The sequence below is a fragment of the Nitrosospira multiformis ATCC 25196 genome, assembly GCF_000196355.1.
In the GTDB taxonomy this organism is placed as follows: Bacteria; Pseudomonadota; Gammaproteobacteria; order Burkholderiales; family Nitrosomonadaceae; genus Nitrosospira; species Nitrosospira multiformis.
In genome coordinates this window covers 1,613,227-1,728,569 of record NC_007614.1, presented here as the reverse complement: position 1 = coordinate 1,728,569, position 115,343 = coordinate 1,613,227, and the positions used below count along the sequence as shown (strand labels likewise).

At 52.2% G+C, this 115,343-nt stretch carries 102 protein-coding genes and 2 pseudogenes (2 of these 104 only partly in view); 78 read left to right on the top strand and 26 right to left on the bottom strand.

All coding sequences use genetic code 11. The features are described from left to right. Positions 1 to 312, bottom strand: partial view of an ergothioneine biosynthesis protein EgtB gene (gene egtB, locus NMUL_RS07935; RefSeq protein ID WP_011380845.1) — the beginning only. The gene continues 987 nt to the left of window position 1, outside the view; 312 of the gene's 1,299 nt are visible here — the first part of the coding sequence; its start codon is at positions 310 to 312; the stop codon falls past the left edge of the window. 191 nt (positions 313 to 503) lie between these two features. Between egtB and NMUL_RS07930 the strand changes: the two genes are divergently transcribed. The 9 genes from NMUL_RS07930 (at position 504) to NMUL_RS07890 (ending at position 10,576) form a co-directional block, all read left to right on the top strand. After that, positions 504 to 2,201: a protein adenylyltransferase SelO gene (locus NMUL_RS07930; protein ID WP_011380844.1), complete on the top strand. Its 1,698-nt coding sequence runs from the start codon at positions 504 to 506 to the stop codon at positions 2,199 to 2,201. 213 nt (positions 2,202 to 2,414) lie between these two features. After that, positions 2,415 to 3,614 carry an AI-2E family transporter gene (locus NMUL_RS07925; RefSeq protein WP_011380843.1) on the top strand — a complete coding sequence of 400 codons (1,200 nt, stop codon included), beginning with the start codon at positions 2,415 to 2,417 and terminating at the stop codon, positions 3,612 to 3,614. A 26-nt stretch (positions 3,615 to 3,640) separates the two neighbouring features. Continuing rightward, a complete protein-coding gene (locus NMUL_RS07920) occupies positions 3,641 to 4,126 on the top strand; it encodes an MgtC/SapB family protein (protein ID WP_011380842.1) in 486 nt (161 codons plus the stop codon). A 37-nt stretch (positions 4,127 to 4,163) separates the two neighbouring features. After that, positions 4,164 to 5,270: a pyruvate kinase gene (gene pyk / locus NMUL_RS07915; protein WP_011380841.1), complete on the top strand. Its 1,107-nt coding sequence runs from the start codon at positions 4,164 to 4,166 to the stop codon at positions 5,268 to 5,270. 77 nt (positions 5,271 to 5,347) lie between these two features. Next, positions 5,348 to 5,671 carry a pyruvate kinase alpha/beta domain-containing protein gene (locus tag NMUL_RS16330; RefSeq protein ID WP_011380840.1) on the top strand — a complete coding sequence of 108 codons (324 nt, stop codon included), beginning with the start codon at positions 5,348 to 5,350 and terminating at the stop codon, positions 5,669 to 5,671. A 278-nt stretch (positions 5,672 to 5,949) separates the two neighbouring features. Then, entirely contained in the window at positions 5,950 to 7,086 is a 1,137-nt protein-coding gene (locus tag NMUL_RS07905) for an ABC transporter permease (protein WP_011380839.1), read from the top strand. Between the two features lie 72 nt (positions 7,087 to 7,158). Then, entirely contained in the window at positions 7,159 to 7,854 is a 696-nt protein-coding gene (locus NMUL_RS07900; protein WP_011380838.1) for an ABC transporter ATP-binding protein, read from the top strand. Beyond that, positions 7,851 to 9,038: an HlyD family secretion protein gene (locus NMUL_RS07895; RefSeq protein WP_011380837.1), complete on the top strand. Its 1,188-nt coding sequence runs from the start codon at positions 7,851 to 7,853 to the stop codon at positions 9,036 to 9,038. Before NMUL_RS07900 ends, NMUL_RS07895 begins: the two co-directional genes overlap by 4 nt. 26 nt (positions 9,039 to 9,064) lie before the next feature. Next, positions 9,065 to 10,576 carry an efflux transporter outer membrane subunit gene (locus tag NMUL_RS07890; protein WP_011380836.1) on the top strand — a complete coding sequence of 504 codons (1,512 nt, stop codon included), beginning with the start codon at positions 9,065 to 9,067 and terminating at the stop codon, positions 10,574 to 10,576. A 170-nt stretch (positions 10,577 to 10,746) separates the two neighbouring features. Here NMUL_RS07890 and NMUL_RS07885 read toward each other — a convergent pair whose 3' ends face one another. After that, positions 10,747 to 11,829 carry a diguanylate cyclase gene (locus NMUL_RS07885; protein WP_011380835.1) on the bottom strand — a complete coding sequence of 361 codons (1,083 nt, stop codon included), beginning with the start codon at positions 11,827 to 11,829 and terminating at the stop codon, positions 10,747 to 10,749. A 147-nt stretch (positions 11,830 to 11,976) separates the two neighbouring features. Between NMUL_RS07885 and NMUL_RS07880 the strand changes: the two genes are divergently transcribed. Further along, a complete protein-coding gene (locus tag NMUL_RS07880; RefSeq protein WP_011380834.1) occupies positions 11,977 to 12,690 on the top strand; it encodes a hypothetical protein in 714 nt (237 codons plus the stop codon). A 181-nt stretch (positions 12,691 to 12,871) separates the two neighbouring features. Here NMUL_RS07880 and NMUL_RS07875 read toward each other — a convergent pair whose 3' ends face one another. Further along, positions 12,872 to 14,371 (bottom strand): FAD-dependent oxidoreductase, encoded by a 1,500-nt coding sequence (locus tag NMUL_RS07875; RefSeq protein ID WP_011380833.1) that lies wholly within the window; start codon positions 14,369 to 14,371, stop codon positions 12,872 to 12,874. A gap of 182 nt (positions 14,372 to 14,553) precedes the next feature. Continuing rightward, entirely contained in the window at positions 14,554 to 14,979 is a 426-nt protein-coding gene (locus tag NMUL_RS07870; RefSeq protein WP_011380832.1) for a hypothetical protein, read from the bottom strand. Between the two features lie 83 nt (positions 14,980 to 15,062). Here NMUL_RS07870 and NMUL_RS07865 point away from each other — a divergent pair, with 83 nt between their 5' ends. Next, a complete protein-coding gene (locus NMUL_RS07865) occupies positions 15,063 to 16,337 on the top strand; it encodes an O-acetylhomoserine aminocarboxypropyltransferase/cysteine synthase family protein (RefSeq protein ID WP_041353037.1) in 1,275 nt (424 codons plus the stop codon). 13 nt (positions 16,338 to 16,350) lie between these two features. Here the strand turns inward: NMUL_RS07865 and NMUL_RS07860 are convergent, their stop codons facing one another. Then, positions 16,351 to 16,749 (bottom strand): ubiquitin carboxyl-terminal hydrolase family protein, encoded by a 399-nt coding sequence (locus NMUL_RS07860; protein ID WP_011380830.1) that lies wholly within the window; start codon positions 16,747 to 16,749, stop codon positions 16,351 to 16,353. Between the two features lie 182 nt (positions 16,750 to 16,931). Here NMUL_RS07860 and NMUL_RS07855 point away from each other — a divergent pair, with 182 nt between their 5' ends. Further along, complete coding sequence (locus NMUL_RS07855) at positions 16,932 to 17,972, top strand: fatty acid desaturase family protein (protein ID WP_011380829.1); 1,041 nt, start codon at positions 16,932 to 16,934, stop codon at positions 17,970 to 17,972. A gap of 125 nt (positions 17,973 to 18,097) precedes the next feature. Here the strand turns inward: NMUL_RS07855 and NMUL_RS07850 are convergent, their stop codons facing one another. The 4 genes from NMUL_RS07850 to NMUL_RS07835 all read right to left on the bottom strand — a co-directional run bounded on the left by NMUL_RS07850 (position 18,098) and on the right by NMUL_RS07835 (position 24,859). Continuing rightward, positions 18,098 to 18,988: an alpha/beta hydrolase gene (locus NMUL_RS07850; RefSeq protein WP_011380828.1), complete on the bottom strand. Its 891-nt coding sequence runs from the start codon at positions 18,986 to 18,988 to the stop codon at positions 18,098 to 18,100. A gap of 209 nt (positions 18,989 to 19,197) precedes the next feature. Continuing rightward, positions 19,198 to 20,289: a cobalamin-independent methionine synthase II family protein gene (locus tag NMUL_RS07845; RefSeq protein WP_238529904.1), complete on the bottom strand. Its 1,092-nt coding sequence runs from the start codon at positions 20,287 to 20,289 to the stop codon at positions 19,198 to 19,200. A 348-nt stretch (positions 20,290 to 20,637) separates the two neighbouring features. Continuing rightward, positions 20,638 to 22,251 carry a hybrid sensor histidine kinase/response regulator gene (locus NMUL_RS07840; protein ID WP_238529778.1) on the bottom strand — a complete coding sequence of 538 codons (1,614 nt, stop codon included), beginning with the start codon at positions 22,249 to 22,251 and terminating at the stop codon, positions 20,638 to 20,640. A gap of 517 nt (positions 22,252 to 22,768) precedes the next feature. Further along, a complete protein-coding gene (locus tag NMUL_RS07835; RefSeq protein ID WP_011380825.1) occupies positions 22,769 to 24,859 on the bottom strand; it encodes a PAS domain-containing hybrid sensor histidine kinase/response regulator in 2,091 nt (696 codons plus the stop codon). A gap of 466 nt (positions 24,860 to 25,325) precedes the next feature. Here NMUL_RS07835 and NMUL_RS07830 point away from each other — a divergent pair, with 466 nt between their 5' ends. From NMUL_RS07830 to NMUL_RS07810, 5 genes are all read left to right on the top strand, one after another. Then, on the top strand, positions 25,326 to 27,767 hold the full coding sequence (locus tag NMUL_RS07830) for a PAS domain-containing hybrid sensor histidine kinase/response regulator (RefSeq protein WP_041352468.1): 2,442 nt from the start codon (positions 25,326 to 25,328) through the stop codon (positions 27,765 to 27,767). A 311-nt stretch (positions 27,768 to 28,078) separates the two neighbouring features. Continuing rightward, positions 28,079 to 28,969 carry an SDR family oxidoreductase gene (locus NMUL_RS07825; protein WP_011380823.1) on the top strand — a complete coding sequence of 297 codons (891 nt, stop codon included), beginning with the start codon at positions 28,079 to 28,081 and terminating at the stop codon, positions 28,967 to 28,969. Between the two features lie 257 nt (positions 28,970 to 29,226). Next, positions 29,227 to 29,460 (top strand): KGG domain-containing protein, encoded by a 234-nt coding sequence (locus NMUL_RS15325; protein WP_011380822.1) that lies wholly within the window; start codon positions 29,227 to 29,229, stop codon positions 29,458 to 29,460. A 120-nt stretch (positions 29,461 to 29,580) separates the two neighbouring features. Continuing rightward, positions 29,581 to 29,949 carry a hypothetical protein gene (locus NMUL_RS07815; RefSeq protein ID WP_041352467.1) on the top strand — a complete coding sequence of 123 codons (369 nt, stop codon included), beginning with the start codon at positions 29,581 to 29,583 and terminating at the stop codon, positions 29,947 to 29,949. Between the two features lie 712 nt (positions 29,950 to 30,661). Then, on the top strand, positions 30,662 to 32,491 hold the full coding sequence (locus NMUL_RS07810; RefSeq protein WP_011380821.1) for an ABC transporter ATP-binding protein: 1,830 nt from the start codon (positions 30,662 to 30,664) through the stop codon (positions 32,489 to 32,491). Positions 32,492 to 32,788: 297 nt separating this feature from the next. Here the strand turns inward: NMUL_RS07810 and NMUL_RS07805 are convergent, their stop codons facing one another. Then, complete coding sequence (locus NMUL_RS07805; RefSeq protein ID WP_238529777.1) at positions 32,789 to 33,307, bottom strand: hemerythrin domain-containing protein; 519 nt, start codon at positions 33,305 to 33,307, stop codon at positions 32,789 to 32,791. A gap of 449 nt (positions 33,308 to 33,756) precedes the next feature. On the opposite strand from NMUL_RS07805, the gene NMUL_RS07800 reads away from it, so the two are divergent. After that, positions 33,757 to 34,254, top strand: a complete 498-nt coding sequence (locus NMUL_RS07800; RefSeq protein ID WP_011380819.1) for a hypothetical protein — start codon at positions 33,757 to 33,759, stop codon at positions 34,252 to 34,254. Between the two features lie 426 nt (positions 34,255 to 34,680). Here NMUL_RS07800 and NMUL_RS07795 read toward each other — a convergent pair. After that, positions 34,681 to 35,801, bottom strand: a protein-coding gene (locus NMUL_RS07795) for an IS3-like element ISNmu2 family transposase (RefSeq protein WP_104009797.1) whose coding sequence is annotated in 2 segments (ribosomal slippage) — positions 34,681 to 35,543 and positions 35,543 to 35,801 — 1,122 coding nt in all. Because the reading frame shifts where the segments join, the coding sequence is not laid out codon by codon here. Positions 35,802 to 35,835: 34 nt separating this feature from the next. On the opposite strand from NMUL_RS07795, the gene NMUL_RS07785 reads away from it, so the two are divergent. Together NMUL_RS07785 and NMUL_RS07780 are read left to right on the top strand one after the other, a co-directional pair. Next, entirely contained in the window at positions 35,836 to 36,618 is a 783-nt protein-coding gene (locus tag NMUL_RS07785) for an MBL fold metallo-hydrolase (protein ID WP_080557680.1), read from the top strand. A gap of 210 nt (positions 36,619 to 36,828) precedes the next feature. Continuing rightward, positions 36,829 to 37,170, top strand: coding sequence for a hypothetical protein (locus NMUL_RS07780; RefSeq protein WP_011380817.1), 342 nt, complete (start codon positions 36,829 to 36,831; stop codon positions 37,168 to 37,170). Between the two features lie 540 nt (positions 37,171 to 37,710). On the opposite strand, the gene NMUL_RS07775 is transcribed toward NMUL_RS07780, so the two are convergent. Continuing rightward, the gene (locus NMUL_RS07775) at positions 37,711 to 38,241 is read right to left on the bottom strand and encodes a DUF4142 domain-containing protein (RefSeq protein WP_011380816.1); all 531 of its coding nucleotides are present in this window, start codon (positions 38,239 to 38,241) and stop codon (positions 37,711 to 37,713) included. A 248-nt stretch (positions 38,242 to 38,489) separates the two neighbouring features. Between NMUL_RS07775 and NMUL_RS07770 the strand changes: the two genes are divergently transcribed. From NMUL_RS07770 to NMUL_RS07750, 5 genes are all read left to right on the top strand, one after another. Continuing rightward, complete coding sequence (locus NMUL_RS07770; RefSeq protein ID WP_011380815.1) at positions 38,490 to 38,750, top strand: hypothetical protein; 261 nt, start codon at positions 38,490 to 38,492, stop codon at positions 38,748 to 38,750. 778 nt (positions 38,751 to 39,528) lie between these two features. Continuing rightward, a complete protein-coding gene (locus tag NMUL_RS07765; RefSeq protein ID WP_167535565.1) occupies positions 39,529 to 41,343 on the top strand; it encodes an autotransporter outer membrane beta-barrel domain-containing protein in 1,815 nt (604 codons plus the stop codon). A 324-nt stretch (positions 41,344 to 41,667) separates the two neighbouring features. After that, entirely contained in the window at positions 41,668 to 41,994 is a 327-nt protein-coding gene (locus NMUL_RS07760) for a c-type cytochrome (protein WP_011380813.1), read from the top strand. A gap of 28 nt (positions 41,995 to 42,022) precedes the next feature. After that, positions 42,023 to 43,039 (top strand): hypothetical protein, encoded by a 1,017-nt coding sequence (locus NMUL_RS07755; protein WP_011380812.1) that lies wholly within the window; start codon positions 42,023 to 42,025, stop codon positions 43,037 to 43,039. A 25-nt stretch (positions 43,040 to 43,064) separates the two neighbouring features. Further along, positions 43,065 to 44,609: an FAD-binding oxidoreductase gene (locus NMUL_RS07750; RefSeq protein WP_011380811.1), complete on the top strand. Its 1,545-nt coding sequence runs from the start codon at positions 43,065 to 43,067 to the stop codon at positions 44,607 to 44,609. A gap of 90 nt (positions 44,610 to 44,699) precedes the next feature. Here NMUL_RS07750 and NMUL_RS07745 read toward each other — a convergent pair whose 3' ends face one another. After that, complete coding sequence (locus tag NMUL_RS07745; RefSeq protein ID WP_011380810.1) at positions 44,700 to 45,326, bottom strand: PEP-CTERM sorting domain-containing protein; 627 nt, start codon at positions 45,324 to 45,326, stop codon at positions 44,700 to 44,702. Between the two features lie 195 nt (positions 45,327 to 45,521). Here NMUL_RS07745 and NMUL_RS07740 point away from each other — a divergent pair, with 195 nt between their 5' ends. Further along, positions 45,522 to 46,628, top strand: a complete 1,107-nt coding sequence (locus tag NMUL_RS07740; RefSeq protein ID WP_011380809.1) for an NAD(P)-dependent alcohol dehydrogenase — start codon at positions 45,522 to 45,524, stop codon at positions 46,626 to 46,628. Between the two features lie 70 nt (positions 46,629 to 46,698). Here NMUL_RS07740 and NMUL_RS07735 read toward each other — a convergent pair whose 3' ends face one another. Continuing rightward, the gene (locus NMUL_RS07735; protein WP_011380808.1) at positions 46,699 to 47,604 is read right to left on the bottom strand and encodes a LysR family transcriptional regulator; all 906 of its coding nucleotides are present in this window, start codon (positions 47,602 to 47,604) and stop codon (positions 46,699 to 46,701) included. A gap of 110 nt (positions 47,605 to 47,714) precedes the next feature. Between NMUL_RS07735 and NMUL_RS07730 the strand changes: the two genes are divergently transcribed. The 26 genes from NMUL_RS07730 to NMUL_RS07605 all read left to right on the top strand — a co-directional run bounded on the left by NMUL_RS07730 (position 47,715) and on the right by NMUL_RS07605 (position 71,302). Further along, positions 47,715 to 48,581: a pirin family protein gene (locus NMUL_RS07730; RefSeq protein WP_011380807.1), complete on the top strand. Its 867-nt coding sequence runs from the start codon at positions 47,715 to 47,717 to the stop codon at positions 48,579 to 48,581. Between the two features lie 167 nt (positions 48,582 to 48,748). Continuing rightward, positions 48,749 to 49,315, top strand: a complete 567-nt coding sequence (locus NMUL_RS07725) for an NADPH-dependent FMN reductase (protein ID WP_011380806.1) — start codon at positions 48,749 to 48,751, stop codon at positions 49,313 to 49,315. After that, a complete protein-coding gene (locus tag NMUL_RS07720; protein ID WP_011380805.1) occupies positions 49,312 to 49,761 on the top strand; it encodes a hemerythrin domain-containing protein in 450 nt (149 codons plus the stop codon). The genes NMUL_RS07725 and NMUL_RS07720 overlap by 4 nt, the downstream gene beginning before the upstream one ends. A 54-nt stretch (positions 49,762 to 49,815) precedes the next feature. Further along, on the top strand, positions 49,816 to 50,427 hold the full coding sequence (locus NMUL_RS07715; protein ID WP_011380804.1) for a hypothetical protein: 612 nt from the start codon (positions 49,816 to 49,818) through the stop codon (positions 50,425 to 50,427). A gap of 155 nt (positions 50,428 to 50,582) precedes the next feature. Next, positions 50,583 to 52,349, top strand: coding sequence for a thiamine pyrophosphate-requiring protein (locus NMUL_RS07710; RefSeq protein WP_011380803.1), 1,767 nt, complete (start codon positions 50,583 to 50,585; stop codon positions 52,347 to 52,349). Positions 52,350 to 54,201: 1,852 nt separating this feature from the next. Next, positions 54,202 to 54,402: a hypothetical protein gene (locus NMUL_RS15685; RefSeq protein WP_146063218.1), complete on the top strand. Its 201-nt coding sequence runs from the start codon at positions 54,202 to 54,204 to the stop codon at positions 54,400 to 54,402. Positions 54,403 to 54,511: 109 nt separating this feature from the next. After that, positions 54,512 to 54,733 carry a hypothetical protein gene (locus NMUL_RS07700; RefSeq protein WP_041352464.1) on the top strand — a complete coding sequence of 74 codons (222 nt, stop codon included), beginning with the start codon at positions 54,512 to 54,514 and terminating at the stop codon, positions 54,731 to 54,733. Between the two features lie 6 nt (positions 54,734 to 54,739). After that, positions 54,740 to 55,312, top strand: a complete 573-nt coding sequence (locus tag NMUL_RS07695; protein ID WP_011380800.1) for a terminase small subunit-like protein — start codon at positions 54,740 to 54,742, stop codon at positions 55,310 to 55,312. Between the two features lie 17 nt (positions 55,313 to 55,329). Continuing rightward, a complete protein-coding gene (locus NMUL_RS07690) occupies positions 55,330 to 56,583 on the top strand; it encodes a PBSX family phage terminase large subunit (RefSeq protein ID WP_011380799.1) in 1,254 nt (417 codons plus the stop codon). Further along, on the top strand, positions 56,580 to 58,565 hold the full coding sequence (locus NMUL_RS07685; RefSeq protein ID WP_011380798.1) for a portal protein: 1,986 nt from the start codon (positions 56,580 to 56,582) through the stop codon (positions 58,563 to 58,565). The genes NMUL_RS07690 and NMUL_RS07685 overlap by 4 nt, the downstream gene beginning before the upstream one ends. Positions 58,566 to 58,578: 13 nt before the next feature. Then, positions 58,579 to 59,154: a hypothetical protein gene (locus NMUL_RS07680; protein WP_011380797.1), complete on the top strand. Its 576-nt coding sequence runs from the start codon at positions 58,579 to 58,581 to the stop codon at positions 59,152 to 59,154. Beyond that, positions 59,155 to 60,726: a right-handed parallel beta-helix repeat-containing protein gene (locus NMUL_RS07675; protein ID WP_011380796.1), complete on the top strand. Its 1,572-nt coding sequence runs from the start codon at positions 59,155 to 59,157 to the stop codon at positions 60,724 to 60,726. It abuts the gene before it with no gap. A 499-nt stretch (positions 60,727 to 61,225) separates the two neighbouring features. Beyond that, on the top strand, positions 61,226 to 62,104 hold the full coding sequence (locus tag NMUL_RS07670) for a hypothetical protein (RefSeq protein ID WP_011380795.1): 879 nt from the start codon (positions 61,226 to 61,228) through the stop codon (positions 62,102 to 62,104). Continuing rightward, entirely contained in the window at positions 62,104 to 62,841 is a 738-nt protein-coding gene (locus NMUL_RS07665) for a heparin lyase I family protein (RefSeq protein ID WP_011380794.1), read from the top strand. The genes NMUL_RS07670 and NMUL_RS07665 overlap by 1 nt, the downstream gene beginning before the upstream one ends. Before the next feature lie 79 nt (positions 62,842 to 62,920). After that, positions 62,921 to 63,799, top strand: a complete 879-nt coding sequence (locus tag NMUL_RS07660; protein WP_011380793.1) for a hypothetical protein — start codon at positions 62,921 to 62,923, stop codon at positions 63,797 to 63,799. Next, positions 63,799 to 64,536, top strand: a complete 738-nt coding sequence (locus tag NMUL_RS07655) for a heparin lyase I family protein (RefSeq protein ID WP_011380792.1) — start codon at positions 63,799 to 63,801, stop codon at positions 64,534 to 64,536. Before NMUL_RS07660 ends, NMUL_RS07655 begins: the two co-directional genes overlap by 1 nt. Positions 64,537 to 64,733: 197 nt before the next feature. Beyond that, positions 64,734 to 65,696 carry a hypothetical protein gene (locus NMUL_RS07650; protein ID WP_011380791.1) on the top strand — a complete coding sequence of 321 codons (963 nt, stop codon included), beginning with the start codon at positions 64,734 to 64,736 and terminating at the stop codon, positions 65,694 to 65,696. A 14-nt stretch (positions 65,697 to 65,710) separates the two neighbouring features. Beyond that, positions 65,711 to 66,982 (top strand): phage capsid family protein, encoded by a 1,272-nt coding sequence (locus tag NMUL_RS07645; RefSeq protein WP_011380790.1) that lies wholly within the window; start codon positions 65,711 to 65,713, stop codon positions 66,980 to 66,982. Positions 66,983 to 67,060: 78 nt separating this feature from the next. Then, entirely contained in the window at positions 67,061 to 67,501 is a 441-nt protein-coding gene (locus NMUL_RS07640) for a hypothetical protein (RefSeq protein ID WP_011380789.1), read from the top strand. A gap of 72 nt (positions 67,502 to 67,573) precedes the next feature. Continuing rightward, positions 67,574 to 67,942, top strand: a complete 369-nt coding sequence (locus NMUL_RS07635) for a hypothetical protein (protein WP_011380788.1) — start codon at positions 67,574 to 67,576, stop codon at positions 67,940 to 67,942. Beyond that, on the top strand, positions 67,942 to 68,274 hold the full coding sequence (locus NMUL_RS07630; RefSeq protein ID WP_011380787.1) for a hypothetical protein: 333 nt from the start codon (positions 67,942 to 67,944) through the stop codon (positions 68,272 to 68,274). The genes NMUL_RS07635 and NMUL_RS07630 overlap by 1 nt, the downstream gene beginning before the upstream one ends. After that, the gene (locus NMUL_RS07625) at positions 68,271 to 68,888 is read left to right on the top strand and encodes a phage adaptor protein (protein WP_011380786.1); all 618 of its coding nucleotides are present in this window, start codon (positions 68,271 to 68,273) and stop codon (positions 68,886 to 68,888) included. Before NMUL_RS07630 ends, NMUL_RS07625 begins: the two co-directional genes overlap by 4 nt. 3 nt (positions 68,889 to 68,891) lie before the next feature. After that, a complete protein-coding gene (locus NMUL_RS07620) occupies positions 68,892 to 69,788 on the top strand; it encodes a hypothetical protein (protein WP_011380785.1) in 897 nt (298 codons plus the stop codon). After that, complete coding sequence (locus tag NMUL_RS16080) at positions 69,788 to 70,138, top strand: hypothetical protein (RefSeq protein ID WP_011380784.1); 351 nt, start codon at positions 69,788 to 69,790, stop codon at positions 70,136 to 70,138. The genes NMUL_RS07620 and NMUL_RS16080 overlap by 1 nt, the downstream gene beginning before the upstream one ends. Continuing rightward, positions 70,129 to 70,719, top strand: coding sequence for a hypothetical protein (locus NMUL_RS14935; RefSeq protein WP_011380783.1), 591 nt, complete (start codon positions 70,129 to 70,131; stop codon positions 70,717 to 70,719). Before NMUL_RS16080 ends, NMUL_RS14935 begins: the two co-directional genes overlap by 10 nt. Before the next feature lie 205 nt (positions 70,720 to 70,924). Further along, a complete protein-coding gene (locus NMUL_RS07605) occupies positions 70,925 to 71,302 on the top strand; it encodes a hypothetical protein (protein ID WP_011380782.1) in 378 nt (125 codons plus the stop codon). On the opposite strand, the gene NMUL_RS07600 is transcribed toward NMUL_RS07605, so the two are convergent. Then, complete coding sequence (locus tag NMUL_RS07600; protein ID WP_041352460.1) at positions 71,283 to 71,573, bottom strand: hypothetical protein; 291 nt, start codon at positions 71,571 to 71,573, stop codon at positions 71,283 to 71,285. The two genes, NMUL_RS07605 and NMUL_RS07600, sit on opposite strands and share 20 nt — an antisense overlap. A gap of 70 nt (positions 71,574 to 71,643) precedes the next feature. Between NMUL_RS07600 and NMUL_RS07595 the strand changes: the two genes are divergently transcribed. The 9 genes and pseudogenes from NMUL_RS07595 to NMUL_RS07550 all read left to right on the top strand — a co-directional run bounded on the left by NMUL_RS07595 (position 71,644) and on the right by NMUL_RS07550 (position 80,460). Further along, on the top strand, positions 71,644 to 72,198 hold the full coding sequence (locus tag NMUL_RS07595) for a lysozyme (protein ID WP_011380781.1): 555 nt from the start codon (positions 71,644 to 71,646) through the stop codon (positions 72,196 to 72,198). Continuing rightward, positions 72,195 to 74,231 (top strand): hypothetical protein, encoded by a 2,037-nt coding sequence (locus NMUL_RS07590; protein ID WP_011380780.1) that lies wholly within the window; start codon positions 72,195 to 72,197, stop codon positions 74,229 to 74,231. The genes NMUL_RS07595 and NMUL_RS07590 overlap by 4 nt, the downstream gene beginning before the upstream one ends. Before the next feature lie 109 nt (positions 74,232 to 74,340). After that, positions 74,341 to 75,444 (top strand): annotated as a pseudogene (locus NMUL_RS07580) (IS3 family transposase). 182 nt (positions 75,445 to 75,626) lie between these two features. After that, positions 75,627 to 76,010 (top strand): hypothetical protein, encoded by a 384-nt coding sequence (locus tag NMUL_RS07575; protein ID WP_011380776.1) that lies wholly within the window; start codon positions 75,627 to 75,629, stop codon positions 76,008 to 76,010. Positions 76,011 to 76,043: 33 nt separating this feature from the next. Further along, complete coding sequence (locus tag NMUL_RS07570) at positions 76,044 to 76,478, top strand: hypothetical protein (protein WP_011380775.1); 435 nt, start codon at positions 76,044 to 76,046, stop codon at positions 76,476 to 76,478. A gap of 9 nt (positions 76,479 to 76,487) precedes the next feature. Continuing rightward, positions 76,488 to 78,008, top strand: coding sequence for a hypothetical protein (locus NMUL_RS07565; RefSeq protein ID WP_011380774.1), 1,521 nt, complete (start codon positions 76,488 to 76,490; stop codon positions 78,006 to 78,008). Then, positions 78,005 to 78,619, top strand: a complete 615-nt coding sequence (locus NMUL_RS07560) for a GNAT family N-acetyltransferase (RefSeq protein WP_011380773.1) — start codon at positions 78,005 to 78,007, stop codon at positions 78,617 to 78,619. The genes NMUL_RS07565 and NMUL_RS07560 overlap by 4 nt, the downstream gene beginning before the upstream one ends. Beyond that, positions 78,612 to 79,736 carry a hypothetical protein gene (locus NMUL_RS14930; protein ID WP_011380772.1) on the top strand — a complete coding sequence of 375 codons (1,125 nt, stop codon included), beginning with the start codon at positions 78,612 to 78,614 and terminating at the stop codon, positions 79,734 to 79,736. Before NMUL_RS07560 ends, NMUL_RS14930 begins: the two co-directional genes overlap by 8 nt. Beyond that, positions 79,729 to 80,460 (top strand): hypothetical protein, encoded by a 732-nt coding sequence (locus tag NMUL_RS07550; RefSeq protein WP_011380771.1) that lies wholly within the window; start codon positions 79,729 to 79,731, stop codon positions 80,458 to 80,460. Before NMUL_RS14930 ends, NMUL_RS07550 begins: the two co-directional genes overlap by 8 nt. Positions 80,461 to 80,537: 77 nt before the next feature. Here the strand turns inward: NMUL_RS07550 and NMUL_RS07545 are convergent, their stop codons facing one another. Further along, positions 80,538 to 81,581: an IS481 family transposase gene (locus tag NMUL_RS07545; protein ID WP_011380592.1), complete on the bottom strand. Its 1,044-nt coding sequence runs from the start codon at positions 81,579 to 81,581 to the stop codon at positions 80,538 to 80,540. A gap of 186 nt (positions 81,582 to 81,767) precedes the next feature. Here NMUL_RS07545 and NMUL_RS07540 point away from each other — a divergent pair, with 186 nt between their 5' ends. Next, positions 81,768 to 83,342 (top strand): hypothetical protein, encoded by a 1,575-nt coding sequence (locus NMUL_RS07540; protein WP_011380770.1) that lies wholly within the window; start codon positions 81,768 to 81,770, stop codon positions 83,340 to 83,342. A gap of 154 nt (positions 83,343 to 83,496) precedes the next feature. Here NMUL_RS07540 and NMUL_RS07535 read toward each other — a convergent pair. From NMUL_RS07535 to NMUL_RS07520, 3 genes and pseudogenes are all read right to left on the bottom strand, one after another. Next, a pseudogene (locus NMUL_RS07535) lies at positions 83,497 to 84,649 on the bottom strand (IS3-like element ISNmu1 family transposase). Positions 84,650 to 84,790: 141 nt separating this feature from the next. Then, positions 84,791 to 85,786, bottom strand: a complete 996-nt coding sequence (locus NMUL_RS07525; RefSeq protein WP_238529776.1) for a glycosyltransferase family 2 protein — start codon at positions 85,784 to 85,786, stop codon at positions 84,791 to 84,793. A gap of 21 nt (positions 85,787 to 85,807) precedes the next feature. Beyond that, the gene (locus NMUL_RS07520) at positions 85,808 to 87,025 is read right to left on the bottom strand and encodes an O-antigen ligase family protein (protein ID WP_011380767.1); all 1,218 of its coding nucleotides are present in this window, start codon (positions 87,023 to 87,025) and stop codon (positions 85,808 to 85,810) included. A gap of 182 nt (positions 87,026 to 87,207) precedes the next feature. Between NMUL_RS07520 and NMUL_RS07515 the strand changes: the two genes are divergently transcribed. The 4 genes from NMUL_RS07515 to NMUL_RS07500 all read left to right on the top strand — a co-directional run bounded on the left by NMUL_RS07515 (position 87,208) and on the right by NMUL_RS07500 (position 92,403). Then, positions 87,208 to 88,251 carry an IS481 family transposase gene (locus tag NMUL_RS07515; RefSeq protein ID WP_011380592.1) on the top strand — a complete coding sequence of 348 codons (1,044 nt, stop codon included), beginning with the start codon at positions 87,208 to 87,210 and terminating at the stop codon, positions 88,249 to 88,251. A 249-nt stretch (positions 88,252 to 88,500) separates the two neighbouring features. Continuing rightward, complete coding sequence (locus tag NMUL_RS14925; RefSeq protein WP_104009679.1) at positions 88,501 to 88,929, top strand: hypothetical protein; 429 nt, start codon at positions 88,501 to 88,503, stop codon at positions 88,927 to 88,929. Positions 88,930 to 89,036: 107 nt separating this feature from the next. Then, positions 89,037 to 91,244, top strand: a complete 2,208-nt coding sequence (locus NMUL_RS07505; RefSeq protein WP_238529775.1) for a TonB-dependent receptor family protein — start codon at positions 89,037 to 89,039, stop codon at positions 91,242 to 91,244. Positions 91,245 to 91,653: 409 nt separating this feature from the next. After that, entirely contained in the window at positions 91,654 to 92,403 is a 750-nt protein-coding gene (locus NMUL_RS07500) for an OBAP family protein (RefSeq protein WP_104009677.1), read from the top strand. Positions 92,404 to 92,423: 20 nt separating this feature from the next. Here the strand turns inward: NMUL_RS07500 and NMUL_RS07495 are convergent, their stop codons facing one another. Next, positions 92,424 to 93,623, bottom strand: a complete 1,200-nt coding sequence (locus tag NMUL_RS07495; protein WP_011380763.1) for an esterase-like activity of phytase family protein — start codon at positions 93,621 to 93,623, stop codon at positions 92,424 to 92,426. A gap of 108 nt (positions 93,624 to 93,731) precedes the next feature. Here NMUL_RS07495 and NMUL_RS07490 point away from each other — a divergent pair, with 108 nt between their 5' ends. The 8 genes from NMUL_RS07490 to NMUL_RS07460 all read left to right on the top strand — a co-directional run bounded on the left by NMUL_RS07490 (position 93,732) and on the right by NMUL_RS07460 (position 103,101). Further along, the gene (locus NMUL_RS07490; RefSeq protein ID WP_011380762.1) at positions 93,732 to 94,181 is read left to right on the top strand and encodes a hypothetical protein; all 450 of its coding nucleotides are present in this window, start codon (positions 93,732 to 93,734) and stop codon (positions 94,179 to 94,181) included. Between the two features lie 28 nt (positions 94,182 to 94,209). Further along, positions 94,210 to 95,238 carry an HlyD family secretion protein gene (locus NMUL_RS07485; protein WP_041353022.1) on the top strand — a complete coding sequence of 343 codons (1,029 nt, stop codon included), beginning with the start codon at positions 94,210 to 94,212 and terminating at the stop codon, positions 95,236 to 95,238. 11 nt (positions 95,239 to 95,249) lie between these two features. Continuing rightward, positions 95,250 to 97,049 carry an ATP-binding cassette domain-containing protein gene (locus tag NMUL_RS07480; protein WP_011380760.1) on the top strand — a complete coding sequence of 600 codons (1,800 nt, stop codon included), beginning with the start codon at positions 95,250 to 95,252 and terminating at the stop codon, positions 97,047 to 97,049. After that, positions 97,046 to 98,209: an ABC transporter permease gene (locus NMUL_RS07475; protein WP_011380759.1), complete on the top strand. Its 1,164-nt coding sequence runs from the start codon at positions 97,046 to 97,048 to the stop codon at positions 98,207 to 98,209. The genes NMUL_RS07480 and NMUL_RS07475 overlap by 4 nt, the downstream gene beginning before the upstream one ends. A 4-nt stretch (positions 98,210 to 98,213) precedes the next feature. Beyond that, entirely contained in the window at positions 98,214 to 99,323 is a 1,110-nt protein-coding gene (locus tag NMUL_RS07470; protein WP_011380758.1) for an ABC transporter permease, read from the top strand. 222 nt (positions 99,324 to 99,545) lie between these two features. Next, positions 99,546 to 100,358 carry a hypothetical protein gene (locus NMUL_RS07465; protein ID WP_011380757.1) on the top strand — a complete coding sequence of 271 codons (813 nt, stop codon included), beginning with the start codon at positions 99,546 to 99,548 and terminating at the stop codon, positions 100,356 to 100,358. A gap of 161 nt (positions 100,359 to 100,519) precedes the next feature. Continuing rightward, positions 100,520 to 100,717 (top strand): hypothetical protein, encoded by a 198-nt coding sequence (locus NMUL_RS15675; RefSeq protein WP_146063197.1) that lies wholly within the window; start codon positions 100,520 to 100,522, stop codon positions 100,715 to 100,717. Positions 100,718 to 101,163: 446 nt separating this feature from the next. Then, the gene (locus NMUL_RS07460; RefSeq protein ID WP_011380756.1) at positions 101,164 to 103,101 is read left to right on the top strand and encodes an AMP-dependent synthetase/ligase; all 1,938 of its coding nucleotides are present in this window, start codon (positions 101,164 to 101,166) and stop codon (positions 103,099 to 103,101) included. Positions 103,102 to 103,153: 52 nt separating this feature from the next. Here the strand turns inward: NMUL_RS07460 and NMUL_RS07455 are convergent, their stop codons facing one another. After that, a complete protein-coding gene (locus NMUL_RS07455) occupies positions 103,154 to 103,456 on the bottom strand; it encodes a hypothetical protein (protein WP_011380755.1) in 303 nt (100 codons plus the stop codon). Between the two features lie 117 nt (positions 103,457 to 103,573). Beyond that, positions 103,574 to 104,191: a DVUA0089 family protein gene (locus tag NMUL_RS16325; protein WP_011380754.1), complete on the bottom strand. Its 618-nt coding sequence runs from the start codon at positions 104,189 to 104,191 to the stop codon at positions 103,574 to 103,576. 536 nt (positions 104,192 to 104,727) lie between these two features. Between NMUL_RS16325 and NMUL_RS15320 the strand changes: the two genes are divergently transcribed. Continuing rightward, entirely contained in the window at positions 104,728 to 104,961 is a 234-nt protein-coding gene (locus NMUL_RS15320) for a hypothetical protein (RefSeq protein WP_011380753.1), read from the top strand. 181 nt (positions 104,962 to 105,142) lie between these two features. On the opposite strand, the gene NMUL_RS07440 is transcribed toward NMUL_RS15320, so the two are convergent. The 4 genes from NMUL_RS07440 to ppk2 form a co-directional block, all read right to left on the bottom strand. Further along, the gene (locus NMUL_RS07440) at positions 105,143 to 105,865 is read right to left on the bottom strand and encodes a hypothetical protein (protein ID WP_238529772.1); all 723 of its coding nucleotides are present in this window, start codon (positions 105,863 to 105,865) and stop codon (positions 105,143 to 105,145) included. Then, positions 105,862 to 107,826, bottom strand: a complete 1,965-nt coding sequence (locus tag NMUL_RS07435; RefSeq protein WP_041352457.1) for a DNA repair helicase YoaA — start codon at positions 107,824 to 107,826, stop codon at positions 105,862 to 105,864. Before NMUL_RS07435 ends, NMUL_RS07440 begins: the two co-directional genes overlap by 4 nt. A 654-nt stretch (positions 107,827 to 108,480) precedes the next feature. Then, complete coding sequence (locus NMUL_RS07425; RefSeq protein ID WP_011380750.1) at positions 108,481 to 108,921, bottom strand: hypothetical protein; 441 nt, start codon at positions 108,919 to 108,921, stop codon at positions 108,481 to 108,483. A gap of 491 nt (positions 108,922 to 109,412) precedes the next feature. Continuing rightward, complete coding sequence (ppk2, locus tag NMUL_RS07420; RefSeq protein ID WP_202944813.1) at positions 109,413 to 110,237, bottom strand: polyphosphate kinase 2; 825 nt, start codon at positions 110,235 to 110,237, stop codon at positions 109,413 to 109,415. 1,166 nt (positions 110,238 to 111,403) lie between these two features. Between ppk2 and NMUL_RS07410 the strand changes: the two genes are divergently transcribed. The 3 genes in view from NMUL_RS07410 to NMUL_RS07400 are tightly spaced (at most 1 nt apart) and all read left to right on the top strand, a layout consistent with a single transcriptional unit that may run on beyond the window. Further along, positions 111,404 to 112,804: a TolC family protein gene (locus NMUL_RS07410; RefSeq protein WP_011380747.1), complete on the top strand. Its 1,401-nt coding sequence runs from the start codon at positions 111,404 to 111,406 to the stop codon at positions 112,802 to 112,804. Beyond that, positions 112,801 to 114,423, top strand: a complete 1,623-nt coding sequence (locus NMUL_RS07405) for an efflux RND transporter periplasmic adaptor subunit (RefSeq protein WP_011380746.1) — start codon at positions 112,801 to 112,803, stop codon at positions 114,421 to 114,423. The genes NMUL_RS07410 and NMUL_RS07405 overlap by 4 nt, the downstream gene beginning before the upstream one ends. Before the next feature lies 1 nt (position 114,424). Then, positions 114,425 to 115,343, top strand: the 5' end (the start) of a protein-coding gene (locus NMUL_RS07400) for an efflux RND transporter permease subunit (protein WP_011380745.1). The gene runs 2,261 nt beyond the window's last position; 919 of the gene's 3,180 nt are visible here — the first part of the coding sequence; it begins with the start codon at positions 114,425 to 114,427; its stop codon lies beyond the right edge, outside the window.

Below are 115,343 nucleotides of genomic sequence, written 5' to 3'. Positions count from 1 at the left end.
ATTGCGGTATTCTCGCGTCAAGGACAAGGATGGGCGGGTGAACAGCCCGCGTTTCGGATCAGGATGGGTCTGACCTGATTTATTGTACGAGCTGAACATCATGAGAAAAGCCGGGTGAAAAGGGGTGAAGGGCTTTTCATAGTGCTGCAATACAAACTTCTCAAAAAACCAGGAAGCATGCCCCAGGTGCCACTTTACCGGGCTTGTCCCGGGCATGGACTGGACACAGCAGTCCTCGTCGATCAGCGGCTCGATCAGACTCAAAGTCCGGTCGCGGATCGAGGAATATTTTACGTACAACGGCGTTGTCATGGCGGTCCTCCAGAGAATAGCGATCTAACCCAGAACACTTGGACAGTTCGATGTTCTAATCAGGATGAAAGGGTTTTATTCCCGGCAAGCTTACAAGCGGGAAGCTGTAATAGCAATGAGGCCGTCTATGCAGCTTGCTTGTGAAGCCGCCAAATCATTGATGTCAATCTGCTTCCAGATTAGGGAAACAAATGAGCCAAAGCAATCTTCAGAGGAGTATGCCGATCGTCACGCTGCCGGATCTGTTCGATGCTCGGTTCGACAACCGCTTTGTGCGCCAGCTGCCAGGCGATCCGGAAACCCGGAATGTTCCCCGTCAGGTGCGCAATGCCGGTTATACACAAGTGAGTCCTACGCCTGTCCGCTCACCGCGACTTCTCGCCTGGGCGGATGAAGTCGGCGAAATGCTCGGTATTGCCCGGCCGGCATCTCCCGTTTCCCCAGCGGTGGAAGTGCTTGCCGGTAACAGAATCCTTCCGTCCATGCAGCCTTATGCAGCACGCTATGGCGGACACCAGTTCGGGCACTGGGCAGGGCAGCTTGGCGACGGGCGCGCTATCACCCTGGGGGAGTTGATCAGCCCCAACGATAAGCGCTACGAGCTACAACTCAAGGGTGCAGGGAAAACGCCCTATTCACGCACCGCGGATGGACGTGCGGTCCTGCGTTCTTCCGTACGCGAGTTTCTGTGCAGTGAGGCGATGCACTCCCTCGGGGTGCCTACTACGCGGGCATTGAGCCTGGTAGCGACAGGGGAAGCGGTGATACGCGATATGTTTTACGACGGACATCCGGGGGCGGAACCCGGCGCGATCGTCTGCCGCGTCTCGCCCTCGTTCCTGCGCTTTGGCAATTTCGAGATACTTGCGGCCCAGAAGGAGCCAGAACTTCTCAGGCAGCTCGCCGACTTCGTGATAGGGGAACATTTTCCGGAACTGGCCTCGTCCCATCGGCCACCTGAAGTTTATGCGAAATGGTTCGAGGAGGTTTGCCGCCGCACAGGTATCCTCGTCGCCCACTGGATGCGGGTCGGTTTCGTCCACGGCGTGATGAATACCGACAATATGTCCATATTGGGGCTGACCATAGACTATGGTCCTTATGGGTGGCTCGAAGGTTTCGATCTGCACTGGACGCCTAATACGACTGACGCACAGGGGCGGCGTTATTGCTACGGTAACCAGCCCAAGATCGCGCAGTGGAATCTGACTCGCCTGGCTGGCGCGTTGACACCCCTGATAGAAGATGATGCTGCGCTGGAGCATGGGTTGGCAGTCTTCGGTGAAACATTCAATAACACATGGAGTGGCATGCTGGCCGCCAAGCTCGGGTTGGCCTCACTCGAACACTCCGACGATGACTCGCTTTTGAGCGATCTATTCGAAACGCTGCAACAGGTTGAGACGGATATGACATTGTTCTTTCGCTGCCTGATGAACATTCCTCTGAATCCGATCTCCGGAAACAGGGCAACAACCTTCCCTGCTCCAGAGAACCTGGAAAGTGTGGATCAAATGAATGATCATGGACTGGTCGAGCTTTTCCGCCCGGCATTTTACGACGCGCATCAGGCATTTTCCCATGCGCACCTCACACGACTGGCCGGCTGGCTGCGACGCTATATCGCAAGGGTGCGCCAGGAAGGGGAACCTGAAGGCCTGCGTTACCATCGCATGAGCCGTGCAAATCCGAAATACGTACTACGCAACTATCTGGCTCAGCAGGCAATAGAAGCGCTGGAGCGGGGGGATGATTCCGTGATAATACGGTTGATGGAAATGCTGAAGCACCCTTATGACGAACAGCCCGAGCACGAGGATCTTGCGGCAAGACGTCCAGAGTGGGCCCGTAATAAGCCCGGCTGCTCCGCTTTGTCGTGCAGCTCCTGACTGAGCATGTTTATTGGATGACGGCGTGTTTCTGATGTAAGACGGGAGTTGCAGTGGAAAGAAGGACGTATGCACTTCCGGCATTTGCACTTCTTTTTTGTAAAGCAGGAAAACCAGCAGGAAGCTTGCCGTGTGGCTCGAAGACCGTTTCCATACCTGCTCAACATTTGGCGCTAACGTTTCTCTCATCTGAAATAAATAACAAACTGGATCATGAGTGCTGTGCCGGAAAAGCTGCTTCCTGAAAGACTGGATGGGGAATCAGAAGAAGGTCCTCCCGGCACTTCCGCTCAGGCGATAGATGAGGAGGCCGCGGCACCTCGCGCTCTACCTCGTTTTGGGACAGCTATCGCACTCTGGATAATCGCGCTGGTCGTGCTGTTGGGAGGCCTGCATTTCGCGCAGACCTTTTTTGTTCCCTTGTTGTTCGGCGTTCTCGTGAGTAACGCGTTAAGTCCTGTAGTTGATTGGCTCGAGCGCTGCCGCGTCCCTCGCATACTCGGGGCTGCGCTTGTGCTTGTTGTCCTGCTTGGCGGCGTTTCATGGGTAACCTTATCCTTGAGCGGTGATGCAAGTCTTATAGTTGAAAAACTTCCTGAAGTTGCGCACAAATTGCGGCATAGTCTGAGAACGCTGCGATCCGAGGGTCCAAGCGTATTGCAGCAGGTCGAGAAAGCGGCGAAAGAGCTTGAGAAGGCGGCGGTAGATGCAGGGTTGAAATCGCCCGCGGCGGCAGTGGTTATTACAAGCCACGCGGAAGATGGCGCATGGGTCAAGGATTTTCTACTCAAGCAATCCGCGTTGCTGGTCTCGTTTGCCGCGCAAATGCCGGTCGTGTTGCTGCTGACCTATTTCCTGCTGGCAGCAGGGACACATTTTCGCCGCAAGCTCATAAAACTGGTCGGGCCATCTCTGACACGCAAAAAGGATGCGGTTCGAATACTGGAGGAAGTACATTTGCAGGTCCAGCGCTACCTGCTTGTCTTGATCATATCGAATACTTTGATCGCCGTACTCACCTGGTGGGCATTTGAATTGTATGGATTGGAACACGCCGGAGTGTGGGGGGTCGCTGCCGGCATATTACGTTTTGTTCCTTATCTCGGGACGATGACTATCCTGCTGGCAAGCGGTATAGCAGGCTTGCTGCAATTTGGTTCTCTTCCGCTTGCGCTCGCGATAGCTGCGACAGCAGTTTTGATTTCCGGCTCTATTGGAATGTTGTTCGGCACTTGGTTGCAGGGAAGATTCGCGCGAGTGAATGAGGCGGTGCTGTTCATCGTGCTGTTATTTTTTGGCTGGCTGTGGGGCGTGGCCGGCTTGCTTCTGGGGGCGCCGCTATTGGCCGTCGCAAAAGTGGTTTGCGATCGGATCGAATCGCTCAAGCCCGTGGGTGAAATGCTGGGGCGGTAGTCCTGGGTATCCTTTTTGGAGCTGTTATGGAGGGATGGTGGCTCGAAGTATATAAAACGATAATAGTGGAGTTCTCCGATCTGCCCACTGCTGTCGAATTTACCCGTGTCATCCTGCGCTTGGCGATAGCTGCAATATTGGGAGCGTTGCTGGGCCTGGAGCGCGAACATAGCGGCAAGGCGGCGGGGGTGCGCACTCACATGCTGGTCGCCGTCGGCGCGGCTATCTTCGTGCTCGTTCCCCAGCAAATGCAAATGCCTGATGCAGAGGTGTCGCGTGTAATTCAAGGCGTCATTACGGGTGTCGGGTTTCTGGGGGCCGGGACCATTCTTAAAAGCGCCAATGAGGAAACAATAAAAGGGCTGACAACGGCGGCGGGTGTATGGCTGACAGCTGCGGTGGGTATCGCGGCGGGTTTAGGGCGGGAAGGTTCGGCCGTTCTCAGCGCTTTTCTTGCATTTGTCATTTTACATCTCGTGCCCAAAATCCTGCCAAAAGGCACACCGCATTAGGTGACCGAGTGGAACCCGATCGATTGGAGTACCTTCTATGACCCCCTGGCATCGAGCCAAGATTGTTTGTACGCTGGGTCCCGCAACGGATGCACCCGGAGTTATCGAAGGTCTGATCAGCGGAGGAATGGATGTCGCTCGCGTCAATGCTTCGCATAGCGATTCCATCACGCATTCCCGCCGCATCGAACAAGTTCGCCGGGCGGCAAGTGAGGCTGGGCAACCGGTAGCTATTCTTGTCGATCTACCCGGTCCAAAGTTTCGTCTTGGCAATCTGGCCGATGACTGTTGCAGACTGGCTGAAGGCGCTGTCGTTACGCTTGTGGAAGAGGGCAGGGCGCTAGAGGCGGTTACTGATGATATGGACGGCATCAGGTTGCCGGTGCGCAACCCCGAATTACTCCAGGCGCTGCGTGCAGGGGAACGGGTATTTCTGGCTGACGGCTCGGTCGAGCTTTGTGTAGAGAGCAGTGCAACAGCTCAGTCTGGATTCAACGCCCCCCGAGTCCGGTGTGAAGTTCTTATTGGCGGTGTCGTGCGCTCCGGCTCCGGTATCAATGTTCCTGAATCCGCCCTGCTTGAGCTCGTTCCGACTGACGATGACCGTCAGCATCTTGCCTTTGCGCTTGCCCGCCAGGTGGAATGGATAGGAATTTCCTTTGTTCAGTCCGTTGACGAGATCCACCGTGTGCGTGCGTTGCTTCCTTCCACTGGTGCACCGCTCGTGATGGCAAAGATAGAAAAGCGCAAGGCACTCGTCAATCTGGAGGAGATTGTGGAGGCAGCCGATGGGGTAATGGTGGCGCGGGGAGATTTGGGTGTGGAAACCGATCTTGCCGAAATTGCGCTGATACAGAAGCGGATTATATCGGTAGCGAACGCTCGGGCACGTCCCGTGATCACCGCTACCCAGATGCTCGAATCCATGGTGGCGTACGAGCATCCGACACGTGCCGAGGTAACCGATGTGGCCAATGCGGTGCTGGATGGCACGGACGCGGTAATGCTTTCCGCTGAAACGGCAATCGGACAGTTTCCCGTCACCGCTGTGAAGATTCTTCAGCGGGTGATTGCCGCTACTGAAGCAAGGCATAACGGATCCCCCAACTCGAAGATGCGGGCTGGTATGACAGGCGTGCGCTGAATGATGTGCATTCTGTGAGCATATCAGCCTCGAAACAGGATAATCTTGGCTTTTCCGCATGTGAACTTGCAGTTCGTATGGGCGCGCGGGCTGTGGTTGTTTTCGTTCAATCCGTAGCGGCAGCGCTGGAAGTCGCGCGTTTCCGCCCGCAGCTGCCCATCGTTGCGATCACCGGTTCTGCCATGCTATATCGCAGCCTGGCGCTGGCTCATGCGATTGCACCGCTTTTATGCGCCGAATGCAACGCTACGGCTGAGCCCCGAAATCTGATAACGAAAGCAGGGGCCTGGTTGCAGGTACAGGGATTGGCGCGGCCGGGAGACGAAGTCGTTCTTCTGACCGGCTCACAGACGACGGATGGAAAGCTCGATACCCTGCAGATCGTTCAGCTGCCTGCTTGACCCGCCCGTTTCAGTGTTTGCGTCGCTGCGGAACGGTCCGTCATGAGCAGCAGATGCCCGTAACTACATTCAAGGCTTAAATCCTGCCCCGTATGCCTCAATGCAAATAGTCCTATGACGTAATGGAATCAATTTTTGGCGATTCCTGAAGGAGGAAACAGATCAAGGACGAAAGAATCTTCGCCATCTCCAGTGACTATCGCCTGGGCGAACTAAAATGAACTAAGTTGTTCCCCTGTACGAGGGAAAATAGCAGAAGCAGGTGCGGCGAGAGAAGCGTGAAAGGAATCCTTAAAATTGCTTTCAAACTCCTTGTCAATGACAAAGGGAAATATGCGGCCTTGCTGGTCGGGATCACCTTCGCGGTTTTCCTGATGGTGCAGATGACCTCCATATTTTCAGGCATTCTCATCAAATCCTCATCGACCGTCATTAATCTGGGAGCAGATATGTGGGTTATGGACCCCGCTGTTAATAACGTTGCCAGCAGCATCCCTCTCCCCGACTACGTTCTCGACGCAGTGAGAAGCATTGAGGGTGTCAATTATGCCGTCCCTCTGTATTCAGGCGCTGCCCTGGTCAAGCTGAGGAACGGAATTTTTCAGCCGGTAACCATCCTGGGGTTGGACGACAATAGTCTTTTCGGCCGCCCCGAATTGATCGCGGGCAAGATCGAAGACATCTATGCCGAGAACGCCTTCATCGTGGTTCAGGATGCTGAGGTACGCAAGCTTGGGCATCCCACGGTGGGTACCGAGTTCGAGCTCAATGATCATCGCGGCGTGATCGTGGGAATTGCAAAGGTGGGGGCAAGCGGACTGTTCGGCCTTCCGACTCTCTATACCACTTACAGCAAAGCAATCCAGTACATTCCCTCTCCGCGATTCACAATTTCGTACATCCTCGTTGAGCCGAAGACTCCCGAGGCGGTGACGCATATTGAAAGTGAAGTCCGCCGCCTTGGCTATCTCGCGCTGACGAAGGATGAATTCATGGAGAAGATCGCGAATTTCTACAAATATCAGACAGGCCTGGGCACCAATATCCTTATCATGACCGCGGTGAGTTTCCTGGTTGGCCTCTCCATTTCCGGCCAGACGTTTTATACCTTCATCCTTGAGAACCTTGAAAAATTCGGCGCACTGAAAGCCATGGGGGCCAAGGGGAGAGAGCTCATATACATGATCCTTTTCCAGGCAATGTTCACTGCGCTGGTGGGGTACGGGCTGGGAGTCGGTCTATGTGTCCTGATTATCGTACTGGCAAAGATCAGGGTTCCGGAATATTCAGCTGCAGTCACTTTTACCACTCTTGCCTTTGCGTTTGTCATGGTCCTGATCATTGCGGCGATTTCGAGCTATATTGGGATAAGAAAGGTGCTGAAGATCGAGCCTTTCGATATCTTCCGGGGTTGAACGCGAGCCGGGCCGGCGGTAGCGTTCCCGGTAGTCTCGATTCAAGGCTCGGCCTGCGGTAGAGGTGGCGTTGTGGATACGGCAATTTCAGCCAAAGAACTGACCAAATGGTTCGGCGAAGGCGATCTTCGGACTTACGCTGTCAAAGAAGTCAGCTTCGATGCCTACTTTGGCGAGATCCTTTTTGTGGTTGGACCGTCCGGGAGCGGGAAAACCACGTTGTTGAGCATGATTTCCGGCATCCTGCGGCCGGATTCAGGAACAGTCAATGTTGATCACGTCGATATCTGGAGCCTCACGCCGGATCAGATCGCCGAATTCCGCCTGAACAAGGTCGGGTTCGTATTCCAGGACTATCACCTGTTTCCACGCCTTACCACGGCTGAGAACGTTGCCATTCCCCTCATCCTGAAGAAAAAGGACTGGAATGAATCCATCCGCGAGGCTGAACATTACCTTGATGTCGTCGGGCTCAAAAACAAAGCTCAGCTCGCGCCGGTTAAATTGAGCGGAGGCGAGCAGCAGCGGGTCGCCATTGCCCGCGCCCTGGTCGCCCAGCCCGACCTGCTGATTTTCGATGAGCCTACCGCGTCGCTGGATGGAGACACCGGTCGGCGTATCATGGAATTCGTGAAGAACCGTATACTCAATGAATCCCGGTGCATCCTGATCGTCACGCACGACAGCCGCATCTTCGAATACGCGGACAGAATGATGAGGATGGAGGATGGCAAGACCGTCGCGATTGAAAAAAGGGCAGATCATTGAGAAATCAGATTCTGATCCCTATTGCCGCCCTCGGTATTCTGGCCGGGGTCGTGAGCGCATTTCTGGCTGGCCAGCAGAAGAAGCCTCAACCTCCTGTCTTCAATCCCGCACAGAATCCTTATGCAAAGGGAATTTATTCGAACGGAATCATAGAGAGCTACCAGTCCACGGGGGAAAACATCAATCTTTACCCCGAGGTTGCAGGAGTGGTCACGCAAATCATGGTGGCGGAAGGGCAAGCCGTAATGCAGGGGCAGCCGTTGCTGAAAATGGATGATTCGATTCAGAGGGCAACCGTGGAGCAGCAGCGCTCCCAGGCCGAAGCTGCGCTCGCGCTTCTGGAAGAGCTGAAAGCCCAGCCCCGGAAGGAAGTTCTGGATGTTTCCCTGGCACAGCTCGATTATGCAGCCGCTAATCTTCGAACGGCGGAAACGCAGCTGCAGAAGCAGCAGGCTTCGTATGATCTCGACCCGCGTTCGGTAAGCAAGGATGTTCTCGACAATGCTATCAATGCGGTGAATGCCGCCCGGGCAAACCTGGAGGTTGCCAGCCGTAACTATCAGTTGACGAAGGCCGGCGCGTGGAGCTATGACATTCGCAATCAAGAGCGGCAGTATGCCGCCTTGTCGAATACTTATCAGGCTGGGCTTGCGTTGCTGAAAAAATATACGGTTTATGCGCCTGCTGACGGTGTCATTTTGTCGATCGGCGCTGCCACAGGCAGTTACGTTTCTCCGCAAGGTATCTATGGAACATACACTTCGGGGATGGATCCGGTATTGGTCATGGGAAAGCCGGAAAACGAACTTGCAGTACGATGCTACGTTGATGAAATCCTGGTCCATCGCTTGCCCGATCCGTCGAAAATGCACGCCCAGATGTTCATTCGTGGCACGAAGATTCGCATCACGCTTGAATACGTCCGTGTGCAACCCTACGTTTCACCGAAGATTCAGTTATCGAACCGGCGGACAGAGCGCGTGGACGTCCGGGTTTTGCCGGTGCTTTTCCGGTTTCGGAAACCGAAGGATATCCGGCTCTACCCCGGTCAGCTGGTGGATGTTTACATCGGGGAAGAGGCGCACACCGGGGAAAAAGCGTCGTCGGGGGAGGCGCAGGCAGATGCTGCCATGAAAGAGAAGGAGCAGGAAAGAACAGGAAGCAAGCTATATCAGTCTGAGTAGTCAGCAGCATCAAACCGAAGGCGGACATGATGAATGCGCTGGGCCCTATAAGAGGCGGAATTTATGCCGGCTTGATGCTGGTACTGGGCGGCTGTATGGTGGGGCCCGATTTTGTACGGCCGAATCCACCCGAGACAGCGCGTTACTTGCCCGGGGAGTCGTTGGAAGGAGCAATTCCTGTAAAGGATCAGGCTCAATATTTTGATGCAGGAGCTGACCTCATAGCTGACTGGTGGCGGTTGTTCAAATCGCCCAAGTTGAATACGCTCGTCACGGAGGGGATCAACAACAACCAGAGTCTCAGGGCAGCGCAGGCGGCATTGCGGCAAAGCCAGCATAATCTTCTCGCTGGTTATGGCGTATTTTTCCCCCAGGCGGACGCTGCGGGTTCGGCCGTCCGGCAGCGGTTCTCGGCAGCGCGCTTTGGGGGCAGTACCAGTGCAACATTCAACTTGTTCACATTGTCGACGACGGTTACCTATGCGCTCGATGTATTCGGCGGCCAGCGGCGCGCCGTGGAGAGTCTCAGGGCACAAAGGGATTTTCAGCGCTATACGGTATTGGCCACTTACCTCACGCTAACCGGCAATATTGTCAATACTGTGATTGCCAGGGCGGCATACGACGCGCAGATCGAGGCAACAAAAGAGCTTATCGCGCTGCAGCGGGAGCAAATCGAGATCACCCACGCGCAAATCCGGGCTGGAACAGTTCCATACATCAGTGGAGTCACCCTGCAAACGCAGCTCGCATCTCTTGAAGCCACACTTCCGGCGCTGGAGCAGGGGCGCGGCCAGGCGGAGCATTTGCTCGACACGCTGATGAATTACGCGCCAGGGGAGGGGCTGACGGCCCAGATCAGCCTCGCCGATCTTTCATTGCCCAAAGATCTGCCTGTTACACTGCCTTCCACGCTCGTGCGCCAGCGCCCTGACATTCTCGCTGCCGAAGCCCAGGTTCATCAATTTACGGCGAACATAGGCGTCGCGACCGCCAATATGCTTCCAAGCTTCACGTTGAGCGGCACCTATGGACAAAACGCCCGGAACCTCGCGGATGTTTTCATGAGCAGTGGAAACTTCTGGAGTGCAGGAGCCGCCTTTGTCGCCCCGATATTCCATGGCGGCACGTTATGGCAGCAGCGAAAGGCCGCCATTGACGCGTACGACCAGGCGCTTGCCAATTATCGCCAGACCGCTCTGAACGCCCTCGGCCAGATAGCGGACCTGCTTCTTGCACTCGAGCACGATGCGGAAACGCTTCAGAGTCAACTGCAGCACCTCGATTCAGCCAGCGAAGCATTGCGCCTCGTCCGGATCAATCATCAGGCGGGCCTCGTCAATGACCTGCAAGTACTGATCACGAACAGTCAATATCTCCAGGCCAAGCTCGGCTACATCGGGACTTTGGGCCAGCGCTTCCAGGATACTTCGGGACTATTTGTCGCCTTGGGAGGCGGGTGGTGGAATGCAGAGGAAGAAGGTGAATTGACGGGGATGGAGGAAATTTTTTTCAATCCGGACTCACCTGTTCCCTAGCAAAGCCCAAACCAGTCGGTTCCGACCGGAGGTGCCGGAAATCAGCGAAGCGATCTTGTTTTGCCACGCTTGTAGCCCCATCGTCCCTCACTTCTCGCTGTGCTATTGCCTGGGTATCAGAGGGGCGCGTGTTGTTCGGACAGTAATATGAACGGATGATTGTTGGACCCCTACATTTCCTTGGTAGTCACCACGCAATTCCGGCCTCTTCTTTTCGCCTCATACATTGCCGCATCTGCCCGCTCAAGCAGTGATTCTCTGGATTCCCCAGGTTTAAGCATTGCTACGCCCAAGCTGATGGTAACGTGGATGTTAAATTTTTTTATATGAAATGGCGTGCTCATGACTCCCAGGCGTATGCGCTCGGCAATTACCTTTGCCAATTCGAGATCGGTGTCCGCCATAATAACGACGAACTCCTCCCCGCCGAACCGGCCGATCATGTCGAAGTCGCGTGTTGCGGATTTTATACGCCTCGCCAAATGCTGTAGCACCAGATCGCCGACCATATGGCCGTAGGTGTCGTTGATTTTCTTGAAGAAATCGAGATCCGACATGATGAGGCACAAAGAGCTGCGTTCTTGGCCTCTACGCTCCGCTCGTTGGACATGGTGTTCGAGAGACTCCATGAGCTTTCTGTAGTTCATTACACCTGTCAGCTCGTCGGTCCAGGTTCTTTCCTGCAAGCGCGATGCTTCCGCCCGCAGCTTGTCCAGCTTTTCTTCCAGCTCATTGAGTTCCGGAAGGTGATAACCTTCGGCGGCAATGTACAAGTCAAGTGCAGTGAGTTTCAGGATAGTGCATAGGAGTATTCTGGTTTTATCGGCATTAAAATCGGACTTGTCCAACAGATTGTCTATCAAGGACTGCTGTATGAGAAAAGAAGGAAGCTGCAAGGCTCCCAAAGGGATATTTGCATGCGCGAAAGCAGCAGCCAGCGCCAGCCGCTCTTCAAAATAACCTGGAGTAGCAAAATTTTTACCAAAGGATCGCAAGCGATATTTCCATTTCTGCCTGAAGGCTTCGGTACCGATGTTCCTCTCGATCAATTCAAAGTCATCGCTGCCCGCAATTACGGCAAGGCAGGAATTGATTATTTTATCGACTCTTTCAGCGATGAATTCGGTGAGCAGGTTGATTGCCGCCGCTTCTTCTTTGTGATCCGCAGCCAGTCCCAGCAAGGAAAGTGCCTGCCGGATTCGGTCTTTGTCGAACCCGAGTGCTGCACAATGGGGCGTTGCTTCGGTATTCACTTATTCGCGACGATTGATGTGTAGGAAACCTGAGGTGGGGCGGGTTGCAGCATAAAGGATAACGCATTATTCTCCCTGCTTGCTATTCTTACTATTGGTCCCGTTGTCTGGCGAGGAGCCAAACGCAGCCCCCTTCTGGAGTTTTCTATGAATATCAGCCGTAGAATAGTACTTGGCTCTGTTATTGCCTCTTTTGCACTGGCTGGCTGTAATTCGCCAAAAAAGTCTTTTCTGGGTGCGTCTTTTCCCAGAGTTGCTTATAGGGACATCGCGGAGCGAAATGTGCCGCTTCGGTTGAAGCTCAGCGTCGAATTTCAGCGCAATGGCGAACACTTTCCCGAAGGCGATATTCCCCTGAAGGATTATGCAAATGCAATACTCGGGGATACGCGGGTAGTGGTGCCGGTGATTGATCGGGCGGAGGGGGAGGTCAGAGTAATCTTGAACAACATCGCTGATAGCGGGACGGTGGCATCGGAGGCCGCGCGCACCAGGTACCCGCTGTGGGTGATTGGCAGGACCATTACTGATGCATATGAATTATCCATGTTCATCACGACCAAGGAGGGGACGATCAGCCGGACAGGAATAAAACAGGCCGTCCATACCGCGATCGGCAATATGAGCATACCGGAAGATGTACCGAGTTTTCCTCAGGACCAAGCCTTCGGAAAAGTACTGGAACAGATGATTTTGCAGGCACTGCTGGAGATGCAGCAAAGTGGAGAGCTCACATGGATGAGTTTCCCGGCCGTTGTTTTATCCGGAGAAAGAACGCACAGGTATTTCATGTCAGGCTGTGCCCGACAAAAACCGGAGATAGGGAAAATCGACTCCCGGTTGCTTGCCGGACTATTGTGATATCTGGAGAAATTGCGGTAAATATCGGTGAGTCTAAAACAAGCTGGACAAAACCGACGATGTCCGTCAGCCCGACAACCTGGAATAAAAACAAACCAGACCAGCAGAGAGAACGCGCGGAGAGTTTTCCGTGCCAGATGGACGAAATCGGCTTGTTTCTTCTGATTTCGCTTAGTTTCGTTCAGTGTCCCGGCAGAACGTGCCTTCGAAGCGGCTCGATGGCCGGTCCCTCGATTACTGCGCCATCAGGCGCGAAGCGGCTTCCGTGGCAGGGGCAATCCCAGCTTTTTTCCACCGCATTCCAATGTACCCTGCACTTCATATGGGTGCATACAGGTGAAACAGCAAATAATGTACCCTCGGCATCCCTGTAAGCAGCAAGCGATTCGCTCTCGAATTTGACTATCGCAGCTTTTCCTGGTGTGAGTTGGGACAACGGTATTGCCTCCCGATCCGTGATGTAGTCCTTGATGAACGACTTCATTACCGAGATGTTTTCCTCGACTATCCCCTTTACGCCTTTTACCGGTTCAAAACGGCTTGCCTTGACAAGCGGGGCAAAGACGTTGTCGCGGCCCGCAATCTGGTCAGCAATGAGTGAGGCCGCAAGCGTTCCATAGGTCAGGCCATCGGTTTCAAATCCGGTTGCGACGAAGCAACCCGTTGCATCACGGCCAATGTATGGCAGACCATCTGCAGCGCTATAATTCTGGGCTGACCAGCGGTAATCAATTTCCTTCATGCCAAGATATTCGCTTGCTGCCGTTTCCAGCCGATCGATGCTCGTCCTGGTATCCTGCTGTCCGGTTTTATGCTCTTCGCCGACACAGATGAGATATGTCGCATCCTCGACATCCAGAGTCCGAACCGAAAGCCTCTCCAGGCCGCTGCTCCAGAAGATTCCCGCGGGATATGTATCCCTGCTGATGCGCCTGGCGAGTCCGTATTCCCGGTTCACCACCATTTCGGTCTGCACCAGGTGAATACCCTTGGGGGAGTGAGTCGCAAGCACGATTTCCCTGGCAGTTACTTTACCGTTGGCGGTACGTACGACACGCTCATCCGCATCCACTTCCAGGACCATGGAATTTTCGAAGATGCGGCACCCCTGTTTTGCTGCCTGCTGCGCAAGTTCGCGAACATAAGCCTGCGGATGGAACTGAGCCTGATTATCCAAAATCAACACCCGTCCATGTGGAGCAGGAAAAGGATGCGGAAGCTTGTCTTCCAGGCGCACTGATAATCCCGCGATTAGCGAACCTTCGTATTCCTGTTGCACGCTCTCCTTTCCCCCTGCTGAGGTAGCATAGCGGTGTAATGGGCAACGCCGGAACCCACAGGTAATATTGTATTTTCGCACCCGCTCCTCGATCTGCTCTACTGCCTGGCGTCGGGCAGTGGTGACAGCACGAGCAACATCCTTGTCCCATCGCTCGACGATAGGATAAATACCACGGCTCAGAGTTTCATAAAGGTTGCCAGTGGAATTTCCTGTACTGCCGAAATCACAATCATGTGCTTCCAGCAATACCGCTCCGATGCCTTGCTCAGCCAAGTTCAAGGCCAGGGATACGCCGGTTATTCCGCCTCCCACAATCACGACATCCGTAGTAAGTTCTTCCTGCAACATCGGGAAGCCGGCGGAAGGCCCTGTGGCGCGCCAGACAGAAGTTGTGTTCATCACGTATTCCTTTTTGTTTAGTTTTCTCAAGCTACGGGAGTGCCGGTTCAAAGAATCACCCGGTCCGTGCCGAATTCCTCGAGCATGGGCAGCGGCTTTTAAGAAGTTCCCCCTCCCCGGAACGACAAGATTGCGGAAGATTGGTCGTTAGCATCAATGATTCCCAGGGCTTTTTCTGTACGCTACGGCACACAGCGCTGCCCGAAACCAGTGGGGTTGGAATATTCCACCTGATCGACTGGGTGATGATCTTGTGAACTCTGTAGAGCATTTTGGCGGTTTATGCGGCAGTCTGATTTTTTGTATCGGTGACTCGGCAACGGCACGAGTAATTGCACGGGTAATTGACTGGCCAACAATGCGGCGAGAAGCCCTGCGGCGACGGCTGCGGCAAGCCAGGGCATGCCAATGCCCAACCCAAAGTAAATTCCCGCCCCCGGCAGGGCAGCGAGTGCAGTCGTGCCGGCAGTGAACAGCTTTGTCAGTTTAAATCCCTTGATCACTGCCCCCAGCGTATCCCGGAAAAAGTCAGCGAGCTCGGATATTCGGGTTTGCAGGCGGTTTTCGAGCCATGGCTGCCTGTGCAGCTTCATGCTGCTGCTGATCATGGCGTTTTATGAGATCATCGAGGTCATGGGAAGCTTGAAGATATTTATTGTAGTCGGGATAAATCTTTATGGAAGAAAATGGCATGAAACTGGAATCTCTGGCATTGCATTACGGATATAAATCAGAAGCTTCGACGAAGGCCGCGGCAGTACCGATTTATCAGACGACTTCCTATACATTTGACAATACGCAGCATGGGGCCGACCTGTTTGACCTGAAGGTGGCGGGAAATATTTATACCCGGATAATGAATCCAACCAATGCAGTGCTGGAGCAGCGTCTGGCAGAGATGGAGGGCGGAGTGGGTGGGCTGGCAGTTGCTTCAGGTATGGCGGCAATCACTTACGCCATCCAGTGCATCGCCAATGCCGGCGACAACATTGTGAGCACCAGCCAACTGTATGGCGGCACGTACAATCTGTTTGCGCATACTTTCCCCAGACAGGGGATCGAGGTGCGCATGGCCTCACATGAGGATTTCGATGGGATTGAGCAACGTATAGATGCCAAGACCCGTGCAATATTTTGTGAATCGATTGGAAATCCCTCGGGAAATGTTATCGATATCGAGAAGATCGCTGACATCGCTCATCGGCACGGGGTGCCCCTCATCGTCGACAGTACGGTTTCCACCCCCTATCTATGTCAACCTTTCAAGCTCGGTGCGGATATTGTCGTGCATTCCCTGACGAAATATATCGGTGGACATGGTACAACAGTCGGAGGAATGATTATCGATTCCGGACAATTCGACTGGGCAAAGCATAAGGACCGCTTTCCCTTGTTGAACGAGCCTGATCCTTCATATCATGACGTTGTTTATACAGAAGCATTTGAAGCCGCGGCCTTTATCGGACGCTGCCGGGTTGTGCCATTGCGCAACACGGGGGCAGCGCTCGCGCCCCACAGCGCATTTTTGATACTGCAGGGATTGGAAACGCTGGGCTTGAGAATGGAGCGGCACTGCGAGAATGCATTGAAGGTGGCGCAGTATCTGGAAGCGCATCCCGTCGTCGAGCGCGTCAATTACGCGGGTTTGCCCAGCAGTAAATATCATGAACTGTGCAACAGGATCAGCAAAGGGAAAGCATCCGGCCTGTTGAGCTTTGAGATCAAGGGTGGAGCGGTGGCCGGCAGCGAGTTTATCGATGCCCTGAAGATGATCCTGCGGCTGGTCAATATCGGCGATGCCAAATCGCTAGCCTGTCATCCTGCATCAACCACTCACAGACAGTTGAGCCCTGATGAATTAAAGTCTGCGGGAGTTTCACCGGGTCTCGTGAGGATATCGGTCGGAATTGAGCATATTGACGACATCATCGGCGATATCGCCCAGGCGCTTGATGCAATCACCTGATTTTACGGTGAGTTCAACCAGCCTTCCAGGAGGCCTCCTGAAGCATCGAGATGGAGTGGTCCAGGAAAAGTTCGATTTTTCGCTTGAGATCGGTTGACATCGTGATTTGCCGGGATCGCTGATCGTGGGGGGCCATGCGTTCGATGAGCAAACCGTGATCAATGGCTGTCTGGATATATTTGATTGCTGTCCGCTGGCTGATGTGCGGCATCAGCTTATATAACTCGGATTTGCGGAAGGTATCGTCCTCCGAACTGTTAATCTTGAGCCACATCTGGGTGAAAAGGTCGTAGTAGTTCAAGTCGTGAAAAAGCTTGTTCCCCAGAACCTCTATCCAGTACTCGTCGAGATCCGTCAGCAGCTGAACGAACTGGCGTCGCCGGGCGTTTGACTGCTTATAAAGTCCGGTCATTTTTACTTTCTCTTTCTTTCCTTTGCTTTAGAACCATGGGCTTGATTATAGCGGCAAAATAGTACACATATACATGTATTTTTACATGTATAATTGACGTATTAGATTCGACATGTTCTCTATGGGCGGCTTGTTTTCGGCCGGCGGAGACGCGAAGGCATAACTGTTGAGAGTTATAAACCATGCTCACGAAAATCGAAGAAACGTACTTTCGCTGTAAAGGGAGCTTGCTTCCGAACGTTTCTGCCTTGCTTTATTGTCATTTGAGCTATCTGGGAGGACTCGGACTTATCCTGTCCCTGCACCCGGTTCTTATGGTAATCGGCACATTTGCTTTGGCCCACGGTATGGTAATTGCCTCGTACCTGATTCACGAGTGTGGACACAATACGCTGTTCAAATCATCGCGGCATAATGCGCTGCTGGGTAGCATGCTGAACTGGTTGACCGGAGGGTGCTATGGCACTTTCAAGGATTTGCGGGAAAAGCATATGCGGCATCATGTCGATAATGCAGATGTGGTTGAGTTCGACTATAGAGGTTATCTTGTCCGCCATCCCATCCAACGTAAATTGATGGAAGCGCTGGAGTGGCTTTATGTGCCCGCTATAGAGCTTCTGATGCACGGCGTGCTCATTTTTGCACCCTTCATCTTCAGGGAGAAGAAAGATCAACGGCTTCGCACAGCCCGAATCATTCTTGTCCGATTCAGCTTGCTTGTGATGCTATTCGTGCATTCTCCACTTGCCTATCTGTGTTACCTGATCGCCCATATCATGTTTCTGACAATCCTGCGTTTCATGGATGCGCTTCAGCATAATTATGACATCATTATAGGGTTCGATAATGATGCGGAATTGGTAAGATCCCGGGGTGACCGGGATTATGAGCAGGCCCACACATTCAGCAATCCGGTTTCGACCAGACATCCATGGTTGAATCTCATTACTCTGAATTTTGGCTATCATAACGCCCATCACAGCCGGCCCACCGCGCCCTGGCACGAGTTGCCGAAGCTGCATGGAGCGCTGTATGGGGCGCAGTACGAGAGCCGGCTGCCGTTTGTTATCCCGTTCCGGAAACAACTCGCGAGCTTCCATAAGAGCAGGGTTGCGCGCGTAATGGGTGACGACAGGGAAGCGCGAGGGAATCTTTTTGCACATCGACTTCAAAATGGCTCCGCTGTGGGGGCGAGCGGCGTGTCTTTCCTGACTCCATTCTAAAAACTGCTGCCGGCGCCGCAAGTTTCTTTGCGGGCAATGGGGACTTTTCCTTATCGCTTTATCGCTAAAGTCATCTGCTACGGGCGACAAGAGGCGATCGCACAATTAACAGTCAGATCAGTGCATCAGTTTCGCCTGGGCAAATACCGTTCCAGAAAATCCAGTATGCGATTCTCGTATTCCCTGCCTGCGTAGGTGTGCATATTGAAATGCCCTCCACCCGGAACGATCCATAATTCTTTTGGCTGACGGGCAGCAGCAAACAGCCTTTCGGTTTCTGCTACTGTCGTATGCCGATCGTCAGTTCCTGAAATCAACAGAAGGGGCGAGTTGAGATTACCGATGCGGTCGATGGGATTCAATTCGTCGGGATTTACATCGAGACGAAAGGAGAGCTGCCATAGCAGCAAGGGGGAGAAAACCGGACCGAAGCTTCCAAGGTGAAGTCTGAGGCGGTTGTCCACTGCTTCATCGATGGTGGGATGGAGGGATTCAAGCACCACGGCATCGAGCCGCGGTGGATTTTTCGCGAGTACAATCGCGGCTGCACCAAGCGAGACACCAATGGCGCCGATTCGCTCGCCGGAAAAAGTATTACGCAGCCAGGCGATAGCCGCTTCCACATCTTCAGCTTCCTGGACACCGAAGGTGATACGTTCTCCCGCCGTTTCACCGTGCGCCCGAAGATCGATGAGGAGGGCGCCATATCCCTGCCGGTTCAAAAACCGGGCACGACTCAGCATTTCCACCCGGTTGCTCCTGAGAGAATGAACCAGCAGTACCATTCCTCGTCCGCGTATTCCGTGCACCAGCCATCCATGCACGTCCGAGCTTGCTCCGTGGGCATCAGTGTAGATGGGAATCTCCACCGGTTCGACTGGCAAATCGATCGAGAGCGTATTTACTGCAGTGGGTACTGCTCCGGACAGGAGTTCGCCCACTCCAAGGGCTGTCAGCAGGATGACAGCAATGCAGGAGGAAAAGAAAAAAATCCCGATCAGGATCCAGCGGCGCATCTTATAAGAAAAAATAATGGCTCTGTCTCAGGCAGGGTAGTGCGCCCCGAGCCGGGTTTGCCAGAAGTGGCCTGTACAAGACTTGCCTCTTCCCCGTCCATCAAGCTCGATTAATGAGAGAGGATGGCATCAGGAGGTTAAGCCAGGTGCCAAAATCAACATATTTAATGGCAGGACCTGGTCTGATACGTGCTTTTCGATAATCTATTTCAAGAAGTGCACGATTGTGCAATTCCGCTGAGTATGCTGGATGCAAGTGCCGTACCTTGCACCCGTGCTGCAATTTTCGCAAATGCTGTCTCCCTGGTGGTAGAGATATCATCACAAAAAGGCGAAAAACCGCAATCATCAGTTGTTCCCAGCTGCTCAACCGGAATGAACTCCGCTGCTTCCAGGATAAGATCACAGATGTGCTCCGGCCGCTCCACCTCTGGGTTGATTGGGGAGGTTACTCCAATGAAAACTTTCTGATCCGGCTTAAGATGGGCCCGAATCATGTTAAGGATACGCAGACGGTCTTTCTCGCCAGAAAAGGCTATATAAAAGTTTTTTGCCTTCAACTGAAACAACTTTGGCAAGAGTTGAGAATAGTCGATATCGGCACTGTGCGTAGAATCGCGGTCGCCTCCAGGACATGTGTGCACGCCTATTCTGGAAAGCTCATCTGAATTAAATCGGGATAGCGCCATATTATTAAGATCAATAAAACTATCCAGAAGTCTTCCTGTGGGGTCAATTTTAAGTGCCAGGCGCCCCTCGGTAAAATCGATCTGGACTTTGTGCGCCCCTTTATGGAGGCAGCGTCGAACCTCGGTTTCGTGTTCGTTCAATAAATCCTCGATAAACTGATCCCGGGAGTATCCCTCGATTTCATGGGGGGGGTACATTAAACTTAATGCAGAGGGGGAAATAACAGCCTGTTTTACAGGTAGATTTGTGTAACGCATGGCTGTTTCGAGATAATAATCCGCATATATGCGATACCGAAATGGTCCTTCCTTCAACATTGGCATCCTTCGACTATGTCCTGCGGAGAAGGGGATAATAAAGCCTTCCGGTGTCGTATTTTCCAGCCCGTCGACACAATATGTCCAAAAGTTGTGATATTTACGCTGTTCGCCGTCGGTTATAACAGGGGACCCCGTCGCTTCAAATCTTCTGATAGTTTCTATTATTGCTGCTTCATATAGGTGATCAAGTGCGGGATCCATCCGCGGGTTCCAACCCTTGCTCTCAATGGCCTGGATGAGCTCGAGAGGACGGGGGATGCTTCCGATCGGCTCGGTCGGTATTGTCAACATCATATATTTCAAGTCCCGTTATAGCTGTGTTTTTCAATAATCCATTAAATTAAGTTTTCTGTCTCCTTCTGGCTTCGCATTGATGCCTGAAGTCGAGGCTATGCCATATACCTATTATCTGGGTTCTGGCGTAATTTTTTCAAGCCCCCCGCAGAACTGGGGGTTGAGCTAGCTACGACAGGAGATTAGGCAGGAAAGTGCCTGGAATGTCAGGAAATTCAAGAAGAATCCGTTCAAGCGGCGTAAACGGAATTACGTCCCTGAGCCTTGGGGCCTGGGTGATAAGGGGGAGAATTCTTATCTAATATGGAAGCAAAAAAACTTATTGAGCTTCCATAAAGAGATGAATTATGAGAGGGATTGGTCTGGCACGAGAGGCACGAGGTCTGTAATGACCGCAACCAATTTGGTCGTGTTCAGGGGCTTGATGATATGTTTCTGGTAGCCTGCAATCATCGCTTTTGTCCGGTCTTCGGGACGTGCAAAGCCGGTAAGCGCAATTGCCGGTGTAGATGAGTGGGTGGTTTTTGGCATGCTTCTTACTTCCCGGATGAACTGATATCCATTTTTGCCTGGCATACTGATATCGCAAATTATCACATCCGGTCTCTTTGCTTTTAGAATTTCCAGGCCTTCTGCAGCACCGCCCGCAATAATTACTGTGCCACCTTGCGTTGTAAGGGCCTCTTTCGCAACTTCAAGAGAATCTCTTTCATCATCGATGACCAGAAGCGTGAGGCCGGTGAGCGGGAGACGTGTGTCGCACTCTAACAAAATATCGGTTTGATTCTCGATTCCGCTTCCCGTATCGCGATGCTGGATCAAAGGAAGGCTGACAGTAAAAACTGAACCTTTACCTTCTCCATTGCTTTCGGCAATCACGGTGCCTCTGTGAAGCAAGACTAGCTCCTTCACAATGGCAAGTCCCAGACCGAGCCCGATCTGCTGCCGACTGGCGGGGGAATCAGCCTGGCGGAAGCGATCAAAAACGTGTGGCAGAAACTCTCGTTTAATGCCGATTCCCGAATCCTTTACCTTTACTTCAGCGCGAGAACCTGCCCTCCGAACATGGATTTCTACTTCTCCTTCCGCGGGGGTAAATTTTATGGCATTAGACAGTAAATTCCACAGGACTTGCTGAAATCGATTTTCGTCGGCCAGGACAAATCCCACCTCGGAATCGATTATTTTTCGCAGCCGAACTTTTTTTGCTTCCGCCACCGGTACTGCCGAATCCACAACGGCTTCCGTAAGACTTGAGAGATCGATTCTCAGCAGTTCCAAGGTAACTTTCCCGGCAGTGATCCTGCTCATTTCGAAAAGATCCTCGATGAGCTTATTTTGGATCTTGGCGTTTCGCTCAATGGTCTCAATTCCTTTACGAACACTCTCGCTATTCATTGTTCCCTGTAAAATAAGCTGGGACCATCCGAGAATGGCATTGAGCGGGTTCCTCAATTCATGTGACAGCATTGCGAAGAACTCGTCTTTGGAGTGATTGACACGCTCTGCGTCTTTACGCATTTCCCGCTCTTTTGCAAGAAAGCGTCCCAGTTCTTCGGTTTTCATCTTTGTTTCGTGGATATCCATACAATATCCCACCCACATCCAGATCCCGCCGCCAGCATTACGAATTGGTGTGGCGCAGGATGAATGCCAGCGATAGTTGCCCGTTGCCTGTCTGATCCGATTTTCCATCCAGAACGACTCGCCGGTCCGGAGGGATTGCTTCCACCGTTTTAAATTCTCTTCTATGTCCTCGATGTGAATAAGATCAACCCATGCCCAGCCTAACAACTTCCCCAGGCCCACCCCCGTATATTCAAACCAGCTTTCGTTAAAGTAATCCTTGGTGCCATCGATGCGCGCAGTGAATATTTTTAGAGGAGTTTTTTCAGCGACAACGCACGTCCGACATTCCGCTTTCCGCTTGTATGCTTCCTGGTATAGAGGCGCGGGCATTTTCCTTAACTCCGATCTTTCCCTTTCCACAGTACTTGTAGCACGAAGAATGGTGAGCGAATGATCCAGTTGTCTTGCCTTATCTTGCAAGTCTAATTTTGCTTGCTCAAGAACGCGCTCGGCCCGAAGGCGGGCTCTCAAAATTGTCTGGGCAGTTTGTAAAGCAACCGATTGCAGTAAAGCGTCTTCATTATTCTTTTTTGACATGGGCTATCCTTTCTGGAAAGACTGATCGCACTACAATCAGGGAATCCCTATATGAAGCTACAGGCCCAAACCTCGGGGGGGTGGAACATTGAATGGAACGGGTGTAACGACTGAAGTAAATGAAATGAAGTACAATGCTACTGAGCAAAGGGAGCTTGCTGCGGACTGTTCTTGCAATGCGGTGAGGATACAGCAGCATAACATGTACTGTACCACGTTAAGCGGGTAAACGTGGCAATATTATAGAGACCATCGTGCGATGCAATCGGAGTTGGCCGGAGTATTAACCCAGTGTCACGTTCCTTCCGCGTCAACTCGCTGTTTTTGCTCGCGCCATCAGGCTTCCGATGGAAGCGATCAGTTCTTTTGATTCCACGGGTTTGGAGAGATGCATCTGGTAACCCGCCATCATTGCGCAGGTACGGTCTTCCGGATGCGCAAATGCGCTCAGTGCGATTGCCGGTATCTCTCCTCCCTGGATTGCAGGAAGTCTTCTCACTTCGCGAATAAACTGGTAGCCGTCTTTTCCCGGCATGCCAATATCACTGATCATTACATCCGGCATCTGGCTTTTCAGTATCAACAGTCCTTCCATGGCGTTTGCCGCGGTAATGACTTCAACCCGGTGCTGCGCGAGCACTTTATGGATGAGCTCACGCGAGTCCCGTTCGTCATCAATGACGAGAATCCTCATCCCTGAGAGAAGGATATTGCCATCCTTCTGGGAAGGTTTGGCATCAGGCAGCAGTTGTCTGTCCATGCCGTCCTTGATCGGGGCAGGCGGTAAGGTAACGCAAAATGAGGCGCCCTGACCTTCCCCCTTGCTCTCTGCGCAAACCGTTCCACCATGCAGCCCCACAAGCTGCTTCACGATGGCAAGTCCCAAGCCCAGGCCGCCATGATTCCGGGTGAGGGAAGAGTCGGCTTGCCGGAAGCGGTCAAAAACATACGCCAGGAATTCAGGTTTGATACCCACCCCGGAATCTTTTACGATGACCCTAAGCTGCGATGCGGCGCGTTCCACGATTACCTCTACGGTACCGCCGTCAGGCGTAAACTTGACGGCATTGGAAAGAAGGTTCCATATTATCTGCTGAAGGCGATGGTTATCCCCTAGAACCCGTCCTGCAGTGGCATCGATTGTTCTTCGGATACATATTCCTTTAGCCTCGGCTGCAGGTGCAACAGATTCGACTGCTGCCTCGGCTATTGCGCCAAGGTCCCATTCCTGCATATCCAATCGGATTTTGTTAGAAATGATGCTGCTCATTTCCAGAAGATCTTCGATAAGCTTATTCTGTGCCCGGGCGTTTCGCTCGATGGTTTCCAGACCCCTTTGAATGTCTTCGTTTTTCATTGTCCCCTGCAAGATGAGCTGTGACCATCCAAGGATGGCATTAAGCGGTGTTCTAAGTTCATGGGATAGGGTTGCCAGGAAATCATCCTTGATGCGGTTCGCGCGTTCGGCTTCGCTTCGCGCAATCCGTTCATTCTCAAGGAGCTGTTTTTTCTCTTCGTCTGCGCGTTTTAGCGTGTCGATATCCGTGTTCGAACCGACCCACATGGATATATACCCTTTCGTATCGCGCCGCGCCTGTGCCTGAAGCAGGTGCCAGCGGTAAGTGCCGTTCGCTTGGCGGAAACGGCACTCCATCTGCAGATGCTCCCCTGTGTTAAGCGAGTGCTGCCAGCGCCGCACGCACTCCGGGGCGTCGTCAGGATGGATGAGCTTGATCCATTCCCAACCCTGCATTTTCTCGCGGGCAAGACCGGTGTAATCTTTCCATTGCTGATTGAAATAATCCACGGCCCCATCGGCGCGCGCAGTGAATATTTTCTGCGGCATGGCCTCAGCCATGAAGTGGAGACGCTCGGTGCTTTCCTGCAGCGCCTCTTCGGCATGTTTACGGGCCGTGATATCTCTAAAGCTCCATACGCGGCCTACACACAGGTCCTCTGCATACTGAATCTTCGAATACCGTTCAAATATCCGGCCATCGGTAAGTTCCAGCAAGTCGTATGTTTCGGGCGGCCAGGCATCATATATTTCCTCTATTCTCTCAAGATATTGCTTCGGGTCCGCCAAGTACTTGCAACTAAGTTTCTGCAATTGCCTATGTTGATGCAATTCAACGATATCGGGGAGCTTAATCTGCCACATCTGCAGATATCGTTCGTTGTAGCGAAGCATATGGCCATACTCGTCGGTAACCAGTATTCCGTCGGCAGTGGATTCTATGGTTGCTCGCAGGATAGATAGTGACTCATCAAGCTGTTTCGTTTTATCCTCAAGGGCCCTTTTGACCCGCTGAAGCTCATGCTCGACCTGTTGCCCGGCGTGAAGTACGGCGTTTGTATGCAAGGTAACCGAGGGCGGCAGGCTTTCATCATTATTATCCATTTGCTGTTTTATTCCCCTTTATGAAGTTTGTCCAAACCAGGGTGGCTTAAAGCGGTAATCACCGGCAGCAGGCATGCGTGTAAACTGATCTGTTCAAGAGTTTTGACAGCCATATATAGAGGAGGTTTTACTAATTTATTGGAGTCCCTGCAAACTCAAGCCTGCCTCTTCCTCCGCCTCTGCCGCCGGCGGCCGTGAATGATTCAAGCAGGACTTGAGGGAGGCCTGCCTTGTTGATGTCGTGTTGTGCGCAGAAGGAGGGGAAGGTGTTCCTTGTGTATGGTGTGGCGAGAACCGGAGCGATTTTATGGATATTCGCATTAGAGCGCTCCAGATCATATTGAAGTCAGCCAGGAATCCGAAATTTGGAGAGCTTCTTTCAGGCTTCGGAGCGTGAGTTATGCTAGGCTTTGAACAGGGTTCTCCACAATGCGTAATATCAATATTGTGTCAGAAAGAGGAAGGGATGAACGAGCGGGAAACCACAAGCTGTGCAGAACTGCCGGGGTGGCTGCAAGGCAGCGAGATGGGGGCACTGATTTTTACCCATGATTGGATCGATTCGAGTCTTGGGCCTATATCGGCATGGTCACCTGCTCTTCGATTCGCAGTCAACATGATATTGCTGATGCCGTCGGCCGTCCTGTTACTGTGGGGACCAAAGCTGATACAGATCTATAATGATGGTTATCGCAATCTGATGGGCGCCAAGCATCCGGATGGATTGGGGCAACCTGTTTCGGAGTGTTGGCCGGAGGTATGGCATTTTCTTGCGCCCATCTGTGAGGGGGTGATGGAGCGGCGCCAATCCTTCAGCTTTGATGATCAACCGCTTGTCATTAATCGCACCGGAAGTCCCGAAGAGGCTTTTTTCAAACTTACCTACAGCCCCGTTCCCGATATCAAGGACAGCTTTTCCAGGGAGGTTTCCCCAGATGCGAAGCAAACCGGAGTGTCGGGTGTACTTGTGACGGTAACCGAGACAACAGAGCTTGTCCGGGCACGTGCTCATGAAGCGAAGAAAATCAGGTTCAAGGAGGCCTTGGCTGAGCAGGCGCTGCGTGAGAGCGAACAGCGCTTCTGCCAGGCTCTCGAGATCGAGACTGTCGGAATCATTTTCTTCGATAGCGAAAATCGGATTACTGAAGCGAACGATGCCTTCCTGGAGATGAGTGGCTTCAGTCGGGACGATGAGCGAGCAGGGGCGCTGCGATGCGATGAGCTAATCCCGCCGGAGTGGCGAATGAGTACTTCCCGGGCTGCAGAGGAACTCAAGGCAATGGGGCGAGTGGCCCCTCATGAAAAGGAATTATTTCGCAAGGATGGGTCCCGGTGGTGGGCATTAATCGCGATGAAGCAACTCCTCGGCAACGAGGCGGTAGCATATGTGGTCGACATAACGGAACGCAAACGCGTCGAACATAGCCTGCGCGAGAGCGAGGCAAGATTCCGTGCGCTGGCGGAGGCTTCCCCAGCCCTGATCTGGCAGGTGGATCCACAAGGAAATGCGGTTTATCTCAACCAGCGCTACCAGTACATGTTCGGGAAGAGTCTGGAAGAGCTGATGCCGACCGGATGGCGCGAGCTTCTTCATCCTGACGATGCCCCTGCATATGTTGCCGCGTTCGAGCGGGCGCTACATGACCGGGCGCACTTGAGACAGCGGGTCCGCGCCAGGACAGCCGAGGGGGAGTGGCGCTGGCTGAAATCGTATGCCTTGCCGTGGTTTACCGTCAGGGATGAGTACGCGGGGCATGTGGGCATATCGATAGATATTACTGAAGCAGTAGCTGCAGAAACCGCTCTGCTGGAGGCCGACCGTCGGAAGGATGAGTTTCTCGCTACGCTCGCACATGAGTTGCGTAATCCGCTCGCCCCGATTGCCAGCGCGCTGACACTCATTGCAGGCCCCGATGGAGCAGCCGAAATACCTCGTCTGCTGCCTGTCATCAACCGGCAGGTCAACTACATGGTTCGACTGGTGGATGATCTCCTGGAGATATCGCGGATCACCAGCGGAAAGGTCGAATTGCGCCAGAAACCCACTGATCTGGCCATTGTCTTGCGCAATGCAGCCGAGGCCAGCATGGAACAGATAAGGGAAAAGGAGCTCGAATTGAGCATATCCATCACCGATACGCCTTTGATTGTGTATGGCGACACGGTGCGTCTGGAACAGATCTTCGCGAATCTGCTCAACAATGCTGTGCGCTACACCGGGAGAGGGGGAAAGATATGGCTTACCGCCCGCCAGGAAGATCATAAAGCTGTCGTATCCGTGAAGGACAATGGTATAGGAATATTACCGGGAATGCTGCCGCGTTTATTCGATATGTTTGCGCAGGAGCGGCGCAGCGGCATGGGCACTCAGGAGGGACTAGGGATTGGCCTCAACCTGGTGGACCGCCTTGTCCAGATGCACGGCGGTAGTGTCGAGGCCTCGAGTGAAGGAAAGGATAAAGGCAGTGAATTCACAGTGCGCCTGCCTTTGTCCGAGATCACTACAAGTGGAAAAAGCGGTCAATCCGAGAAGGTGGCATTCGCCCCGCAGGAACTGCGCGTGCTGGTGGTCGATGACAATCAGGACGCCGCGGAGGTCCTGTGTATGTTGTTGCAATCAATGGGAGTGGATGTCAAAGCAGTAGATAGCGGGCCTGCCGCACTTGCCACGCTTCCCCATTATCTGCCTGATGTCGTTTTGATGGATATCGGTATGCCGGGGATGGATGGTAACGAAGTGGCACGACGTATTCGGGTGCAGCCGCAATTCAACAATATAAAGCTCATCGCGCTGACCGGCTGGGGCCAGGAAAAAGACCGGCAGCTGTCGCACGAGAGCGGCTTCGATCATCATCTGACCAAACCGGTAAACTTCAAAGTTCTGACAGAACTGATTGCTTCGATCTAACTGCGTGTTTTGTCTTCGGGATTACCCGGCTGGTCTTCGATTCGGGTGACCGAACTGTTTATCGTCATGCCAGGCTTCCCTGGCCCAATCACATGAAAGTTTAATTGGGCCTCACCTTTGTGAATCCCGCTTTTCGAGCTGTTTCATCACCTATGGCTCGACACCCTTCCGTTAAGGAGGGGTAAGCACTCTTGCTCCCGTGGATTTCGGGTACCCGCTATGTGCGATTCTGCACAGTCGAAATATGCGACAGCTTCTAGCCTTGATGCATTACCTGATTTTTCCCATGTCATTTTTTCAAGGTGAGAATCATGCAAACTTCTCTTAAACCTCTCGACCAGCAAGTGATTGTGATTACCGGTGCATCAAGCGGCATAGGCCTTGCTACAGCAATGCTTGCAGCAGAACGGGGGGCAAAGCTCGTTCTTATTGCTCGTAGTGCTAAAACACTCGAGCATCTGGTTGCAAGGATAGCAAACACTGGAGGGGAGGCTATCGATGTTGTCGCGGATGTTGCCGATCGGGAAAAAATGCGTCTCGCGGCGCAAACTGCGGTTGACCGTTTTGGCCATATCGATACCTGGATCAATAACGCAGGTGTGGCAATTTACGGACGTCTCGATGAAGTCAACGAAGCCGACAGCCGGCGTCTTTTCGATACCAACTTCTGGGGGGTGGTCAATGGTTCGCTTGCCGCCTTGCCTTACCTGAAAAAGCAGGGCGGAGCGCTCATAAATGTAGGCAGCGAAACTTCCGAGGCTATCGTGCCTCTTCTGGGAATGTATTCCGCATCCAAGCATGCGGTGAAAGGCTTCACTGATGCATTACGCGTGGAAGTCCAGGAATTCGACAAGGCACCCGTAGTGATTACACTGATTCAGCCTTCCGCCGTGAATACACCTTTTCCGCAGCATGCCAAGAATTATATGGACAAGGAGCCAAAATTGCCGCCCCCTCTGATCAATCCCGAGCAGGTTGCTGAAGCGATACTGAAAGCAGCTACTGAAGGAGGACGTGACGTAAAGGTCGGTGCAATGGCGGTCGTCAACACGATGATATCCAAGCTTGCTCCGAGTTTCGGAGACAAGATGTCCGCCAAGCGCGGAAGCGGCCAGCGGGAAAGGGTCTTCCCGCTACATCCACAAGGCACTTTATATGAACCGGGAGAATCGGGATCGGCGCACGGTCACGCATCTTCATGAGTCTCTGCCAAGTAGAGCCAGGTTATGCATTCATCTTTTATATCCTTTATAACTTGTTTGATTTTGGAGTATGTGTGGCTCCGTACATAAAACAACCAGTTCGCCAACTAAGATGAAAACTGCGTTTCACCAAAGATTTTTCCTGAAATTCGTTGGATGGTAGAGATCAGGCTTCCGAGGCCATAAAAGAAGATCGCCTGGAATGGTAGAAGCATATGTTCAATGGATTCTCAATATTTTTGTACAAGGAGATAAACATGCCTTCATCAAAAAGCGGTAGCGGCAATACCAGCAAGCGGGGTTTCGCTTCAATGGATCAGGAGAAACAACGGGAAATTGCGAGTAAAGGTGGAAAAGCAGCTCATGCGAAAGGCACTGCCCATGAGTTCTCTTCCGAAGAGGCTCGTGAAGCCGGGCGGAAAGGTGGAGAGGCTTCCCATGGTGGTGGAAGAGGCAGCTCATCTTCAAGCCGTGGCAGTTCATCCAAGTAGCATGGCAAGGCAGGTGACTGAAACGATCGAAATCATAGGAAGCTTGCTCAGATTCCTTGAGTGAAAAAGGTGAATCCCCTTACTTTTTTTCGTTCTGAAATTTATTCTCGGGAGATTTCCATGAAACAGTTTTGGACATTGAAGAAAGCGATTATTTCATCTCTAGCGACAATGGCATTTGCTCTAGCAGGAGGAGGAATGCTGCACGCACAGACGGGTACCGGGGCGACGACCGGGACACCAAGTCAGGGAGTACCGGGGATGCAGTCGGCGCCAGGTCAGTATGACGCCGGCTCCGGAGAAAAAGGTCAATATGATAAAGGTCAGTATGGCCAGAAAGGCGAGCGGTCCAAAAAGGGCACGGATATGGATCGGCGGGGAGACGACAGTAGCACAGGTTACTCATCAGGTGGTAGTTCTGCTGGCGGCGCGGGCGGTAGCTACGGGAGTGGATCTGGCGCGGACTCGGGGGGTGGCAGCAAGTATTAGTTGTAGTAGTTGCTGCCCATCTGTTGGATTTTGGTTCCTGGCTAGCTCTTTTTCTTAAACGAAAAATCAATCAGGGATTGACCATCGGTTGCAAGCAGTAATCACCAACCGTTTTGATGGCTACAGGACAAACGTGATGGTGCGTGTCCCAGTATCCATTTCCCTTTCCCACAAGCGGGAAAGGGACTAAATAATGTAATGCTTCCCAGGACTTCTTTCCATGCAGGAGAAGAGATAAATGCCCTTCCCAAATCCCCTCATGCAAGAGAGGAGATAACCGGTTTCTCCAACTCCTTCATTCTCCACTGAACCGTCATTCTTCCTGAATACCGGCAATTTTCCTCAGTCGCTCCCTCCAGTTCGTTCAAAAAGGCCTTTTCCGAGTAAACCTCGAGCGTGATCCAGCGTTATAGCGGCTGCATCAGTCCGGCTGTATCCGGATGTATAAACGTTTTCGAACCCACGGGCTATTGCTGAAACAGGAGTCAAAACATGCCTGAATTCGATCCACCGAGAGATCATCCCTTGGATTATCTTGCTCGCCGTTACAAACCCGATAAAGAAAGGCTTCCCTGAATTTTTCCTGCGATGGATATGTCGATTAAGACCAGCTTCATGCCTCTGGTTTGCAGCGAGGCAAAATTGATTCCCATTTTTCACTCCCATTTCCAGACAGACTCCCGTATTTTTTTAACCCTGAGGTTCTTTTTACATGTTCGCTTTTTTTGAGCAACGCGTTCGGCCCACTGTCGTCCCTAAAAAATCCCCGCCCCCGGAGTTGCTGGCGTTCTATTGGCACTTTATCAGCCAGACAAAAGGTTTATATGGGGCATTGTTTGCTACGGGGTTAGCCGTCGCTCTCATCGACACGCTAATTCCCGTTTTCATTGGGCGCCTTGTAGAGGTGATGGAGGCGACCGCGAGAGTTGCCGCGTTGCGCGATGCAACTTCAATGCTATTCGGCATGGCCCTGCTGGTGCTGATCGCCCGGCCGCTCGCGATTCTGATCGATAGCCTTGTGCGTCACAATGCCGTAGTACCTGGGGTAACCAGCATGATCCGGTGGCAGAGCCACTGGCACGTCATCCGGCAGAGTTGGTCCCTCTTTCAGAACGATTTTGCCGGACGAATGGCAAACCGCGTGATGCACATGGGGGATGCGGTGCGCGAATGCGTAGTGTCGAGCATCCATGCCATCTGGTACATCGGGGTGTATGGCGTTTCTTCGCTGTGGCTAATGAGCGAGGCTGACTGGCGGTTGGCGATCCCTACGGTGTTATGGTTTATCGGGTATGTTTTTTTCCTGCGATACTTTGTGCCGCGCATGCGTGACCTGGCGAGAAGCAGCAGCGAGCGGCGCTCCGCGGTGATGGGACGTGTTGTGGACAGCTATAGCAACATCCTTACCGTTAAGCTGTTCTCGCGCGCGAGCGACGAAGACGCTTACGTGCGCGAAGCAATCGAACATCATACGATCGCCATTGCCGCTCATATGCGCATGATCACAAAATTCTCCACCACATTATCCTTGCTCAATGCGTTTTTGCTGGCGGGCACGACCGCGATCGGCATCATGTTGTGGGCTCAGGGAAGAATTGATGCGGGCGTAGTCGCTATGGCTGTGCCACTGGCCTGGACGATCGCCAATGCGGCAGGATGGGTCAGCTGGGAACTGAATCGGGCTTTTGAACACATGGGCGTGGTGCAGGAGGGCATGCAAACCGTTGCCGTGACCAACGCTCTGGCTGACAAGCCCGGCGCGCACGAGCTGGATGCCGGCGAAGTACGTGGAGAAATCCGTTTCGAGAGATTGACCTTCACATTCGGCCGCAGCGACGGCCGCAAGGTGCTGGACAGTCTCAATTGTGTCATTCGGCCGGGTGAGCGCGTGGGGCTCGTGGGCAGCTCAGGCGCTGGTAAATCCACGTTGATCAATCTGTTGCTGCGCTTCTACGAGATGGAGTCAGGCAGTATCCGGATCGATGGACAGGATATCCGCGAAGTGACGCAGGAGAGCCTGCGCCGTTGCATCGGCGTCGTAGCCCAGGATGTGTCCCTGCTGAATCGCTCCATTGCCGAAAACATTGCCTATGGCAGTCCCGGAGCAACCCGGGAACAGATCGAGGCAGCCGCGATGCGCGCCCAAGCGCACGACTTCATCATGAGCCAGAGGGATTGGCTGGGGCGCACGGGTTACGATGCGCACGTAGGGGAGCGCGGCGTCAAGCTCAGCGGCGGACAGAAACAGCGCATTGCCATCGCCCGCGTCATGCTCAAGGATGCGCCGATCCTGATACTGGATGAAGCCACTTCGGCCCTCGATAGTGAAGTGGAGCTTGCGATCCAGGATCAGTTGATGGGGCTGATGGAAGGCAAGACAGTGATTGCGATTGCGCATCGCTTATCTACCATTGCTTGCCTGGACCGATTGCTGGTACTCAAGGATGGATGTATCGTAGAGGAGGGCACGCATGAGGAACTTCTCAGGCAGGGGGGGCAGTATGCCATGCTGTGGCGGCATCAGTCGGGAGGTTTTCTTTGATTTAAAGGGGGTGGTATCGGTGAAAGGCTTACGCTGGTATCCACTTTTTCTTGTCACGAACGTGCGGCGACCGTAGATATGCTCTTCTCCTTCGGGGCCCTGAATAAAGGGGGTCCCGAAGGTTGAACGAGAGAAAGAAGGGTAACACCGAGATGATGCCAGGACTGAATATCCTGGCATTTCTTTCTTATCAAGAACGAAAGCGTTGGTCCTTCCCCGGGCGATGGCTCAGCTTCGAACGGGCAAACCGCCCAGGGATCAGAGAACGAACCAGCTTGTAACTCTTCTTCACTTCAGCTATTCCTGCTCCTCCATGAGAGCTTCTTTGCGCTCTTCTATTTCAGACCCGAGTTCTTCAAGATCCATTTTTGCCTTTTCCACCTTCGGGAATATCTCGTTCTGTTCTTCCTCTATATGGTGATTAACGTATTCTCCAAGGACGCTTACCATGGCGTCATACATTGGGTCCGAACTGCTCGTTGATTGAATTTTTTCGATGAGATCCTTGGCGGCCTGATGCTCCACAGCTGCTTCGTTCATCAAATCATCATCATCAATTGCGTCACGCGCGGCAGGATAGAATATTTCCTCCTCCAGCTGCGCATGGATCGTGAGCTCCTTGCAGATCTGCTGCACAAGTTCTTCCTTGCCTTCCTCCTGCTTTTTGTGCAGTTTTTCGAACTCCTTGAACATCTTCTTGACTTTGTTGTGGTCGTCAGTCAGCAGTTTTATTGCGTCATGTTTGGGTCTTCTCGTGGTTTTGTGTTCCGTGGTTTTATGTGAAGTGGTCTGCGTAGTTGGCATGATGATCTCCAATGGAATGCAGGATTGAGCGGTTTGCTGTTTATGTCCAGTCATGAACACACAAGCATGAACGAAAGATAGTCGTAAGGATTGCAGAGTTCTGTACGGCAACCCACACTGTCCTTTTTCCTGCTTCCTCCCGTTCTCGTGATCCGCAGAAATAGAAATGGAAGCAAGCGAGCAGCAACGAGGAATGGCAAACCGATGACGAGCTATGTATGTTCCCGCACAGAATGAGTCATCTTGTCACTTTATGATGCAGTGATTCTCCCGCAATATGGAGAGAGGAGTCATTGCTTGAGATGGAATCGGGAAGGTTCGATTGAAAATGTGAACAGTATGAAAACTGTTGTAGGGGATGAGGAAATCCGGGAATTCAAATTCAAGCCTAATGAGGAACAAGAGTTCAAGGAAATACTATCCCCTGTCTTTAAATTCAATACGTATTCAAGGAGAGAAAAATGATGCGCTCATCAATTGTGAACAAGAAAAACTGCATTACGGCGGTGGCACTGCTGGCGCTTGGATTTACAGGAGGTCTGTGTGCTCAAAGCAGCTCAATGTCAATCGGCGCGACAGGCGGAGCATCCGTCGGGCAGGATAATGCAGGCAAGAAGGGCGAGGGTAGTTACAACAAGAAAGACAACCCAACAAGGGGCACGAAAGACACCTTGGGCAGCGACGAGCCTGGCAGTTCGGGAAGCGGAGGGGGTGGTTCCGATGGTTCAAAGTCACCGGCGGGAAGTGCATCGGGTGGATCAACGGGGGATAAGGGGTTCAGCAATGTGAGGGAAAATAAAGGAGGCAAGGGTGCCCGTAGCGTTCTGGGCGGGAGCACCGATACAAAAGCAGGCCATGCCGGAGAAAGCGTAGGCAGTGGCGGTACCGGAAAGAGCGACAAGTCAAAGCTTGACGCAAGCGCCCCCGCGGATGGAAGCAGCAAAGGTATTGCCAAGTAAGCAGATTCGCGTTCAATGCTTGAGTCCACGCCCACCTGGAGGTTAGCCTTTCCCTGCTTTGGCCAGGGGAAGCTTCCTCAGTGCTTCATTTTAATCCCGGGAGCGTGTTTGTACTAATGCTGTCCTCGAGCACCACCCGGAGGTACGGAAACCCTCCGCTGCACCAATCCTCCACGAGTCACGCCCCTTTTGCGACGCTCCTAACGTCAACTCTTCCGTGACCCACTCCAGCAAGGGAAGACTCTCAACAATGAGAATGCCAACTTCATATTTGCTGCAACTTCCATCAGGTCAGGAGGACGCGGATAGGCCTGCAACCGGTTCAATTACTTTTTTGGGTACCGCAACGGTCATTATTCGTTATGGCGATCTTGATGTGCCCCCGGTAGTAGTGCCAGGGGCGTTCTAGCAAAGTTCAGTTATAAATTAGCTTCCATTTCTTTCACAGCCGTTTATTTCTTCTTGCCTGCGGCAGTTGGCTGCAAATTCTGCCGGGGTTAGGTAATTTAGTGCACTGTGCGGTCGATGCTCGTTGTAGTCGCGCCGCCAGGCTGATATCCGAATCCGTGCCTCAGCCAGGCTGGTAAACCAGTGATCGTTCAGGCACTCATCCCGAAACCGACCGTTGAAGCTCTCAATATATGCATTTTGCGTCGGCTTGCCCGCCTCAATCAATTTGAGCTGGACACCATGCTTATAAGCCCACTGATCCAGTGCCTTGCTGGTGAACTCCGGTCCCTGATCGGTGCGAATGGCCAAGGGCAACCCACGAAACTGTGAAGCTTGCTCCAATACGCGCACGACATGTTGTCCCGAAATGCCATGTTCAGCTACCAGATCAATGGATTCCTTGGTGAAGTCATCAACGATGGTCAATACCTTGATGCGTCTGCCATTCGCCAGTGCATCACAGATGAAATCCATTGACCATACCTCGTTGGGCTGGCTTGGCAATGCCAATTGCTCACGTTCAACTGCTACGCCCCCTCGCCTGCGTCGGCGCTTTACTGCCAACCCGGCAGCCTGGTAAAGGCGAAAGATGCGTTTGTGATTGGCTTCAACACCCTCACGCCGCAGCAGGGCATGAATGCGTCGATAACCAAAACGACGGCGTTCAGAGGCCAACTCAACCATTCGACCTTGCAGTTGCTCATTCTCCAGCCGCACCTTGGACATGTAGTGCAATACCGTACGTGATATATCCACAAGCAGGCAGGCACGGCGTTCGGAAACGTTCGTCTGCTCAAGCATCGCCATTACTGCCTCACGCCTGGCCTGTGGAGTTAATGCTTTCGGCCCAAAGCAACCTTCAAGGCTTGAGCATCAAGAAGCGACTCGGCTAAAAGCTTCTTGAGCTGAGCATTCTCTGCTTCAAGATCTCGCAACCGCCTGGCATCCGATACTGTCATCCCACCAAACCTGGCACGCCAGGTGTAAAACGACGCATCGGAAAAACCATGCTGGCGGCACAATTCCCTGACCGGAATGCCTCCATCTGCCTGCTTCAGAAATCCAATAATTTGTTCATCCGTAAATCGCTTCTTCACGTCCGTTCTCCTCTCGAAAAACGAACTTTACTAGATTCCAGATGGCACGTTTTATGGGGAGCACATCAATCTGACAATTCTTACCGATCCGAATTTTCTGCATCGAGGGGACCACGTCCATCTCGGATATGGACTTACCTCTGAACGGCTTACCAATCCCGCTATTGAACTTGGAAACCTGCCGCCAATCGATCTGGTTGTACTCTCACATATGCATGAGGATCATTTCGACAAGTTTGTTCAGAAAAATCTTGATCGGAATATCCCCATTGTGACAACGGAAGAAGCTGGGAAGTCCTTGAAGGAGCTGGGATTCATGAAGCGTCATCCGCTCAAAACCTGGGATACGCTCATTGTCGAGAGAGGCAACACTTTACTTCGGGTAACTGCCATGCCGGGGCGCCACGGACCCCCCATTGTTGCTGAATTGCTGCCCGAAGTAATGGGTTCGTTGCTGGATTTCGGAATCAAGAATTCACCGCGCAGCTACAGGATGTACATCAGCGGTGACACGATGGTTTTTGACGACATCAAGGAGATCCCAAGGCGCTATCCCGATGTTGACCTCGCCCTGCTGCATCTGGGCGGCACGCGCCTGCTAGGGCTTGTGACCGTGACCATGGATGCAAAAGAGGGGGTCAAAATGATGCAGCTCATCGTTCCCAGAAAGGCTATTCCCATCCATTACAACGATTATGATGTCTTCAAGTCACCTTTGAGCGATTTCAAGAAGGAAATGGAGCGGGCGGGGTTACAGGACAAGATTATTTATCTGGAGCATGGTGATACCTACGAATTTGATTTGGAAGAGAAATAATCAGAGTGATTACCTCCTTCCCCCTATATTTGCCAGTTTTCAGCCGGCAGTGCTGTTCACTCCTCACATTTTTCCATAATGATTTTTTTGTTTCTTTTGGTTTTAACTCTTCGATTCTTTCTCCTTTGTGTGTAAACGTACGGAAAGACCTCTTGATCTGAGTAGCATTTAAGTTCAGCGATTTTGCTGGATTAATCTCAAGGAACCATCATGGAAAATGTTTTAATACTGAAAAAATTAGCGCAGTCTGTCGTGCTGGCCGGCGCAATCGCTTTTAGCGCCGCAGGGGTAGCCCAGGCAGCAGGGGCCGGTGAGCAGACCGGAGAATATGGGGATATGTCCGGGCAGGGAAAAGGGAGTAACGCGCCCGAGCCACGGGGTTATCAACAATCGGGCTCCGGTTCAGGGCAGGATGCCGGTCAGCCCGGGTATGACAAGCCCCATGGCAAAAAGCATGATATGCACGATAAATCTTATGAAAAACGCTCGGGACAGGGTGGGGGGTCGCAGGGAGGGGGATCATCCGGCCAATCTGGGGGCGGGGGGTATTAGTTTCCTCGCTGTGCGCAAGGCGCGATCCGCGATCTAATGCTGACGCGCCTTTTCTCCGGAGTTCCTTCAGAAGTACCTGCGCGCTAGCTCGCTGAACGCACGCTGAACGCACGAAGCTCGCAACTACCGTCTCCAGTTGATCGTATCGGTAGAGATTACGCTCACCTATGTCGGAAGCCAGGGCGGTGATATGTTCGCGTATGCGCTGCGTCTGTATCCTTTCCTGTGCCATAGATTCCTCCCTTCATATCGGTTCCGTATCTCGATGAAGGCTCATCTACACTAATTTTTCTGCGCTGATTACTTCATATGCTGACTGTTACCTGCAATTACCGCACCTTCAAGGGCCACGGACAAAGCCTGCCAAGCCGCTGCCGATGACGATGGTTTTGAGTTTACGCATAGTGAGGATGAAGGACGTGAGTATTGGATTTGGTTTTGTCAAGTGAATGTTGCGTCGCGGGGACGCAACATCCTGCTTCTTCCTTGGGATTTCAACAGAAAAACCTGCCAGAACGACAGGTTCTGACTGGATTCATGTTACTTGAGGGTGGACTTGATTTTTTCTGCGTGCTCACGGTGGGAGACAAGGGTTGGGCGTGTTTGAATCAGCAATGCCTTCAGTTCCTCGTTCTTGACGTTGGGCACGAGCTTGTTGTCAGCGACATCGATGACCTTTTTGTGAAGCGCGATTTCACCGTCAATGTAGGCTTTGTCAAATTCCTTGCCGCTCAGGCCTTTCAGCTTTTCGAGACTCGCTTTGGCGTCATCCTTCAGACTCTGACTGATCGCGTTGTCCTTAGGGGTGACATTGAGTTTTTTGGCGAGCTCGGACGCTTGCTGGTTGCTGTCCGTGTGGTCGGCGATCATTCGCTGGGCAAATCCGCGGACATCTTCATTTGAGGCTTTTGTCTTGGCCAGGTTTCCGTTTTCAATATCAGCGGTGTTCGCAGTTACCACAATGTGTGCGATTTCCGCGTCAGTGAGAGCGCCTTGAGTATCTGCCGCTTGTACGCTGACGGTAAACGCAGGAAGCATCAGAGCCATTGCCAGTACGACCGATTTCTTCATAATTCTTCTCCTAAGTTATGTGTTGGAATGCTGCGTTAAAAAAGTGCAGACTTGAGAGGAAACATGCAGACATGCGATGAAAACCGCCAGGCCATGATGGGGCTGAGCTGTGAAAAATTCTGTGCGCTACCAGACACAACCATATGTAGAGTGGATGGTGTGCGCTATCGCACCGATTTTATTTGTCAGTAAGAGGAAAATAAAACGTATGTAGATGCAATTGACCGATAAAACTTGCAGGAGCCATTATGGAAGATCCACGGAAAACCAAAGATGAGGAATTGAGGGAAGACGAAGCAACGGCTCAAATGCCGGATGAAGCGGATGAGGGTGTGGCTGTCGATGAAGAAACCCACGGAAACAGAGTTCAGGAAAAAATAGGGAACCGTGGAACCAAGAAACAGGAAATTCAGGAGGAAGCGAAAAAATCAATTACCGGAACTGAAGCGCACCACGATCCGAGAAACGAACATCCCGATTCCGGGCCGGTTCCTCTGAAACGGTATTAATCTTTCATCCTTTTTGTTCGATGGAACTGCACATACCATTTTCCGCCTGGCAATTCCCTCTAGAGCACATGTTCTCAACGCGGGAGGCATGCATCAACCAAAAGTGATTGTAGGGCACGCGCAGACTTCTGAGGGATATTCTGTCCACGCCGTTAAGTCTACTGACATCATTGATTCGAGCCCATCCAACGGAAAAACACCCTAAAGATCTACTAAGGTAACGGGTCCAAGGGGTTGCTTTAAGCCTCGCTCTGTCATATGCTCATGGATTAACAATGGATTCCATTTGAATCCGTCTGGTAGCTTACTCTGATTCCATCATGTGCCGTTGTCATTTGCCCGTCAAATATCAGGAAAACTTTCCGATAAATTCACCTCATTGTCTGCCTGAGTACGTTTCCACGTCTTTTCAAGAATTGCCTCAATCCGGGTGTAACGCCCCGCCGTCATAACTTCCACCCCCGTCATAACTTCAGCTTTCGATCTTTGAAAAGCTGCAGGGCCGGTAGTCGCCTCAGTTCAAATTTGTTTCTGCCGTGGAACCGCGTTTCCGGCTGCGGTAGGGCATTTCTACTACCATCAATCTGGACGTCCCCCGGAAGGAGGAGCGGAAGCCAGGGCTGGATTATTCCTGTAGAGCATGGCAAAAAGAAAAAAATCAGCTTCTCTTTCTCTTTATGCGAAATTCATTATTGCTTTGTTGATGGCTCCGGTTGCGTCGTTATCCTCTCGGGCTCAGCAAGGCCTTATGGGGGATGTAAGCAGTATCGAGAAGGGAATGAGCCGTAGTAACGATACCCGGAGCACAGCTTCTGCCACTTTGCCTGATGGCATAAGTTTTCAGTCATGGCTCCCCAAAACGCAGTTCAGCGATGCCGAAGATACATTTCAGAATAATACGAATAATGTGCAGGACTCCTCCCATCTGATATTCAATCAGCCGGGCAGTATCCACTATGACGGTACGATTTCGGGGTCGGGCTTCCTGAATAAAGCCGACTTGAGCATGCCGACATTATCAGGAGATTCGGGTGCATCCGGCGTGCATTCCACTGCCCGAAGCAGCATCCTGGCGGTAAATGGGATGGCGGACGGGATCCTGCACGTGCTGCACCATGCTTCCCTTCACGGTACCGGACATATAGGAGCCACGAGGGTCGAAGGTACCGTGTCCCCGGGAAATTCGATTGGCATGCTTACGGTTCACGGCAATTATGTTCAGCTGAATGGTTCCACTTATGAAGTAGAAATTCATCCCGATGGCGCCAGCGACCAGGTCATTGTCACAGATCTTGCTGATATACAAGGGGGAACAGTTTCCGTTATTCCTGCGGGAGAGGAATTCACACCTGGCAGCCGCTTCACCATCCTGACAGCGAATAGCGGTTTGACTGGAAAATTCGATTCACTCACGCATGGCCTGATCAACCTGGGTATCTCCTATGATCCTACTCACGTCTACCTCGATGTTTTGCGCTTTTGCGATATCGGCGAGACGCCTAATCAGTGCGCCACAGGAAGCGCAGCCGAGCGGTTGGGTGGCGGCAATCCTATCTATAGAGCAATTGTCCATCAGCCAGATCAGGAGAGCGTGCGCCAGGCTTTTAACAGTCTTTCCGGCGAAGGGCACGCCAGCATTCAGGGTATTATCATTGAAGACAGCCGGTTTATACGGGAATCGGTTTCAGACCGGGTCAGGCAAGCTTTTCATCTGGTGGGTGCGCAGTCCTCTGATACCCCAGGACATATCCTTCAACAGAACTCTGCTGCTGATGGGGCATTATGGGGACGTGTCCTGGGTTCGTTCGGCCACCGGGATGGAGGCCTTAATGCTGCCCGCATCGGGCGTGCGCTTGCTGGAATTTTTGTGGGCGGAGATATGCGGATTGCTGATAAATTTCTTCTCGGCGTTGCCGGAGGATACACGCAGGGATCCTATGAAGGAGCGCGTCTTTTCACCGCTTCAAGCGACAATTATCACGTTTCCGTTTATGGTGGCGGACAATGGGGACCTCTTGGCTTACGCGCGGGTTCCGCATACATCTGGCACGATCTGGAGACAGGGCGGGACGTGATCTTTCCAGGTTTTTCAAATCACCTCAATGCCGAATACAATGCGCGCGGAATACAGGTGTTCGGCGAGGTTGGTTATGGTTTGCCCCTGAACTTCATCTCACTCGAACCATTTGCACGGCTCGCTTACATAAACCTGCGTACAAAAGGTTTTCAGGAGCGTGGAGGGATATCAAGTCTGCGCAGCGGTAGCAGTCAGCAGGATACCGCATATACTACTCTGGGAATCAATGTGGCGAAGACGCTATCCCGACTGGAGAAGATAGTTACCACGCTTCGCGGAAGCATTGGATGGCGGCATGCTATGGGTGAGATGACGCCGGTTTCGACTTTCGCTTTTGCTAATGGCTCATCCTTTGCTACAACCGGTGTGCCTATTGCCCGCAACGGAATAGTTCTCACCGGAGGCGTGGATGCTCATGTTTTTGGAACTGCAACCTTGGGCATTTATTATCAGGGACAAATTCTTCACAACATTGCCGACCATGGTGTTCGGGCAAACCTCAGCTGGAAATTCTGAGTTTGACGCCTGGCATTTTTCCAGTTGGCTGTCCGTCGCTTTTTACCTTTCCAGGCTTGCAAAACCCTCTGCCAGTGCGGGATACGCCAGGAAATGCAAGTTATCAAGTAAACTCAGCCTTAATCATTGAATCGTTTTCTAGTGTCATGGACGTTTGTTATAGTGTTTCCCCAACTTAAAGCCAGTGCAGAAGAGAGTGATGCGCCTATAATAAAACTGAGGATGGAACCGCATTTTATACACGCAAATGTAAAGGTTTATCTGTAATCTACGGATAAACCAATGAAATGTCTTTTCGGCTAAGATTTTGCCTGGAGGAATAATATGAGAAAGACAAAATCCGTGAGGACTGTGACTGCGCTTATGCTCTCAATGTCAGTCGCGGCGATAATGGCGGATATCGGGCGCGCGAGTGCGGAAATCAACGCTGACAAGGGGTTCCGGTGGAGAGATGGTGCAGAAGTCTATTCCAAGGTTTGTAGTTATTGCCATGAAGGTCAGGTAGGACCTCGCCTTTTCGGACGAGAACTTCCGCCGGAGTATATTCGTGCCATCGTACGGAACGGAAACAGGGCTATGCCTCCATTCCGGTCGTCGGAAATCGACGATGAGTCGCTGGCGAAATTGGCCGAATATATCCAGCGCAATTGATCGGCAAGGTGGGCTGAGGAGGGAAACCGTGGACGTACGCAGACGTAATCTCATGAAAGGCCTGGTGACGGGGGGAACGCTATTGGCGCTTGGAATTCCTCCAAGGGTGTTTGCAAGTGCAATGGCTGGAAGCGTGCGGAAATTCGGATTACTCCTGGGAAATACTCCAGCAGATGCGGCATTCGCAGCAGGAGTGCGCACTGCTTACGCTCTCAGCAGTAATGTACGACTAAACGGAATTGCTGAAAGTGAGGCAGGGCTGGCGGAGTCGACTGGGAACGTCCGGTTCTCTCCACCCCGCGTGATAAAACTGACAGGCGGATTACTTAACGAGTACGAGGTAGTGGCGAAACTGCTGGAAGGGGCTCGTGGAGTACGCTGGATTGCTATCATGGATGATAGCAGTGCGGCAGTTTTCATGGAATTGATGCGCAATGCCGGGGCAGGACTGATTCTTCGGGGTTCGCACGCATTTTCCCGTCATGGCGCCTTCGGCGGCTCCAGCTTCTCCCGGGATGTTCCCGAGCTTCGGCATGTATGGACCGCTATATCGCCAGAATTCAGCGCGGGTGATGTTCTTGCGGAGAAGCTTCTTCCGGGTTATAACAGTTTTTCTATCGTAGAGGATTTTCTTTCAAGCGAAAATTTCGCTGCCAGAACGCACCCCCGGAGGTTAAATAAGCCTAAACCGGGCTTCCTCAGTTACCGGTTGGATGGATTTGATGACATTCATCTTCATTGTTCCGGTCTTTCGGCAGCAGACGGTTGTGAATCGGTGGGTTGGAGCAAGGCAGGCACGTGGGTGCCCCTCAAAGGACAGGAGCTCGAACCGGACGATGGTTCAACGCGACCGAAGCCTGCGCAGATGCAATTGACCGGCTGGATTGAATCCGTGGGATATGCCGCCATGACTGCCGCGATAGGCTTGCAGTCATATCAAATCCCGTGCTCCCAGCGCGCATTTGTACATCATCTACCGCCCGGTACACGTCCTCGCCGGAATATACGCATCGAACGATTCGCCTCATTTGTGATAGAGACCTAACCCGGATAGGAGCAAGGGACTCAAAATGTCAAATAAATATATCGCATTGCCGAAAGGAATATCCGAAAAGACTTTCGATGCTGCCATAGCGGATTTTCGCGGCGTACTCGGCGACGCAGCCGTGCTTACCAGCGCTCAGCAGCTTGCCCCTTACATCAAAACGATGATGCCCGTGCCTGATTCGGACCACGCTCCATCTGCCGCGTTAATGGCGACGACGGTGGAGGAGATTCAGAAAATTGTCGGGATATGTAACCGATACAAGGTTCCCATCTGGACCATTTCCACCGGAAAAAATCTGGGCTACGGCTCGGCGGCACCCGCTGAACGCGGACAGGTTGTCCTCGACCTCAAGCGAATGAACCGCATACTGGAAGTCGATAAAGATCTGGCCTATGCCCTGGTTGAGCCGGGAGTGACTTATAAGCAGCTCTATGACTATATCGCCGAGCACAAGCTGGGGCTGTGGCTATCCATGCCCGCTCCTTCCGCAATTGCAGGACCGGTTGGCAATACGCTTGATCGTGGAGTCGGCTATACCCCTTACGGAGAACATTTCCTGTTTGCCTGCGGTATGGAGGTGGTCCTGGCAAATGGAGAAGTGCTCCGCACCGGAATGGGGTCGATGCCGAATTCCAATACCTGGCAGGTTTTCAAATGGGGATACGGACCCTATCTGGACGGGATTTTCACACAATCCAATTATGGCATCGTCACCAAATTCGGCTTCTGGCTTATGCCCGCTCCACCGGCTTTCAAGCCTTTTGTCATTCAGTACGAGAATGAGGAAGATATCGTGGAGATCGTGGAAATCATTCGTCCGCTGCGCATCAACGGGGTGATCCCAAATGCGGTTGTCATTGCCCACGCGTTATATGAAGCCCCTGTCAAGGCTCGCCGCAGTGACTATGTGACCGGCCCGGGGTCTATTCCGGATGTGGCAGTGCGCAAGCTCGCGAAGGATCATCACTTGGGGATCTGGAATGTGTATGCAGCATTGTATGGTACGCAGGAGCAGATCGACCTTAACTGGAAAATCGTGACGCAAGCATTCGGTAGATCCGGCAAAGCGAAGATTCTGACCGAGCGGGAGGCGGGCGATGATCCTGCCTTTAAATATCGCGCATCTCTCATGCGCGGTGACATGACGCTTCAGGAATTCTCGTTGTACAACTGGCGCGGGGGCGGGGGCTCCATGTGGTTTGCGCCGGTGTCTCAAGCAAGGGGAAGCGAGACGCTGAAACAGATGGCGTTAACCAAGCAGATCCTTGCCAAGTATGGCCTGGATTATTCCGGGGAATTCATCGTCGGAATGCGTGACATGCATCATATTGTGGACGTGCTCTATGACAAGACCGACCCGGGTCAGGTCAAGGCGGCATACCAGTGTTTCGATGAACTGCTGACAGTCTTTTCTGCGCAGGGGTATGGGACCTACCGGGTCAATACGGCGTTTATGGATAAGGTGGCGGAAACGTATGGTCCGGTACAACGTCAAGTCCACAAGACGCTAAAGAAGGCGCTGGACCCGAACGGTATCCTGGCCCCGGGAAAATCCGGAATTCGCTGACCCTTTACTGGCCGATAAATTCAATCGGCCAGCAGGATGTATATTTTCAGTGAAGGTGCCTCCACTGAGGGGAGGGGAGGTGCTTCTTGATCAGGATAGTTCGCGACGGCTCCTTCTTGTCCCGATCCACCCGATCAATGTAAGCCCGGCGAGCATCATTGCATAGGTAGCGGGTTCGGGAGCAGGGGACACTGGGCCTTCCTCAATGGCAAGATTCACGCGGGCAAAAGTGGAGGGATTGAACTGAAGGTTCTCGGCATTAATAAGCAGTTCATTCCCCACCAGACGTACGTCGGAGGACTGCAGCCCCAATGTTGTCACGCTGTTGTCAATTTTTGCTGCGGTAATGCTTCTTGCGATGTCGGGATCAAACTGAAAAGCATACGTATTTTGAAATCCGGCACCAAAATGTTTGAAAGGGGCTGAATTGGCAAAGTCGATGGTAATGTAGTCATTGGCGATATCAATAGCAACATCAACAAGATTCGGCACGAATCCAAGTGGCGCTTCTGTTGCTGCTCCCGCATTGAAGAGGTTTGCCACGTGAGGATATTCGATTCCTGGTCCAATTGTCACCGTCTTTTCAAGAGAGGTGATGACCGGGGAACTGGACGATGTATCCTGCACGACTGTTCGAAGGGTGACCGGGGTGCCGTTCAGTCCCGCGTAGGCGGGCATGGCTAACAGGAGAGTTGTTGTCAGAACAAGCTTTTTCATCTATCGCTCCTTATATTTATTAATTAATGTTAGAGAGTTACCCATCAGCTAAACATTTTGTGAATGTGGCACTTGAATTTAATTCTATAGCTAAAATTGAGGATAAGGTAATTTTTTATATGGGCAGAAATTTCTGCTGCTCTTCTATGCGAAAGTGAACCGGGGCTTGTGAGAGATAAATAGAGGAGGCTGCATATGATGGAGATTCGGGCAGCGACGATTCGACAGAAGGGTGGGCCTTTCAGGATCGAGAATTTGATTCTGGATGAGCCACGCCCAGATGAGGTGCTGGTTCGTATCGCGGCTACTGGCATGTGTCATACCGACATGGTAGCGCGTGATCAGCTCTATGATGTCCCCTTACCGATTGTGCTTGGGCATGAAGGTGCGGGTGTTGTCGAACGGGTAGGCAGCAACGTGAAAAAAGTGACGGCAGGAGATCACGTAGTGCTGACCTATATGTGGTGCGGCCATTGCAGGCCATGTCTCCATGGAGATTTAACCTATTGCCAGAATTTCTATGCACTGAATTTTGGCGGCGCCAGGGAAGACGGCAGCAGCTCCGCCCGCGATGCGCATGGTTCGCTTCATGACCATTTCTTCGGCCAGTCGTCATTCGGGACTTTTGCTCTTACCCACGAACGTAATGCGATCAAGGTGCCGAGGGAAGCTCCGCTGGAGCTTCTTGGTCCGCTTGGCTGCGGCATTCAAACTGGCGCCGGTGCAGTGATAAATGCGCTTAAAGTCAATCCAGGCGCCAGTTTTGCGGCTTTTGGCGGGGGAGCGGTAGGACTGAGTGCGGTAATGGCGGCTCGCGTCACGGGCGCCACAACGATTATTGCTGTGGATGTCGTTCCATCCCGGCTCGAGCTGGCGAGAGAGCTCGGGGCAACTCACACGGTTAACAGCCGCGAAACCGATCCCGTCGCGACGGTGCGCAAGATCAGTGGCGGGGGGGTAGAATATGCCCTTGAGTCCAGTGGTCGGCCCCAGGTATTGCGCCAGGCCATCGATGCGCTGGGCATTCGCGGCACTTGCGGCATTGTCGGCGCGCCCGCTCTTGGGACAGAGGTCAGCTTTGACGTGAATGGCGTAATGACCACCGGCAAACGCATCCTTGGGATCATCGAAGGCGATAGCATACCCGACCTCTTCATACCAGCCCTTGTCGAGCTTTACATGCAGGGACGCTTTCCATTCGACAAGCTCGTGAAGTTTTACCCTCTTGACAGGATCAATGAAGCGGCAGAGGATAGTGAGAAGGGTATTACCATCAAGCCGATTATCAGGGTGGCATTATAAGAACCCTATGCTTCTGCTTCTTGCATATGCGGGAAAGGGAGGGGAAAACCCCTTTCCGCGAATATTGCACTCACTCCTCATGCAGTAAGCGAAAACGCTCTGCGAGAAAATCAATGAGCGTTCGCACCGATGGCAGAAGGCCGCGCCGAGATGGAAATACAGCATGGACAATTTCCCGGTGAGGAGTCCAATCAGGCACCAGCCTGACCAGCGAACCTGCTGCCAAATGATCACGTACCATCAGAACAGGCAGTTGTACCATTCCCACCCCGGCCAATGCCGCATTTCTTAAGGTAATCATATCGGTGGTGATTAAACGCGGCATGTGATGAAGCGTTGCCTGAGCACCGTTCGGCCCGTGCAGTACCCATTTATGGATTTGTTGAGGCGTTCCCAGTCCGAGGCTGGGCCAGTTGCTCAACTCGCCGGGGGTGCGAGGAAAACCGAAGTGCCATACAAGCGCCTGACTTCCTACCAGACACTGTCCCCGATCAGCCAGGACACGCATGACCAGATCACTATCCTGCAAGGGTGGCGGTCGCACGCGAATGGCTACATCTACTGCTTCGCTCAGCACATCCACACGCCGATTGGTGGCCTCGAGATGGAGCGTGATATGCGGATAACGCACCATAAAGTCGGCCAGCATCACCCCGACATTCACATGCAGCAGCGCCACCGGACATGTTAGACGGACGACACCCCGAGGTTCCGCTTGCATTGCCTCTATTGCTTCCTGAGCAGCCTCTGCTTCCACGAGCATCGCTTTGCAGTGCTCGTAATAGGTTTGTCCGACTTCAGTCACTGTAAAGCGACGTGATGAACGTTGGATGAGGCGCACCCCTAGCCGCTCTTCCAACGTTGCGATGCGACGGCTGAGCTTCGATTTCGGCATTCCCAGCGCTCGGCCTGCCTGGGCAAAGCCGCCATGATCGACTGCCTGGACGTAGTAGTAAAGATCATTCAAATCTTGCACTGCAACCTTATCGTCCTAAAAATAGAACTCTCCTAGCTATTTTAGCAGTCTACATACGTGATGGTTTCCAATCTATACTTTTACTACATTCCATTAAGCAGGAGTTCGACATGAAAAGAATTCTCGGTATCTACAATGCACCGCGTTCCCATTGGGTGGGAGATGGTTTTCCTGTGCGTTCCATGTTCTCGTACCAAGGTCACGGCAAACAACTCAGTCCTTTCCTGTTGCTCGATTATGCAGGGCCAGCCGATTTTTCACCGGCTGACACGCCTCGTGGTGTGGGTGAGCACCCCCATCGTGGTTTTGAGACGGTCACTATCGTTTACAAAGGCGAGGTGGCGCACCATGACTCGACCGGACAAGGCGGAACTATCGGTCCAGGGGATGTGCAGTGGATGACAGCGGGTAGCGGTATCTTGCACGAGGAGTTCCACTCCCCCACATTCACTGAATCCGGTGGCGTACTTGAAATGGTACAGTTGTGGGTGAACCTGCCAGCCAGGAACAAAATGACTGCACCCCGCTATCAAGCTATCCTCGACCGTGATATTCCAAGGGTAGCGCTCCCTGAGGAGGCGGGAACGGTTCGCGTGATTGCAGGCGAGTATGCTGGTCAGGCGGGTCCAGCCAGAACCTTCACGCCAATGCATGTCTGGGACCTGCGGTTGAAACAGGGGGGGATGAGCGAATTGGCACTTCCCGAAGGATGGAACGTGGCAGTGATTGTTCTGCATGGGACCGTGCTCGTGAATGGCGAAACAGTTGCTCGCGAGGCGCAGATGGTGGTGTTGGATCGGGCGGGTCGAGACGTCTCGATTGAAGCCAACAATGACGCTGTAGTACTGCTGCTAAGCGGCAAACCCATCGATGAGCCCATCGTTGGTCACGGTCCATTCGTGATGAACAGCCAGCAGGAAATTGTCCAGGCCATGAATGATTTCAACAGTGGTCGCTTCGGACAAATAACACATTAGTCCCGGTTTGCTGTTTCCGGCGAAGCGACAGCTATTTTCAGTCGGGCAAGGATCCTGCGGTCCAATCGCCCATTCCTGCGCAGGTCAAGGGATGCAGGATCGGCCGGGGGCGGATAGCAGGAATCGTCCCTTCGCTTTTAGCTATCACAATGAACGAGAGGAAAAACATGAATCTTAGACTTCACATCATTATCTGCAGTACCCGGCCTGGCCGGGTGGGACCCTCAGTTGCCAGATGGTTTCATGAATTTGCGGTACAGCACGGAAAATTTGAGGCGGCGCTGGTCGATCTGGAGGAATTCAATCTGCCGGTATATGATGAACCCGAACATCCGGTCCGTCAGCACTACCAGCATGAGCATACGAAGAAATGGGCGGCGAGCGTGAATGCGGCAGATGCCTATGTATTTGTGACGCCGGAATATAATTTCGGAGCCCCGCCTTCTCTCCTGAATGCGCTCAACTATGTTTACAAAGAATGGAATTATAAGCCTGCGGCATTGGTAAGTTACGGCGGAGTCTCAGGTGGCATGCGCGCTGCGCTGGTTGAAAAACTTACTCTTACAACACTGAAAATGATGCCCATGATGGAGGCGGTTGCGATCCAGAATGTGTCGGCACATCTGGATGATGTCGAAAATTTCGTTCCGAACGACCACCATATGAGTTCGGGTACATCCTTGCTCAACGAACTCCATAAATGGGCAGTGGCATTGAAGACAATGCGACAATGAACTTTAATCCTGTTTATCGTAGTCAACTCCATTATCACTTTGAAATGCCCCGGATCGGTGCATTGCTTTCGTTATCCCGCGAACACCATACATCACTTGTAGTGGCGCGGAATGCACGCCGTGCAGCCAATACCGGCGACCCAGCCGTATTATCCGCAGCTATCAAGGATATCGAGCGCCATTGGGCTACGCTTCTAGTCCGGCATTTCGAGGTGGAGGAACGGTTGCTGGAAACCGTGGGGAGCGCATTCGATGCAGAAGTGGCAGCACGAATTCGCGCAGAACACGAAGAGTTGCGAAGGTTGGCCTCCAATACCTGTGAGCTCATTCCGATAGACCGGTTACGCCGGTTCGGCGAGCTTCTTGGTTCGCACGTGCGTTACGAGGAACGAACCGCTTTTCCACAGTTGCAGTCGCATTCATGCATTATCAATGCGGATGTATAGCCTGCGCAGACTGTTCACGTTTTTCCAGAAAACCTGTTAGTCAAAAGGAGACGTATGCATTTTCCCGATTTCTATGAAAAAGCGCCTGTAATACGCACTCGCGATCCATTCGCCGCTATGCTTGGGGCGGCGCGCGACGGCGTGCTTGAATACCGTTATGTCGATGCCGTACGCCTTGCTGGACATTCCTGCCCTACAGTTGCGGGCGCGTTCCTGGTGGGGCGTGCAGCATTGGGCGCTCTGTACCCTGATGAGCCTGCGGAACGCGGTAATATTGCCGTGTATATGCCGGCGCCAGAGCACGAAGGGGTGACGGGTGTCATGGCGCAGGTGCTGACTTTGCTCACGGGCGCTGCTTCCAGCAATGGTTTTCACGGCATTCGGGGGCAATTCCGGCGACAAGGTCTGCTCACTTTCGCGCAGCAACGGGAAGGAGAGGCGATTAACTTCAAACGCCTCGATACGGGTGCTTGTGTAGCGGTGCATCTCAACGTCTCCCCGGTGCCGGCGGATCCTGCCCAGGGAGAGCGGCTGATGACCATCCTGGAGGGTGATGCCAACGGCCTGCAGCGGGAAGCATTTGCCCAGGCCTGGCAGGAACGTGTACGCCGCCTGCTATTGGAGTTTGCGGATGATCCCGACGTGATAAGAGTGAGGCTCGTATGACAGCCATGCAATAGCATTTGGCACTCCGAACCCGATAGCAGGGGAAAATGCTGACAAAAGGCCGGGTTTATGTTGCTACCGTGAGCTACCGCACAATGTTTCGTGCACGTTTATGGGATGTTTGGGAGCAATAATATTCCTAACAGAGTTCGATCATGAAAGAAACGGTCAGCGATTTCCTGGTTCGGCGTTTGTCCGAATGGGGGGTAAAACGTATCTTCGGCCTTCCTGGCGACGGCATCAACGGCATTATGGGGGCGATCAATCGAGTTTCAGATAAGCTCGAATTTGTCCAGATCAGGCATGAAGAGATGGCGGCGTTCATGGCGTGCGCCCACGCCAAGTTCACGGGGGAAGTTGGTATTTGCCTGGCCACCTCAGGCCCGGGAGCTATCCACCTGCTCAATGGTTTATATGATGCCAAGCTCGATCATCAGCCGGTGGTGGCGATAGTAGGTCAGCAGAAACGTACCGCTCTGGGGGGCAGCTACCAGCAGGAAGTCGATCTCGTTTCGCTCTTCAAGGATGTGGCGCATGAGTATGTTCATATTGTGACAACGCCAGGGCAAGTGCGCCACGTGCTCGATCGCGCTATGCGTATTGCAAAGGCCGAGCATAACGTATGCTGCGTTATTGTTCCCAATGACATCCAGGACATGGAGTTTGTGAAACCCCCTCACGAACATGGCACGATTTATTCGGGAGCAGGATATCGATCTCCCCGTGTGGTTCCAGAGATTGAGGACCTGCAACGGGCCGCGGATGTGCTGAACGATGGGTCGAAGGTGGCGATTCTGGTTGGCGCGGGGGCACTGAACGCAACAAGTGAAATTCTCCAGGTGGCTGATCTGCTCGGCGCGGGAATTGCCAAGGCGCTACTGGGAAAAACTGTGGTCCCTGACGATCTGCCTTATGTGACAGGGGCAATCGGCATGCTGGGCACAAAGCCGAGCTACAGCATGATGACCGAGTGCGACACACTCCTGATGATCGGCTCCAGCTTTCCCTATTCCGAATTTTTGCCTGAGGAGGGGCAGGCACGCGGCGTCCAGATCGATATCGATGGACGAATGATGAGCATGCGGTACCCGATGGAGGTAAACCTCGTCGGGAATAGTGAGGATACGCTAAAGCTGTTGATACCGTTACTCAAAAGGAAGGAAGACCGTACGTGGCGAAACCGTATCGAGAGCAGTGTCGACGAGTGGTGGAAGAAAATCGAGGCAAGGGCGATGGAGCCGGCAAATCCCATCAATCCCCAGCGCGTATTCTACGAATTATCGCCACGGCTTCCGGATAATTGCATTCTCGCAGGCGATTCTGGTTCTTCAACATTCTGGTATGCGCGGGATATTCGAATCCGTAAAGGCATGATGGCTTCGCTTTCCGGCGGTCTTGCCACGATGGGATCAGCCGTGCCCTATGCAATCGCCGCTAAATTTGCGCATCCTGACAGGGTGGTAATAGCCGTGACAGGAGATGGCGCGATGCAAATGAACGGCATGAATGAGCTCATTACCATCGTCAAATACTGGCGACATTGGAGCGATCCCCGGCTCGTGGTACTGGTTTTGAATAATCGCGATCTGAACCTGGTAACCTGGGAGCAGAGGGCCACTGAGGGTAATCCGAAATTCGATGCCGCTCAGGATCTTCCCGATGTCCCATACGCAGATTATGCAAAATTGATTGGTCTGCACGGTATACGCGTCGACCGTCCAGAAAATATCGCCAGCGCATGGGATTGTGCCTTGACCGCAGATCGACCGGTGGTGCTCGAGGCATGTACCGACCCGAACGTACCACCGTTGCCACCCCATATCACTTTCAAACAGGCGAGAGCCTATGCCTCAGCAATCGTGCAAGGTGATTCAGACTCGAGAGAAATATTCAGGGAGACAGTAAAGCAGATTTTCGCCTGATCAATTTCTTATGGTGGGAGCACGGATAATTTGGCTCACAATCCAGTTTTGTAGTGAATGCGTTGTTGGAAACCTGACACTCTGCTTCGCTTCCGAGTAGAGCCTCCGGCTGGTAAGTCCGTAGTCCATTCACCGTCCGTCGCCCTTAACCATTGCGTATATGATTTGGCACCTTTGATGGACAGACCGGCTGCAAAGAGATAGTCATTGAGTGCTGTTATGGTGCCTTCCTTGTTGTTGAGTAGATGGCGTTCCACGAGGACGAATCGTGCTATGACTTTTCTGCGGTGGAAGCTCACCGTTTATCGTGTAGATAGGGCATGGTCCTGAATACCCCGGTATCGAGGGGGATCGCGTTGAGGTGATCTTGATTATTTGTCGGCCACCGGCTCCTGCCACTGCCCCTGCTTCTGCATCTCTGTTAAGGTTTGGGGGGTTACAAACGATATAGCCATTGAATCTGTGAAGAGGCGTCCCGTGCGGCATGTAACTGCCGGGATATTGAAAGCCGGATACCGTACCAATATAAGGCTGTATGGGCAGCACAATGACCGGGCGGCCAAGCGAATACGCGTCGAGCTGGGTGCCGGGAGCGTGTGCGGATACTCCCGGCGAATTTATGAGGGCTGGAGAATAAAGGGGCGGGTAAAAAGAGGTGCCAAGGATACTTGATGCCCCTTCCGCTGTGGATCCGGCTACCGGAACAATGCCTTCTGGCACGCCCATTTCCCTCGATCCCACCTCTTGTGCTGTAGCGTTTGAATACGGCAGACCAAATATAAGAAGCATTACGAATTTTTTTATCACAGAATTCCGTTTAAAAGTAGGGATAAAGCCTGCAGGAGAGAGGGGGTGTTTAATGGGCTCAACGGCCTCTAATTTATAGCACTGGTGGGGGGAAAAAACCAATTTTGCCGTGGTTGGATAATTCAGGGAAAAATCCCTTTCCTTTCTCTTAAGACCAAGTTGGTAGCAACAAATAGCTTGACAATGCCCTGTAACGGTGTATAATACACATCCATATTGTGGATTGTCGTGCACGATCACAAAACTAAAAACTCGTTATAGCGCTTGTACATCGCCCGCCTCGTGCGGGTTTTTTATTGCCCGCTTTTTAAGCGGGCTTTTTATTATCTGATCTGTCGAAGTCTAACATTCCCATGCATAGCATCAAATAAGAAAAATTGGCAAGTAAGCCGTTTTTTACTTCTAGTAGCAGGGGTAATAAAACTTTGGCAGAAGATAAAAATGTTTGCAAGAAACTGTGCCTTGGCTAGGGGGTCAGGAAATAATTGAACCGGTATGACCGGTATGTCGTGCCTGGGTATTGGCCTTACAGCTTCATTATTGATGTCAGAAGACGAAGCTGAAGCAGTGCGATAGGCTCGGTGCTTCAATAAACACCCCTGCGTCTCGTTCATCACCTCGATCCTTACAAACTCGGACCAGAGCGAATGAGAGACAAAGGAGGACAATCCAGGATCAGTTGTTTACACGTTCAGTTAACCCTAAACCCGTATCAGGTCTTTGCAGTAACAGTCAACCCGCCTGGAGCGGGTTTTTTTATGTCCGCTTCTCGCGGATTTTTCGAGGCAATAATACAAATGTTTACCAGAAAATGATTCCGTCACTCAAACCCGTGATTAACGCCATCCAACCAGTAATTGAGGCAATCAGACCGAGGATTACGGTAATCCTGACTGCCATTTTTGCAGCACTTGCTTTTACCGGCGGATACCTTGTCAGTGACTGGCGATCTGCATCTCAGCTGCAGCGCTTGAATTCGCAGAATGCGATATTGTCGGCGGCCAGCGAAAAGTGCGCATTGGATATCCGATCGGTGAGGACAGCAATGACTACGCTGACAGAAGTAGCGGCTGAGAGAGAGAAGAATGCAACTGAGGCAATGCGTCATGCGTCGGCTGTTGCGGCAAAGCATACGAGTAGCGCAAAGAAAACCCGTGCCCTTCCAGCAGTAGCAGCTGAACATCAATATGAGGCAATCACGAGAGAGCAGATAGAGTATGTGCAGAGCCGCCATCAGACCGATTAGATTTAACCTCGCGTATTCCCGTAGGAGCTCCTTTCGATTCAATCGTCGCCTGCCAACCAACCTGGCGCTGGTTTTTGCGACTCTATTAACCGGTTGCGCGGGGAAGCCAGTGATTCAGACTCAGGTGATCGAGAAACCTGTTGCTGTTCCTTGTCTCGTTGACAGTCCGCCCGAGTGCAAATCAGCGTACGCGGTTGATCGCGTGTCAATCAAGGACGACCCCCTGACGATCAATAGAGCGCTGCGTGCGGAAATAGAAGAAAGATCGGCGTGTGAAGTCAAACTACTTGCCGCGTTGAGAGGATGCAAGAAGGGTATGAGGAGCATGTAAGAGGAAATGGAAAGGGAAGCGCTGATAAAGCCGGGCACTTGTAAATTTGTGGGTGAAGTATCCAGCGAGGAAGCAGAAAAAGGTGCAGTAAGCGTAGAGCCTGCGAGTCCGAAAAAGAGCAGTCGAGCCATAAAGAGGCGTGAAGCACTTGACGCGATCTTCGCTGGCATTTCACTTGGAAAATCGGCTCGTGCGATGTGCGTGGAGGTCGGTATCAGCCAGAGGGTTTTATGGAATTGGCTGGCGAGTGATGAAGAACTCATGCGCCAATATCAACGCGCCAAGGAGCTTTGCGTGGATGCCTATGCGGAGGAAATCATCGAAATTTCAGACGAGGGATCGAGAGATACGTATGTGGATGAAAAGGGACGGGAGGTCATAAACCGGGAAGTTATTGCGCGTGCTCAATTGCGCATCGATGCCCGCAAATGGTATGCCGCAAGACTTGCACCAAGGAAATATGGCGACAAATTACCTGTTACCAACGAAGGCGCCGATGCCAGGAAAGCCGCGCATAACATCGCGATAGCTTTTGTCGCTCCGGAAGATAGAGGCAATGAGCCAAATGTATCATCGTAAATGGCGGCTCAAGTGCTATGACTTCCCATAGAGCTGAATTTCCGATAAAGCTCAGGTTTCTGTTTGAGCCGGCACGTTACAAAATCTTATACGGGGGAAGGGGGGGTGCAAAAAGCTGGGGTGTTGCCAGGGCATTGTTGATTCAGGCGGCTGCAACTCCATTGCGTATTTTATGCGTACGAGAGTTTCAGAATTCTATCGTCGAATCCGTGCATCATTTATTGAAAGCACAGATAGAAGCCATCGGCTTAAATTCATTTTACGAGGTGCACAATAACGTTATACGGGGAATAAACGGTTCCGAGTTCATCTTTGCCGGTCTGCATAGCAACGTAACCAGGATCAAGTCGTTTGAAGGTGTGGATAGAGTCTGGGTGGAAGAAGCCCAGACAGTGAGCAAGACAAGTTGGGATACGCTTATTCCGACCATTCGTAAAGAGGGGTCGGAAATCTGGGTGACCTACAATCCTGAACTCAATACTGACGAGACTCATCAGCGATTTGTAGTCAATCCCCCTGCGGGCGCTGTCGTCGTAAAAATCAATTGGAATGACAACCCGTGGTTTCCGGAGATACTGCGACGGGAGAAGGATGGACTGAAAGCGCGTGATCCGGATGCTTACCAGAATGTATGGGAAGGGAATTGTAGGGTAACCCTGGAGGGAGCGGTATATGCGAAGGAGCTTCGATTGGCGCAGGAAGAAGGAAGGATACGAAGCGTGCCATATGATGAGGCAAAGCCGGTCCACACCTTCTTCGATCTTGGTTGGGCAGACAACACCAGCATCTGGTTTGCGCAGACTGTTGGCAACGAACTCAGATTGATCGATTACTACAGTAATAGCCAGATGCCAATTCAGCATTATATCGGAGTGCTGCAAAACAAAGGGTATATGTATGGTACAGACTGGTTGCCGCACGATGCCAGAGCGCGAACGTTGGCAACCGGGCGCAGCGTGGAGGAAATTATGCTTGCGGCGGGAAGAAAGGTAAGAATCGTGCCAAATCTCTCCATTCATGATGGTATCAACGCGGCGAGAACCATCTTTCCACGTTGCTATTTTGATGAACAGAATTGTGCAGAAGGCCTGCAGAGCCTGAGACATTATCGATTTGATGTCGATCGTGATTCCGGTCAATTCAGCGCAAGGCCCTTACATGATTATCACAGCCATGCAGCCGATGCCTTTCGCTATTTTGCCATGGCAATCGAGGAGGATAAACCGGCGGCGAGTGCGCGAGGTATTAATATGAAAGGTTGGCGGGCATGACTGAGGCAGGTGTTACGGCAGATATTTCGATTGAGGCTTACGACAAAATATGCCGCGATATTCGGGATCAACCGAAGTGGCGGTCGGACTCGGACACGGACTGTGATTATTACGACGGCGCACAGACCAGCTCGGAGGTGATCGGACGACTGAAGATGGCCGGTATCCCGCCCCAGGATTCCAATCTGATCAAACCGACGATCAACGCGGTATTGGGATTGGAAGCGCGTAGCCGAACGGATTACAGGGTGACGGCGGATGATGAGAGTCAGGCAGAAATTGCGGAAGGTCTTTCCGCAAAAATCAAGGAGGCCGAAACCGAGTCACGCGCTGACCGGGCCATGTCAGACGCGTATTCCAGCATGATTCGGGCGGGCATTGGTTGGGTAGAAATATCCCGGGAATTTGATGCGCTCAAATATCCATATCGTGTCCGGGAGGTGCACCGCAACGAAATTTATTGGGACTGGAGTTCAAGGGAGCCGGATTTGTCCGATGCGCGATATTTGCGACGCGATAAGTGGATAGACCGGCTTCAGGCCGCCCTCATGTTCCCCGACCGGGCGGAAATCATTGCAAATAGCTGGAAGGGGTGGAATGGGACTGACGTGTATGAAGGTTATGATAACGGCTTGGCGCGAGCATATGAAATCGAGCAGGCATGGAATCGCACCCAGGAAGATTACCTGAACCGGAACTCGGGTATGGTCAGGCTCTCCGAGTTGTGGTATCGGCATTTCGAGGATGCATACGTCCTGGTATTGACCGATGGAAAGATAATCGAATACCGCGAGGATAACCCATACCATCAGGCAGCGGTTGCCCAAGGTCTCGTGCAGGTCCAGAAATCGGTTCTCACCAGGATGCGGGTCTCGATCTGGTTGGGGCCGCATAAACTCATGGATGTTCCGAGTCCATTACCCCATTCAGATTTTCCATATGTTCCATTCTGGTGCTTTCGCAAGGATAGGAGTCGAGCTCCCTACGGATTGATTCGTGACATGCGGGGACCGCAGGATCAGATTATCGATCTGGATATTCTTCTCTATGAAGTCCTCAATTCGGTAAAAGTCGAAGTGGACAATGATGCGCTTGATCTCAGCCAGAATTCCTATCAGGAGGTGGCGAATAATATAAGCAGTCTGCGCTCGATGACCATCCTCAACTCTCAGCGAAGGAATACCAGTGGCTTCAGGGTAATACGCGAGCACCAGCTTGCCGCTCAAGTGTTTCAGCTCGTGCAGGAACGCAAGCGCAGGATCGAGGAAGTGGGCGGAATCTACCGCACTATGCTGGGAGCGCATACCTCAGCAAGCAGCGGTGTGGCGATCAACAGTCTCGTGGAACAGGGGTCGACCGTGTTGGCGGAGCCCAATGATAATTTTCGACATGCTCGCCGACTTGTTGGCCAGCAACTTCTTGCGCTGATCAAGGAGGACCTGATTGGAAGACCCGCGCAAATTACAGTCCAGCAAGGTAATAAACCAAAGGTGGTTTATTTCAATCGCCAGTTGGATGACGGGTTGGTACACAACGACATTGCTTCTGCAATGGTCAAAGTCGTGCTTGAGGATATTCCTGCTACTCCGACATTTCGCGCGCAGCAGTTGCAAGCTATGTCGCAAATCGTACAAGCCGCGCCCCCTCGGTTTCAGGCCGTACTTTATCCGGTAATGCTCGAGCTGTCCAATGTCCCGAACCGGCATGAGTTGGCCCATCAATTAAGGCAAGTGGCAGGCATTGACGATAATTCCCCGTTTCAGGCTTTGCAGCAGCAAGTGCAGCAGATGATACAGGAGGCGCAAGGGCGGATTGGGGAGTTGCAGCAGAGATTGGGGGAGGCTGAGCTGCAGCTTAAGGCATGCGGACTTGACTTGAAAGCGCGTGCGCAGGCGCATAAAGAGGATATGGATGATGCTAAATTCCGTCTGGAGGCGGAGAAGATTGCTGATTGTCAGATAGGTAACGCATTATCCGCATAAAAGGAGTAACAAGATGATTCGGTTTCTGAATGATGAAACTGTGGCGGGATACAGATACGGTAAGGGCGCAATTTCCAGGTTTGATGATGTGACTGAGGCGATTTTGATCGCTCAAGGTGATGCCGAAGATTATCCGGCAGTTACTAAGCCGGTAGAGGTACTGGCGAGTTCGGCTGTGGCTGCCTCATGCGCCTTGACGGCGACGGATGAGGTTTTGGGGTCGTTTACCGTTCATGGGGGAATCATCGGCGTCAACAGCATCCTCCAGATCGAGCCGGTGTGGACATTCAGCAGTAGCGCGAACAACAAGATTCTGAAAGTCAGGGTTGACGGTGTGACAGTTTACGGTGCCACCCGCACGATGTCTGTCAAAGAAGCGCCGCTCATCGTTCTGGCAAATCGTAATTCCCTGACGGCGCAAATACAACCTTACGACAATGCGTACGTAACGGCAGGATCGGATACTCCAGCAACTTACACTATTAACTTTGCAAACAGTGTCACGTTCGATATTACCGGACAGAGAGCAAGCAATGGCGATGCGCTTAAACTCGAATACTATCGAGTGCTGCATTTCGTGGGGGATTAAATGGCGGAGTGGTTCATTCGTCCTGACACATCACACAGCGGAACGCGCAACGGGCAGTCTTATGATTTTGCCTGGGGAGGCTGGTCCGAGATTGTTTGGGGCACTTCAGGAGTAAATACCGGAGACACTTTATACATCTGTGGAGCGCACACATATACTTCAGTTATTGCGCTAGGCAATGTTACTGGCGTCACTATCAGGGGGAACCACTCATCTGAGTCTGGATCGCTTTCTTTTAGGGGCAACAATATCTATTTCAATGTAAATCGTTCTTCAATAACCGTTGAGGCACTGACAATTACATCTCAAAACAGATGCATTGTGCCTAGTGGAACTCCCCAGACCGGTCTTGTAATTAAAAACTGTACCTTCTACGGTTCGTCCTTCCCGTGCATCGAATTTTTCTCGATAAACACTTGGAGCTGGATCAATACCACAATAGATGGCAACACGTTCAATGGCGGAGTTGGCGGAGGTGCCGGAGCGGCAATTAGCTGGTGGCCGCAAAGTGGGATTAATACATATATCGAGAACCTTAAAATTACGAACAATACCTTCACTGGATGTTCGGCCCAGCAGGGAGTGATTGTGCTTCTCGCCAGCACAAACGCATTAGGAACAGAATTAAATCCGTCCAATGTTCATATATACGATCTCGACATCCATAGAAACACATTTACCAATTGCGGCGGCGCTGCGATCAAGGCGTATGTCCCCAAAACTGGTCGTAACAAGGGTGTGAAGATTTATGGGAATAAGATAAATAATCAAACTAGAGTAGGCGATCTTGGCGGGGGGATTGTCGTGGGGGGATTCATTCAAACAGATACCTCAGACTTTGGTCAGAATGTAATCGAAAATAATATAGCGGACGGCCTGCAGGGTACAACCGGGTTTGCCAATATTATGTATGGAAGCTATATCATAAGGCACAACTCTGCGAAGAACATCTCTTCAGTTATCTACGATGGCTGTGGTCTTCTGTTTGACCACGGAGCAGACGGATGTCTCGCCTATGGTAACTACCTTGAAAACTTGGTGGGCCCCGCTAATTTCACAGCCGGAGCCGGAATTGGAATCATCTATGAGGCTACCAACATCACTTGCTACGGGAATGTCATAAAGAATTGTCACATGGGAGTTTTTTACGGAAACCAGACTCCTGGGCGGGTGAGCAACATCTTCAATAACACATTCATAAATTGTGACCTAGCGGCGATATACGGGAATCCAACAACCTTTCCCGCTGATTCCAATTTTTGCAAAAACAACATATTCACAGCCAAAGATCTTGGGGCGTTTGATATTCGGTATGACTCGGGAGCTTGGAACCGAGAATCAAACAACGTATTTTTTGGCTTCAAATCAGGAACCCAAGCTTTAAATGCTTCCAGTCTCAATGTAAACCCGGGCCTCGATCCCAATTATCGCCCCCACTCTTCAAAAGTAAAACGGGCTGGAGCTTATCTTGGAGGCAAGGATTATTACGGAAAACAGTTTTATAACACTCCCAATATTGGGGCAGTGGAAGACGTAACGAACACTCCGCGTTATACATTGAGATATAGATAGAGATCGAACCAAACAATCAATCAAGAGCCACCGCCTCTGGAAACATTGGCGGTTTTTTTTTGCTTTCATACGAATGCTAGTGGCAATAATGTAGTAGTAATCCCTGAAACCCCTGGATAACGCAATTCTTGTGCTGTTCAGGGGTTTCTTTTTTCAATCCTGCTAAGGCAGGCCTCACTGTTAAGCATTTGGATGAAAGATGGAAGTAGATCAGCTTACGGATGAGCAAATTGTAAACCTTCAGCGGAACAAATCGAGATATCGGAAAGCGATCCGGGCAAGCTTTTGGAGGTACTAGCCAGGCAGGAAGCACCGGAGGAAGAGGGAAAGGAGAAATCCCCCGATGTGAAGGATGCCATGCTTAGCAAGGAGAGCGACGATGAAGGTGACGATGAGCCTGTCATTCTGAACAAAAGTGGCAAGGGAACTGTTCCCTATATAAACAAAGGCGTTTCGGGTAGAGAACCATTTAATATTTGGATAAACGGAAAGGGCAAATATGATTCGATTTCTGGGCAACACAACTTTATCAGGATATCTTTACGGGAAGGGAACTGTTGCATCCTTCGATAAAAGTGTTGAGGACATTCTGATAACACTGGAGAGTGCTGAAGCTTACGATCCCGACGGATTCCATCCTTATTACCACTTTCACGGCTTCGCGGGAAACCAGGTTGCAGATGACGAGAAATTTTACGATCTGACAGGAATAAACCATGCTTCGCGGGGCGTGAACCTGTCGGTCGCGCAACTCTGGACGCCGAATTCCGGCTATGCGTCCACGGTTGACCCGGCAACTGGCGCAACCGATTCCGTATTGCGCATTCCCAATCTGAACTATGACTATGCAGGTGGCGAGAAGCTGATTATCTGGTGGCTTGGCAAGGTTACGGCAGAAACAATCCCCGCCCGGATGATGGGCGATGGTTACGGTACGTCCCCGGGACAGGGAGGCATTCGTATCGCATTATATACAAACGGACGTGTCGGTTTCGTACTGTCGGGTGCCACCGAAGTTTACTCTTCAAATGGGCACAAGAGCATTTCCGGCGGCTTGCACAGTTTTGGCATAGCCATAAGCGGGGGTGGGCAGGGGGGGCAGCACGGCATATGGGTGGACGAGGAGTATTCACTCTCTGAAGGCTCATATACTCCGCTAACCGGCGGGATAGATACACGCAATTCCAACACCTTCAATATCGGCACATCGTACCCTGCGCCTGCCAGATCCAGTTCGGGCATCGCAACGGCTACGAGGGCTTTGGTAATACTCAGGCTGCCCGCCAGCTATCCCATGCCCTCCGTGGGAACCCTGACGAGTGTTTTTCAGCAGCTTCGCTCGAATCCGGGCAATCCCATTTTGAGGAGCGCGTTCTGATGACTCAGTTATTCAATTTTCCTCTCGATGTCGATTTCGCCGGTACGTATTTACAGGCAAATGGCGTCGAGGGCCCGGGAAATAAGATGCTGAGCGGAATTTCCGATCGACTTGAGATCATAAACGGAGCAGCCAGAACAACGTTGTACGGTACGGACCGGCAAACAAACTACGGCTATAGAACCGAAATACAGCTCGGAACATTCCCTAATTCCGGCGAATGCTGGTCCTCGGTAGATTTCATGATCGATCCTTCATGGACCACAAACAATTTCTCGGGACTTGGATCGTGGTATCCGACACCAGACCCAGGCGAAGAATTGACTGTCAAGCACGTCAATATCGGTTTGCGTCTCGTGAATAGAGATACGCTCTTTGTGAATGTCCCTGCAGCGGTATTGCCTGCTGTAAGTAGTACGGGCAAGACAGTTGCAATTGCCAAGATACAACAAGGACGGTGGCATAATGTAACAATCAGAGTAAATCTGCAAACAACTGCTGTTGGGTGGCGCGAGGTTTATCTGGACCGCGTGAAGATTTTCGGGGAATACAACGTGCCCACGGCTTATGAGGACGCGACTGGTCCCAGCTTCAAGATGGGACCGAGAACGCTCGTCCAGGATTATGACAAGGTGAGAATGTGGGTACGGAACGCCAGGCAATGGACTGGCAATGAAAGTTTCTCGACGGTGATGAGGGAAGCGCCAGTGTCGCCCTCGAGAATGCTGCGGCAATAATGTTTCAATCGCACTCTATTGAGCCGCCTCTGGAAACAGGGGCGGCTTTTTTATTTGGATAAACAGAAAGGGCAAATATATGATTCGATTTCTGGGCAACACAACTTTATCAGGATATCTTTACGGGAAGGGAACTGTTGCATCCTTCGATAAAAGTGTTGAGGACATTCTGATAACACTGGAGAGTGCTGAAGCTTACGATCCCGACGGATTCCATCCTTATTACCACTTTCACGGCTTCACGGGAAAGCAGGTTGCAGACGACGAGAAATTTTACGATCTGACAGGAATAAACCATGCTTCGCGGGGCGTGAACCTGTCGGTCGCGCAACTCTGGACGCCGAATTCCGGCTATGCGTCCACGGTTGACCCGGCAACTGGCGCAACCGATTCCGTATTGCGCATTCCCAATCTGAACTATGACTATGCAGGTGGCGAGAAGCTGATTATCTGGTGGCTTGGCAAGGTTACGGCAGAAACAATCCCTACCCCGATGATGGGCGATGGTTATGGTACGTCTCCAGGACAACGGGGGATTAACATTTTACTGCAAACAAATGGACGTGTCGGTTTCGTACTGTCAGGTGCCACCGAAGTTTACTCTTCAAATGGGCACAAGAGCATTTCCGGCGGCTTGCACAGTTTTGGCATAGCCATAAGCGGGGGTGGGCAGGGGGGGCAGCACGGCATATGGGTGGACGAGGAGTATTCACTCTCTGAAGGCTCATATACTCCGCTAACCGGCGGGATAGATACACGCAATTCCAACACCTTCAATATCGGCACATCGTACCCTGCGCCTGCCAGATCCAGTTCGGGCATCGCAACGGCTACGAGGGCTTTGGTAATACTCAGGCTGCCCGCCAGCTATCCCATGCCCTCCGTGAAAACTCTGACGAGTGTTTTTCAGCAGCTTCGCTCGAATCCGGGCAATCCCATTTTGAGGAGCGCGTTCTGATGACTCAGTTATTCAATTTTCCTCTCGATGTCGATTTCGCCGGTACGTATTTACAGGCAAATGGCGTCGAGGGGCCCGGAAATAAGATGCTTGACGGAATGAGGGATCGTATCGAGATTGTGGATAGAGCGGCACGCCTGACCCTGTACGGCCCAGATACAGAAACAAATTTCGGTCACAGAACCGAAGTCAGTTTTCCTGCATTTCCTAATTCCGGCGAATGCTGGTCCTCGCTGGATTTCATGATCGATCCTTCATGGACCACAAACAATTTCTCGGGACTTGGATCGTGGTATCCGACACCAGACCCAGGCGAAGAATTGACTGTCAAGCACGTCAATATCGGTTTGCGCATTGTCGACCAGGAAACGCTTTTTGTGGCCGTCCCCGCGACTACGCTTCCGGCAGTAACTTCAACCGGAAGGATTGTAGCAGCAAGGAAGGTGGAAAAAGGCAAGTGGCATAACGTCACGATTCGCGCAAATCTACAAACAAACGCTACCGGCTGGCGCGAGGTTTATCTGGACCGCATGAAGATTTTCGGGGAATACAACGTGCCCACGGCTTATGAGGACGCAACTGGTCCTTACTTCAAGGTGGGGCCAAGAACGCTTACTCAGGACTATGACATGGTGAGAATGTGGGTGCGGAACGCCAGGCAATGGACTGGCAACGAAAGTTTTCCGGCGGTTATGGGGGAAGTGCCAGTGTCGCCCTTAAAAATGCTGCAGAAATAATGTTTCAATCGGACTCTATCGAGCCGCCTCTGGAAACAGTGGCGGTTTTTTACTGGCTTTCATGCGAACGCTAGCGGCAGTATTGCAGTAGTAGTCCTGGAAACCTCTGATCAATGCACTTCTTGTGTTGTTCAGGGGTTTTTTTGAACCCTGCTCAAGGCAGGCCCGCTCACTGGGTTAAGTAGTTTGGAGGAAAGATGAAAGTGGATCAGCTTACGGATGAGCAAATCGCAAATCTTACGCCGGAACAAATCGAAATATTGGAAAGCGACCCGAACAAGCTTGCAGAAATTCTAGGCAGGCAGGAAGCATCTGAGGAAAAGGAAACGGAGAAATCCAGCTCCCCCGTTAACGACGACATGCCCGGCAAGGCGGGCGGGGATAAAAGTGAAGATGAGCCTGTCGTTCTGAATAAAAGCGGCAAGGGGACCATTCCCTACCAGAAGCACAAGGAATTGCGGGTAGAGAACTCGGCGCTGCGTGAGCAGCTAAAATCCGCCCAAGGCAAACTCGATGAATTCCTGATACGGAAAGAGGAAGCAAAGGAAGTAGAGACCGGTGCGCTGGATGAAAAACTCAAGATACATCTGGAGGCTCTGAAAGAAGAAATGCCTCAACTTCATCAGGTACTCAGCGCGCTGCTTGAGGGAAGCCGGAAGCAAGGCGAAAAGCTGGAGCAAACACTGCGGGAGTTGGAGCGCGAAAAAGAGGAATCCGAGCGCAGAAACCAGCTGAGTACTGCAGAGCAAGTCGCAGAGGCAAAAGACAATAATCCTGATCTCGCGCATTGGGAAAGTAATGACGCTGACGCGTGGGAAGAAGCACTCAAGCAGGATGAAATTCTGAGAACCAATACAAAGTGGGCAGGAAAGCCTTATGCGGAACGGTTCCAGGAGGTTGTCCGGCGTGTCAGGGCAATCATGCCCGAGGCCTCCACTCCAAAAAAGAAACCCGATCCGGGAATGATGAAAGCGGATTTGCAAGCCAAGCTTGAGGCAGCCCCGGTGAGGAAGCCTGTAACTCTATCGGATATTCAGGGTGGAGCAAATCCAGCCTCTGAACGTGAGCAACTTGAGAGTCTGAGCCCATTTGAACTTGCTCAGAAGCTGATGAAGATGCCCACGCATCAGGCGGCAGCCCTGAGAGCCGAACTTGATTAAGGATTATTGATTAAATGGCTGAAACAAACGTAGCAAGCGGAAGTTCACTGGCAGTCAAACATTATAGCGCGGCGCTCTTCGCCAACACGCTCAAAGGATCCACAGCGATTGACAGTCTTGTGGGCCCGGTCGAGCCTTCAGTAGCAATGCAGAAAATTGCCGGTCAAACAAATCCGGGCATGCCTATCGTGCGAATCGATAATTTAATGAAAAGTGCTGGCGATGTCGTATCGCTCGATCTGGTCGATACGGTGGGCGGTGAACCATTGATGGGCGACGTCAATCGTGAAGGACGGGGCAGCGCGCTTTCGTTTTCCTCGATGGAGATCAAGATCGATCTATCCAGTAAGGTTATCGATGCCGGTGGCAGCATGTCGCAGCAACGCACCAAGCATCAGTTGCGGGAAATTGCCCTGGCGCAATTGTCAGGTTATTTCCCCCGTCTCGACGCTCAGGAAACCCTGGTGCATCTTGCAGGAGCACGCGGTTCGCAAACCGGTTCGGACTGGACAGTACCGCTTCAAAGCGCGCCGAACTTCAGTTCCATCATGGTGAATCCCGTGAAGGCCCCTACCTATAATCGTCATTTTGTAGTGAACGGCGCCAATCTGACTTCAGGGGGACAGCAGTTGGGATCCGTCGTTTCAACGGACGCCCTGCGCTTGTCGCATCTGGATCTGCTGCGGAAGAGGCTTGATGACATGGATCAGCCATTGCAATCCGTCAAACTGGCAGGGGACCGAGCCGCTCAGACTTCCAAGATGTGGGTATTTCTCGCCACACCCAATCAGTATTCGCTCCTTTTGACCGAAGGTTCGTTACGTGCTTTCCAGCAGAATGCCATCAATCGGGCGGCATATTTTGACGAGCGCCACCCCCTGTTTGCCGGTGAGGTTGGGATGTGGAATGGCATTCTGGTGATCAAGAATGAGCGTGCGATCCGTTTTATGCCTGGGGAAAGCACAAAGATAGTCACCGCAGCAAACGCGACAACTGCCACAGAAACCGATCAGGCTGTCAATGGAGCGTTGACTGCCGGGTACGCGATCGAGCGCGGATTATTATTAGGCGCACAAGCACTGGGGGTCGCTTATGGCAAAACCAGGGTCAGCGGAATGCAGTTCGGATGGAAGGAGCATTGGTATAACTTTGAAAGTAACCTGGAAGTGATGGGTGAGAAGGTTTGCGGCAAAGCGAAAACCCGTTTCTCTATCGACGATGGAACAGGTTTCAGGGTACCCACCGACTTTGGTGTGATTGCGGTTGACTCGGCTGTGCCGCTTTAATCCCTTTTAACCAGTTTGATACAGTGAAAGCGGAGTTTTAATGCCCGCTTTCGATCCTCACTTTTTCGAGAGATATAAATGGCTACTTTTAGCGCACCCGATCTGAACAGCAAAGCGATGCCCATGGGCAACTATGGCAATGCCGCAGTGGTTTATGGGACAGCAACGCCCTCGTCAGGGGTGGCCGGAAGCATCTATCGTCCCGTCAGAATTCCGGCTGGCATGAGTGTTACGGCGTTACGGATAGTAAATGACGATCTGGATACAAGCGGCACCACGTTTGCTGTAAAAATCGGCTATACCCCGGTCGACGCCGGGCAAGGTCCTGTCGAGGATGATGATTATTTTTCCGCTGCTACAACGATTTTATCCGGTGTGGGTCTTACCGACCTGAGATTTCAACCCATCAAATTCGAAAAAGATGTCTACGTCATCCTGACTGTAACCGCACCCGCCACTGCATTTGCTTCGGGCAATATCACTGCAATCGTCACGGGCGAGGCGACAGGCATCAAGTAAAAACAAGCAGTAATCAGGAAGTCAAAAGCGATTCCCAGCTTCTGGGAATCGCCTTTTTATTGAGGATTGCATATGCCAAAAGTCAAATATATTGCCGCCGGCATCAAGATTGACAGCATCAATGGAGTGGGATTGCGCTGGGAACCGGGTCAAGTGCGGAATGTAAGCGCTGAAGTTTCCGAGAGGCTGCTCGTTTACCCCGACACCTGGGTGCGCCTCCACGATGAGACGCTGGATAACGTTGTGCCAATCGGGCTGGCGCAAGCAGAGAAACCGGTTGAAGAACCCCTGCCGGTGATCGACTTTCATTCCATGGGTAAAAAAGCACTGCTCGAGTTTGCCGAGCGCAAATACAACGAACGACTGGACAAGCGCCAAAGCGAGGGAACGATACGGCATAAAGTGATTGCCCTGTTTTCCAAGAACGAGATGCCGGACTGATGCCATTATCATATCACTCAATTGTCGAGCTGGCTCGCATTCCGCTCAATGATGACGACAAGACGCGTTATGCGGACACCGTATTATTGTCCTTTGCCAATCAGGGGATGCTGCAGATACTCAAACGGCGACCGGATCTGTTCATAGGCAGCTTCAACAACCTGCCTGATGGGGAACGCGCCTTGGATGATGCTTTTCCATTACCGCCTATATACCTCCAGACAGTAGCGGATTATGTTACGGCCAGAGCAGAAATGTCCGACGATGAGCACGTCAATTCCGGCCGTGCCGCACTCTTCATGCAGTTGTTCGGCTTGGAGGCGCATCCATGAAATTCTGGAGCGATTTTTATGATCTGCTTATGCCAGATTTGCCTGAGTGTCCTGCTGCGGCAGCCGACAGTGCGTTGCGCCAATCTTCTGTGGCGTTTTGTGAGCAATCCCTGGCTTGGCAAACCAAGCATCAGCCTGTCCTGGTAATGGGGGGCATTGCAGAGTATTCCTTTTCTCCACCTGAAGGCACGGAAATTCATGCCATCATAAATGCAGTGCTGGATGGAGAAGAAATAGAGCCTTTTGCCTGCGAGAAGAACATCACGATCTGGAGCCGCCAAACTGGCAAACCGCGGTATGTGCTTGGTGGTCCATCTTCGCTGACCCTGATTCCAACTCCCGATAGTAACGGAGTATTGGCAATAAGGGTCGCGTTAAAACCTTCGGCCACCAGTGCAGGGATTGATGACGAGTTATTCCACGAATACCGCGAAGCCATCACTCACGGCGCGATGGGGCGGCTAATGCTGTCACCTAAAAAACCCTATACCAATATCCAGCTAGCCCCCTATCACCAGCAACAGTTCATTATCAAAACGGCAGCAGCAGGCATGAGAGTAGCCAGAAGCTATGCCAGAGCTCCCCTTCAGACTGCGATCCTGAGACGAGGATAAAACATGGGACTCAAGTTCTCGAATTTTGGCAAGGCCATTATCAGTTCTGCCCCGAGCGGAACAACGGGATTGAGCTTCACAATAGAGGCCGGAAAGGGCGTTCTCTTTCCATCGCCCGGCATCGGCGATTATTTTTATGGGATATTCAAGGATGCTTCCGGCAACCGGGAAATCGTGAAAATCGAGGCACGTACCAGCGACAGCTTAACCATCGCGCAAGGAGGACGAGGACTGGACGGTACGGCTCCCCGTACCTGGGCAGCAGGCGATTATTTCGTTGCCGGCGTGACCAACATCGCCTTGCAGGAATCTCTTGCAAATCCAAATCTCCAGGCGCTTGGCGGCCTGGAAACGTCAGCCGATAAGATGGCGTATTTTACTGGACCAGGCACAGCTGCATTGGCGAATCTGAGTTCCTATATCCGGAGCTTGCTGGATGATGATAATGCAGCGACCGCAAGAGAGACTCTAGGCGCTGCGCCTGCGAGCCTCATTCCCCCTGGAACCGTTATGTCATTTTTTCAGGCGACGGCCCCGACAGGCTGGACTCAGGTCACGACGCATCACAATAAGGCGCTGCGTGTTGTAGGAAGTGCCGGTGGCGGTTCGGGGGGGTCAGTCGCGTTCACGTCAGCCTTCACGTCGCAGGCAGTTTCGGGTTGGAACAGTGCGACGACATTGACTTCGGCGCAGATACCGGCGCATACGCATAGTTTGAGTGTATATGGGACATCAGGCGGAGGGGCTAACCCCAGCGGTGGAGGAGGTGGAATTATTACCGGGATGCCAATTACAGATGCCGGCACAGGGGGTGGTGGCTCCCACAGCCATATTTTTACCGGCACGGCCATCAACCTTGCCGTGCAATACATCGACATAATCATAGCGAGTAAGGATTGATGGAAATACGCATAGCGAATTGTCCGCTGGAGGCAAAATGTGAAGAGCTTAAGATCGAGGACAGCAAACCCGTCCTTTATCGATGTCCATGGTATGTGCAGGTGCGCGGGGTAAATACCAATACGGGACAGGAAACCGATTCATGGGGGTGCGCTATAGGCTGGCTGCCCACGTTGATGATCAACACTGCCAACGAATCCCGCAAGGGCGCTGCAGCTACGGAATCTTTCCGTAATGAGATGGTGAAGCACAGCGAGAAAACGCAACAAGTGCTGCTCGTGGCGGCGCACATGGCCAACAGGAAGGTCCAGGGTAACGGTTTATTGGAGCAGAGCGAGATATGCGAGTGACAATCATTCGGGACGACAGCGTGGTTGGAATCGATGGGGTATTCAGGCGAATCGATTTGTCCTCGTTGAGGGCCAATGTGCGCGCTGTGCAGTGGAACGATACAAGCGGCCATATAGAGTATGACGATACTGCAAATACGCTGCTCACAAACATGGCAGAGTTTCAACCATTTGTGGATCTATGGAAAACCGCGCCATCAGAACAAATCACCGTGTTAACTGCACCGGGTCCGGATCAAATGAAAGCAGCGGCTGTCGCCCGCATCAACGCTGCTTACCAGTCCGACATAAGGGAATTGACAGCAGCTTATCCAGAGGAAGAAGTCAAAAGCTGGGCATTACAGGAAGGGGAAGCAAAAGCATGGTTTTCGAATCCTCAAGCCCATACTCCCTGGCTGGACAGCGCTGCTGATGCTCGAAATATGAATAAGGCAGATCTTGCGGGCAAAATTATCGCCAAGGCTGCTGCATTTGCGAGAGTGCATGGTCAACTGACGGGCAAGAGGCAGAGATTACAGGAGAGGGTTGCTGCGCTTGGCGATTTTCCTACTCGGCAGCAACTGGATGACATCAAGTGGTAAACATGATCGAAATTTTTTGAACAAGATGCGGCATAGCCGCTTTTTTTTTGCCCGAACGGGCTTTTTTATTCACCATCCTAGGAGGAATTATTGTGACCATGTTTCAACGCAAGCGCATCAAAGCCATCCAGGAAGAAGTGGAAAGTCAACGTGCCGCAGCTGAAGTCCGCGCAGACGGTTTATTGGAAAAGCTGAAGGAATCGAAATGGACCGCTCCAATATTGCTGGGTGCGGTTGTGTTCGCAATAGTTTTATGGGGTTTGTCCTGATCATGGCAGAAGATGAAGGCGACCAAGAGATCGCGAACAGGGTCGAGAGGCGGCGTGGACCATCCACCTACACATTATCCTTCGGTGGAATTATTGCAGTGGCGGGTTTGGTTGCATCTGGCGTAGCCACGTACAACACGGTGCAAAATGATATCGCGACGCTGAAACGAGGAGAGCTGTATCAGGAAAGAACCAATGAACGCCTCGATGAGGAACTCAAATCGGTGAGAGCCGAGCAGCGTGAAACGATGAAGGAATTCAATGACAAGCTCGACAGAATCATCGAGAAATGGGCTAGGGGGAGAAAGGCATGAGGTATTTGCTGGGAGCCTCCCTTCTGGCGTCGTGCACCATGCTTACGCCCCTGGCGACGAATGAACCGGCGGTGACGAACAAACCCCCGCTGACGAACGAAACCCCCGTGGACCCCCACGTTTCGACGGTAAAACCGCAAACATCGATGAATCCCGTGGAGGTCTCGAAGCCAAAATCCAAGCCGGCATCTCCCATTCCGGAAATATCCTCGTGCGCCGCACTGAATGCAGGCAATGTAAAGGAGACCATAAAGGCGAAACTGGATTGCATCACAGAAACCCTTCCCTGACGCCTGCATACCGATAAGCACAAATGAACATGGAACACGAGGAATCGAAAGATGAGTAAGCCATTGTTTAGCCAAGGCAGGTCCGCTGTAGCATTATTGGTGGTGGCTGCGTCAACACTGGTTGGAATCGCGGTGAACGAGGGGTATAAGGATGAAGCATACATCCCTTTGCGCGGGGATGTCCCCACCATCGGGTTTGGTACGACCATGGGCGTGAAAATGGGGGACAGGACAACCCCCGAGAGGTCTTTGATCCGGTTGCTGGATGAAATCGAGGGGGTTTATGCGGCTGGAGTCAGACGCTGCGTGACTGTGCCTCTATATCAGCACGAGTATGAGGCGTATGTGAGCCTCGCTTATAACATCGGTGTCGCTGCATTCTGCCGAAAAGCCTTACCTGGAAGACCCCCTAATCTTATCGACCTGCTCAATGCCGGACGGTATGCGGAAGCGTGTGCGCGCATAGAGGCATTCAAATATGGCCCCGGTAAAAAAGTACTGCCGGGGCTCGTGAAGCGGCGTGCCAAGGAACGGGCATTATGCGAGGGACGAGTAACTGATCTGCAGCAGGATAGCTCTCCCGGAACCGGAGATCTGGCAGGGTGAGCGCATTCAGGATTTCCGGATTCTCCGGGCTTGTTCCGCGGCTGGCAAAGCACTTGCTCAGCTCGAACCAGGCGCAGACGGCGACCAATTGCAACCTTGCCGCAGGCGACTTGCGGCCCCGAAACGCGCCGCTACTTGTTTTTTCCCCCCAGATCGATGGAGAAATCCGGTCGATGTTCAGGATGGAAAAGGATGGGAGCGAAAAGTGGCTCGCCTGGAGCAGGGATGTCGATGTAGCCCGTTCGCCTGTTGCAGGGGATACGCTTCAGCGATTCTACTACACGGGCGACGGGGAGCCGCGCACTTCCAACTTTGAAATGGCAACAGCGGGCGCCAATGCTCATCCGTCCGCCTGCTATGTACTTGGGGTTACACCCCCGGTCAGCGAACCGCTGGTGAGCGCGTCGGGTGGCAGCGGAGTAGCGACTTCCCGTGCCTATGTATATACATTTGTCACGCAATGGGGGGAAGAGTCGCAACCTTCCCCCGCTTCGATAGTGACCAGCGGAAAGATAGATGCAACCTGGATGATTTCAAATCTGGACGCAGCACCCCCCAATTCCGGGGCAATTACTGCTGTTTCCAGGAATTCTCCAGTTGCCGGGCAAATGGAAATCAGCCTTGATACCGTCTTCGGTTTAAGAGCGCACGAGGAAATCCAGTTTGAATCGGTGTCGGGCATGACTGACTTGAACGGTCGATTCATTCTGATGAGCGTGGATCCGGTAACCAAAAAGGTGGCCATATCCCTTTCTACAGACCAGCTCTACGCCGGAGGTGGGAGGTGGGAGCGGCAGGCTCCACATAATACCGGGGGGATGAACAAGCGCATCTACCGGACGCTTACCACGTCGTCAGGGACCGAATATCGCTATGTCGCAACACTTTCCGGGATTACAAAAAACTACAGCGATACTGTCCCTGACACGGTTATTGCGCTGGGAGAAACATTGCCCTCCACAAACTGGGAAATGCCCCCGGCAAACATGAGAGGCATCGTTGTACTTGCGAATGGAATTGCCGCAGCATTCGCGGGCAATGAGGTGCTTTTCTCGGAACCGTTCAAACCTTATGCCTGGCCCACTTCGTATCGGCAAACATACGACCAGGAAATTGTAGCCATCGCTGCAATGGGAACCACACTCGTCGGCATGACCAGGGGCAATCCCTTCACCCTGACCGGCGTTGAGCCCGTAACCATGGGCGGAGGAATGGAGAAGCTGGGAGTGGCGTGGCCCTGCATGTCGAAACGAGGAGTAGCGAATTTTGCATTTGGCATCGGGTATCCCGCTCCGCAAGGGATGGTAATGATCGGGACAAGCAGCGATATTGTCACAAAAGATTTGTTTACCCAGAAGGAGTGGTCCGAACTAAACCCCGATACCTTTATCGCGACCTCTGCCGATAACCGCTATTACTGCGGCTATTCGGCTGGCGACAGCTCCCTGATGTTCGTGATCGATAAGGCGGAGGATGCATCCTTTACAAAAATCAACCAGAACATCAGTTGCATCTGGACGGATCCCATCACCGGCAAGCTCTACATCGCCACAAACAAGAAAATCTACGAATGGGAAGGGGATACGGGAACTAAGCTTTTCTATGAGTGGAAAAGCAAACGGTTCGTTACTGCGTCACCGGTTAATTATGGTGCGGGGAAGATCGATGCCGATTTTAAAATGACGGAAGAAGAAAGAGCAGCGGCGCAATCCTCCTATAAGGAGACTATCGCTGCCAACCAGACATTGATCAGTTCTTATTCCATGGATGACGGACTGGCAGATACATGCCTCGGTGAATACGAGATCGGGGGTGATGCGACTCAGGATATTCCCCTTTTATCCATAGATTCTCTGCAATTTCAATTATGGAGCGATGGCGTGCCGAAATTTACCAAACAGGTCAAGAATAACAGGGCATTTCGGCTTCCCGGTGGCTATAAGGCCGATAACGTAGAGTTTGTGCTATCCGGCAATGTGAAGGTAAACAGCGTCGTCCTGGCTGAAACAATGGATGGATTGAAGCAGGCATAGCTACCATAAGGCTCGAACGGCGGGGTCGGCTGATCTGCTTTAGGAATTCAGGACCAGACAGAAAGTGAGTTTTTCGGCAAACTTGACCTTGAAAGGAGGGGTGTTTGCCATGAAGAAGAAGCGGTTTTCAATAGAACAGATCGTAGCGGTATTAAAGCAGGCGGAGCTTGGGATGCCGGTGGCGGATCTGATCCGGCAGGTGGGAATCTCGGAACAGACGTTCTACCGTTGGAAGAAGCAGTACGCCGGGATGCAGTCGGACCAGGTGCGGGAGCTCAAGCAGTTGCAGGAAGAGAATGGGCGGCTCAAGAAGCTGGTAGCCGACTTGAGCCTGGACCGGGCGATCCTGCAGGACGTTGCATCAAAAAAGTGGCCCGGCCCGCGCTGAAACGCGAAGTGGTGGACTACATCGTGAGCCACCATGACCTGAACATGCGGCGGGCCTGCAGGTTGATGAAGCAATCGCGCAGCGTCCAGTACTATCGGAGCATCAAGGATCCGAAGCAGGCGTTGCGAGGGCGTATGCGGGAGATTGCAAAGACACGGGTGCGTTATGGTTACCGGCGCATCCACGTGCTTCTCAAGCGTGAAGGCTGGCAGCTGGGTAAAAACCAGATGTATCGGCTTTATAGCGAAGAGCAGCTACAGCTTCGCTCAAAGCTGCCCAGGCGCCGCAAGATGGTCGTGAGACGCCAGGCGAAGATCAAGCCGACCAAACCCAATGAAGCATGGAGCATGGACTTTGTGGCGGACCAACTGGCCAACGGGATGAAGTTCCGTACGCTGACGATTGTGGATGTCTTCAGCAAGGAAGCATTGGCAATCGAAGTGGGTCAGCGTCTGCGAAGCGACCATGTGGTCGCTACGTTAAATCGACTGGCCGCGGCGGGGTCCTCCTCAATATCTTTTTGTCGATAATGGCAGCGAATTCTCGGGGCAGTTGCTCGATCTCTGGGCGTACCATCACCAGGCACGGATCGACTTCAGCCGGCCAGGAAAGCCGACGGACAATTGCCACATCGAGACGTTTAACGGATCATTCCGGGACGAGTGTCTTAACTTGCACTGGTTTGAAACGCTGGAAGAGGCCAAAACGATCATCGAAGACTGGCGACGGGACTACAACGAGAGTCGACCTCACTCGACTCTCAATGACCTGTCGCCAGCCGAATTTGCACACCGGGCGGGGCTTTCAAGCCTTGCCCGGGTTTAACCAGCGCCGAAAACTAACTCTCGGAATGGCCCTGGAAACCCAAGCAGATCACGGCACTCCAGGGAGTGTTCTCGGGCCGGTAAAGATATTTCAAGCAGTTTTTTCTTCCTGATTTTGTCGCCCAAACGCGAGCCGCCCCTGTTCGGGCGGTTTTTTTTTGACTATAAGAAAAGGAATTTTGTATGGCGAAGTATGTTCATTCCGATGTGCTGGATGGTGGATTGAATGCGATAAAAAACAATGCGGGCCGCATGCTGCTGTTAAAGGCATATTCCTTTGCTGACAGTTATGCAACCGTTAATGCTAATGCAATTTGTGCGGTTGCAATGGCGCCCGGAGATTATGCATTGTCAGGTGCCGATGGCGCAGCCCGCGTGCTGACAGTCGCGGCACGCAGTGGCACAGCCTCGGCCAATTCGGGCAGCGCGCCGGATCTTCACATTGCATTCACGGACAACGTGAGCAAGGTATTGCTGGTGACCGATGAAACCACCGATCAGGTGGTAACGAGCGGCAATACAGTCAATTTCCCAAGCCTGACCTACACGAGTTCCCAACCCACCTAACTCAACTCCTGGCGATATTCCAGATATCAAACAATGGCAACATTTACCCAAGCGCAGAGCGCGCGCAACGTCGTGCTCAATATGGGAACGCTGGCAAGTGGCACCTACATAACTTCGTCCGCCATTGATCTCGGACCTGCTATCCCGTTGGATATTACTTTAGAGATTGAATGCGACCCTAACGGCACTCCCACCGGCAGCCGCCAGTTGATTTTATTCGCAAAACTATCGCTCGATAATGTGAATTTCGGGAGTGGCCCGGAAAGCGGAACCGACGCCACCAACGAGGCTGACCTCCATTGGATCGGCACATTGCCGTGCAATGACACGAACGTGCACCGAAAGCTCTTCAGCCTGCAAGGTCTGCCAATCAGCCGTTACCTGAAGCTGGTCGTAAAAAATGACATGGGGGTGGCAATCAGCTCAGGAAGCATTTACAGGGCCGATATTACCGGTCTTTCCACCTGATCTGCCGGCATGTCCCTCATCACCCTACGAAACAGATTTGCAAGCCAGCCGCAGCGCGCTGCACTTATTGACTATGCCGGCCTTGCCAGAGGAATGCGGATATTATGGAATCCTGCCGCGGGGCCGGTCGATCTGGTTACCGGGCGAAGCTGGGCAGCGGGCGGCAATGCGTCAATTGTTCCAGCACAAAATGGCAAGGTGTTTTCGTTTGATGGGGCCGATGACTATTACGCCTATACCGGCTATCCGGAACTGACCGGCAATGTCGGCACCTTCTTTATGTGGTGCCCCACTGTGGGTGGGCCCGATACTTATGGTCACTGCCCCTTCGGGGCTTCTTCTCCCAATGCTTTCGCATACCAGGTTTATCCAGACTTAAGAGTAGCTATCGGTTCCAATGGCGCCAGTTCCGGCACCCTTTCTTCATGGTTCAACACAAAAAGCCGGAGTATCGTTTTCGTATCGGGGGGTACGGCAGCGACGTGCAAAGTTTTTCTCGATGGGAAAGAGGCCGGGTTGACCTGGACAAGTTCCCCGGTAGCCTGGGGAGCGGGGAACAAGAATTTCAACCTTGGACGGTACGTCGGTGGGAATCTATGGGAATTTGACGGCACGATACTGATAGCCGGCTTTGCCGATTCAGTCTGGGGAGCGGCTGAGTCACGGGCTTTTCATGAAAATCCATGGCAGCTATTCAAGGCATCTGCAAGAAAGCTGTGGCCTGCTGATACAGGACCCGGATTAAGCGGTGTAGCTGCAATACAGGCAAATAGGGGCAGCACCGGAGAAATTGCTCAACATCACACGCTCGCTGTTGCGGGATTAACACAGGCAGGTGGCGCCAGTACGGGCAAGATCGAGCAGGATCAAATTCTTGCGGGCGCTTCCCTCGCTCAATCCAACCTGGGTAGCGCTGCCGGCGTTACCAGAGGTATTGCCCTGGCGGGCGCCCTGGTTGCGCCGGCCAGAACCTTGAGCACGGGGAAAGTAAGTCAGGCGCACATGCTCAGCATGGGCGCATTGGCCCAGGGGAAGATATTGCCAGGCGGCGCAATCACGCAAACTCATATCCTGATTGAAGCAGGCTTGGCGCAATCTAACGCAGGCGATGCCCTCCCCATATCCATCGGCAGTGGCACGCTTGTCGGGACGCCCTCCATGCAAGCCAATGCTGGCGGAACGGGCGTAATTACCCAGATACACATTCTTTCCGCCACTTTTTGCATCCAAATCAATAAAGCAAGCGCAGAAGCGATAAGTGACGGGGTTGTGATTGAATCCGCGCTTTTCAGCCAACCTGCTGAAGCAACCTATATCAAGAAGCCTGGCATTCCGGTCGGAACACCTCCATGGCTCAAAACCATGCTTGAGATACTGACCGGACGACGCGGAAACCGAATAGCGCTTCCCGCCTTTCGTGCGCTTACATTCTCCGCTCCCCCCACCCAGGCTGAATGCGAGGCATTGTATGCGTACATAAATTCTGTTCGCGATTCTCTCGAACAGCTTATTTCACGTATGGATGGATGATGAATATTGAACTGATTTCGCTGCTCAAGGGAAATATGGGCTTGACCTTGACATCTGAGCTGGCCGCGGATATCTGCGTTGCCGCCTACCGCATGGAAACGCTTGCGCAATCGAGAGATATTGCCCAAATCAAGCCTCGATATAACGGCCGCATAGTATTCGCTGTAGAGCGTATTGAGGACATTACAGAAGAAATAAAGCATTTGCATCGCACCCACTGGAATGAAACCGAAGGACACAGACATCGGCTACCGTTCCAGCCGGATTACGAGACTTTTATCCGGTATGAGCAGGCGGGCCGCTACCTTCTTTTTACCGTAAGAAGCGAAGGAAAGTTGCTGGGCAATTGCGCCATGTATCTGGATAAGAGCGCTCACACGCAGACACTTATTGCCACGGAAGACACGCTGTATCTTTTGCCCGAGGCGCGACGCGGCACTACTGCCAAGCGTTTTGTAAGGTATGTCGAGAATGCCATGAAATTGCTAGGCGTCCGGGAAATCAACATTACCGTAAAGACAGTTAATAAGGCCGCACGGTTTTTCAGATTGCTCGGCTACAGGCACGTAGAAAATGGATTGACCAAAATACTGGAGATTGAAAATGTGTAGTTCGAAGCCACCAAGACCGGATCCGCTCATCGGGCAGGCGGCAAAACAACAGGCCGATATCGCCCAGCAGCAACTGGATGTGGCAAAGCAACAGCTCGAATGGGAGAAGGACAGAGCCAGGGTACAAGACCCCCTGATCCAGAAGATTGTAGATCAGCAGATTGCCTCAGGCGAAGCCAATGCGGCGAGGGCCGAATCGCAATGGCAGGCATACCGCAACCTGTTTGCGCCGATAGAAGAGCGCATGGTGAGGGAAGCCAACGAGTTCGATTCGCTTGAGCGTAAAGAGCAGATGGCGGCCGAGGCAGGAGCGGATATCGCAAAAAGTTATGAGAGCGCCCTGGATTCGAGCCAACGGACGATGGGACGCATGGGAGTAAATCCTAATTCAGGCAAGTTTCAAGGCCTGACCCACGAGATCAGCCTTGGGCTTGCCAAAGACACGGCGGGAGCAATGAATAAGGCCCGACGCGAGACAGAATTGCAGGGCATGGCCATGCGGCAGGGCGTGGCCCAATTTGGGCGTAATATGCCCACCATGGGAATAGCTGCCGATGCGGCAGCGCTCAATGCAGGTAACGCCGCCACTGACAACCTGGCAACGAAAGCAGGGCTGCATACCGCCGGCATGAATGCGGCGCAACACTGGTATGACGGCGCCCTTGGTGCGAATAGCTCCTCCGGCAACCTGATGCTGAACCAATATCAGGGCCAACTGAATGCATGGCAGCAACAGCAGCAGAATAAAGCGGGAGGACTCAGCGGGTTAGGCAATCTGGTCGGCACCCTGGGCGGAGCTTACCTGATGAGAACCCCAGGCCTGCGGACGGGCGGGGTCATCAGGAACTACAATGCCTATGGTTTATCCACATTGAAGCGCGATGGCTATGGGAACAGTGGCATAGTACGAGGTCCCGGTACCGGCACCAGCGATTCCATCCCGGCTTCAATTGAAGGCGTGCAGCCTATCCGGTTATCCAATGGCGAAGCGGTACTCAACAGAAAAGCGGTGGAACTTGTAGGGGAGGATTTCATTCACCGGCTCAATGTCGCCTCAGGGTTGATGAAGCGCAAGGCGACAGTGAATAAACACAACAGGGAGGGGGACCATGCTTGAAAGTCTGGGCGCGTTTGCTGGCGGCCTTGCACAGGGTATACGCACGGGGCAGGATATGAAGCTCCGGCAGCGGGATGCCAACCGGTTGAAAAAGGCGGATGAGCGCGAGGCGGAGTTGCATCGGGCGAGGATCGACAAGGCAGACTTCAACAGGGAAAAACGCGAGCGGCTCCGTGCCGCCAACGATGAGATAGCGATTCCATGGCAGCAGGATAAGCAGAAGCCATCTATCCCCGGTTACCCGACGCCCGGCCTGAGCACCGGGTTGATGAAAACACCTGCTGTCGCAGAAGCCGATACTGGAGGCCTTTCCAGCCTGAGCAAACCCGCAACACAAATTTCCTCGGATGAAATGATCGCCAAGCGCATGTTGGCTGGCAACCTGCTTGATGATGCGAATGAACTGACGCGCATGGCGAACATTTACAAGAAATATGGCCTTCTGGAAGAAATGGCCCCTTGGATGAACAAAGCCTATGCAGCGAAGAAAAGGGGAATTCCCGATGCTCTGAACTCCCTGCTAGCAGGGAACGCGAGGAAAGCCAGAGAAATCCTTGAAAAAGGCGGATTGGCGCTGGCAGATGATCCTTTGCAACTGGATTCAGACGAGCAACAGAATGTGTGGAGATTCCGATTCATGGACGGCGGCGAGACAGAAATCGATCTGAGGGAATTTGCAAGAAGGTTTTTTCCTTCGTCAATACTTCCTCCAGTAACTCAATAACGATTCCGATAAATTGTAGTAGTCGCGATCCCATCAGACAGTTTCCCGATTTGACTGGTGCAGTTGTCAGATCAGATTCAACTGTTCAGTAATGTGATTTTATCGTTCCACACCTCCTTTCCGTCAATTAATGTTTGCATGGGTGTTCGCCCGCAGCACATCTTGCCCTGATGAGTGCGGTCGTGATTGTAGTAGTGCAGCCAGTCATCCAGGTCAATTTGCAACTCCTCGATTGATCGGTATATCTTGCGCCGGAACGCGACCTGGTAGAACTCTTGCAGGATCGTCTTGTGAAAGCGCTCACAGATGCCGTTGGTCTGCGGATGATTGGCTTTGGTGCGAGTATGTTCAATATCATTGAGCGCCAGATAGAGCTGATAATCGTGAGTCTCTGGCTTGCCGCAATATTCAGTGCCTCGGTCGGTCAGAATTCGGATCAGGCCCATGTCCTGTTCTGCAAAGAAGGGTAGTACCCGATCGTTGAGCAAATCCGCGCCTGTAATCGGCGTTTTGGTCGTATAGAGCTTGGCTGTGGCCCACTTGGAGTAGGTGTCGACGAAGGTCTGCTGATAAATACGACCCACGCCCTTGATCGTGCCCACATAGAAGGTATCCTGACTGCCAAGGTAGCCTGAATGGGCGGTTTCCACCTCCCCATGGGCGACATCGTCGTCCTGCTTCTTCTCCAGGGCACTAACCTGCGCTTCGGTCAGCACTTCTCCAGTCTGCGCGATATGACATTCCAGTGCCGCCAACCGCTTCTTGAATGATTCCAGGTCCCTGCGCAGCCAGACAGAGCGAACGCCTGAAGGAGAAATGAAGATGCCGCGTTTGCGTAACTCGTTGGAAACGCGCACTTGCCCGAATGCAGGCTGCTCAAGGGCAAATGCAGCTACCGCCATCTCGACTGCTTCTTCAACTCTATTCTTGGGATTGGGCTTCCTTCGATTGGCATCAATCAGGGCATCGATACCACCATTTTCCATCGCTGACTGATACCGATAGAAGGTATCCCGGGAAAAGCCCATCACCTTGCAGGCACGCGATACATTGCCAAGCTCGGCTGCCAGATTAAGCAGCCCTACCTTGTGCTTAATAACATTTTGTTGAACACTACTCATGGGGTTACTCCTTTGCGCTTTCAGCGCTCAATTTGATAAAGATTCGCACCTCTATCAAACCGGGTAACCCCGCTTTTCGCAAGGCCCTACTGTCAGATTAAATCTGAACTACTACAGATAAAGTCTATAGGTTGGAATTACAATCTGCATACTCTCGTCTGAACATTATCGTTACAATAATACCAAATGCATCAACCCCAAGAAAATAAGCTTCCAGTTTTTCAAATACTGGTTTTCTCCAGTCTTGTTGTGCTCGCACTTTTTCTATGGCAGGGGCATAAAGGATTCTCACTATGGGATGAAGGTTTTCTTTGGTATGGGGTTCAACGTGTGATGCTAGGTGAGGTGCCTATCCGCGATTTCATGGCTTACGACCCCGGCCGTTACTACTGGTCCGCTACACTCATGTGGCTGTGGGGAGACAATGGCATAGTGGCCTTAAGGGGTAGCTTGGCGGTTTTTCAAGTGATGGGATTATTCGTCGCTCTACTGTTAATTGCTCGAAATACAAGAACGCTAAATTTTCCTTATTTACTTCTTTCAGCCATCACATTGGTGGTCTGGATGTATCCACGCCACAAATTATTTGATGTCTCTTTATCTATTCTGCTGATTGGAGTATTGGCCTTTCTTGTGCAGAACCCTACAAGGAGACGTTACTTTTTCACCGGTTTATGTGTAGGTTTTGTAGCTGTTTTTGGCCGTAACCATGGGGTATACGGTGTCTTAGGTAGTTTTGGGGTTATGATATGGCTGACCATCAGGCAAGCGGATAAGCTTGAATTTATCAAGGTGGCTATGCTATGGGCAGTAGGAGTAGCAATTGGTTATATTCCAATACTTCTCATGATATTGCTGGTACCAGGCTTTGCTCCTGCCTTCTGGGAAAGCTTGCTCTTTTTCCTTGAAATTAAAGCAACTAATCTTACTCTACCCGTTCCTTGGCCTTGGCGTTTGGAATTTGACTCCGTATCTATTGGTAAGACGATTCGTGGAGTGCTGGTTGGCTTGTTTTTCATCGCTATAGTCGTTTTTGGCGTACTTGCTATCATATGGGTTACTCGCCAGAAATTTCACAAGCGGGCTGTTCCATCGGCCTTGGTTGCAACTGCATTCTTGGCATTGCCCTATGCGCATTATGCTTATTCCCGAGCTGATGTAAGTCATCTTGCTAAAAGCATTTTTCCTCTATTAGTCGGTTGCCTAGTGCTGTTGTCCACAAAACCAGCGAGGATCAAATGGCCGTTGGCACTTTTGTTATGTGGGTCAAGTTTATTAGTGATGGTGCATTTTCATCCCGCCTGGCAATGTCGGCCTAGCAAACAATGTGTGAGCATCGTAATTTCAGACACCAAAGTGACTGTTGATGCTCGCACAGCGAGTGAGATCAGTCTATTAAAGAAATTAGTTGCTAAGTATGCAGCCGATGGTCAAAGTTTTATCACAACTCCTTTCTGGCCGGGAGCTTATCCCCTGTTCGAAAGAAAGTCTCCTATGTGGGAGATATACGCCTTGTTCTCGCGAAGTGAAAGCTTTCAACAGCTAGAAATTGAACGAATCAAGGTGACAAATCCAGGTTTTATCCTGATATTCGATTTCCCTCTTGATGGGCGGGAGGAGTTACGTTTCTGCAATACACATCCCCTAATTCATAAATATATCTCGGATAACTTCGAGATGCTGCACGATTCGCCAAACCTGATCTATCAAATATATACAGTCAAGAAGACAATCTTATCAGAGCATTCTGGATCCCCCTAAGTGTTATGGCTGAGGATATGCCTTAAACACTCAAAATCCCTAGACGTTTAGCACAGTTTTGATATTGCTGTGGCTTCGTCAGGGCAGGATCACCCTACTCTGGAATCAGTACCGTTCTAAAGTGGAAACCTGGACTAGCTGACCCTACCGGGTTTTACCCCATTTCTCCGGACGGTTTGGTTAAGCTAAATCCTGCTTCTGACGCATTTCCAGCTGTCGCCGTTTTCGCGGATTATGGAATCGCTCGATATAGTCGAAGATATCTGTGCGCGCCTCAGCCCGGGTTCGATACTGGCGACGATATACTCGCTCCCGCTTGAGCAAGCCAAAGAAGCTCTCTGCTAGCGCGTTGTCGGCACAACTACCGACAGCGCTCATGCTGCAAATCAGATTGTGTCCTTGCAGGAAGCGTTGATACTCGTCACTGGTAAACTGACAGCCGCGATCTGAGTGCAGGATGACGGGAGTTTTTGCCTCACGCTGCCAAAGCGCCATGAGTACGGCCTGCAGCACCAGTTGCGGATCCTGGCAGTGGCTCATTGACCAGCCGACCACGATGCCCGAGTACAGGTCCACGACCACGCACAGATAAAGCCAGCTTTCCTGAGTGCGCACATAGGTTATGTCCGTCACCCACCGGCTGTTGGGCTCACTTGCTGTAAAGTCCCGCTGCAAGTGATTGTGCACATTCTCCGGTCGAAGGCCACAGACCTTCTTGTGCCAGCGTTTACGCTGCGGGATGCCATACAACCTCTGCTGGCGCATCAGCCGTGCTATGCGGTTCAACCCACACGCCTCGCCTTCATAACGCAACTCCTTCCAGACTCGAGGACTGCCCATCACCCCATCGCTGCCATCATGAATCTTCCTGATGCGCTCCAGCAAACGCCGGTCATCATGCGCTCTCTGACTCAAGGGGCGATCTCGCCAATCATAGTAGCCGCTGGTTGATACATGCAGACAACGACACATCAGGCGAATGGGGAAGGCATCGCGGCAGCGTTCGATCATGCGATATCTCATTTCGACGCTTTCGCGAATAACGCCGCCGCTTCTTTTAAAAAATCACGCTCCTTCCTAACTTGGATCAGCTCACGTTTGAGCGCAGCCATCTCCTCATCACGGGGCCTGCCCTGACCCTGAAAGGCTTTATTACCGACCGAGCCCATTTCCCGGCACCACCGGCTCAGCATATTGGGATCAATCCCCAGATCACGCGCGATCCGGCTTGCCGGCACATTGCCAGACCGAACTAGTTGTACCGCTTCCTGCTTGAACTCCGCTGCATATTTCCTTCGCGTTGCCATGACACACCTCCTGACTCATTATCAGCCTTTTTAGATGTGTCCGTGAAATCGGGGGAAAACCCACCCCAATAAACTGTACCGGCGCATTCAACCGGTCAGTGCAACACCTATTGATTCTTGATTTGTAGAGGTGTGCAATGGTTAGCGTAGCAAGTCTTTCCAAAAACTGATAGTTCCGAATGCATATCGATGATAACGGAAGGCAGCAAGTTCATTTAGAGCTATCGGTAATCTCTGCCAAGGACTTTGAGGTAAAGCAGCGCGATTCCGCAAAAAAATAAGCAATTCCTCCATTTTTTCTAGTTTCTGCTTAGAAACTGGAAAGTGCTTCTCGTGCGCGAGGAGACGCGCTCGAGTCAATTCATAATGGAGAACTTGTGGTCCATATATTTCTGCGCAAGTCTTGCCGCGATTCCTACCTCTACGAGGAATCCCAAGTTGGTTAGAGTTATGCTGCCGATAGGCAATCAATGGTGTGGGCAATGCCACTAGGGATGAAGTTGCTCCAATAAGTAGAGCAATCCAAGCGTCATGCCACATATCGGGTAAAGGTAGAATAAGATCTCGATAAATGGAACGAAACGCCATTGTCGCACCTGTTACTACCGGATGCTTGAACAAAACTTCCAGTGCATCGCAACCATTAATTTGTGCTTGTTCTTTTGAATTGAATTTAAAAGCTTCCCAAAGACGTATTTCAGATGGGTTTAAGTTTTCGCCAACTACATCTGCATCGGTGAAAACGGCACCTGCGTTATGGTTATCGATAAAACCTGCTTCAATAAGTTCGATCTTTTTTGGATACCAAACATCGTCCTGATCACATAAAAAGATTATGTCACCATTACAAGCGCATATAGCCGTTTGAAAGTTACGTGTGGAACCAAGACGCTCAGAGTGCTCGAGGAGTTGCACGGGGAATGGAGCATGCCGCGCAAATCTCAATACGATATCAGTAGTGCTATCAGTGGAGGCATCATCTGAAATGACGAGTTCATCAGGCAGTCTATACTGCTGAGCTATACTTTCCAACTGCTCAGCAATATAGCGTTCTCCGTTAAAGCTGGCTAATGCGACAGACAGTAGCGGCGATCTTGTCATTTCCTTCTTATCCCAGTTTAATGTTGAATCATCCACTCCAATAACTGCCAGTATCACTCAAGAAGTAATATATTTTGTAGAGTCCAGCCGCTCCGATGCTTTGTGAGAGGTAATACCAATAGCGGTGATTACAAGAAGCAAGTAAAAAGTTTGTCGAAAAAAAACCAGAGTGTCTGTTAAGCCGGACAGAAAAATAAAACAGAGTAAAGCCGCCGCAAGAACTATCAGTTGATGTCTCTTTAGCGTTTGATACCAACTCCACAAAAAGAAAGCATAAGTCGCCATCCCGAGCAGTCCTAACTGCATTCCGATCTCAATCCAGTCATTGTGATAATGATAAGTGTCGTGAAATTCTGTTAAATCCCGGTAAATACCCCCTTTATACGTCTCAACGGTTTTCTCGAAATACCTTGCTGCCGTTCCCGTGCCGTGACCGACAAAGGGATGCTCGGCTATTCCATGGAGACCGACATCCCACATGGCCAGGCGATAACCCAAGCTGGTTGTATATTTTCCTGTCCAGGATAACTGAATATCATTCTTCGCTCGCATTAATCTTTCTTGAAAACTCGTACTATTGGATGCGAACAACGTGATTACTGTGATCACCAGTGTCATCACGATCAGAAGGGTTTTGGTTTTTGTTTTATACAGCAAAAACAGCAGAAGCAACGATGAGAAAAGCGTTGCTAAAAGTGCGCCCCTGGCGTCTTGATTAAACTGAATGAACAATAGAAAGGCAGAGAGAAACCACAAAAACAGTCGGATTCCATTATTTCTGCTTGTTTTTATAATATAGAGAGACAGTATTACTCCAATTCCTAGTGTCGAAGAGAAACTGGTGTAAGGCATCCCCAAAGTCGGAATACCTTGTACGCCCATTACCAGCCAGTGATATAAACCGATAAGCAGTGCGCCAAAATAACCCAGGAGCGCTCCACTGATTGCCCAAGGTAGACGTTCCTTATTCAAGAGGCCTAGATAGGGGATAAAAACGAGAAAGGCAAAATATCTTCGCCCGACCTTGAATCCAAGATCAGGATGATCGCTCCAGAGTATGCCAAGGGCGAGGACGAAGCATAACAGAAGCATGCCGATTGCCAGAGGCTCTCTGACCGTTTCTCCAGCGCGGGCCAGTCCTCCATCTATCGTCCAGGCGAGGGGCAAAAGGTAATAGGCATAAAAGCTCAACCCCTTGTACCAGAGCGCTATCCCAAAAAAGAATAGCACGGACTTTGCCAGCACATCGCGCCAGGCGTTTGCAGCGGATTGCATAAAACTGAGGGGATAGGCGGATGATGATATGGCTGTTCTTGCCGTTTGCAAACCGGTTATATTAGCTGTAGTAGTTCAGATTTAATCTGACAGTAGGGCCTTGCGAAAAGCGGGGTTACCCGGTTTGATAGAGGTGCGAATCTTTATCAAATTGAGCGCTGAAAGCGCAAAGGAGTAACCCCATGAGTAGTGTTCAACAAAATGTTATTAAGCACAAGGTAGGGCTGCTTAATCTGGCAGCCGAGCTTGGCAATGTATCGCGTGCCTGCAAGGTGATGGGCTTTTCCCGGGATACCTTCTATCGGTATCAGTCAGCGATGGAAAATGGTGGTATCGATGCCCTGATTGATGCCAATCGAAGGAAGCCCAATCCCAAGAATAGAGTTGAAGAAGCAGTCGAGATGGCGGTAGCTGCATTTGCCCTTGAGCAGCCTGCATTCGGGCAAGTGCGCGTTTCCAACGAGTTACGCAAACGCGGCATCTTCATTTCTCCTTCAGGCGTTCGCTCTGTCTGGCTGCGCAGGGACCTGGAATCATTCAAGAAGCGGTTGGCGGCACTGGAATGTCATATCGCGCAGACTGGAGAAGTGCTGACCGAAGCGCAGGTTAGTGCCCTGGAGAAGAAGCAGGACGACGATGTCGCCCATGGGGAGGTGGAAACCGCCCATTCAGGCTACCTTGGCAGTCAGGATACCTTCTATGTGGGCACGATCAAGGGCGTGGGTCGTATTTATCAGCAGACCTTCGTCGACACCTACTCCAAGTGGGCCACAGCCAAGCTCTATACGACCAAAACGCCGATTACAGGCGCGGATTTGCTCAACGATCGGGTACTACCCTTCTTTGCAGAACAGGACATGGGCCTGATCCGAATTCTGACCGACCGAGGCACTGAATATTGCGGCAAGCCAGAGACTCACGATTATCAGCTCTATCTGGCGCTCAATGATATTGAACATACTCGCACCAAAGCCAATCATCCGCAGACCAACGGCATCTGTGAGCGCTTTCACAAGACGATCCTGCAAGAGTTCTACCAGGTCGCGTTCCGGCGCAAGATATACCGATCAATCGAGGAGTTGCAAATTGACCTGGATGACTGGCTGCACTACTACAATCACGACCGCACTCATCAGGGCAAGATGTGCTGCGGGCGAACACCCATGCAAACATTAATTGACGGAAAGGAGGTGTGGAACGATAAAATCACATTACTGAACAGTTGAATCTGATCTGACAACTGCACCAGTCAAATCGGGAAACTGTCTGATGGGATCGCGACTACTACATATTAGCCTATAAGATGCTGGCGTATGTTCTTCAATGGCAGCTGACCGCAGCGATATCAGCAGGAATATAAGCCGCTCGCTTTATATATTTCTCTGACTTGCCGCACCCTTTGCGGCCGTGCGGGCGAAAGAAGGAGTTATGGCTGAGCCGGTATGATCATATTCTATCAATCATGGGAGGCGTATATGAGTCGAATCATTTATATTCCAGTATCAGTTGTACTCATTACCGCGTTTGCCGCAAACGCGGGAACCTTCGAAAAAGGGGGCTGGTCTGCCAGCGGTTGCGGCTCAATGCCAGAGACGCCAGTGGTGGATTCAAGCAGTGTCGATGCCTTCAACCGGAGTGTGGGAAAAATCAATGAGTGGCAGAAACAGATACAAACTTACCATGACTGTATGATCAAGGAGGCCAATGCCGATAACGCCGCCATCAACAAGTCGGCCACTGCCGAGCAAGCCCGTATAAATGAGGCGGTAGAAAAAGTTAATAAAGAAGCAGCGGCTGGAAAGCAGAAGGTGGAGCAGGCTTCCTCGCCTTCATCGTCAGGTTCTTCTTTTCCCTCTCTGGTTCCCCCTCCTGGCGGCGGCATGGGAGGTCAGCCGGGCTATTAAAAATAAAAATGGCTCCCGTTTGATTTGGATTTGTTGATCAACAGGAGAAGCTCGGTTAGCCTCTCGCTACTTCTTCAATTGCCCGATGTTCCGGCGGAAAGCAAAAATTGTTGAAAATCCTGAACCTTGCGCTCGTCGCGATCGGGATTGGCTTGCCGAACCTCGTGCCTGCATCGGATTCTCCTCCCGTACAGTCCAAAACTGGGACTAATACGGCGGCTGAGGCATCGCCGCTCGAATCATCAGGGAGGTCTTTACCGGTTCTCAATCCAGTCGTCATTACCGGCACCCGCACTGAACAATCCAGCTTCTCCTTGCCGATGTCTATCGATGTAGTGGAGACAAAGGTTATTCAGGAGGTTCAGCCCCGGGTAAATCTTTCTGAGGCGCTTTCCCGCGTTCCAGGTCTCGTCATTCAGAATCGCCAGAATTACGCACAGGATCTGCAAATATCCAGCCGCGGCTTTGGCGCGCGCTCCACTTTCGGCATTCGTGGCATACGCATATTCGTCGATGACATTCCCGCCACCATGCCGGATGGCCAAGGCCAGGCGGCGAATATCAACCTCGGTTCAACCAAACGCATCGAGGTATTGCGCGGGCCATTTTCCGCCATTTACGGCAATGCCTCAGGCGGGGTAATACAGGCATTTACGGAGGATGGCCCAAACGAAACCACCTTATCCGGAACTCTCCTAGGCGGCAGCTATGGCACCTCTCGCGGCGAGATCAAGCTGGGGGGGACATTAGGGGGAACGGATGTTATATCCGGGCCATTCAACTACGTAGTCGATATTTCCCGCTTTCAGACAAGCGGCTATCGCGATCATAGCGCGGCAACGCGTTACCAGGCCAGTGCAAAGGCTACGTACAGGTTTGACCATGATGCCAACCTCACTTTGGTAGTCAATGAACTGCACCAGGGCAACACGCAGGATCCTCTTGGACTCACGCAAGCTCAGGTTATCGAGAATCCCCGACAGGCGGATATTAGCGCCCATACCTTCAACACCCGCAAGAGCATCGACAATACCCAAGGCGGTGCGGTGTATGAACACAGATTCTCTGCTTCGAACAAGATCAAGCTGATCGGTTATGCAGGAACCCGCCAGCTGGAGCAGTTTCTTGCTGTGCCACGCGGCGCGCAGATTCCTGCGACCAGTTCAGGGGGCGTAGTCGATCTTGACCGGCAATTTGGGGGAGCAGGCTTGCGATGGACTTATCGGAGCATGGGGGAACGTCCATTCACGCTGACCGCAGGTATCGAGTACGAAATTTTCAAGGAGCGGCGCAAGGGGTTCGAGAATTTCTCCGGCGCAATCCTTGGCGTGCGTGGAGGTTTGCGCCGTAATGAAAATAATACGGTCAGTAGCCTTAGTCAATACGGGCAGGCCGAGTGGCATTTTACGCAGTCCTGGGCGCTTTCGGCCGCCGTGCGTTACACCAATGTGAAATTCAAGTCCGAGGATTTTTTTGTCCGCCCCGGCAATGCCGATGATAGCGGCAGTTTGACTTTTCGCAATGTGAATCCCGTGCTGGGCTTGCTATACAAGGCGACATCGACGCTCAATCTGTACGCCAGCGGCGGATGGGGTTTCGAAACACCCACCTTTACAGAACTTGCCTACCGGCCGGATGGTGCCTCGGGTCTCAATTTCTCTCTTCGCCCCAGCGAGAGCCGCAATATCGAAGTGGGATTCAAGTGGCTGGCTACGGATAATACCCGCCTCAATCTCGCGCTTTTTGAGAGTGTGGTTACCGATGAGATTCTGCCGGCGACCAATATCGGGGGGAGAGCTACTTTTCAGAACGCGACCGATACCAGGAGACGGGGCATAGAACTTGCCGCCGTCCATCGCTTCGGGGCGGATCTTTCTGCGTATTTTTCTTATACCTTTCTTGATGCCAGGTTTCGCGATTCCTATACCTACCAGCCACGAGCCGGCACTCCTTTCGTAATTGTAGCGGAGGGCAACCTGGTTCCCGGTATACCGCGTAATACCGCCTATGGGGAACTGGCGTGGCGACGCGGCCTACCAGGGTTTTCGGCAGTGATCGAGGCAATCTATCGTGATAGGGTTTACGCTAACGATATCAATACGGAAGCTGCAAAACAGTATGCCATAGCCAATATCCGGCTCGCGTATTCGCATCAGCTAGGTCGTTTGAAGCTCAGCGAATTCATCCGGATAGACAATGTAAGCAACGCAAAATATGTCGGTGCCGTAATTGTGAATGAAGGCAACGAGCGTTTTTATGAACCCTCGGCGGGGCGAAACGTGATAGTGGGGTTGAATGCAAGTTATGTGTTCTAGGATAGACGGGGGAAGAGGCGGCCCAGGCAGCGGTGGCATGGAGTGTTTATGGAAATACAGGCTGCATGCAAGGCTGGAACATGAAGGAATGCACTGAGAACAGCTCATTCATGAAAGTAGGGCAAGAATTCGCGGATCGAGCTATGAAACCAGCTGAATCGCTCTATTCAGCAAGCATTATGATGGGAAGCGAATAACTGCTATTTCTACGCTATTTCCTTGGGAACCCTTGAAGAAGTTCATTAGCGTTCAGCATATTGCTATGGTTCATTCCTGTGTGCCACCGTACGGACGAGTGTGAGGAAGCATGCAATATTCCTGAATAAATATATTCGAAAGGGACGGTATGAAGAGATTGAGCGGAAATTTTTTAATTATTTCGTGTTTTGCTTTACTGACAAGCAGCGGAATGCTTGGCTCTGCAAAAGAGGCGTTCGCACAGGAGTCCTCTGGACCTCATGCCAACCCCGGGGGTGAGGCAAAAACGCCCAAAACGAAAATTCTGGAAGCAGGCGCCAAGCTGTTGCAGAGCGGTTCTCCCTTGAAACCGTTTGGCATTTATCTGGTTGGTTTCCATCCAATGAAGGATTCTCCGGAAGATCAGATGGAGGCTCATCACTATTGTCACCAGGTAAACGAGGATTTTGCGCAGTGTACGCTGTTCGATGGGAACACGGAGGATGCAAACCTGAATGGCATCGAATTCATTATCTCGGCAAAGCTTTTCAACACGCTGCCCGAAGAGGAAAAAAAGTACTGGCATCCGCATAACGGCGAAATTCTTTCGGGGCAGCTTGTAGCCCCCAACATTCCCGACATTGCGGAAAAAGAGTTGATGAAAGGGAAGATGAACAGCTATGGCAAGACCTGGCATGTCTGGAACACGGGCTACGAAGGTAAGCTGGGCGACGCGCTACCCCTCGGTCAGCCGATGCTCGGCTGGTCTTTTAATCATGAAGGAGAAGCAGTACCTGGATTGGTCGAAAAGCGGGACAAGAATATGAAAATAGACAGTGAGGAAAAGCGCAGGCAGCGTGCAGATTTAAAGCAACTTGCCAAACCCCAGTCTGGGGTTGATGACCTTAAAGGCCGGTTTGCTCGGCCGACGAAGGATATACCAGGGGTAATCGATACCAAAGCTCAAGAAAAAATCCAATGAGCGGTACGCTTTTCATCATTTTATTGTAACCGCTCCACTAGCTCCGATTCAGAGGCAATTTCCAATGCGACAAATTGGGTGAATTGCATTCTGGAGAAATTGTTGTCAGCCACCAGCAAGATAGTGCGTTTGCCCCTGAATTCGGGACCAAAGGTGATGCCTTCTATGTTACCAATAGCCAGAGCCGAGCCATCCGCATTTTTCAGGTCTGACATATCAAGCAGGAGAATTTTTCTTACCGGAGAGATGTTCTTGTCCGCGATTGATTCCATTCCGGAAATGTTGGTGGCGTCCCTTGCATCTGCGTAATAAAGCCGGACGGTATATCCGGTGTTAATACGGCCAGGCGTGATCGTGCCGGGGGATAACGCGCGCTCTATAGTGATGAATTGGCGGTCGCCGATGGCGAGGAAGTCGCTCACGCCGATGATGGTGAAACCGCCGAGCAAGGATGGTACGGATGTAACAGGTTCAACATCGTAAGCATATTCCGCGACTGATTTCCCGGTGGCAATGTCGAAGGCAAGAATACGTGCGCGTGAGCCTCTATAGGCATTGGCAGGGGGAGAATCCTGAACCAGGCCGTTTTCGGTGGCGGTATACAGGGTTGTACCGTCGGTGGAGAGTGTCAGACTCTCAAATCCCAAATTGTCGTAAACACCCTTACTGCCGGTAAATGTCCAAAGACGGGAGCCACTGGGAGAGTAGTAAATAGGAACAACGAAATCGCGGGAATGTCTGCCATCAGCATTCATTTCCCGCACCGCAGGGCTTCGAAAACCCGATATCTCCCGGCGGCCTTCCTCACTCCAATAAATCTTGTTGCGGCTGCCGTCAAAACGGAGACCTTCCGGATCCACGGAGTTTTTTTCGAATGCCCCTCCACCGGCTTGCTGGATCGTGGTTACAGCCTGAAAGGTCACGCCTGCCATACCCGGCTTGGCCGAGCACTGGAATTTGGCGAGATCCAGAGACAATTCATAAAACCGGGCTGGATTGGTTCTGCTGCGATCGTCGCTGATGGATAGGTAACGGTCAGTGCTTGCGCTATAGTCCAGAGATGACAACCCCCCGACCGTTGTCCCTTTGAATCTTGTCTTGTTGGGTACGATTTGCTGGCCAATATAATTGAGAGCAAAACCTGCTGATTCGGCGGCGCGAAGGGGCGGGGCAAAGCCTATTTCCAGAACGACAAAGGCAGCAAGAAGAATTATTTTCATGAGTATCGACTACTGGAGGAAGATGGCGAAAAACGCATATTATGTGCTGTCCAGGGTTTGCTCGATATTTCGCATTAAAAGAGGCTGACGAAGAAAGAGAGTAAACGCATGGACGAGCTTTCATCCGATGATGCTTTCGAATTGGGCAACCAGTTCCGGGATGCAGCAATTGCGCTTGGCGACTGGCGCCAGCATCGGGGCAGCTTGAACAAGGCAGAGTGGGATGAGCCCGATAGTCAGGGGATTTTACTTCTGAATACCGTCTCCAGTCTTTACACCAGTGCGATGGGGTTGGTATTGGTAGATGGCCAGCATGCGATGAAACGACTGCGAATGAGCGTCAAGGAGGCAAAAGCAGCAGTAAAGCATATCAACGCCCTGAAGCAGGCGCTCGATCTGGCATCCCCACCGGTCTTTCAGAGTGGCGCGGTTTATTCAGGCAACGCAGCGTCAATTCCTTCCACAATCGTTGCACTGGAAGATGCGACCGAGGCTGTCGTTAGTGGTACTGATTCGCAAAGTGCCTGGCGGTTCCATGCGGCCATCCGTCTCAAATAAAGCAGCGCAACCGCATCTGACATCATCGGTGAATAAAAAACTCGTCCTTATAGGAATAGCAATAGGACTTGCTCTGATTTCGGTGGGAACGGTAAGCTGGTTTTTTACCCATAAGAAAAGCAATGGCGAGTTCCTGACTCTCTTTGGCAATGTGGATATCCGCCAGGTTTCTCTCGCCTTCAACGGAAACGATCGGATCGCTGAAATGCGAGTGGAGGAAGGAGACCGGGTCAGGGCCGGACAAGTTCTGGCAAAGCTGGATACCCGCATTCTCACGTTGCAAATTGCGCAAGCCGAAGCCCAGGTTGCCGCCCAGGAGCAAGCTCTGTTACGGCTTGAGAACGGTACCCGTCCCGAGGAAATAGCACAGGCCAAAGCCGAAGTTGCTTCCGCTCAGGCCGATGCCGATCTCGCCCGGCAGTTTCTCGGCCGCTTGATGGAGATTGAAAGTGACTCGGGGGCGGCCGTCAGCCAGCAGGATCTCGACAATGCCAGGTCTCGCCGTCGGGTGGCCGTAGCGCAACTCGAAAATCGTAAAAAGGCACTGCAACTGGCATTGATCGGGCCGCGCAAGGAAGATATTGCGCAGGCGGAGGCGCAGTTGAACGTTTTTCGTGCTGAGCTGGCCTTGCTGCGGCACCAGCTTGATTTGGCCGAATTGAAATCCCCTATTGATGCTGTCATACGCTCACGTCTTCTCGAACCGGGAGACATGGCTTCGCCACAACGTCCGGTTTATGCGCTGGCCATAACCGATCCAAAATGGGTCCGAGCCTACGTATCCGAGATCGATCTAGGCCGAATCAAGCTTGGCATGAGGGCAGAGGTTGTTACCGACAGTCATCCGGAGGAGTCCATTCATGGTCGTATTGGCTATATCTCGTCGGCTGCCGAGTTCACCCCAAAGCCTGTACAAACCGAGGAGCTGCGCACCAGCCTTGTCTATGAGATACGGGTGTATGTGGAAGACGCGGAGGACAGGCTGCGTCTGGGTATGCCCGCCACCGTGCATATCGCTCTCAGAAATAATGGAAATTCCAGCGAAGTGAAGCATTGAGTGAAGCATTGATGGAACAAATGCAGCTTGCGCTGGCGGCAACCGGTATTTACAAACGCTTTCTGGTCAAAAAAACCAGTCAGATAACGCAGGCTGTCGCAGGCGTTTCCATGGAAGTGCCTGCGGGTTCGCTTACTGCGCTGGTTGGTCCGGATGGGGCGGGCAAGACTACTCTCTTGCGTATGTTCGCAGGTTTGATAAAGCCGGATGACGGACACCTCCAGGTATTGGACGTGAATGTCGTAACGGACCCGCAAAGAGTGCAGGACCGCATAAGTTATATGCCGCAGCGCTTCGGCCTGTATGAGGATTTGAGCGTGCAGGAGAATCTCGATCTTTATGCAGATCTGCATGGGGTGCCGCAGGAGGTACGCGGACAACGCTATCGTCGACTGCTGGAAATGACCGATCTCATCCGCTTCACACAGCGCCCGGCGGGAAAACTGTCAGGAGGCATGAAACAGAAGCTGGGTTTGGCCTGTACTCTCGTGCGTTCTCCCGAACTGCTGCTGCTCGATGAGCCAACAGTGGGTGTCGATCCGTTGTCGCGACGAGAGTTGTGGGAGATCATCGGGCAATTGATCGATGAGGAGCAACTGACCGTGGTGATTACCACGGCCTACCTCGATGAAGCCGAGCGTTGCGCCAGGATTCATGTGCTGGAGGAGGGCAAACTGCTTGCTGAAGGCCCGCCTGACGAAATACGGCAGCATGCGCGCGGCCTTTGCTTTGTCGCCACCCCCACCCAAGGTCAGCCTTCGCGAGTTCTACAAGCACAACTGCTGGATGATTCCAGAAACATCATAGATGCCGTGCCTCAAAGCGGGGCAGTACGTTTTATCCGTCACCCTCATGCACGGCAGCAGGATATCGATGCGTTGCTGAGCGGTATTGAAGCCATCCCGGTGGAGGCGCGTCTTGAAGATGGGTTTATGGTACTGCTGCGTGAACAGTACCAAATGACTCCGCCAGATACTCTCCCGTTCGAGAGGTCGGCACCGTCTGCACCTACCTCGGAAGAAAATCGCCAGTCGGATGAAAAGATCATCGAGGTACGTGATCTGGTACGAAAATTCGGGGATTTTATCGCTGTCGATCACGTGTCCTTCTCGGTGCAGCGCGGTGAGATCTTCGGGTTGCTAGGGCCGAATGGAGCAGGCAAGACCACGACCTTTCGCATGCTGTGCGGCCTTCTCCCCGCAACCAGTGGTTTTCTCCGGGTGACGGGGGTCGACCTGCGGCATGCGCGTGCTCCCGCACGCCGAAGGATAGGCTATGTTGCGCAGAAATTCGCCCTTTACGGGGATTTGACTGTGCAGGAAAACCTGGAGTTTTTCGGCGGCGCCTACAGCCTTTCCGGCGAACGGCTACGCAAGCGTATTCAGACCGTCACCCGGCTATTTGATCTTGCAGGGAGAGAGCAATCTCCCAGCGGTGTATTACCCGGTGGTTTCCGCCAGCGGCTTGCGATGGCGGTTGGCCTGCTGCACGAGCCTGAAATCCTGTTCCTGGACGAACCCACCAGCGGAATCGATCCACTGAGGCGGCGAGAGTTCTGGCGTCGCATTACTGCATTATCGGAAATGGGCACCACGATCATCATTACGACCCATTTCATGGAGGAGGCGGAATATTGCGATCGTATCGTAATCCAGGACAATGGCAGGTTAGTGGCCATGGGAACGCCATACGAGATTCGCGGGCAAGCCGGGGGGAAGGATGCTACGCTGACAATGGAAGAGGCATTCATTCGTATCGTCGCCCGCGAGCGGGAACGAGATAAATCGGCTGAAAGAGCGTTGAGCTTATGAGGGGAAAAAACAGCCAATCAGGTCAACGGAATTATCTCGGCTTTCAACTACGTCTCATTTCCCTGATTCGAAAGGAAATACGCCAACTGTTGCGAGACAAAAGCAATCTCGCGGTTGGAATTGGTCTCCCCATTATATTGATCCTCATTTTCGGTTACGGCTTGTCCCTCGATGTCAGGAATGCGCCCGTTGCAATCGTACTGGAAGATGCCTCCCCCACTGCGGTGGACGTTGTCTCAGGCCTGGAACTTTCTCCGTATATTTCACCTGTAAGAGTTCCATCCATGCAGGAGGCAGAGCGTTTGATGCTGGCGCGAGAAATAGAGGGGATCTTCCGGATACCAAGCGATTTTTCCCGACGATTGGGAGAAGGCGAAGCACAAGTCCAGTTTCTGGCCTATGGAACAGATTCCACTCGCGCAACAATCATTCGAAGCTACATCAACAGTATTGTTGGCCAGTGGACGTTGCGGCAGGCTGACCGAAAAGCGGCTTCATCGGTCCCGGCCGAGGGTAGAATCACGCTGGTGGAACGCTTGTGGTTCAACTCCGCCAACTCCAGTACATGGTATCTGGTGCCAGGCTTGATCGTTCTGATCATGACCCTCATCGGGGCCTTTCTCACCGCGATGGTGATGGCGCGCGAGTGGGAACGCGGTACGCTGGAAGCATTGTTCGTCTCGCCCGTGCGCCCCACGGAAATCCTGCTGGCGAAAATTGTCCCCTATTTTCTGGTTGGCATGGCGGGTCTCGGGTTATGCCTGGCCGCAGCGCATTTTCTGTTCGAGGTGCCCATGCGCGGCTCCCTGCTAATCCTGCTGGGCGGCTCGATGCTCTATCTATTGGTGGCGCTGGGTTTCGGCCTGGTCATCTCGTCCATTACCAAAAACCAGTTCACTGCCAGTCAAATCGCAATTATTACCAGCTTCATGCCCGCCCTCATGCTTTCCGGCTTTCTTTTTGACTTGCGCAACGTGCCTGTTGTCATTCAGCTGGTTGGAAAGATTCTACCGGCCACTTATTTCATGGAATTGATCCGGACGCTGTATCTCGCCGGCAATGTATGGCCGGTGATAATAGAGAATTATGCGATTCTCACAAGCTATGCAGTGCTGTTGCTGGGTCTTGCGCGCTTCGTCACCCGCAAGAAACTGGATTGACCTCATGCTTGACCTCGCGCGCCGCATTATCAGCCTGTGTCGCAAGGAGTTTCTGGCAATCCTGAAAGATCCGGCCAATCGGGTCATTCTTGTCGTCCCGTCGCTGGTGGAAAGCTTTTTATTCGGCTACGCTGCCACTTTTGATCTCATCAACGTGCCCTATGCCTTGCTTGATCAGAGCCGCGGTGCTACCTCCGTTGAATTGATAGCGCGTCTGGATGGAACCGGTGTTTTCAAGCGGGTCGCAACCTTGCAAACACAGCGGGATATCGCGGGAGTGATCGATTCGCAGCAGGCCCTGATGGTGATACAGATCGGGCCGCGCTTCGAGCAGCAAGTGAATGCGGGCGAGCCTGCCCCGGTACAATTGATTCTCGATGCACGCAACTCCAACAGTGCCAGCTCTGCCGCGGGGTATGTCGCTTCAATCATCGAATCCTATAATGCGACGTTAGGTGGCAACGCGAGACAGCCCCTTAAGGTTGAGGCACGCGCCTGGTACAACCCCAATCTGGAAACCCGCTGGAATCTGATGCCGGGCTTGATCGCCTCGCTCAGCATGATACAGACAATGTTGCTGGCTGCGCTCACCGTGGCCCGCGAGCGCGAGAACGGTACGTTCGATCAGTTACTGGTGACGCCGTTTTCACCCATGGAAATCATGGCGGGCAAGGTGATTCCAATCGTTACAATAGGTCTGCTGCAATCCACTATCGTTCTCCTGGTGTCGCTCTACTGGTTCGAGGTGCCGCTTGCCGGTTCGCTGGTAACACTCTATACCGGTTTGGCATTGTTCATCATTGCCAGTGTAGGGCTGGGTCTGGCGATTTCAGCGGTTTGTACCACTATGCAGCAGGCCATGCTCTATACTTTCATGCTGGTGATGCCGCTCATAATGCTTTCAGGCTTGGCGACGCCAGTGCGCAACATGCCGGAATTTATTCAGACTATTACTCTGGCTAATCCCCTCCGTTTTGCTATTGACCTGATGCAGCGCGTGTATCTGGAGGGGGCTGACTTGTCGATGGTCGGCTATGACCTGATTCCGCTCCTGATCATGGCGGCTGTTATGCTGCCTTTCGCCGCATGGCTGTTTCGGAACCGGCTGTTGTGACCCGAGATCAGGAAGCTGCAGGCACTGCAAGCAGAACATTTTTTCCCCTTCGAGTATGGTCTCCGCCCTTCCGGTGTGCATTGTTCTGGGAAGGTTATACAGACAATGTGAATGTGGTTGTTATTTTACTTTCCTCGGCTATAAAGAAGGGCAATGGCAAAACCGCAAGGCATTGCTACCGCAGAGCGCTCCACTCATTTCAAATGACGGGGGAAGTCGAAAATGGAAAAAGTTCTGGAAGTTCTTGATGTTGACCTATTTGTTCTGGAAAATCATCCACCAAAATTGCGAATCACCGCCTCGGGGAATATACCTGGCGAGGGTTGGAAAAATCCGCGGTTAGAACCTTTTGCCTTCATTCAGCCGCCGCCCGACGGCATTTATGATTTTGATTTTGTCGCTGATCCACCTCAAGAACCCGCCACACACGCAATTACACCTATCGGTGTCGTTCACCTCTGGGACCCCTTGCCTCCCGGTGCCAAGGGGGTTCGGATACACGTCAAACGCGATTCAAAAAAGGCACTGCTGGACAATTCCGAACACTCGGAGAGAAATCCCGGCTTGGGCAATTCCGAACGCCCGGAGAGAAATCCCAAACTGAGCAATTCCCAGCACCCGAAGAGAAATCCCAGTCGTTTTACATTTGTTGATCAGGAAAGTGTAAAACGCGTCGTTTTTTTTCCTCAAGCATCGGGTCCGTTGGGTGCGAAAGAAAAGCCACAAGAGGCCTCCCTCGAATATACCGGCCCGGAAGGCCATTTCGTATTTCGCGGGTCGCAAATTACTCAGCAGCAAACAGTAGCGGGAACGCTTGTCTCAGTAAATTTCAGGTCCGGGGCTGCGGATGAACCTTCTATGGATTTCGCCCTGATTCTGCCGCCGGTTGAGCTGGGAGAAGAGTTGCGGCAGAACTTCAAGACAATGGGCATCCTGATTCACAGCCGTGGCTTTGTCGTAGATCACCCTGGAGCCCAGCTCACGTACGAGGCTGTGAACCTTGAAGGTATCGCGGAATATATCCCTGTTCTTTGAATAAACTCGAAGGTCTCGCCAGATGAAGATGGACGTTTAAACGTCCATCTTCATTATTAGAGTTAAGGTTTAATCTGGCACTGTCAGATACCGATTCGGCATGCTTTCATCAAATTCGGAGCCCCGAATCTCTAAAAATAATCTCTTACGGAAAGAAAATCATGAAAATTATCCATGGCTCTAAAATCCAGCGCTTGATTGGCGGCAGTCCTGATTATCAGCCTTGGTTTTGTTTTCCCTGTCTTCACGAGCCCGACCCTCGTTGGCTTCATCGTCCGGTGAAAGAGTATGGTGACATAAAAAATACTGGAAACTTGACCAATATTGCTAAGGATACGATTGATTGCTCCTGGGTCTGATGGCTGTTATACCGTCCCCTCGCAAGACTGCTCAAGCAAAAATGATCCAGGGCTATGGAAGAGCGAGCATTCCTTGCAGCTTTTTTGAGGCTAAGAGGAGTGGGGGTATATTTCTCCACTCGTTCGATCTCTTCTTTCCTTCTCTCTAAACCCTTCGTTGCTGTCATCCTGGGCACTTCATCTCCCGCCCTGATCCTGAATCTGTTCGAAGGATCGAAGGAGCTCTGAACGAGCGGCAAGCATTTCCTGAGCGACAGGGCCTGTCTTCGGGGTCGGACGGATGCTCAGCCGGGCCGCTTCGGCAAGATCAGGAGATTGGCTTAACGAAAGATGCGAATATCGCTTGTATGGGATATATGACCCGCCATCATTTGGCCTAGTACTACAACTCTGGGCAAAATGGTCTTCCGCGCATAGTCTAATCTATGATGAAAAGGGGACCACCCGTGACTGAGAAGAAGGGTGAAGGCAGCAAAACCATAAGTCTCACGCTAGGATTGATGATTGATTTCAAGATACATGGAGCCATGCAGATGGGGCAGAAGCGGAAGACAGATATCATTTCATGCGGAGAGGCTCAGACACTGGCAGGACTCTTTTCCATTCGAATCAAGCGTACCCCACAAGCGATCGCGTACCGGCAATTTGATGTCGAGAGCGGGGAATGGCGGGAATACAACTGGCAGGAAATGGGTACGCGGGTGAGGCGCTGGAAGCGCGCTTTGATGCGGGAGAATCTCGAAGCGGGTGATCGTGTCGCAATCCTGCTACGCAATTCCATTGAATGGGTCTGCTTTGATCAGGCGGCACTCGCTGTCGGGCTCGTGGTGGTGCCTCTTTATCCCTCCGATGCGCCAGATAACATTGCCTACATTCTCGAGGATTCCGGCAGCCGGTTACTTCTGGTGGGCACTCAAAAGCGTTGGGAAACACTGGCCTCCCGATGCAAGGATGCCGGATTAGGCAAGATACTATGCGTTGAACATCCGTCAGGAGACGGTGGCGAGGGCAGGGTGCTACAGGGTGTAGGTGAATGGCTGAAGGCAGCAGATGAGGGTGCCAGCGATGAGGAGGAGAGGGGCAACTCTGGCGACAAGGGTAATTCTCAACCCTCCGATTCTCACGCGCTCGCTACACTTGTTTACACTTCTGGAACCACCGGCAAGCCCAAGGGTGTCATGCTTTCACACTTCAATGTGCTTTGGAATGCGGAGGCAACCCTTCAAGCGATATCCGGCTATCCGGAAGACGTTTATCTCTCGCTTCTGCCGCTCTCGCATATGCTTGAGCGCACTGCCAGCTATTACGTTCCTCTCATGGCGGGGAGCAGCGTAGCCTATGCCCGTTCACTAAAAGATTTGCCAGAGGATTTGAAATCCGTACGGCCTGGTATATTCGTTGCCGTGCCGCAGGTTTATGTAGGTATTCGCAATAAAATGAACCAGCAGGTGCAGGAAAGAGGATGGGTTGCCAGGTTGTTGCTCGACTGGACTGTTGCACTTGGCTGGAAACGCTTCACCGTCGTGCAAGCACAGGGGAAGGAGAGACTATGGCAGCGCGTTGCGTGGCCTATTCTGCGTCAATTGGTAGCCGCCAAGGTGCTGGCCGCATTCGGGGGGAGGCTCCGGCTAGCCGTAAGCGGAGGTGGCCCGCTCCATGCGGATGTTTCCAGGTATTTTATAGGACTGGGTTTGCCGCTTCTGCAAGGGTACGGACTGACCGAAGCTTCACCCATTCTGACAGCCAATCGCTTGCAGGATAATATGCCCGGATCAACGGGGAGCGCATTGCTTGGCGTAGAGCTGCGTATCGGCGAGCAGCGTGAACTGTTGGCCCGAAGTCCTGGCGTCATGCTGGGCTACTGGAACAGACCCGAAGAAACCCGCGCTGCGATTGATGCAGAGGGGTGGCTGCATACCGGTGATCAGGCCCGTATTTCTGACAATCATGTATTTATCAGCGGACGAATCAAAGAGATTCTGGTCACTTCCAGTGGTGAAAAAGTGCCCTCGGGAGATCTGGAGATGTCTATCGTTCAAGAACCCTTGTTTGACCAGGTAATGGTGGTTGGCGAAGGAAGACCTTATTTGACCGCACTGGCTGTAGTGAACAAGAGGGAATGGCGGAATCTTGCCTCCAGCCTGGGGCTGAAAACGGACGAGGTCCAATCTCTGAGCCATTCGGCTACCCGAGCAGCCGCTTTGAAAAGGATCAAGGCAACCTTGCGCGGTTTCCCCAAATACGCCCGAATTCGGGCGGTATATCTGTCACAGGAACCCTGGAAGGTGGAAGACGGCCTGCTGACACCCACTCTGAAACTGAAACGTTCAGAAATCGAAAAGCGCTTCGCGACCCAGATTACCGAACTGTACGAAAAAGGATGACCCTGGTTAACCGCAGCTGATTGCCGTTAACCAGGACCAACCGTTATAACCATTACTTCTGCTCGCGCAGGCGATCGGCTTCATCTTCCAACTGGTCGGCGCGATTCTCGGAGGATTCACGTGCAGCGTCGGCGGCTCGATCCGTGCTCCTGGAATCCATACCAGGATCTTGCCTTTCGATCCTGTCCGCAGTTGCTTCCCCTTCCTTGCGCACCACATCTGCCTTATCTTCCTTTGTATCGGCCTTCTGTTCCAGTGATTGTTCCCGCGCCGCTTCCTGTTTGGATTTACAAGCGGGAAGTCCGAGCGCCAGCGCCAGCATCGTTGCGGTAAGAACGGGTTTCAGATAGCTCATGTTGATACCTCCTCTGGTTATTTTCGAGCTGTCACTATAGCTGTCACCGTTGTGTTTTTCTGTACGGTGGCGCACGCGATTGAGTAAAAAGACACATTATTTCACTCCTCCCCTACTTCATGCCGGCATTTGCTTCCTTGAGGAGTACCGCATCACGAACGTAATAAGGCCGAGCCCCGCCAGCAGCAGAGCATAGGATTCGGGCTCCGGGATAGGAGGAGTCTCAGAGATATAAGAAGCGCCGATTGAAGCGGAGCTGACATTCAATATATCCAGTGCCCAATGCGAATCACGGCTACTGAAGTTTGTATGGGAAGTGCCCTGGAAGCCATCAGCTAGCAAAGGTCCATTGGCAAAGCTGCTGTATTGAGTGACGGTCGCAGTATAGTTTCCAGCCGAGAGAGCGTGCGTCAGAAGGGAGTCATAAGCGGCTAGACTGACGGGATCAAGGACCAGACCACTGTCATCATTCTGATCAATCAAATTTCCCGATCCGTCAAATAATGCAACGATGGGATCGAATCCTCCTCGGGCAACCTCCGCTCCAGCAGCGTTTGTCCCTCCCGCGTAAGACCAGGTACGCAAGGTAACGTCAGACATCGGGGCGGTCACGGTAAAGTTAAACTCCTGTACCTCGTCATCATGCTCAAAGTTTCCCGTAAAAGAAAAATCGGCAGCGTTTACGTTACCAGTAACGAATCCCATAGCAAGAACGGCAGCATGAATTTTTTTCATTTTTATCTCTCCTCAAGAAAGCTGCGGCGATAACCAGATCTGAACCGGCAAAGGCGCTGTATTACCTCCACTGGTACCTTTTAAGATATAACAAAATTCGACTTTTTCAAGCTATATGAATCGCTTGGGGTATTGCTATCTTCCCCGCAAAGTCGCAAATGGTCCGGGATTTCATGACAAACAGGGCGGGCGCTTGATCCACCCCGTCAAAGTACCTCGATCCTCTCCCTGGATACCATAGTCGATAGCGCACCCGGCCCTGCAAAGATGGAGTATATTTGTGCCCGTCTGCGGTCCTGGGGAAGCAATTAGCCGGGTTGCTGGATTGATGGATTCGCGTCCCCGTCAACCCCCATCAGGAGAAGTTCTTCCTCTACCTTGGGTTACAATGATTCCGGCAGCCTCATTTCAAAGTTTCAAAAGCCGAAAGGGACAAACGATTCGCGCAATCTGGCGAGGCAGTGGAATAGAAGTTTTTTCGGAGTTCTTGCAGCGGGCCTGCTGGAAGGCTCGTTTTCAGCCTAGAGGAGAAGCGTATGCCGAAATGTGATGGATGTGGGAACGACTACGATAAAGCTTTTCAGATAGTCGTTTCGAATAAAACCTATACGTTCGACAGTTTTGAATGTGCCATTAACCAGCTTGCGCCTACCTGCACGCACTGTGGCGTTCGAATCATCGGGCACGGCCTGGAGAAAAGCGGCGCCATGTTCTGCTGCAATCATTGCGCAGAGAAAGAAGGGGTGACGGAACTGCGCGACCGCTCGTAGAAAACCCCTTTCTTTCGTTCTTGCTCCATTTCTATCCGTGGCCTTTTGGCTCTCTTGGCCCTCTTCGTTTGGCGCACAGGGGGTTCTGCCAGCACGACTGTGTGCTGCAATGCCTTAAATCGGGGAGGGTACGCGATACGCGTGCCAGAATAGCAAAAGGAATTGGATTGCTATCCCCGGATTAGAAGTCATAAATGACACGTGAGGTCAGCAGCCACTCGGTTCGCTCGGTGTTCAACTGCGACGGTCCGCCGCCCACCTGAATAATCGAGTGCTTGTTGAAGACGTATTGGAGCTGGGGGGTCAATCGGTAGCGCCAGCGCCGTTCTTCTATTTCATTGTTCAACTCTATACCCAGGGCGAGATGTTTTGAATAACTGTAAAACAGGCTGTTATTGAGCACACCGACGAACTTACCGGATTTACCCAAAGCGGTGTGCCGTACCCCGAGCATGTTCATCATGCTCCACATGTCAGAAAATTTATAATCGTTCAAATAGAGGATTTCCGCCCCGAACACTTTTTCATCGTTTTTTCGCCGCCCGATAGCCTGCCAGCCATGCAGCATGCGACCCTGCGCGAGCGTACCGAAAGAACCTTGCAAAGAAACCTTATATTGCTGCAGAAAATCATTCTCGATCGGTAGTTCCAATTCGATCGAGTGACCATCCATATAGCTGTATTCGATCTCGGGCGACCAGCGTAGCATCTCCGCCCCCGGCGAAAGATTCAGCAAGGCATTGATCTCGAGTTCACCCTTCTTTGCATCGAGCGGATCGACCAGGTCAAAGACCATCGGCTCGGGTCTGTGGCTTTGGGAGCTCTCGGACGCATCGTTGTTTTCGCCGCGCACATCCTGCATGAAAATACACCCCGCCAGGAGCGCGGGCAAAATGTGCTTCACGCCTGGGTCAAGGTGGAATTTGCCGAAAAAAACGCTTCCACTTCAGCCAGATTGCGTGTGCGCTTCATGGGGGGCAGGCTCTGCCAGATTTTTCTGCCATAGGGCCTGCTGATCAGGCGCGGATCGCAGATCATCAGTACCCCCCGGTCGGTTTCATCCCGGATCAACCTGCCAGCTCCTTGTTTCAGATTGATCACAGCGTGCGGCAATTGATACTCCATGAAGGCATTACGGCCCTCCTTGTTGATTTTGTCGATACGTGCGGCAAGCACCGGGTCATCGGGAGGAGCGAAAGGAAGTTTGTCGATCACCACCAGGGATAATGCTTCTCCACGCACATCCACGCCCTCCCAGAAGGATTGGCTGCCGATCAGAATTGCATTGCCCATCTTCCGGAAACGCTCCAGCATGTGGGAGCGCGCACCTTGGCCTTGCAGCAGCAGAGGGTAGTCGAGTCTTTCCCGCTTGAATGCCTCCAGCAGCAATTCATATGTCTTTTGCATCGCGCGCAGGCTGGTGCACAGGAAAAATGCCCGCCCCCGGCTGGCCTTCAATACCGGCAGCGCTGCCTTCACCACGTCTTCCGTATATCTGCTGCTGTTCGGTTCCGGAATGCCTGCTGGAACATAGAGCAAAGCCTGATGGGCAAAATCAAAGGGACTTTCCCAGCACATGGAATGCGAAGGGATGGTTCCCGTATTCAGCCCCATCTGATCGTTATAATGAGAGAAGTCGCCCTTGACTGAAAGTGTTGCGGACGTAAATATCCAGGCGCGTGGAGGGCCGCCCAATTGTTTGTTGAATATCCCCGCAATGGAAAGCGGGGTGGCATTGAGTTGCAATGCCTGGCTGAATACTTCCACCCACCGCACGAAGCCTTCGGCTTCAGCCTGTTCTTGCCAGCGTTTTATACGGCCGGCGATTTCCCGAGAACGCTGCCAGCAATTTTCCAGACCATCCGAGCGCTCAGCTTGGCTTTCGAGCAGATCGATCAGGCTATCCAGTCTTTCCTGCAATTCGCTCAGCGCGCCGGCAAATTTTGCGTTAGCCTTGATTGCAGTCACCGGCATGCGCATGTTCTCCCCTTCCACAGTCAAGCGCAAATCGCGCGCGGCCTTTTCCATTGCCGCGATAGCAGGGGGGAGGGGAGCAAAATCTTTTGCATTCCCCAGTGCTTCAGCCTCGCTGTCCCGGGCCAACTCCAGCAATTGACCGGTGCTGACGGATTCCCCAAAGAAGAGGCTGGCTGTTTCCGGTAACTGGTGAGCCTCGTCAAATATCACTGTATTGCAGGTGGGGAGCAACTCCGACAGTCCTTCATCACGCAGCATGACGTCGGCAAAGAATAGATGATGGTTTACCACCACCACATCGGCTGACAGGGCCTGCTTGCGTGCTTCGATGACAAAACAATCCTTGTAGTGCGGACAGTTCGAACCCAGGCAATTATCGCGGGTGGAAGTGACGTACTGCCAGACTGAGGCATTTTCAGGTACTTCACTCAAGCCGCTCTTGTCCCCGCTCTTGCTGTTCTTGGCATAACGTTCAATCAAGTTCAGATACTTCACCTCTTCTCGGCTGACGAGGGCCGGTCGGCTTTCCTGGAAGGTAAGCTCGAGATGATAGTGACAAACGTAATTTGCCCGTCCCTTCAACAAGGCCACGGTAACTGGAATTTTGAGCGCGCTCTGAACGGTTGGAATGTCACGGTTGAACAACTGATCTTGCAGAGTCTTTGTCCCCGTGGAAATAATCACCTTTCCCCCTGTCATCAAGGCGGGCACCAGATAGGCGAAGGTTTTGCCCGTGCCCGTTCCGGCCTCTGCAATCAGGATCGTGCTGGAGGCAATGGTATCAGCAATTGCCTGAGCCATTTCCCTCTGCTGCGTACGCACTATATAACCTGGCACACTCCGGGCTAAAGCGCCCCCAGCAGAGAAAAGGGAATTGATATCGAGCATGGAAGGTGTCATCAACCTTACACTATGATATCCCAGTGTCAGGAATAAGGCATCCTGGCTATAGGTATTGCAAGGGAAGGGGGGCTATAACTGGAGCGATTTATGCGAGTTAACACAGGCTGAATGACCTGCTGTAGCGAGACGAACGCACTTCAGCAGCGCTTCCTCAGGTACGCGCTTACTGCAAAGTGTTATTTAATACTGTTCTTGCCTCTGGTTCCGGGTGACGTGGGAAAATATTCAGGTTTGTGCGATAAGAGTTCCGTTTTTCATGAAAGCGCTCTTTCCTGACATCCCAGGTTTCTGAGGCGCTCTTTCATGACGAACTTCCACGGCCCCCTGATGGGTTTTGTCCCAAAACGTCCAGCACAGCGGATCGCTGTAGAAATCTCTTTTCTGCGCCATATTGCGTGCCAGCCTGTTAAGCGTCCCGATGCTGAGCAGTGCAAAGATAACCAGAATTATCAGCGGGAACCATCTTTTTAACAATGATGCCTCCACGGCTTATGCCGGATTGTTTTTATATCATCGATTAAGAGCCATTTTGACGATAGGATAGCACAGGAATTTCGTCGGCGACCCTTACTTCTTCCTGTGAGTTATTTGCATACACAGGCAATGCCAAAAGATGTCTTGCTACCTCAATTCGGCACCTCAATTACTCCGGTTATGGTTTGGTTGCGGAGCGGAATCCCCGGCTGCCTGGTGTGAGCGTGTGCCGTAACCCTCTTGTTCGAGCCTTGCCGCTATTTTGCGATGCAAGGCTGCTCTGCCAAGACTTGCCTTGGCTGCCTGCTCATATCTCTGCATCAAGGCCCAGGTATGCGATTGCTGATCCTGCGCCAGTCGTCCGTATAGATAGCTTTTTTCCTGATAATGGTCGAGCAGTTTTCGCTGCTCGTTTGCTCTGGTGCGCATTTCTTCAGCCAGATTCTCAAATTGCTTTGTCAAAGCGTAATGATCCTTATATGTTCTGGCTTCCTCCACCGTTTTCAGGAGAGCACGACTGTTGACCGCCTCATATGGACTCATGGGGGCGCATGAAGCCAATAGCGCGAGCATGAATACAATTGTTGGAAAACTTCTTGTTGTCATACAGACGCCTGACCTGAAGCTGAGTTGAACCAGGGAAGTGGACGATACGAGTGTTCTGCTTATGGAACAGCGTATCAACCGTAAAATACTTTGTCAACTTTATAATGTATAAAGTGTCTAAACTCTCAGGAAGATGTAAAGTAAAGGGTAGAGCAAGTGAAACAAAAATAAGGATGAGCATTAAAATCACAGAACCCAACATAGCTTGTGAAAGTCATAACTTGTAAGTTATGACTTGTTTATTGCGCGGGACATGTTTCTATGGAATGAGGCAGCAAGACTGCGCAAATGAATGCGGTGGCATCTCAAGGTCTTGAGAAGGCAGGGAGTAATTCCGCTGGTATTGCATCTGACGGGAGGAGATGCATGCCAGCCCCTTTAACGGATCATGACGGAGAGGCGCCGCCGCTCCCTCGGCGAGCGCCAGGGAGAGCAGGGCGACTTGAAATGAAGGTATTTCCAGAAAGGTTACGTACAATGAAACAGTACGCCTATACTGCCAGCAGACCTTCCTCTATGAAGGAGGCGGTAAATATCGATACAATTTGCGGGTCCGGCAAAATCAGGTGCTCGTCTTTGTCTTTGTAATCCAACCGGCTGAGAATGTCCTTGATGACATTCAGCCGGGTCAGCTGCTTGTTGTCCGCATGCACAATGATCCACGGCGTAATCAAATTGTGTGTATGCGTCAACATCTTGTCGCGCGCTAATGTATATTCATCCCATTTTTCGAGAGCATACCCATCGAGCGCGCTGATTTTCCATTGCGCCAGAGGATCCTTTCTGCGCTGGCTCAGCCTTTTTTCCTGCTCGGGTTTACTGATATCGAGGTAGTACTTTAGAAGTTTGATGCCGGAGCGTATCAGCATGAGCTCGAACTCCACTACCGAGCCCATGAATTCTTCATACTCCGTATCGGTACAAAAACCCATTACCTTTTCCACGCCCGCCCGGTTGTACCAACTGCGGTTAAACAGCACGAGCTCCTGCGCTGCCGGAAGGTATTGAACGTAACGCTGGAAATACCATGTGTTGCGGTCGCGGTCCGAGGGTTTGCCGAGCGCGACCACCCGTGTTTCACGCGGACTCAGGTGCTCGGTGATCCGCTTGATCGTGCCGTCCTTGCCAGAGGCATCCCGCCCTTCCATGATAATCAGGATCTTGTCACCGCATTCGATGAGGTGCCGTTGAAGCTTTACAAGTTCAACCTGGAGTTTGTACAGCGTGTCCTCGTAGTCTTCCTTGGATATTTCGGACGCCTGTGCTTCCTTTTCCTTCTTGTCTTCCTTTTTGCCCATCGTCAGGTATTTCTCCATGTAAAATCCGAATCGCCAGAGGATGCGAAGACACCGAATGTCGATAGGATGGAGTTCAACTTGAATTTATCCAACCTTTTACTATGATAGATCAATAGTTGCTGAAGAATCGGGACGGATATGAATTTCCTTTATAACACGTAACTCTTGTTCTGGCAGGGATAGATGCCTCATACTGGATAATATGATGGTGCGTACGCGCATATTCTTATCGATTCTGATCATGTTGTCGCTGCCCCTGCAAAACGCTCTGGCAGCCCTCATGCCGTTATGCGCTCAAGCCGGAAATATATCTGTATCTGCGGAACCTGAAAATCAAATTGATCATGAAGTCCCTTCCGCAGCTTGCCCCTTGCATGACGACAGCAATCACAGACAACCGGGTGTTGATAACGCAGAGGGTGAGGCGGATCTGACCCTTTCCTGCGATGGAGTCGTTTGCCACATAAGTGGCAATGGCCTGCCATCTGCGGCCCCTGCACTCAATCTTTCTGGCGGATTTTCTTACGCTATCCTGCCCGTTTCCCGCTTTTCCTCTCCGGTTCTTCAGCATCCGCAACGACCTCCTCTAGCTTGATCTCTTACGCGTATTGAACCAGCGGCCTGATGGCAGGTCTTTTGCTGCCCGGGGTTTTTGTATAAGTCGTTTTCCTTGACGAAAATTCCACCGGCTGATTTTCTATTTTTTCTATTGCTGAATCGGTAAACCGCGGGGATTATGTGTATTCAAGGAAGTCAGGATGATTACGCCACTCTTCGCTGTACTGCAACTGGCGCCAATACTTTGCGTGCCTATCTACCCAGGCACTTGAGAGTGATGTATGAGCGAGTATTGTTTAATGATCGAGTATTCCACAAGCAGAACTTTGAACCAGCGAAGGACAAAAAAACAATAGTTGAGTGCGCCCGGGCTACGAAGACAGCTACACCTGCGAATCTTATTCCAAGCAGGGGAATAATAGTGAAAGTTGACCGGATCAAGCCCTCGGCAGGATAAACCATGATCCTATCCCTGCCAGGATGGCAATATTTTTTCGACTGAGGGAGAGCGCTTTGGCTGAACAGGCCAAGGAAGGCGTGGAGCGGCATTCTTCCTTGAAAAATCAGGTTCGATTACATCCTCGTCAAAAGGCAGAGGCAAACCCCGGCAGGACAGGGGAGGCGCAATGATTCCCATTGGAATCACCCCGGTACTTGCCGCCGTCATACTTTCTACACTGGCCTGTGCGGAAGTTTTGCCTCCGGCAGGTAGAGGAACGTTTCCACAGGCTGCTCCAGAACAATCTGCGGAAAATTTTGCGACGAGCCATCCCCAAAACTCAGCTTCCCTGGCTATCCTGGCCACCCTGATTGCAGAAGCTCTGGAGAACAATCCGGAAATCCAGGCTGCATTGCGGGAACGAGAGGCTGCCCACCAGAGAATATCGCCTGCGGAAGCACTGGAGGATCCTGTTCTGGAAGCAGGGGTGATCAATGCCCCGCTGGCATCTTCCACTTTTAACCGTGAGGACATGACCATGAAAATGATTGGTCTGTCCCAGCGTTTCCCTTTTCCAGGGAAACGCGGTTTGCGTAAAGATATCGCCACCAGGGATGCAGAGGCCATTGAATATGGTTATCAGGAGACCATCAACCGTGTTGTACGTGATATCAAGATCTCGTATCTCGATCTGGGCCTCACCCTTGAAATGACCCGCCTGGTCGAAAAAAACAAGCTCATCCTGGAAGAGCTTCTCCATATTGCTGAAGATCACTATGCGGTAGGACGAGGAAACCAGGCCGATGTGCTAAAGGCCCAGACGCAGGTATCCGGAATGGCGAATGAGCTGCTGAAGCTTGCAAGAGAAAGACCGGTAATCGAAGCTGAGCTGACACGCGCCCTTGGCCGAACCGGGAATAAGCTGTTGCCAGTACCCCCACCGCCGCAATTGCATGAGGAAATCCTGAGCCTGGAACTGTTGCTCGAGGCTGCCCTGACCCAACGCCCCCAGTTGCGGGCGCTGCAAAGCCTTGTTGCCCGCAACGATAAATCGCTGGAACTCACGCGCAAAAATTATTATCCCGACTTCGACGTGCGTATGTCTTACGGTCAACGCGACAACATGCTGGACAACAGCCGGCGCCCGGACATGGTAAGCCTAACGGTGGCAATGAACCTTCCCTTGTGGCGTGCCGGCAAACTCGAGCCACGCGAAGCGGAGTCACTGGCGATGCGTGATCAGGCGCGGAGCACTTATGAAGCGCAACGCAATGAGGTGGCGGCAAGACTGCGCCAGCAGGCAGCATTAGCCGAGCAAACCCTGAAATCTGCGCGGCTCTACCAGACAGCCATTCTGCCCCAGGCACGGCTTACGGTCGAATCCACCCTGGCGGCTTATCGGGTTAATCGGGTCGATTTCATGACACTGCTCGACAGTCAGATGACGGTATTCAACTCCGAAATCAGCCTGGCGACGACCATAGCAAGTTACAACAAGGCGCTTGCGGAGATCGATCTGCTCACTGGTAAATCGCCAGACAACTTATTACCTATTCCCCGGGAGCTGATGTCAAAGGAGCACCTGTGAAGCTTGGTGTCAAATTAACAGCTTTTGTTGCCCTGGCTGCAATCTTGTTTGTCGCCGGCTATTGGTGGGGCGCAATCCGGCCTTCGACTTCTGCCGCCAAGGCCTCGAGTGTGGTTTCAGTCGGCGGTAAGCCTGAAAGGAGGATTCTCTATTATCGCAACCCCATGGGGCTGCCGGACACTTCGCCGATACCTAAAAAAGATCCCATGGGCATGGACTACATACCTGTTTACGAGGACGAGGAATCCACTTCCGCCGATGCGGCAGTCAAGATCGGCGTCGAGAGGATACAAAAACTGGGAGTAAGAACCGAGCGGGTCGGCATGCGCGAACTCAGCCGCACCGTAAGGGCGGTAGCGACAGTGCAGGCGGATGAACGACGGCTCTACGTCGTGGCCCCCAGGTTCGAGGGATGGATCGAGCGGCTCCACGTCAACACGACGGGACAGATGGTCAGAAAGGGTGATCCATTGATGGACGTGTATAGTCCCGACCTGATCACAGCCCAGCATGAATATCTTATCGCCCGGAGAGGAACAAAGGACGTGGAGGATGGCGGCCTTGAGGTTCGGGCGGGGATGGAACGACTAGCTGAGAGTGCCTTGCAGAGACTGCGCAATTGGGACATATCCGCGGCCGATCTGAAGACACTCCAGCAGGAAGGCAAGTTTACACATTCCGTCATATTTCGTTCTCCGGCAAGCGGCGTGGTTTTGGAGAAACGGGCGATTCAGGGACAGCGCTTCATGGCGGGAGAGATTTTGTATCAGATTGCGGATCTCTCCAGAGTATGGGTGCTCGCAGACGTGTTTGAGCAGGATCTTGCCACGATACAACCGGGGCAGGCTGCCGCCATTCGGGTTGAGGCCTATCCGGACAAGGTGTTCCCAGGCGAGGTGACGTTCATATACCCCACGGTCAATCCGGAAACCCGCACAGCCAAGGTTCGCATGGAGCTGCCCAATCCACAGGAGTTGCTGAAACCGGCGATGTACGCGAAAGTGGAGTTTGGTTCAATCCAACGTAAGGACAGAGTGCTCGCCGTCCCCGAATCGGCCGTACTCGATGCCGGTACCAGGCAGTCTGTGCTGGTGGATCTCGGCGAAGGCCGCTTTGAACCGAGACTCGTGAAGCTGGGCAAGCACGCGGACGACTATGTGGAAGTTCTGGGGGGACTGAAGACTGGGGAAATGATTGTGGTGAAAGCCAATTTTCTCATAGATGCCGAAAGCAACCTCAAGGCTGCACTGAGCAGTTTTACCCGCAGCAGCCAAGCCTCGATGCCTGGTGAAGAGAGGGAGGGAGGCCGGACCGCCTCTGGCTCATCCGGAACTGTACCTTCATCCCCGTCCCCATCTTCATCGAGCCATCGCGGGGAAGGCATCATCGAAGCGATCGATGTGGCCAATACAACCCTGACTCTTGCCCACCGCCCGATCGCAAGCCTCGCCTGGCCGGAGATGTTGATGGACTTCAAGGTTCTGGACCCAGCGTTACTACGGATGTTGAAACCCGGCCAGAAGGTTGCTTTCGAGATAACGGAAGCATCGCCGGGCGAATACGTTATTGTGCGTATACAGCCCCAGGCCAGCGCTGCCGATCACGGAAAGAAGCCCTGAGATGGCCGGCAATATCATCGAATGGTCGGTACGGCACCTCTTCCTGGTGCTGGTCGGGACATTCTTCGTAATAGTCTGGGGCTTATATTCAGTATGGAAGACCCCAGTGGATGCGATTCCGGATCTTTCGGACGTGCAGGTCATCATTTATACGGAATATCCGGGCCAGGCCCCCCAGGTCGTCGAAGACCAGGTTACCTACCCGCTCACCACTGCCATGCTGAGTGTGCCGAAATCCAGGGTAGTGCGTGGTTTCTCCAGTTTTGGCGTGTCGTTCGTATACGTCATCTTCGAGGATGGCACAGACATCTATTGGGCACGCTCGCGCATATTGGAATATCTTAACTTCGCGGCAGGCCGCCTGCCACAAAATGTGCAGCCTTCCCTTGGTCCGGATGCAACCGGGGTAGGCTGGGTCTACCAATATGTCGTAACCGCGCGGGATCGTGCACTGGACGAGTTGCGCGCAATCCAGGACTGGTTCTTGCGTTATCAGTTGACAGCAGCGGAAGGCGTGGCGGAAGTAGCCAGCATCGGCGGATTTGTACGGAGCTATCAGGTAACGGTAAATCCGCGGCAATTGCAAGCGTATGGTATACCGCTCAGAAGGGTATCCGAGGTTATCGCTGCCAGCAATCGCGACGTCGGCGGGCGCGTGATCGAGATGACGGAAACCGAATACATGGTACGGGGCAGGGGGTATCTACGTGACGTCGAGGATTTGGAGAAACTGGTCGTCAAGGCTGAGAAGGGTACTCCCGTTCTGCTGCGTGATATCGCGCGGGTGGAATTGGTTCCGGAAGAGCGCCGCGGGATCATCGAGCTTGACGGCGAAGGAGAAGCTGTCTCGGGTATTGCAGTGGCGCGGCATGGCGAACATGCTCTCGATATCACACGCAATCTCGAAAAGAAAATCGCCG

What these genes read in the sequence shown, in the direction of transcription:
- NMUL_RS07845 (WP_238529904.1), bottom strand. Translation starts at nt 20,289, where the DNA reads ATGTTGACAATACCGACCGAGCCGATCGGAAGCATCCCCCGTCCTCTC.
- NMUL_RS07435 (WP_041352457.1), bottom strand. Translation starts at nt 107,826, where the DNA reads ATGCTCGATATCAATTCCCTTTTCTCTGCTGGGGGCGCTTTAGCCCGG.
- NMUL_RS07775 (WP_011380816.1), bottom strand. Translation starts at nt 38,241, where the DNA reads ATGAAGAAATCGGTCGTACTGGCAATGGCTCTGATGCTTCCTGCGTTT.
- NMUL_RS07480 (WP_011380760.1), top strand. Translation starts at nt 95,250, where the DNA reads ATGGAACAAATGCAGCTTGCGCTGGCGGCAACCGGTATTTACAAACGC.
- NMUL_RS07520 (WP_011380767.1), bottom strand. Translation starts at nt 87,025, where the DNA reads ATGCAATCCGCTGCAAACGCCTGGCGCGATGTGCTGGCAAAGTCCGTG.
- NMUL_RS16080 (WP_011380784.1), top strand. Translation starts at nt 69,788, where the DNA reads ATGGAAATACGCATAGCGAATTGTCCGCTGGAGGCAAAATGTGAAGAG.
- NMUL_RS14925 (WP_104009679.1), top strand. Translation starts at nt 88,501, where the DNA reads ATGAGTCGAATCATTTATATTCCAGTATCAGTTGTACTCATTACCGCG.
- NMUL_RS07720 (WP_011380805.1), top strand. Translation starts at nt 49,312, where the DNA reads ATGAACTTTAATCCTGTTTATCGTAGTCAACTCCATTATCACTTTGAA.
- NMUL_RS15325 (WP_011380822.1), top strand. Translation starts at nt 29,227, where the DNA reads ATGCCTTCATCAAAAAGCGGTAGCGGCAATACCAGCAAGCGGGGTTTC.
- NMUL_RS07570 (WP_011380775.1), top strand. Translation starts at nt 76,044, where the DNA reads ATGGCAACATTTACCCAAGCGCAGAGCGCGCGCAACGTCGTGCTCAAT.
- NMUL_RS07635 (WP_011380788.1), top strand. Translation starts at nt 67,574, where the DNA reads ATGCCAAAAGTCAAATATATTGCCGCCGGCATCAAGATTGACAGCATC.
- NMUL_RS07425 (WP_011380750.1), bottom strand. Translation starts at nt 108,921, where the DNA reads ATGACAACAAGAAGTTTTCCAACAATTGTATTCATGCTCGCGCTATTG.
- NMUL_RS07750 (WP_011380811.1), top strand. Translation starts at nt 43,065, where the DNA reads ATGTCAAATAAATATATCGCATTGCCGAAAGGAATATCCGAAAAGACT.
- NMUL_RS07920 (WP_011380842.1), top strand. Translation starts at nt 3,641, where the DNA reads ATGGAGGGATGGTGGCTCGAAGTATATAAAACGATAATAGTGGAGTTC.
- NMUL_RS07675 (WP_011380796.1), top strand. Translation starts at nt 59,155, where the DNA reads ATGGCGGAGTGGTTCATTCGTCCTGACACATCACACAGCGGAACGCGC.
- NMUL_RS07860 (WP_011380830.1), bottom strand. Translation starts at nt 16,749, where the DNA reads ATGACCGGACTTTATAAGCAGTCAAACGCCCGGCGACGCCAGTTCGTT.
- NMUL_RS07710 (WP_011380803.1), top strand. Translation starts at nt 50,583, where the DNA reads ATGAAAGAAACGGTCAGCGATTTCCTGGTTCGGCGTTTGTCCGAATGG.
- NMUL_RS07800 (WP_011380819.1), top strand. Translation starts at nt 33,757, where the DNA reads ATGATGCGCTCATCAATTGTGAACAAGAAAAACTGCATTACGGCGGTG.
- NMUL_RS15320 (WP_011380753.1), top strand. Translation starts at nt 104,728, where the DNA reads ATGCCGAAATGTGATGGATGTGGGAACGACTACGATAAAGCTTTTCAG.
- NMUL_RS07865 (WP_041353037.1), top strand. Translation starts at nt 15,063, where the DNA reads ATGAAACTGGAATCTCTGGCATTGCATTACGGATATAAATCAGAAGCT.
- NMUL_RS07765 (WP_167535565.1), top strand. Translation starts at nt 39,529, where the DNA reads ATGAGCCGTAGTAACGATACCCGGAGCACAGCTTCTGCCACTTTGCCT.
- NMUL_RS16330 (WP_011380840.1), top strand. Translation starts at nt 5,348, where the DNA reads ATGGGCGCGCGGGCTGTGGTTGTTTTCGTTCAATCCGTAGCGGCAGCG.
- NMUL_RS14930 (WP_011380772.1), top strand. Translation starts at nt 78,612, where the DNA reads ATGTGTAGTTCGAAGCCACCAAGACCGGATCCGCTCATCGGGCAGGCG.
- NMUL_RS07680 (WP_011380797.1), top strand. Translation starts at nt 58,579, where the DNA reads ATGATTCGGTTTCTGAATGATGAAACTGTGGCGGGATACAGATACGGT.
- NMUL_RS07545 (WP_011380592.1), bottom strand. Translation starts at nt 81,581, where the DNA reads ATGAGTAGTGTTCAACAAAATGTTATTAAGCACAAGGTAGGGCTGCTT.
- NMUL_RS07850 (WP_011380828.1), bottom strand. Translation starts at nt 18,988, where the DNA reads ATGCGCCGCTGGATCCTGATCGGGATTTTTTTCTTTTCCTCCTGCATT.
- NMUL_RS07875 (WP_011380833.1), bottom strand. Translation starts at nt 14,371, where the DNA reads ATGAACACAACTTCTGTCTGGCGCGCCACAGGGCCTTCCGCCGGCTTC.
- NMUL_RS07410 (WP_011380747.1), top strand. Translation starts at nt 111,404, where the DNA reads ATGATTCCCATTGGAATCACCCCGGTACTTGCCGCCGTCATACTTTCT.
- NMUL_RS07770 (WP_011380815.1), top strand. Translation starts at nt 38,490, where the DNA reads ATGGAAGATCCACGGAAAACCAAAGATGAGGAATTGAGGGAAGACGAA.
- NMUL_RS07930 (WP_011380844.1), top strand. Translation starts at nt 504, where the DNA reads ATGAGCCAAAGCAATCTTCAGAGGAGTATGCCGATCGTCACGCTGCCG.
- NMUL_RS07670 (WP_011380795.1), top strand. Translation starts at nt 61,226, where the DNA reads ATGATTCGATTTCTGGGCAACACAACTTTATCAGGATATCTTTACGGG.
- NMUL_RS07815 (WP_041352467.1), top strand. Translation starts at nt 29,581, where the DNA reads ATGAAACAGTTTTGGACATTGAAGAAAGCGATTATTTCATCTCTAGCG.
- NMUL_RS07840 (WP_238529778.1), bottom strand. Translation starts at nt 22,251, where the DNA reads ATGCCCGCGCCTCTATACCAGGAAGCATACAAGCGGAAAGCGGAATGT.
- NMUL_RS07565 (WP_011380774.1), top strand. Translation starts at nt 76,488, where the DNA reads ATGTCCCTCATCACCCTACGAAACAGATTTGCAAGCCAGCCGCAGCGC.
- NMUL_RS07745 (WP_011380810.1), bottom strand. Translation starts at nt 45,326, where the DNA reads ATGAAAAAGCTTGTTCTGACAACAACTCTCCTGTTAGCCATGCCCGCC.
- NMUL_RS07465 (WP_011380757.1), top strand. Translation starts at nt 99,546, where the DNA reads ATGGAAAAAGTTCTGGAAGTTCTTGATGTTGACCTATTTGTTCTGGAA.
- NMUL_RS07500 (WP_104009677.1), top strand. Translation starts at nt 91,654, where the DNA reads ATGCTTGGCTCTGCAAAAGAGGCGTTCGCACAGGAGTCCTCTGGACCT.
- NMUL_RS07475 (WP_011380759.1), top strand. Translation starts at nt 97,046, where the DNA reads ATGAGGGGAAAAAACAGCCAATCAGGTCAACGGAATTATCTCGGCTTT.
- NMUL_RS07600 (WP_041352460.1), bottom strand. Translation starts at nt 71,573, where the DNA reads ATGCAATCCAGTTTCGCCTTTATGGTCTCCTTTACATTGCCTGCATTC.
- NMUL_RS07575 (WP_011380776.1), top strand. Translation starts at nt 75,627, where the DNA reads ATGGCGAAGTATGTTCATTCCGATGTGCTGGATGGTGGATTGAATGCG.
- NMUL_RS07490 (WP_011380762.1), top strand. Translation starts at nt 93,732, where the DNA reads ATGGACGAGCTTTCATCCGATGATGCTTTCGAATTGGGCAACCAGTTC.
- NMUL_RS07495 (WP_011380763.1), bottom strand. Translation starts at nt 93,623, where the DNA reads ATGAAAATAATTCTTCTTGCTGCCTTTGTCGTTCTGGAAATAGGCTTT.
- NMUL_RS07470 (WP_011380758.1), top strand. Translation starts at nt 98,214, where the DNA reads ATGCTTGACCTCGCGCGCCGCATTATCAGCCTGTGTCGCAAGGAGTTT.
- NMUL_RS07655 (WP_011380792.1), top strand. Translation starts at nt 63,799, where the DNA reads ATGACTCAGTTATTCAATTTTCCTCTCGATGTCGATTTCGCCGGTACG.
- NMUL_RS15675 (WP_146063197.1), top strand. Translation starts at nt 100,520, where the DNA reads ATGAAAATTATCCATGGCTCTAAAATCCAGCGCTTGATTGGCGGCAGT.
- NMUL_RS07660 (WP_011380793.1), top strand. Translation starts at nt 62,921, where the DNA reads ATGATTCGATTTCTGGGCAACACAACTTTATCAGGATATCTTTACGGG.
- NMUL_RS07595 (WP_011380781.1), top strand. Translation starts at nt 71,644, where the DNA reads ATGAGTAAGCCATTGTTTAGCCAAGGCAGGTCCGCTGTAGCATTATTG.
- NMUL_RS07740 (WP_011380809.1), top strand. Translation starts at nt 45,522, where the DNA reads ATGATGGAGATTCGGGCAGCGACGATTCGACAGAAGGGTGGGCCTTTC.
- NMUL_RS16325 (WP_011380754.1), bottom strand. Translation starts at nt 104,191, where the DNA reads ATGAAAAAAATTCATGCTGCCGTTCTTGCTATGGGATTCGTTACTGGT.
- NMUL_RS07810 (WP_011380821.1), top strand. Translation starts at nt 30,662, where the DNA reads ATGTTCGCTTTTTTTGAGCAACGCGTTCGGCCCACTGTCGTCCCTAAA.
- NMUL_RS07550 (WP_011380771.1), top strand. Translation starts at nt 79,729, where the DNA reads ATGCTTGAAAGTCTGGGCGCGTTTGCTGGCGGCCTTGCACAGGGTATA.
- NMUL_RS07835 (WP_011380825.1), bottom strand. Translation starts at nt 24,859, where the DNA reads ATGGATAATAATGATGAAAGCCTGCCGCCCTCGGTTACCTTGCATACA.
- NMUL_RS07665 (WP_011380794.1), top strand. Translation starts at nt 62,104, where the DNA reads ATGACTCAGTTATTCAATTTTCCTCTCGATGTCGATTTCGCCGGTACG.
- NMUL_RS15685 (WP_146063218.1), top strand. Translation starts at nt 54,202, where the DNA reads ATGACTACGCTGACAGAAGTAGCGGCTGAGAGAGAGAAGAATGCAACT.
- NMUL_RS07830 (WP_041352468.1), top strand. Translation starts at nt 25,326, where the DNA reads ATGAACGAGCGGGAAACCACAAGCTGTGCAGAACTGCCGGGGTGGCTG.
- NMUL_RS07730 (WP_011380807.1), top strand. Translation starts at nt 47,715, where the DNA reads ATGAAAAGAATTCTCGGTATCTACAATGCACCGCGTTCCCATTGGGTG.
- NMUL_RS07640 (WP_011380789.1), top strand. Translation starts at nt 67,061, where the DNA reads ATGGCTACTTTTAGCGCACCCGATCTGAACAGCAAAGCGATGCCCATG.
- NMUL_RS07760 (WP_011380813.1), top strand. Translation starts at nt 41,668, where the DNA reads ATGAGAAAGACAAAATCCGTGAGGACTGTGACTGCGCTTATGCTCTCA.
- NMUL_RS07690 (WP_011380799.1), top strand. Translation starts at nt 55,330, where the DNA reads ATGACTTCCCATAGAGCTGAATTTCCGATAAAGCTCAGGTTTCTGTTT.
- NMUL_RS07685 (WP_011380798.1), top strand. Translation starts at nt 56,580, where the DNA reads ATGACTGAGGCAGGTGTTACGGCAGATATTTCGATTGAGGCTTACGAC.
- NMUL_RS07695 (WP_011380800.1), top strand. Translation starts at nt 54,740, where the DNA reads ATGGAAAGGGAAGCGCTGATAAAGCCGGGCACTTGTAAATTTGTGGGT.
- ppk2 (WP_202944813.1), bottom strand. Translation starts at nt 110,237, where the DNA reads ATGGAGAAATACCTGACGATGGGCAAAAAGGAAGACAAGAAGGAAAAG.
- NMUL_RS07780 (WP_011380817.1), top strand. Translation starts at nt 36,829, where the DNA reads ATGGAAAATGTTTTAATACTGAAAAAATTAGCGCAGTCTGTCGTGCTG.
- NMUL_RS07515 (WP_011380592.1), top strand. Translation starts at nt 87,208, where the DNA reads ATGAGTAGTGTTCAACAAAATGTTATTAAGCACAAGGTAGGGCTGCTT.
- NMUL_RS07715 (WP_011380804.1), top strand. Translation starts at nt 49,816, where the DNA reads ATGCATTTTCCCGATTTCTATGAAAAAGCGCCTGTAATACGCACTCGC.
- NMUL_RS07645 (WP_011380790.1), top strand. Translation starts at nt 65,711, where the DNA reads ATGGCTGAAACAAACGTAGCAAGCGGAAGTTCACTGGCAGTCAAACAT.
- NMUL_RS07605 (WP_011380782.1), top strand. Translation starts at nt 70,925, where the DNA reads ATGGACCGCTCCAATATTGCTGGGTGCGGTTGTGTTCGCAATAGTTTT.
- NMUL_RS07560 (WP_011380773.1), top strand. Translation starts at nt 78,005, where the DNA reads ATGATGAATATTGAACTGATTTCGCTGCTCAAGGGAAATATGGGCTTG.
- NMUL_RS07540 (WP_011380770.1), top strand. Translation starts at nt 81,768, where the DNA reads ATGCATCAACCCCAAGAAAATAAGCTTCCAGTTTTTCAAATACTGGTT.
- NMUL_RS07630 (WP_011380787.1), top strand. Translation starts at nt 67,942, where the DNA reads ATGCCATTATCATATCACTCAATTGTCGAGCTGGCTCGCATTCCGCTC.
- NMUL_RS07890 (WP_011380836.1), top strand. Translation starts at nt 9,065, where the DNA reads ATGATGAATGCGCTGGGCCCTATAAGAGGCGGAATTTATGCCGGCTTG.
- NMUL_RS07620 (WP_011380785.1), top strand. Translation starts at nt 68,892, where the DNA reads ATGGGACTCAAGTTCTCGAATTTTGGCAAGGCCATTATCAGTTCTGCC.
- NMUL_RS07870 (WP_011380832.1), bottom strand. Translation starts at nt 14,979, where the DNA reads ATGATCAGCAGCAGCATGAAGCTGCACAGGCAGCCATGGCTCGAAAAC.
- NMUL_RS07925 (WP_011380843.1), top strand. Translation starts at nt 2,415, where the DNA reads ATGAGTGCTGTGCCGGAAAAGCTGCTTCCTGAAAGACTGGATGGGGAA.
- NMUL_RS07725 (WP_011380806.1), top strand. Translation starts at nt 48,749, where the DNA reads ATGAATCTTAGACTTCACATCATTATCTGCAGTACCCGGCCTGGCCGG.
- NMUL_RS07625 (WP_011380786.1), top strand. Translation starts at nt 68,271, where the DNA reads ATGAAATTCTGGAGCGATTTTTATGATCTGCTTATGCCAGATTTGCCT.
- NMUL_RS07455 (WP_011380755.1), bottom strand. Translation starts at nt 103,456, where the DNA reads ATGAGCTATCTGAAACCCGTTCTTACCGCAACGATGCTGGCGCTGGCG.
- pyk (WP_011380841.1), top strand. Translation starts at nt 4,164, where the DNA reads ATGACCCCCTGGCATCGAGCCAAGATTGTTTGTACGCTGGGTCCCGCA.
- NMUL_RS07855 (WP_011380829.1), top strand. Translation starts at nt 16,932, where the DNA reads ATGCTCACGAAAATCGAAGAAACGTACTTTCGCTGTAAAGGGAGCTTG.
- NMUL_RS07650 (WP_011380791.1), top strand. Translation starts at nt 64,734, where the DNA reads ATGAAAGTGGATCAGCTTACGGATGAGCAAATCGCAAATCTTACGCCG.
- NMUL_RS14935 (WP_011380783.1), top strand. Translation starts at nt 70,129, where the DNA reads ATGCGAGTGACAATCATTCGGGACGACAGCGTGGTTGGAATCGATGGG.
- NMUL_RS07880 (WP_011380834.1), top strand. Translation starts at nt 11,977, where the DNA reads ATGAATATCAGCCGTAGAATAGTACTTGGCTCTGTTATTGCCTCTTTT.
- NMUL_RS07825 (WP_011380823.1), top strand. Translation starts at nt 28,079, where the DNA reads ATGCAAACTTCTCTTAAACCTCTCGACCAGCAAGTGATTGTGATTACC.